103 protein-coding genes and 1 pseudogene are annotated in these 112,607 nt (G+C 69.2%); 52 read left to right on the forward strand and 52 right to left on the reverse strand.

Going from position 1 to position 112,607, the window contains the following annotated elements:
• Window positions 1–485: 485 nt before the first annotated feature.
• The gene (locus NBRGI_RS16380; RefSeq protein ID WP_029897213.1) at window positions 486–1,043 is read left to right on the forward strand and encodes a transglycosylase family protein; all 558 of its coding nucleotides are present in this window, start codon (window positions 486–488) and stop codon (window positions 1,041–1,043) included.
• Window positions 1,044–1,123: 80 nt separating this feature from the next.
• On the opposite strand, the gene NBRGI_RS43870 is transcribed toward NBRGI_RS16380, so the two are convergent.
• Window positions 1,124–4,321, reverse strand: a complete 3,198-nt coding sequence (locus NBRGI_RS43870) for a UPF0182 family protein (protein WP_370627771.1) — start codon at window positions 4,319–4,321, stop codon at window positions 1,124–1,126.
• Between NBRGI_RS43870 and NBRGI_RS16390 the strand changes: the two genes are divergently transcribed.
• Window positions 4,292–4,885, forward strand: a complete 594-nt coding sequence (locus NBRGI_RS16390; protein WP_029897215.1) for a PPA1309 family protein — start codon at window positions 4,292–4,294, stop codon at window positions 4,883–4,885. The genes NBRGI_RS43870 and NBRGI_RS16390 overlap by 30 nt on opposite strands.
• A 7-nt stretch (window positions 4,886–4,892) precedes the next feature.
• On the opposite strand, the gene NBRGI_RS16395 is transcribed toward NBRGI_RS16390, so the two are convergent.
• On the reverse strand, window positions 4,893–5,918 hold the full coding sequence (locus tag NBRGI_RS16395) for a YlbL family protein (RefSeq protein ID WP_200882181.1): 1,026 nt from the start codon (window positions 5,916–5,918) through the stop codon (window positions 4,893–4,895).
• A gap of 126 nt (window positions 5,919–6,044) precedes the next feature.
• Here NBRGI_RS16395 and NBRGI_RS16400 point away from each other — a divergent pair, with 126 nt between their 5' ends.
• From NBRGI_RS16400 to NBRGI_RS16420, 5 genes are all read left to right on the forward strand, one after another.
• Window positions 6,045–7,472, forward strand: coding sequence for a zinc-dependent metalloprotease (locus NBRGI_RS16400; protein ID WP_029897219.1), 1,428 nt, complete (start codon window positions 6,045–6,047; stop codon window positions 7,470–7,472).
• A gap of 86 nt (window positions 7,473–7,558) precedes the next feature.
• The gene (locus NBRGI_RS16405; RefSeq protein WP_029897221.1) at window positions 7,559–8,422 is read left to right on the forward strand and encodes a TOMM precursor leader peptide-binding protein; all 864 of its coding nucleotides are present in this window, start codon (window positions 7,559–7,561) and stop codon (window positions 8,420–8,422) included.
• Window positions 8,423–8,576: 154 nt separating this feature from the next.
• Window positions 8,577–9,920, forward strand: coding sequence for an ABC1 kinase family protein (locus tag NBRGI_RS16410; RefSeq protein WP_029897223.1), 1,344 nt, complete (start codon window positions 8,577–8,579; stop codon window positions 9,918–9,920).
• Window positions 9,921–10,025: 105 nt separating this feature from the next.
• Complete coding sequence (locus NBRGI_RS16415; protein ID WP_029897225.1) at window positions 10,026–10,436, forward strand: subtilase-type protease inhibitor; 411 nt, start codon at window positions 10,026–10,028, stop codon at window positions 10,434–10,436.
• A gap of 94 nt (window positions 10,437–10,530) precedes the next feature.
• Window positions 10,531–11,136 (forward strand): helix-turn-helix domain-containing protein, encoded by a 606-nt coding sequence (locus NBRGI_RS16420; protein WP_051727832.1) that lies wholly within the window; start codon window positions 10,531–10,533, stop codon window positions 11,134–11,136.
• 148 nt (window positions 11,137–11,284) lie between these two features.
• Here the strand turns inward: NBRGI_RS16420 and NBRGI_RS16425 are convergent, their stop codons facing one another.
• The 3 genes from NBRGI_RS16425 to NBRGI_RS16430 all read right to left on the reverse strand — a co-directional run bounded on the left by NBRGI_RS16425 (window position 11,285) and on the right by NBRGI_RS16430 (window position 14,377).
• Complete coding sequence (locus NBRGI_RS16425; protein ID WP_014987725.1) at window positions 11,285–11,605, reverse strand: WhiB family transcriptional regulator; 321 nt, start codon at window positions 11,603–11,605, stop codon at window positions 11,285–11,287.
• Window positions 11,606–11,746: 141 nt separating this feature from the next.
• Window positions 11,747–12,091: a hypothetical protein gene (locus NBRGI_RS47480; protein WP_148310848.1), complete on the reverse strand. Its 345-nt coding sequence runs from the start codon at window positions 12,089–12,091 to the stop codon at window positions 11,747–11,749.
• Window positions 12,092–12,202: 111 nt separating this feature from the next.
• Entirely contained in the window at window positions 12,203–14,377 is a 2,175-nt protein-coding gene (locus NBRGI_RS16430) for an ATP-dependent DNA helicase UvrD2 (RefSeq protein WP_200882182.1), read from the reverse strand.
• Between the two features lie 51 nt (window positions 14,378–14,428).
• On the opposite strand from NBRGI_RS16430, the gene NBRGI_RS16435 reads away from it, so the two are divergent.
• Window positions 14,429–15,688 (forward strand): low temperature requirement protein A, encoded by a 1,260-nt coding sequence (locus tag NBRGI_RS16435; protein ID WP_029897233.1) that lies wholly within the window; start codon window positions 14,429–14,431, stop codon window positions 15,686–15,688.
• Between the two features lie 5 nt (window positions 15,689–15,693).
• Here NBRGI_RS16435 and NBRGI_RS16440 read toward each other — a convergent pair whose 3' ends face one another.
• From NBRGI_RS16440 to NBRGI_RS16450, 3 genes are read right to left on the reverse strand one after another with little or no spacing between them, the layout of a single operon-like run.
• Entirely contained in the window at window positions 15,694–16,146 is a 453-nt protein-coding gene (locus tag NBRGI_RS16440) for a MarR family winged helix-turn-helix transcriptional regulator (protein ID WP_029897235.1), read from the reverse strand.
• Window positions 16,143–16,586 carry an EVE domain-containing protein gene (locus tag NBRGI_RS16445; protein WP_029897238.1) on the reverse strand — a complete coding sequence of 148 codons (444 nt, stop codon included), beginning with the start codon at window positions 16,584–16,586 and terminating at the stop codon, window positions 16,143–16,145. The genes NBRGI_RS16440 and NBRGI_RS16445 overlap by 4 nt, the downstream gene beginning before the upstream one ends.
• Window positions 16,583–17,005 carry an SRPBCC family protein gene (locus NBRGI_RS16450; protein ID WP_029897240.1) on the reverse strand — a complete coding sequence of 141 codons (423 nt, stop codon included), beginning with the start codon at window positions 17,003–17,005 and terminating at the stop codon, window positions 16,583–16,585. The genes NBRGI_RS16445 and NBRGI_RS16450 overlap by 4 nt, the downstream gene beginning before the upstream one ends.
• A gap of 118 nt (window positions 17,006–17,123) precedes the next feature.
• Between NBRGI_RS16450 and NBRGI_RS16455 the strand changes: the two genes are divergently transcribed.
• The gene (locus tag NBRGI_RS16455; RefSeq protein ID WP_029897242.1) at window positions 17,124–17,354 is read left to right on the forward strand and encodes a mycoredoxin; all 231 of its coding nucleotides are present in this window, start codon (window positions 17,124–17,126) and stop codon (window positions 17,352–17,354) included.
• Between the two features lie 57 nt (window positions 17,355–17,411).
• Here the strand turns inward: NBRGI_RS16455 and nudC are convergent, their stop codons facing one another.
• Entirely contained in the window at window positions 17,412–18,329 is a 918-nt protein-coding gene (gene nudC, locus NBRGI_RS16460; RefSeq protein ID WP_029897244.1) for an NAD(+) diphosphatase, read from the reverse strand.
• Window positions 18,330–18,363: 34 nt separating this feature from the next.
• Window positions 18,364–19,419 carry a potassium channel family protein gene (locus tag NBRGI_RS16465; protein ID WP_029897246.1) on the reverse strand — a complete coding sequence of 352 codons (1,056 nt, stop codon included), beginning with the start codon at window positions 19,417–19,419 and terminating at the stop codon, window positions 18,364–18,366.
• A 138-nt stretch (window positions 19,420–19,557) separates the two neighbouring features.
• Here NBRGI_RS16465 and NBRGI_RS16470 point away from each other — a divergent pair, with 138 nt between their 5' ends.
• Entirely contained in the window at window positions 19,558–19,971 is a 414-nt protein-coding gene (locus tag NBRGI_RS16470) for a DoxX family protein (protein WP_029897248.1), read from the forward strand.
• On the opposite strand, the gene NBRGI_RS16475 is transcribed toward NBRGI_RS16470, so the two are convergent.
• Together NBRGI_RS16475 and NBRGI_RS16480 are read right to left on the reverse strand one after the other, a co-directional pair.
• On the reverse strand, window positions 19,928–23,827 hold the full coding sequence (locus NBRGI_RS16475) for an ATP-dependent helicase (protein ID WP_029897250.1): 3,900 nt from the start codon (window positions 23,825–23,827) through the stop codon (window positions 19,928–19,930). The genes NBRGI_RS16470 and NBRGI_RS16475 overlap by 44 nt on opposite strands.
• A 76-nt stretch (window positions 23,828–23,903) precedes the next feature.
• Window positions 23,904–27,914, reverse strand: a complete 4,011-nt coding sequence (locus NBRGI_RS16480) for a PD-(D/E)XK nuclease family protein (protein ID WP_370627772.1) — start codon at window positions 27,912–27,914, stop codon at window positions 23,904–23,906.
• Window positions 27,915–27,986: 72 nt separating this feature from the next.
• On the opposite strand from NBRGI_RS16480, the gene NBRGI_RS16485 reads away from it, so the two are divergent.
• The 11 genes and pseudogenes from NBRGI_RS16485 to mtnC all read left to right on the forward strand — a co-directional run bounded on the left by NBRGI_RS16485 (window position 27,987) and on the right by mtnC (window position 38,681).
• Window positions 27,987–28,763 carry an alpha/beta hydrolase gene (locus NBRGI_RS16485; protein ID WP_029897254.1) on the forward strand — a complete coding sequence of 259 codons (777 nt, stop codon included), beginning with the start codon at window positions 27,987–27,989 and terminating at the stop codon, window positions 28,761–28,763.
• A gap of 5 nt (window positions 28,764–28,768) precedes the next feature.
• Window positions 28,769–29,065, forward strand: coding sequence for an MGMT family protein (locus tag NBRGI_RS16490; RefSeq protein ID WP_014987736.1), 297 nt, complete (start codon window positions 28,769–28,771; stop codon window positions 29,063–29,065).
• A gap of 48 nt (window positions 29,066–29,113) precedes the next feature.
• Window positions 29,114–29,863 (forward strand): VOC family protein, encoded by a 750-nt coding sequence (locus NBRGI_RS16495; RefSeq protein WP_029897256.1) that lies wholly within the window; start codon window positions 29,114–29,116, stop codon window positions 29,861–29,863.
• 83 nt (window positions 29,864–29,946) lie between these two features.
• Window positions 29,947–31,683 (forward strand): NTP transferase domain-containing protein, encoded by a 1,737-nt coding sequence (locus NBRGI_RS16500; RefSeq protein WP_029897258.1) that lies wholly within the window; start codon window positions 29,947–29,949, stop codon window positions 31,681–31,683.
• 82 nt (window positions 31,684–31,765) lie between these two features.
• Window positions 31,766–32,524 carry a class I SAM-dependent methyltransferase gene (locus NBRGI_RS16505; protein ID WP_029897261.1) on the forward strand — a complete coding sequence of 253 codons (759 nt, stop codon included), beginning with the start codon at window positions 31,766–31,768 and terminating at the stop codon, window positions 32,522–32,524.
• 149 nt (window positions 32,525–32,673) lie between these two features.
• A complete protein-coding gene (locus tag NBRGI_RS47485; protein ID WP_141691864.1) occupies window positions 32,674–32,874 on the forward strand; it encodes a hypothetical protein in 201 nt (66 codons plus the stop codon).
• Between the two features lie 131 nt (window positions 32,875–33,005).
• Window positions 33,006–35,197: pseudogene (locus tag NBRGI_RS43875) on the forward strand (arylsulfatase).
• A gap of 104 nt (window positions 35,198–35,301) precedes the next feature.
• Window positions 35,302–35,649, forward strand: a complete 348-nt coding sequence (locus NBRGI_RS16520; RefSeq protein WP_029897263.1) for a DUF1330 domain-containing protein — start codon at window positions 35,302–35,304, stop codon at window positions 35,647–35,649.
• Between the two features lie 118 nt (window positions 35,650–35,767).
• Window positions 35,768–37,423 carry a bifunctional S-methyl-5-thioribose-1-phosphate isomerase/methylthioribulose 1-phosphate dehydratase gene (locus NBRGI_RS16525; protein WP_029897264.1) on the forward strand — a complete coding sequence of 552 codons (1,656 nt, stop codon included), beginning with the start codon at window positions 35,768–35,770 and terminating at the stop codon, window positions 37,421–37,423.
• Window positions 37,420–37,995, forward strand: coding sequence for a 1,2-dihydroxy-3-keto-5-methylthiopentene dioxygenase (locus NBRGI_RS16530; RefSeq protein WP_029897266.1), 576 nt, complete (start codon window positions 37,420–37,422; stop codon window positions 37,993–37,995). The genes NBRGI_RS16525 and NBRGI_RS16530 overlap by 4 nt, the downstream gene beginning before the upstream one ends.
• Complete coding sequence (gene mtnC, locus NBRGI_RS16535; protein ID WP_029897268.1) at window positions 37,992–38,681, forward strand: acireductone synthase; 690 nt, start codon at window positions 37,992–37,994, stop codon at window positions 38,679–38,681. The genes NBRGI_RS16530 and mtnC overlap by 4 nt, the downstream gene beginning before the upstream one ends.
• A 74-nt stretch (window positions 38,682–38,755) precedes the next feature.
• On the opposite strand, the gene NBRGI_RS16540 is transcribed toward mtnC, so the two are convergent.
• The 4 genes from NBRGI_RS16540 to NBRGI_RS16555 form a co-directional block, all read right to left on the reverse strand.
• Complete coding sequence (locus NBRGI_RS16540) at window positions 38,756–39,187, reverse strand: YdeI/OmpD-associated family protein (RefSeq protein WP_029897270.1); 432 nt, start codon at window positions 39,185–39,187, stop codon at window positions 38,756–38,758.
• A 76-nt stretch (window positions 39,188–39,263) separates the two neighbouring features.
• Window positions 39,264–39,716 (reverse strand): VOC family protein, encoded by a 453-nt coding sequence (locus tag NBRGI_RS16545; protein ID WP_029897272.1) that lies wholly within the window; start codon window positions 39,714–39,716, stop codon window positions 39,264–39,266.
• A gap of 118 nt (window positions 39,717–39,834) precedes the next feature.
• Complete coding sequence (locus tag NBRGI_RS16550) at window positions 39,835–40,662, reverse strand: aminoglycoside 6-adenylyltransferase (RefSeq protein ID WP_081878111.1); 828 nt, start codon at window positions 40,660–40,662, stop codon at window positions 39,835–39,837.
• A 91-nt stretch (window positions 40,663–40,753) separates the two neighbouring features.
• Window positions 40,754–41,200, reverse strand: a complete 447-nt coding sequence (locus tag NBRGI_RS16555; RefSeq protein WP_029897275.1) for a cupin domain-containing protein — start codon at window positions 41,198–41,200, stop codon at window positions 40,754–40,756.
• Between the two features lie 158 nt (window positions 41,201–41,358).
• Here NBRGI_RS16555 and NBRGI_RS16560 point away from each other — a divergent pair, with 158 nt between their 5' ends.
• Window positions 41,359–43,062: a metallophosphoesterase gene (locus NBRGI_RS16560; protein ID WP_029897277.1), complete on the forward strand. Its 1,704-nt coding sequence runs from the start codon at window positions 41,359–41,361 to the stop codon at window positions 43,060–43,062.
• Here NBRGI_RS16560 and NBRGI_RS16565 read toward each other — a convergent pair.
• The 9 genes from NBRGI_RS16565 to NBRGI_RS16605 all read right to left on the reverse strand — a co-directional run bounded on the left by NBRGI_RS16565 (window position 43,034) and on the right by NBRGI_RS16605 (window position 56,192).
• Entirely contained in the window at window positions 43,034–43,405 is a 372-nt protein-coding gene (locus NBRGI_RS16565; protein WP_029897279.1) for a TfoX/Sxy family protein, read from the reverse strand. The two genes, NBRGI_RS16560 and NBRGI_RS16565, sit on opposite strands and share 29 nt — an antisense overlap.
• Before the next feature lie 36 nt (window positions 43,406–43,441).
• Window positions 43,442–44,419: an alpha/beta hydrolase gene (locus tag NBRGI_RS16570; protein ID WP_029897281.1), complete on the reverse strand. Its 978-nt coding sequence runs from the start codon at window positions 44,417–44,419 to the stop codon at window positions 43,442–43,444.
• Between the two features lie 40 nt (window positions 44,420–44,459).
• Window positions 44,460–45,167, reverse strand: coding sequence for a DUF6875 domain-containing protein (locus NBRGI_RS16575; protein WP_029897283.1), 708 nt, complete (start codon window positions 45,165–45,167; stop codon window positions 44,460–44,462).
• A 58-nt stretch (window positions 45,168–45,225) separates the two neighbouring features.
• A complete protein-coding gene (locus NBRGI_RS16580; RefSeq protein ID WP_235210981.1) occupies window positions 45,226–49,377 on the reverse strand; it encodes a non-ribosomal peptide synthetase in 4,152 nt (1,383 codons plus the stop codon).
• Between the two features lie 228 nt (window positions 49,378–49,605).
• Window positions 49,606–50,409 carry a sirohydrochlorin chelatase gene (locus NBRGI_RS16585; protein ID WP_029897287.1) on the reverse strand — a complete coding sequence of 268 codons (804 nt, stop codon included), beginning with the start codon at window positions 50,407–50,409 and terminating at the stop codon, window positions 49,606–49,608.
• On the reverse strand, window positions 50,406–51,635 hold the full coding sequence (locus NBRGI_RS16590; RefSeq protein ID WP_029897289.1) for a uroporphyrinogen-III synthase: 1,230 nt from the start codon (window positions 51,633–51,635) through the stop codon (window positions 50,406–50,408). The genes NBRGI_RS16585 and NBRGI_RS16590 overlap by 4 nt, the downstream gene beginning before the upstream one ends.
• A gap of 4 nt (window positions 51,636–51,639) precedes the next feature.
• Window positions 51,640–52,041 (reverse strand): nitrite reductase small subunit NirD, encoded by a 402-nt coding sequence (gene nirD / locus NBRGI_RS16595; RefSeq protein ID WP_029897290.1) that lies wholly within the window; start codon window positions 52,039–52,041, stop codon window positions 51,640–51,642.
• Between the two features lie 64 nt (window positions 52,042–52,105).
• Entirely contained in the window at window positions 52,106–54,640 is a 2,535-nt protein-coding gene (gene nirB, locus NBRGI_RS16600; RefSeq protein WP_029897292.1) for a nitrite reductase large subunit NirB, read from the reverse strand.
• Between the two features lie 295 nt (window positions 54,641–54,935).
• The gene (locus NBRGI_RS16605; protein ID WP_029897294.1) at window positions 54,936–56,192 is read right to left on the reverse strand and encodes an MFS transporter; all 1,257 of its coding nucleotides are present in this window, start codon (window positions 56,190–56,192) and stop codon (window positions 54,936–54,938) included.
• Between the two features lie 65 nt (window positions 56,193–56,257).
• On the opposite strand from NBRGI_RS16605, the gene NBRGI_RS16610 reads away from it, so the two are divergent.
• Window positions 56,258–56,965, forward strand: a complete 708-nt coding sequence (locus NBRGI_RS16610) for a FadR/GntR family transcriptional regulator (protein WP_029897297.1) — start codon at window positions 56,258–56,260, stop codon at window positions 56,963–56,965.
• A 178-nt stretch (window positions 56,966–57,143) separates the two neighbouring features.
• Window positions 57,144–58,622 carry an MFS transporter gene (locus NBRGI_RS16615; RefSeq protein ID WP_029897299.1) on the forward strand — a complete coding sequence of 493 codons (1,479 nt, stop codon included), beginning with the start codon at window positions 57,144–57,146 and terminating at the stop codon, window positions 58,620–58,622.
• A 76-nt stretch (window positions 58,623–58,698) separates the two neighbouring features.
• Here NBRGI_RS16615 and NBRGI_RS16620 read toward each other — a convergent pair whose 3' ends face one another.
• From NBRGI_RS16620 to NBRGI_RS16630, 3 genes are all read right to left on the reverse strand, one after another.
• Window positions 58,699–59,553 (reverse strand): TIGR02569 family protein, encoded by an 855-nt coding sequence (locus tag NBRGI_RS16620; protein ID WP_029897303.1) that lies wholly within the window; start codon window positions 59,551–59,553, stop codon window positions 58,699–58,701.
• A gap of 96 nt (window positions 59,554–59,649) precedes the next feature.
• Window positions 59,650–60,834 carry an adenylyltransferase/sulfurtransferase MoeZ gene (gene moeZ, locus NBRGI_RS16625; protein WP_029897305.1) on the reverse strand — a complete coding sequence of 395 codons (1,185 nt, stop codon included), beginning with the start codon at window positions 60,832–60,834 and terminating at the stop codon, window positions 59,650–59,652.
• Window positions 60,835–60,930: 96 nt separating this feature from the next.
• Window positions 60,931–61,980 (reverse strand): DUF3152 domain-containing protein, encoded by a 1,050-nt coding sequence (locus tag NBRGI_RS16630; RefSeq protein WP_370627776.1) that lies wholly within the window; start codon window positions 61,978–61,980, stop codon window positions 60,931–60,933.
• A 447-nt stretch (window positions 61,981–62,427) separates the two neighbouring features.
• On the opposite strand from NBRGI_RS16630, the gene NBRGI_RS16635 reads away from it, so the two are divergent.
• Window positions 62,428–63,084 (forward strand): TetR/AcrR family transcriptional regulator, encoded by a 657-nt coding sequence (locus NBRGI_RS16635; protein WP_014987771.1) that lies wholly within the window; start codon window positions 62,428–62,430, stop codon window positions 63,082–63,084.
• A gap of 90 nt (window positions 63,085–63,174) precedes the next feature.
• Here NBRGI_RS16635 and NBRGI_RS16640 read toward each other — a convergent pair whose 3' ends face one another.
• Window positions 63,175–63,402, reverse strand: a complete 228-nt coding sequence (locus NBRGI_RS16640) for a DUF3107 domain-containing protein (RefSeq protein ID WP_014987772.1) — start codon at window positions 63,400–63,402, stop codon at window positions 63,175–63,177.
• 144 nt (window positions 63,403–63,546) lie between these two features.
• Complete coding sequence (locus NBRGI_RS16645) at window positions 63,547–64,092, reverse strand: YceI family protein (RefSeq protein WP_029897310.1); 546 nt, start codon at window positions 64,090–64,092, stop codon at window positions 63,547–63,549.
• A gap of 102 nt (window positions 64,093–64,194) precedes the next feature.
• Here NBRGI_RS16645 and NBRGI_RS16650 point away from each other — a divergent pair, with 102 nt between their 5' ends.
• Window positions 64,195–65,028, forward strand: a complete 834-nt coding sequence (locus NBRGI_RS16650) for a helix-turn-helix transcriptional regulator (RefSeq protein WP_036559446.1) — start codon at window positions 64,195–64,197, stop codon at window positions 65,026–65,028.
• A gap of 1 nt (window position 65,029) precedes the next feature.
• Here the strand turns inward: NBRGI_RS16650 and NBRGI_RS16655 are convergent, their stop codons facing one another.
• From NBRGI_RS16655 to NBRGI_RS16665, 3 genes are all read right to left on the reverse strand, one after another.
• Window positions 65,030–65,719, reverse strand: coding sequence for a ferritin-like fold-containing protein (locus NBRGI_RS16655; protein ID WP_029897314.1), 690 nt, complete (start codon window positions 65,717–65,719; stop codon window positions 65,030–65,032).
• A 71-nt stretch (window positions 65,720–65,790) separates the two neighbouring features.
• On the reverse strand, window positions 65,791–66,858 hold the full coding sequence (locus tag NBRGI_RS16660; protein ID WP_029897316.1) for an alpha/beta hydrolase: 1,068 nt from the start codon (window positions 66,856–66,858) through the stop codon (window positions 65,791–65,793).
• A gap of 69 nt (window positions 66,859–66,927) precedes the next feature.
• Window positions 66,928–67,785: an SCO6745 family protein gene (locus tag NBRGI_RS16665; RefSeq protein WP_029897317.1), complete on the reverse strand. Its 858-nt coding sequence runs from the start codon at window positions 67,783–67,785 to the stop codon at window positions 66,928–66,930.
• 449 nt (window positions 67,786–68,234) lie between these two features.
• Between NBRGI_RS16665 and NBRGI_RS43880 the strand changes: the two genes are divergently transcribed.
• The 6 genes from NBRGI_RS43880 (at window position 68,235) to NBRGI_RS16695 (ending at window position 73,598) form a co-directional block, all read left to right on the forward strand.
• On the forward strand, window positions 68,235–69,899 hold the full coding sequence (locus tag NBRGI_RS43880) for a DEAD/DEAH box helicase (RefSeq protein WP_036559449.1): 1,665 nt from the start codon (window positions 68,235–68,237) through the stop codon (window positions 69,897–69,899).
• Window positions 69,900–69,926: 27 nt separating this feature from the next.
• Entirely contained in the window at window positions 69,927–71,162 is a 1,236-nt protein-coding gene (locus NBRGI_RS16675; RefSeq protein ID WP_029897321.1) for an Rv3212 family protein, read from the forward strand.
• A 58-nt stretch (window positions 71,163–71,220) separates the two neighbouring features.
• Window positions 71,221–71,727 carry a nitroreductase/quinone reductase family protein gene (locus tag NBRGI_RS16680; protein ID WP_029897323.1) on the forward strand — a complete coding sequence of 169 codons (507 nt, stop codon included), beginning with the start codon at window positions 71,221–71,223 and terminating at the stop codon, window positions 71,725–71,727.
• A gap of 75 nt (window positions 71,728–71,802) precedes the next feature.
• The gene (locus tag NBRGI_RS16685; protein ID WP_029897325.1) at window positions 71,803–72,414 is read left to right on the forward strand and encodes an acid phosphatase; all 612 of its coding nucleotides are present in this window, start codon (window positions 71,803–71,805) and stop codon (window positions 72,412–72,414) included.
• The gene (locus tag NBRGI_RS16690; protein WP_029897327.1) at window positions 72,411–72,896 is read left to right on the forward strand and encodes a GNAT family N-acetyltransferase; all 486 of its coding nucleotides are present in this window, start codon (window positions 72,411–72,413) and stop codon (window positions 72,894–72,896) included. Before NBRGI_RS16685 ends, NBRGI_RS16690 begins: the two co-directional genes overlap by 4 nt.
• 9 nt (window positions 72,897–72,905) lie before the next feature.
• Entirely contained in the window at window positions 72,906–73,598 is a 693-nt protein-coding gene (locus NBRGI_RS16695) for an endonuclease V (protein WP_029897329.1), read from the forward strand.
• Window positions 73,599–73,611: 13 nt separating this feature from the next.
• On the opposite strand, the gene NBRGI_RS16700 is transcribed toward NBRGI_RS16695, so the two are convergent.
• Complete coding sequence (locus NBRGI_RS16700; protein WP_029897331.1) at window positions 73,612–74,028, reverse strand: hypothetical protein; 417 nt, start codon at window positions 74,026–74,028, stop codon at window positions 73,612–73,614.
• A gap of 141 nt (window positions 74,029–74,169) precedes the next feature.
• Between NBRGI_RS16700 and NBRGI_RS16705 the strand changes: the two genes are divergently transcribed.
• Together NBRGI_RS16705 and NBRGI_RS16710 are read left to right on the forward strand one after the other, a co-directional pair.
• Window positions 74,170–75,114: a diacylglycerol/lipid kinase family protein gene (locus tag NBRGI_RS16705; protein WP_029897334.1), complete on the forward strand. Its 945-nt coding sequence runs from the start codon at window positions 74,170–74,172 to the stop codon at window positions 75,112–75,114.
• Window positions 75,115–75,365: 251 nt separating this feature from the next.
• The gene (locus tag NBRGI_RS16710; RefSeq protein WP_011211115.1) at window positions 75,366–75,620 is read left to right on the forward strand and encodes a WhiB family transcriptional regulator; all 255 of its coding nucleotides are present in this window, start codon (window positions 75,366–75,368) and stop codon (window positions 75,618–75,620) included.
• Between the two features lie 113 nt (window positions 75,621–75,733).
• Here NBRGI_RS16710 and NBRGI_RS16715 read toward each other — a convergent pair whose 3' ends face one another.
• Entirely contained in the window at window positions 75,734–77,248 is a 1,515-nt protein-coding gene (locus NBRGI_RS16715; protein WP_014987786.1) for a sensor histidine kinase, read from the reverse strand.
• Between the two features lie 22 nt (window positions 77,249–77,270).
• Window positions 77,271–77,486, reverse strand: coding sequence for a biotin/lipoyl-binding carrier protein (locus tag NBRGI_RS16720; RefSeq protein WP_014987787.1), 216 nt, complete (start codon window positions 77,484–77,486; stop codon window positions 77,271–77,273).
• A gap of 135 nt (window positions 77,487–77,621) precedes the next feature.
• On the opposite strand from NBRGI_RS16720, the gene NBRGI_RS49910 reads away from it, so the two are divergent.
• Window positions 77,622–77,696 (forward strand): 50S ribosomal protein bL37, encoded by a 75-nt coding sequence (locus tag NBRGI_RS49910; RefSeq protein ID WP_022597109.1) that lies wholly within the window; start codon window positions 77,622–77,624, stop codon window positions 77,694–77,696.
• 100 nt (window positions 77,697–77,796) lie between these two features.
• Here NBRGI_RS49910 and rsrA read toward each other — a convergent pair whose 3' ends face one another.
• Entirely contained in the window at window positions 77,797–78,093 is a 297-nt protein-coding gene (rsrA, locus tag NBRGI_RS16725; RefSeq protein WP_014987788.1) for a mycothiol system anti-sigma-R factor, read from the reverse strand.
• Complete coding sequence (locus tag NBRGI_RS43885; protein ID WP_280443126.1) at window positions 78,090–78,800, reverse strand: sigma-70 family RNA polymerase sigma factor; 711 nt, start codon at window positions 78,798–78,800, stop codon at window positions 78,090–78,092. Before NBRGI_RS43885 ends, rsrA begins: the two co-directional genes overlap by 4 nt.
• Window positions 78,801–79,024: 224 nt before the next feature.
• Here NBRGI_RS43885 and ybaK point away from each other — a divergent pair, with 224 nt between their 5' ends.
• Window positions 79,025–79,519 carry a Cys-tRNA(Pro) deacylase gene (gene ybaK, locus NBRGI_RS16735; protein WP_029897338.1) on the forward strand — a complete coding sequence of 165 codons (495 nt, stop codon included), beginning with the start codon at window positions 79,025–79,027 and terminating at the stop codon, window positions 79,517–79,519.
• 72 nt (window positions 79,520–79,591) lie between these two features.
• Complete coding sequence (locus NBRGI_RS16740) at window positions 79,592–79,867, forward strand: hypothetical protein (RefSeq protein WP_029897339.1); 276 nt, start codon at window positions 79,592–79,594, stop codon at window positions 79,865–79,867.
• A 38-nt stretch (window positions 79,868–79,905) separates the two neighbouring features.
• Here the strand turns inward: NBRGI_RS16740 and NBRGI_RS16745 are convergent, their stop codons facing one another.
• The gene (locus NBRGI_RS16745) at window positions 79,906–80,688 is read right to left on the reverse strand and encodes an SOS response-associated peptidase (protein WP_029897340.1); all 783 of its coding nucleotides are present in this window, start codon (window positions 80,686–80,688) and stop codon (window positions 79,906–79,908) included.
• Between the two features lie 205 nt (window positions 80,689–80,893).
• Between NBRGI_RS16745 and NBRGI_RS16750 the strand changes: the two genes are divergently transcribed.
• From NBRGI_RS16750 to NBRGI_RS16765, 4 genes are read left to right on the forward strand one after another with little or no spacing between them, the layout of a single operon-like run.
• A complete protein-coding gene (locus NBRGI_RS16750; protein ID WP_029897342.1) occupies window positions 80,894–82,402 on the forward strand; it encodes an aldehyde dehydrogenase family protein in 1,509 nt (502 codons plus the stop codon).
• 39 nt (window positions 82,403–82,441) lie between these two features.
• Window positions 82,442–83,743 carry a 3-phosphoshikimate 1-carboxyvinyltransferase gene (aroA, locus tag NBRGI_RS16755; RefSeq protein ID WP_029897344.1) on the forward strand — a complete coding sequence of 434 codons (1,302 nt, stop codon included), beginning with the start codon at window positions 82,442–82,444 and terminating at the stop codon, window positions 83,741–83,743.
• Window positions 83,740–84,726, forward strand: a complete 987-nt coding sequence (gene rsgA / locus NBRGI_RS16760) for a ribosome small subunit-dependent GTPase A (protein ID WP_029897346.1) — start codon at window positions 83,740–83,742, stop codon at window positions 84,724–84,726. Before aroA ends, rsgA begins: the two co-directional genes overlap by 4 nt.
• A 33-nt stretch (window positions 84,727–84,759) precedes the next feature.
• Window positions 84,760–85,236 (forward strand): hypothetical protein, encoded by a 477-nt coding sequence (locus NBRGI_RS16765; RefSeq protein WP_029897347.1) that lies wholly within the window; start codon window positions 84,760–84,762, stop codon window positions 85,234–85,236.
• Between the two features lie 31 nt (window positions 85,237–85,267).
• Here the strand turns inward: NBRGI_RS16765 and NBRGI_RS16770 are convergent, their stop codons facing one another.
• From NBRGI_RS16770 to NBRGI_RS49915, 3 genes are all read right to left on the reverse strand, one after another.
• The gene (locus tag NBRGI_RS16770; protein ID WP_029897349.1) at window positions 85,268–85,669 is read right to left on the reverse strand and encodes a nuclear transport factor 2 family protein; all 402 of its coding nucleotides are present in this window, start codon (window positions 85,667–85,669) and stop codon (window positions 85,268–85,270) included.
• A gap of 198 nt (window positions 85,670–85,867) precedes the next feature.
• Entirely contained in the window at window positions 85,868–88,732 is a 2,865-nt protein-coding gene (gene secA / locus NBRGI_RS16775) for a preprotein translocase subunit SecA (RefSeq protein WP_029897351.1), read from the reverse strand.
• A gap of 235 nt (window positions 88,733–88,967) precedes the next feature.
• A complete protein-coding gene (locus tag NBRGI_RS49915; protein WP_370627774.1) occupies window positions 88,968–89,756 on the reverse strand; it encodes an Rv3235 family protein in 789 nt (262 codons plus the stop codon).
• On the opposite strand from NBRGI_RS49915, the gene NBRGI_RS16785 reads away from it, so the two are divergent.
• From NBRGI_RS16785 to NBRGI_RS16815, 7 genes are all read left to right on the forward strand, one after another.
• Complete coding sequence (locus NBRGI_RS16785; protein ID WP_029897355.1) at window positions 89,688–91,103, forward strand: WS/DGAT/MGAT family O-acyltransferase; 1,416 nt, start codon at window positions 89,688–89,690, stop codon at window positions 91,101–91,103. The genes NBRGI_RS49915 and NBRGI_RS16785 overlap by 69 nt on opposite strands.
• A 10-nt stretch (window positions 91,104–91,113) precedes the next feature.
• Window positions 91,114–91,653 carry a DUF6912 family protein gene (locus NBRGI_RS16790; protein ID WP_014987801.1) on the forward strand — a complete coding sequence of 180 codons (540 nt, stop codon included), beginning with the start codon at window positions 91,114–91,116 and terminating at the stop codon, window positions 91,651–91,653.
• Between the two features lie 114 nt (window positions 91,654–91,767).
• Window positions 91,768–92,925, forward strand: coding sequence for a ferredoxin reductase (locus tag NBRGI_RS16795; RefSeq protein ID WP_029897358.1), 1,158 nt, complete (start codon window positions 91,768–91,770; stop codon window positions 92,923–92,925).
• Window positions 92,926–93,030: 105 nt separating this feature from the next.
• Window positions 93,031–94,470, forward strand: coding sequence for a fatty acid desaturase family protein (locus NBRGI_RS16800; RefSeq protein ID WP_029897360.1), 1,440 nt, complete (start codon window positions 93,031–93,033; stop codon window positions 94,468–94,470).
• A 281-nt stretch (window positions 94,471–94,751) separates the two neighbouring features.
• The gene (locus tag NBRGI_RS16805) at window positions 94,752–96,008 is read left to right on the forward strand and encodes a fatty acid desaturase family protein (protein WP_029897362.1); all 1,257 of its coding nucleotides are present in this window, start codon (window positions 94,752–94,754) and stop codon (window positions 96,006–96,008) included.
• A gap of 132 nt (window positions 96,009–96,140) precedes the next feature.
• Window positions 96,141–96,761, forward strand: coding sequence for a 5,6-dimethylbenzimidazole synthase (gene bluB / locus NBRGI_RS16810; protein ID WP_029897363.1), 621 nt, complete (start codon window positions 96,141–96,143; stop codon window positions 96,759–96,761).
• A 199-nt stretch (window positions 96,762–96,960) separates the two neighbouring features.
• Entirely contained in the window at window positions 96,961–97,203 is a 243-nt protein-coding gene (locus NBRGI_RS16815; protein ID WP_029897365.1) for a hypothetical protein, read from the forward strand.
• Between the two features lie 42 nt (window positions 97,204–97,245).
• Here the strand turns inward: NBRGI_RS16815 and NBRGI_RS16820 are convergent, their stop codons facing one another.
• The gene (locus NBRGI_RS16820; protein ID WP_029897368.1) at window positions 97,246–97,731 is read right to left on the reverse strand and encodes a GNAT family N-acetyltransferase; all 486 of its coding nucleotides are present in this window, start codon (window positions 97,729–97,731) and stop codon (window positions 97,246–97,248) included.
• 46 nt (window positions 97,732–97,777) lie between these two features.
• Window positions 97,778–99,070 (reverse strand): acetyl-CoA C-acyltransferase, encoded by a 1,293-nt coding sequence (locus tag NBRGI_RS16825; protein WP_029897369.1) that lies wholly within the window; start codon window positions 99,068–99,070, stop codon window positions 97,778–97,780.
• A gap of 322 nt (window positions 99,071–99,392) precedes the next feature.
• On the opposite strand from NBRGI_RS16825, the gene NBRGI_RS16830 reads away from it, so the two are divergent.
• From NBRGI_RS16830 to NBRGI_RS16840, 3 genes are all read left to right on the forward strand, one after another.
• Window positions 99,393–100,100, forward strand: a complete 708-nt coding sequence (locus NBRGI_RS16830) for a helix-turn-helix domain-containing protein (protein WP_029897372.1) — start codon at window positions 99,393–99,395, stop codon at window positions 100,098–100,100.
• Between the two features lies 1 nt (window position 100,101).
• Window positions 100,102–100,533, forward strand: coding sequence for a hypothetical protein (locus NBRGI_RS45245; RefSeq protein WP_029897374.1), 432 nt, complete (start codon window positions 100,102–100,104; stop codon window positions 100,531–100,533).
• Between the two features lie 68 nt (window positions 100,534–100,601).
• Window positions 100,602–101,126: a hypothetical protein gene (locus tag NBRGI_RS16840; RefSeq protein WP_029897376.1), complete on the forward strand. Its 525-nt coding sequence runs from the start codon at window positions 100,602–100,604 to the stop codon at window positions 101,124–101,126.
• Between the two features lie 121 nt (window positions 101,127–101,247).
• Here NBRGI_RS16840 and hpf read toward each other — a convergent pair whose 3' ends face one another.
• From hpf to ahcY, 8 genes are all read right to left on the reverse strand, one after another.
• Window positions 101,248–102,006 carry a ribosome hibernation-promoting factor, HPF/YfiA family gene (hpf, locus tag NBRGI_RS16845; RefSeq protein ID WP_029897378.1) on the reverse strand — a complete coding sequence of 253 codons (759 nt, stop codon included), beginning with the start codon at window positions 102,004–102,006 and terminating at the stop codon, window positions 101,248–101,250.
• A gap of 181 nt (window positions 102,007–102,187) precedes the next feature.
• A complete protein-coding gene (locus tag NBRGI_RS16850; protein WP_029897380.1) occupies window positions 102,188–102,829 on the reverse strand; it encodes a ComF family protein in 642 nt (213 codons plus the stop codon).
• Window positions 102,830–102,868: 39 nt separating this feature from the next.
• Window positions 102,869–104,683, reverse strand: coding sequence for an MtrAB system accessory lipoprotein LpqB (lpqB, locus tag NBRGI_RS16855; RefSeq protein WP_029897382.1), 1,815 nt, complete (start codon window positions 104,681–104,683; stop codon window positions 102,869–102,871).
• On the reverse strand, window positions 104,680–106,572 hold the full coding sequence (gene mtrB, locus NBRGI_RS16860) for an MtrAB system histidine kinase MtrB (protein WP_029897385.1): 1,893 nt from the start codon (window positions 106,570–106,572) through the stop codon (window positions 104,680–104,682). Before mtrB ends, lpqB begins: the two co-directional genes overlap by 4 nt.
• 64 nt (window positions 106,573–106,636) lie before the next feature.
• Window positions 106,637–107,314 carry an MtrAB system response regulator MtrA gene (gene mtrA, locus NBRGI_RS16865; RefSeq protein ID WP_014987817.1) on the reverse strand — a complete coding sequence of 226 codons (678 nt, stop codon included), beginning with the start codon at window positions 107,312–107,314 and terminating at the stop codon, window positions 106,637–106,639.
• Between the two features lie 78 nt (window positions 107,315–107,392).
• Window positions 107,393–108,040 (reverse strand): dTMP kinase, encoded by a 648-nt coding sequence (locus NBRGI_RS16870; RefSeq protein ID WP_029897387.1) that lies wholly within the window; start codon window positions 108,038–108,040, stop codon window positions 107,393–107,395.
• 74 nt (window positions 108,041–108,114) lie between these two features.
• Window positions 108,115–109,086, reverse strand: a complete 972-nt coding sequence (locus tag NBRGI_RS16875) for a bacteriocin fulvocin C-related protein (protein WP_029897389.1) — start codon at window positions 109,084–109,086, stop codon at window positions 108,115–108,117.
• Window positions 109,087–109,295: 209 nt separating this feature from the next.
• Window positions 109,296–110,780 carry an adenosylhomocysteinase gene (ahcY, locus tag NBRGI_RS16880; protein ID WP_029897392.1) on the reverse strand — a complete coding sequence of 495 codons (1,485 nt, stop codon included), beginning with the start codon at window positions 110,778–110,780 and terminating at the stop codon, window positions 109,296–109,298.
• Between the two features lie 100 nt (window positions 110,781–110,880).
• Here ahcY and NBRGI_RS16885 point away from each other — a divergent pair, with 100 nt between their 5' ends.
• A complete protein-coding gene (locus NBRGI_RS16885; protein ID WP_081878114.1) occupies window positions 110,881–111,927 on the forward strand; it encodes a glycerophosphodiester phosphodiesterase in 1,047 nt (348 codons plus the stop codon).
• Window positions 111,928–112,607 lie beyond the last annotated feature (680 nt).

Consider the following 112,607-nt stretch of genomic DNA (forward strand, 5'->3'; position numbering starts at 1 on the left):
CGCCTGGTCAGGGCCATAAACGGAACCCATGAAAGGCGCCCACACCCGATTCCGACCCACCCGGGAAATCCGCCCCGTTTCCCTGCCGGACCGATCATGGCCACCGCCTCGCCACGACCACAGCACCGAAACCAGCCCGCCCGAAGCGGTTAAACGTGACCTGAACCACTATTTAACAGTGATCTCGAACACATAACGTTGCTATAACGGACCGTCCGGAATGCGTGTTGATGGCGTTTGCGAGCTGCGTAAACAACCATATTCGGGTTATTCGCTTCATGCAATTCGTGTGTTATCAAGATGTGATCTGCCGAGATTTCTTCGTTACCGTGCGTTCACGGCCCGGATCATCCGTGAAGGGCTCGAACTCGAACCGACGAATACCGGCGACCCTGCCCCGCGGTTCGAGGATCCCCGACGACCTGGGGGCAGGGACCCGGCAGCTGGATCGCCGGGCTCGGTAGGCGCAGGGAGGGAAAACACACATGACTGAGAACCGGAAGTTCAACGCCCGCGCCCTCGGCCTCGCCGCCGTCACCGGCGCTCTTGTTGCCGTCCCGTTCGCATTCTCCACCGCGACCGCATCCGCCGCACCCACCCACGACTGGGACGGTGTCGCGCAGTGCGAGAGCGGTGGCAACTGGGGGATCGCCACCGGCAACGGCTACTACGGTGGCCTGCAGTTCTCGCCGAGCACCTGGCGGGCCAACGGCGGCCAGGGTTCGGCGCACACCGCGAGCAAGGAAGAGCAGATCCGCGTCGCCGAGAACGTGCTCGCCACCCAGGGCGTCGGCGCCTGGCCGGTGTGCGGGCAGTACCTGCGCCCGGGCACCTCCGCGCCGGAGCCGGAAGCCGTGGTCGAGCCGGAGCCCGCCCCCGAGCCGGCCGCGCCCGCCCTGCCTGCCCCCGGCACCACCAAGGCTTATGTCGAGCAGGCCAAGTCCGCCGGCGACGCGCTGGCCAAGCAGTACGGCCTGCAGGATCAGTACCAGCAGCTGCTGCAGCAGACCAACCCGCTGATCGAGTCGATCGCCGGTAGCTGAAAGTAGTTGTCATACAACGAGAGCGGCGCTGCCATCCAGATCTGGATGGCAGCGCCGCTCTCGTGTTCGGCCGGGGCGGTCTAGCGTCCGGCGTCCTGGTAGGCCTTCACCGCGGCGTCCAGTTCGTCCAGCGCCTTGCCGAAGTCCTGGAAGTTGCCCGTGCGCATGGCATTTCGCACGTTCTCGATCTTGCGGTTCAGCTCCGCGGCCGCGGCGTCCTTGGCCGCCGACGAACCGGTGGGCGGGGTGACCCCGCCCGGCGGCGGTGGCGGCGGCGTGCCGGTGTTGGTGCCGGGCGGCGGCGTGGTGCCTTCGACCGGCGGGGTGGTGCCGGGTTTCGGCCTGGTCGCCGGGTCACCGCCGAACGGCGTGGCCAGCGCACCCGCGCCGGGCAGCACCTGGTTCAACGCCTCTGCCAGCGTGGACGCGTAACCGACCTTCACGCTGCCCGCCTCGTCGCGGTAGCTGACCAGCACGCGCAGCAACTGCGGGAAGGTCGAGGTGTTCGGCCCGGTGTTGCGTTCGTTGTAGAACGGCTCGACGTACAGGATGCCGCCGTCGGCCACCGGCAAGGTGAGCAGGTTGCCGTACTTGATCTTGTTCGAGTTGGACAGCAGGGTCCGCTCCCGTGAGACCTCGGGCGCGGTCGTCATCGTGTTCTGCGTCTGCTGCGGACCCTGGGTCTGGGTGTCCGTCGGCAAACGCCGAATCGTGAACTTGCCGTAGCCATCCGGGTCCGAACGCACCGAGATGTACGCGGAGAGGAACTGCCGGTTGTAACCGACCATGGCGCTGGTCAGGTTGAAGGTCGGCTTGTTCGTCTGCGGATCACCGAGCAGCACGTAGTACGGCGGCTGGTTGAACGAGCCGCCGCCCTCGATCGTCGGATCGCTCGGCACCGACCAGAATGCGTTGTTGGTGAAGAACTCTCGCGGATCGTCCACGTGATATTTGGTCAGCATTTCGCGCTGCACCTTGAAGAAATCCTCCGGATAACGGAAATGCGCCCGCAATTCCGGAGAGATATCGCTCATCGGTTTCACCGCGCCGGGGAACACCCCGCGCCACGCCTTGAGCACCGGATCGCTGGGGTCCGTCTCGTACAGCGTCACGGTGCCGTCGTAGGCGTCGACGGTGGCCTTGACCGAGTTCCGGATGTAGCTGACTTCCTTGCGCGGCAACAACCTTCCGGTCTTCTTGTCCACGCTGTCCTCGACCGCGCCGTCCAGCGACGTCTTCTGCGCGTACGGGTAGTTGTCGAGTGTGGTGTACGCGTCGACGATCCACTGGATCCGGCCGCCGACGACCGCCGGGTAGGCATTGCCGTCAGTGGTCAGCCAAGGCGCCACCTTCTGCACCCGCTCGCGCGGCGCGCGGTTGTAGATGATCTTCGACTCCGGGCCGATGGCCGAGGAGAAGAGGATGTTGCGCTCGGCGTACTTGGCGGCGAAGGCGAGCCGGTTGAACCAGTTGCCGATCGGCACGCCGCCCTTGCCGTCGTAGGTGAACTGCGCTGCGTCCGAATCGTATTCGCGCGGACGCTGGCCCTCGGACGCACCGACGATCGCGTAGTCCGGATTGGCCTGCGAGATCACCTCGCCGTAGTAGATGCGCGGCTGGTCGACCTTGATCCGCTGCTTGTCGGTCGGCGTGAACAGGTCGCTGACCATGAAGATCGGGTAGCCGCTGTCGCTGCTGCCGCCGGTCGCGTTCGGATCCTCGGACTGCGGCTTGTTGACCCGGTTGGCCGGCGCGGCGACGAAACCGTTGCCGTGCGTGTAGACGGTGTGCTGGTTGATCCAGTCCTTCTGGTTACCGGACAGCGCCGCCGGGGACAGCTCGCGCGCCGCGACGATGTAGTCCTGCACATCGCCGTCGAGGTTGTAGCGGTCGATATCGAGCGCCTCGGGGAACCCGTAGAAGTTCTTCAGCTGCCGCAGCTGAGTAAAGGTGGGCGAGAGGATGTTCGGGTCGAGCAGGCGGGCGTTGCCGATCGTCGCGGCGTCGACCGGAACGTTGACGGGGTTCTTGTTGCTCTCCCCCTTGTAGTCCACGTACTCGATCTTGTCGTCCGTGATGCCGAACGCCTGCCTGGTCGCGGCGATATTGCGCTGGATGTATTCGCTTTCCTTGTCCGCGGCGTTCGGGCGCACCGAGAACTGCTCGACGACGAGCGGCCACACCGCGCCGACCAGGATCGAGGACAGCACGAGCAGGGCCGCGGCCATCGCGGGCACCCGCAGATCGCGCAGCACGATGCCGGCGAAGAAGGCGATCGCGCAGATCACCGCGATGGACAGCAGGATCAGCTTGGCGGGCAGCACCGCGTTGATATCGGTGAACGAACCACCGGTGAAGGTGGGCTCCTTGCGGCTGCTCATCAGCAGCTCGTACCGATCGAACCAGTAGGCGATCGCCTTGAGCAGCACGAAAAGCCCGGCGAGTACGGCGAGCTGGATGCGCGCGGCCCGGGTCAGTGTGCCCTCGCGGCCGCTGAGCCGCAGGCCGCCGAACACGTAGTGGGTCACCAGGCTGGCGAAGAACGCGATGACCACCGCGACGAACAGCCAGTTCAGCACCATCCGGTAGAACGGCAGCTCGAAGGCGTAGAAGCTGACGTCGAGATGGAACTGCGGATCCTGCTGGCCGAACTCGCTGCTGTTCAGGAACAGCTGCACGGTGACCCAATTCGATTGCGCCACCAGACCGGACAGCAGGCCGAGCAGCACCGGGATGCCGACGCCGAACAGCCGCAGCCTGCTCATCACGGTGGTGCGATACCGGGCGATCGGATCGTTCGGGCCGGCCACCGGCACGAACACCGGCCGGGACCGATAGGCGAGCAGCAGTGCCAGCCAGACCACCAGACCGACGAAGATCGCGATCCCGAGGAACAGCAGCACCCTGGTCCGCAGGACGGTGAGATATACGCTGCGGAAACGGACTTCGCCGAACCACAGCCAGTTGGATAGGCGTCGGTGANCGGGGCCCGAGCAGCAGCAACGCCGCGAGGCGATGGCGCCAGCAGCAGCACCCGGCTGCGTCGGGAAAGCGAAGGTAAGCCGGTGGGGGGCCGCATGCCCACGATGCCACTCTCCAAGGTCCGGCGGCGCGCGCACCGAGTAGCCCCGACGGCGCGCCGCAGTCCGATGTTGCGGGTGGTCCTTCCGGACCGTCGCGCCCCACTCTACGGAATCGGACAGTATTTGGGCCGCGCGGGCGCGGCGGTGTTCGACCCGTTTGATTTGATGTCCCCCGTGACCCCTGCAGATCTGCATGCCGAACTCGTCCTCGCCCGTTCCGTCCGGGAGGTGGCCGAGTTCGTCGACGCCGAAGGGTGGGGCAGACCGCCGCAGATGTTCGCACTGGTGCCCACCGCCGACCTGGTCGCCGCGCAGCCCGAACTGCTCGAGCAGCTCGACGAGGGCGCGGAGCTGACTCCCGTTGCGCAGGAATCGTTCCCGGACGACATCACCGGCGGTTCGATGGCGCTGGACGAGTTCCTCGCGACCACCAGCTGGCCGCCCGCCGTGCGGGGCTGCGTGCTCGTGCAGGAGATCGTGGTGCTGCCGCCGGACGCCGAATCCACCCTGGACGCGGCGCTGGTGCCGTTGCTCGCCGACCACGACGCGGCCGACGCCGCCGCGCGCGCCGCGGCCGAGGCGCATCCCGATCGCCGCGAGGCCCGGCTGTTCGCGGCGGTGCTGCGCGAGGGTGCGTCGCTGTGCCTGCTGCAGGTGCGTCCCGAGGACGATGCCGACGAATTCGCCGACATGGACCTGCGCACCTACCCCAACCTGGCGCCCAACCTGATCGAGGCGTTGCTCGCCACGCTGGAGTGACCGGGCGTCAGCCGCAGCCGACCGTCTCCTTGCCCGCGTTGATCTCGTTCAGCGATTGCACAGCGCCGGTGAGGTTCTCGACCTTCACCAGGCGCAGCCCCTCGGGGGTGCGCTGCCGCGCCTCGTTGCAGTTGGCGGCGGGCACCAGGAACGTCTCCGCACCGGCTTCGCGCGCGGCCATCATCTTGTACTGGATGCCGCCGATCGGGCCGACCTTGCCGCCGTCATCGATCGTGCCGGTGCCCGCGACGAACTTTCCGCCGTCCAGTTCGCCCGGCGTCAGCTTGTCGATCAGCGCGAGGCTGAACATCAGACCGGCCGACGGTCCACCGATATCGGCGAGGTTGAAGTCCACCTGCAGCGGCGGGCGGGCGCCCTCGCCCGGCGTGACGCCGAGGTAACCCTTCGCCTTGTCGTCCGGGCGCTCGCCGAGCGTCACCTGGACAGTCTGTTCGGCGCTCTCGCGACGCACCTGCACGGTCAGCACATCGCCGGGCTTCTGCGCGCCGACGGCGGTGACCACGTCTTGGGGCGCGGCGATCGGCGTGCCGTTGATGCTGATGATCTCGTCGCCGGCCTTCAGCAGATCCTTGGCAGGGCCGTCTTCGGACACCTTGCGCAGCAACACCACGGTCGGCATGTTGAGGAAGTGCAGCGCCGCGATCTCGGCGTTGCCCTCGGAATCCTTGAAGTCCTGCTGGTTGGACTTGTCGATCTCCTCGCGCGAAACCCCGGGCGGGTACACCTCGGCGCGCGGCACCAGGCCGTGCTTGCCGCTCGCCCAGAAACCGAACGCCTCGAAGATGCTCAGCCCGTCGCGCACCGACACGGTGGTCATATTGAGGTGGCCCGTGGTCGGGTCCACCTCGGTGCCGCGCACGTCGACAACCTCTTTGCCGTCGACCTTGCCGAGGGTGTTGAAGGTGGGGCCGGGACCGAGTGCGACGAACGGCACAGTGAGCACGGTACCGAGCGCGCCGAGCACGAGCACCGGGATCAGAGCGGCCACCAGGGTGAGGATCCGACGATTCACCTGGACCACAGTAATGATCGCCGCTCTGCCCGGATGGCGGAGGCGAACATTCCGTGTCGCCGCGCGTCCTCGATTTCGCGCCGCGCGAACATCAACAGCCTGCACCGCACGCGTAACGTAAGGGATATGAGTGACGTCCCCTTCGGATTTTCGAACCGCGACGACGACGACCGCAAGCGCGGTGACGAGCCGGGCGGTCCCGAGTCGAACAACCCGTTCGGCTTCGGTGCGGGCGGGCCGGGCGGCGGGTTCGATCCGTCGCAGCTCGGGCAGATGCTGACCTCGCTCGGCCAGATGCTCAGTGGCATGGGCCAGCCGGGGTCGGGGCAGTCCGGGCCGGTGAACTACGACGTCGCCAAGCGACTGGCACGCCAGCAGCTCGGTTCGACCATCACGCCGGTCACGGCGAGCACCGCCAGTGCCGTCACCGACGCCGCGCACCTCGCCGAGCTGTGGCTCGACAGCGCGACCACGCTGCCCGCGGGCGCCACCAAGACCGTCGCGTGGACCGCCAACGACTGGATCGAGGAGACGCTGAGCACCTGGCAGCGACTGTGCGACCCGGTGGCGCAGCAGATCTCGGGCATGTGGACCGCGTCGCTGCCCGAGGAGGCCAAGGAGTTCGCCGCCCCGATGGTCGGCATGCTCGGACAGATGGGCGGGCTCGCGTTCGGCTCACAGCTCGGCCAGGCCCTCGGCCAGCTGGCCAAGGAGGTGCTGACCTCCACCGATATCGGCTTACCGCTCGGACCTTCCGGCACGGCGGCCCTGCTGCCCGCGGCGATCGCGGAGTTCAGCGCGGGCCTCGAGCAGCCGGAGAGCGAGATCATGGTGTTCCTCGCCGCCCGGGAAGCCGCACACCAGCGGCTGTTCGGGCATGTGCCGTGGCTGCGCCAGCAGGTGCTGGCCGCCGTCGAGGACTACGCGCGCGGCATCCGGATGGACTTCTCCGCGTTGGAGGAGGCCGCGCAGGGTATCGACCCGATGGCGCTGACCGACCCCTCCAAGATCGAGGAGATCCTGGCGCAGGGCGCGTTCGAACCACAGACCACGCCGGAGCAGAAGCAGGCGCTGGAGCGGCTGGAAACGCTGCTCGCGTTGATCGAGGGCTGGGTGGAGGTCGTGGTGACCGACGCCGTCGGCGATCGACTGCCCGGTGCGGGCGCGCTGGCCGAGACGCTGCGCAGGCGGCGCGCCACCGGCGGCCCGGCCGAGCAGACCTTCGCGACCCTGGTCGGGCTCGAACTGCGCCCGCGCAAGTTACGCGAGGCCGCGGCGCTGTGGCGCAGGCTGACCAGCGACGCGGGCATGGAGAAGCGCGACGGCGTATGGGCGCACCCCGACCTGCTGCCCGATTCGAACGATCTGGACTCCCCCGCCGGCTTCATCGATTCGGTGATCGGCGGCGGCGCCACCGCATTCGACGATCCGCTGGCGCAGCTGGCCGAGACCGAAGCGCGGGAGCAGGCCGAGCGCGCCAAGGCCGCAGGGGACACCCCGGACACCGACGAGCCCGGCCCCGACCTGGGCAAGGACGGCGGACAGTCCGCCTGAGTGTCCTGTTGGTAACCGCGAATCCCTGTGCATAACCACAGGATTCGACGCGGGTGGGAACGGCCCCGCTGAGCACACTGCTCGGCATGACCGCTCAACGCCGTGGCCCGCTGCTGCATCCGCACATCACCGTGCTGGTCCGTCCGTCCGGTGTCGTCCAACTCGGCTGGAATCCGGAGACCGCCCTGGTCCTGGACGCCGCCGGGCTGGCGGCCAAGGCCGTGCTCGCGTTTCTGCGCCTGCTCGACGGCATGCAGACCCGCCCGCAGATCGTCTGGCGGGCAGGCGAACTCGGCATCGAACCGGATCATGCGATCGCGCTGCTAGAGGTCCTGGACGCGGCCGGGATGATCGAGCATCCCGAGGAGCGAGTCGGCCGGATCCGGTCGGTGCGGGTGCACGGTATCGGTCCGCTGTCCGACGCGGTCGTGTCCGGGCTGCGCAAACTCGGGGTGCGGCCGAGCCGTTCGCGCGACTACAGCGGGCCGCCGGTGCCCGCGTGGCACGCCGATCTGGTCGTGCTGACCGACGCGCTGATGCCGGACCCGCAACTGCTCGACGATCTCGGCCTGCACCGTGTCGCCCACCTGCCGGTCCGGATCCGCGACGGGCGTGGTGTGGTCGGCCCGCTGGTACTGCCGGGCGCGACCAGCTGCCTGCGCTGCGCCGACCTGCTGCGCGCCGACCACGACGCGGACTGGCCGCATCTGGCCGCGCAGCTGCTCGGCCGGGTGGGTCACGCGTCGCCGGCCCGGATCGCGGCGACGGCGGCGCTCGCGGTCAGCGAGGTCGAAGCGGTGCTGGCCATGTCGACCAGGCGGGAGCTGGCGATCTTGGACAGCACCCTGGAACTGGACCTCGATACGCACCTGATCGACCGGCGGCGCTGGCCGCGGCACACCGAGTGCTCGTGTCACGGAATCACGGTGGACCTGCGCGAACAACCCTGAAGGTGGTTACCCCGCAGGGCGTTTCGAGATGGTCCAGGCGGCCCTGGGCGAGCTATGCTGCATACAGGTTCACGTGACCGGGCTCACAACCACAGGCGGCGTCGATTCAAGATTGCCGTGGCTAAGTAGCGGCTCCTTCCGCCATGATGGGTAGGTGTCTGAGATCGTGCGCCGTCGCTCGTCCCGCAACGCCAAGTTGGCCAAGATTCCGCTCGGCATCGCCGGGCGCGCGGCCGTGGGATTCGGGAAGAAGCTGGCCGGGGGCGACAAGTCCGAGATCAATGCACAGCTGAACCAGAAGGCCGCCGAACAGCTGTTCACCGTGCTCGGTGAGCTCAAGGGCGGTGCGATGAAGTTCGGCCAGGCGCTCAGCGTGATGGAGGCCGCGGTTCCCGAGGAATTCGGTGAGCACTATCGCGAGGCCCTCACCAAGCTGCAGGCCGCCGCACCGCCGATGCCCGCCGACACCGTGCACCGGGTGCTGGACCAGCAGCTCGGCACGCAATGGCGGCAACGATTCCAGGAGTTCGACGACACCCCCGCCGCCTCGGCCAGCATCGGCCAGGTGCACAAGGCGGTCTGGTCGGACGGGCGGACCGTCGCGGTCAAGGTGCAGTACCCCGGCGCGGACGAGGCGTTGCGCGCGGACCTCAAGACGTTGTCCAGGATGACCGGGCTGATCGCGTCGGTGATCCCCGGCGCCGATGTGAAGCCGATCCTCGCCGAGATCACCGAGCGGACCGAGGAGGAACTCGACTACCGCAACGAGGCGACCAACCAGCGCGCCTTCGCGAAGGGTTTCGACGGGCACGCCGAGATCGTGGTGCCCAAGGTGGTGGCCAGCGCGCCGAAGGTGATCGTCACCGAGTGGCTGGACGGCACCGCGGTCTCGGCGATCATCAAGGCCGGCGCCGAAGACCCGGAGGGCAGCCGGGCGCTGCGCAATCGGGTCGCGGGCCTGATGGGCCGCTTCCACTTCTCCTCCCCCGCGACAGTTGGGCTGCTGCACGCCGACCCGCACCCCGGCAACTTCATGATGCTGGGCGACGGCAAGCTCGCCGTCATCGACTTCGGCGCCTGCGCCCCGCTGCCGAACGGGTTCCCGCCCGTCCTCGGCCGGATGCTCGCGCTCGCGGTGGACGAACGGTTCGAAGAACTCACCGACCTGATGTACGACAACGGCTGGGTCATCCCGGGCCGCACCGTCACCCACCAGGAGATCGCGGACTACCTGCGTCCGTTCACCGATCCGATCCGGTCCGACTCGTTCCATTTCACCCGCCGCTGGATGCAGCGGGTGGCGGGCAAGGCCTCCGACATCTCCAGCGCGGAGATGAAAACCGCACGCGCCCTGCAACTTCCGGCCGAGTACGTGATGATCTTCCGGGTGCTGGGCGGTTCCGTGGGCATTCTCGCGCAGTTGGACGCCGAACTGCCCTTCATGAAACTGGTTCGCACCTGGATGCCCGGTTTCAGCGCGGAGCGCACGGCCAGCTGACCTGCCGGACGACCCGGCCCGCGTGACCTGAGTTCCCAGGCGGGGCACGAGCCGTCGGATAACCTCATCCGGTCGGGTCGGCTCCGTCGGCGAGGGGTGATGGTCATGTCCTGCACCATTCGGATCGTCGTCCTATTGCTCACCGCGGCGTTCCCATTGGTATCGCCGCAGACCGTCGCGGCAGCAGCCGACGACGCGCCCTCGGTGCTGGCGCTGACCTTGGGCCGCGGGGTGTCGATCGCCGCCGCCGAACGCCGCGCCGTCACCCTCACCTGCGCCCCGTCGATCGGTGGTACGCATCCGAACGCGATGGACGCGTGCCGGGCGCTGACCGACGCCGACGGCAATATCCGGGCGCTCGCCGCCTTCACCGTGCCGCCGCGCTGCCCGCAGAACTTCGACCCGGTCTATGCCACCATCGACGGCGTCTGGCGCGGTGCACCGGTCAGTGATCACGGCGTCTTCTCCAACATGTGCGTGTTGCAGGCGACGACGGTCGCCGTCTTCAACTTCTGACGCGCGGGAAGCGTTGCGATCACCGTGACGCAAACACGCGCGTTCTATGCCGTACAGCCGACAATGTGCACAGCGAAGCAGAAAGGCTGGAGTGGTGCGGAACGGGAGCGGCGACCCGGCCAGATGGGCCGGGCTCGGCGATGTCGTGCACGACCGCAGACGCGCCGCGCGGCTGACGCTGGCCACCATGTCCGCGAAAACGGAACTGTCGCAATCGTTTCTGAGTCAATTGGAGAACGGGCGCACCAACACCAGCCTGCGCTCGCTGCAACGCATCGCCGACGCGCTCGGCACCACCGCCACCGAACTGCTCGCGGCCGCGGACAACGCGCCGGGCGCGGTGCTGGTGCGCGCCGGGGACGGCGCTCTGGAACAAGCTCAGACCGACAACGACGGCTCGGTGCGGTCGCTGGTGCACGGCGCCCGAGATCTGCGAGCGCTGGAATTCACCGGCGGAACCGGCCGGGGCGGGCGCGAATTCACCCATCAGAACGATGAATTGATCTACGTGGTCTCCGGGACCATCACGCTGGTCGCCGACGGCGAGGAGTTGACGCTGTCCACCGGAGACGCCTTCTACTGCGCGGCGGGCGTGCGCCACCGCTGGTGGGCGCACACCGAGGACACCACGACACTCGTGCTCGCCGTTGCCGACGGGCTGGCGGTCCGCCGGGCACCGAACCGGCCCCGGCGAACCTGACCCCCGAAACCACTGCAGCACAACGCAAACGAGCCGCCCACCGGGCAACGGCGGGCGGTTCGTCTGCTTTCTCGTTCGTTGGCTCGGCCCGTGTCAGGACCAACCGAATCGAGCACATCGACCGGAGGGAGGGAAGTCACTCCCGGATTCATGCCGGGACCGCGACCTTGCGCGGACGACCGCGCGGGCGCTTACGGGCGATGACGACACCCTGTTCGAAGATCTCGCCTCCCCAAACACCCCACGGCTCACGCCGATCCATGGCGGCCGTCAGGCAGCCCTTGCGGATCGGGCAAGAAGCGCACAGCGCCTTGGCCTGCTCCAGTTGGACCGGGCTCTCGGCGAACCAGAGATCGGGGTCTCCAGCTCGGCACGGCACGTCCTTGACCTCCCTGGCCCGGGTAGTCGTGGCCACGGTTCGGCATGTCACGTCAGTAGTGGCTTGTGGCCATTCCTGGGCGGTGAACACGTCGTTCTCCTTCAGCTCGTTGCAGCGGTTCGTTTCGTTGTTTCCGCGAAACCGAGGCCGGGCGGCTGAAGGGCCGAAAAAGATTGGCCACGGTTTCGCTTCGTGCGATCCGTGGCCAGGAGGTCTGGGAGGGAGCTTTCCCTACCTAGGTATTCGACATCTCTGTCGAGTCCTGATCACGATCGCTGGGTGTGCGGGGCGGAGGCGCGTTGCCTGCAGATCCGCCGGCTCATAGCCGGCTTCTGCTGCGATGACGACGACGTTGTCTGCCTTCTTGAAGACAGACTTGTGCCAGCTACCCGCGTTGGGTCCGTCCTGAATACGGGTGGTGCAGACGGCGTCATGCATCTCAGCGAGATGTGCTTGCGCGCCGAATGCGCCACGAATTTCGGACAGACCGATCCCCTGCAAGGCGAGGATCCCCCGGGAGGCGGACATGGGTGAATTCACCGCAACGTCGCTGCCGCTGAAGAATGTGATGTTCATGTCTGCCTCCCTCCTAATCTCGCTGTGTCCTGTTGACTGGCCGCGCCGGGATGACCTCCCGGTGCGTAAAACCCACCATAGGCAAGTGCGCCGAAGCGCACAACCTATTTTCTACCTGCGGTTTTGGGGTCTTGCGCGCAGCCGCGACGCGATGATCGCGAGCACCTCCGCCCCGTACTGCTCGAGCTTCTTCGCGCCGATCCCGGCGATCGAGGCCAGCGCAGCGTCGTCACCTGGGAGTTGTTCGGCGATCGCGGTGAGGGTGGTGTCGGTGAACACCACGAACTCCCGCACCCGCAACGTCTGCGCCTTCTCCGCCCGCCACTCCTGCAGAGCGACCAGCAGCTCGGCATCGAGTTCTGCCGGGCATCGACGACAGCGGCCGAGCATAGTCGCATAGGTGCCGATGAGCGGCTTCGCGCAGACCCGGCAGGTCGGACGCACGCCTTTGCCGGCGCTCTCGGTGACCGGCGCGGCGATCCGCGAGGCCGGGGAATCGTCGGGCACCAGGCCGTTCAGGAACCGGGAACGCCGCCTGGTGCGCCGCTTCCCCTCGCCCCACGCCAGCGCCCAGGACAGTTGCAGATGTTCCCGCGCCCTGGTCACGCCGACGTAGAGCAGCCGCCGTTCCTCTTCGAGGGCGGCCTCGTCGGCGACCTTGCCGTCGCTCTCCAGCACATGCGCGATCGGCATCGTGCCGTCGGCGAGGCCGACCAGGAAGACCGCGTCCCACTCCAGGCCCTTCGCGGCATGCAACGACGCGAGCGTGACCCCCTGCACGGTCGGTGGGTGCCTGGCCTCCGCGCGCGCCGCCAGCTCTCGCAGCAGGCCGGGCAGGTCCAGCTCGTCGTCGTGATCGACCAGTTCCTCGGTGAGCCGGACCAGCGCGACCAGGGACGACCATTTCTCTCTCGCCTGCGCGCCCGCGGGTTCGGTCGCGGTGAGCCCGACCGGCGCGAGCACCGCGCGCACCAGCGTGACCAGTGCCGCGCCGCTGCGCGAGGCCGCGGGCAAATCGTCGCGGGCCGCCGCCTGGCGCAACACCGTGACGGCCTGTCGCACCTCGGGACGCGAGAAGAAGCCTTCACCGCCGCGCACTTGGTAAGGGATGCCGAGTTCGGTGAGCGCCTGCTCGTAACTCTCGGACTGGGCGTTGATCCGATACAGCACGGCGATCTCGGCGGCGGGTGTGCCCGCTTCGATGAGTCGCTTGATCGATTTGCCGACGGCGCTCGCCTCCGCGGGGCCGTCGTCGTATTCGGCGAAGACCGGTTCCGGGCCGTCCGGCCGCTGGCCGATGAGCTGCAGCCGGGTGCCCGCGATGCGCCCGCGCGCCACCCCGATCACCCGGTTGGCCAGCGAGACCACCTGCGGGGTGGAGCGATAGTCGCGTTCCAGCCGGATCACCGTGGCGTCGGGGAAGCGGCGGGAGAAGTCGAGCAGATAGCTCGGCGTGGCCCCGGTGAACGAGTAGATCGTCTGGTTGGCGTCGCCGACCACCGTCAGGTCGTCGCGGTCGCCGAGCCAGGCGTCGAGCACCCGCTGCTGCAGCGGGGTGACGTCCTGATATTCGTCGACCACGAAACTGCGGTAGCGGCCACGGAACTCGTCGGCCACCGCCGGATAGTCCTCGAGCGCCGCCGCGGTGTGCAGCAGCAGGTCGTCGAAGTCGAGCAGCAGGCCATCGGGGGTGGCCTTGAGTTTCTCGTAGCCCGCGTAGACCTCGGCCACACGCAGCGCGTCGTAGGGCGGCTCGCGCCGCTGCCTGGCCGCCGCCGCGGGATAGTCCTCGGGCGCGATGAGCGAGGCCTTCGCCCATTCGATCTCGCTGAGCAGGTCGCGGACGCTGTCGGTGGCCGAGGAGAGCCCGGCCCGGTTCGCCGCCTGCGCGACGATCGGGAACTTGCCATCGATCAGCCGCCACGGCACGTCGCCGACCACCTGCGGCCAGAAGTACTTGAGCTGGCGCAGCGCGGCCGCGTGGAAGGTACGCGCCTGCACCTGGTTCGCGTCACCGCCCAGGCCGAGCGCCCGCAGCCGACCGCGGAGTTCGCCCGCCGCGCGAGCGGTGAACGTCACGGCGAGCACCTGGTCGGCCTTCACGTGCCCGGCCGACACCAGGTGTGCGATGCGGTGGGTGATGGTTCTGGTCTTGCCGGTGCCCGCCCCCGCGAGCACGCACACCGGACCCCGGGGAGCCCGCACCGCGGCGGCCTGTTCGGGGTCGAGGGCATCCAGCGCTGGGCCGGCGGTTTGGTGCGTGCTGGTTGGCGACACGGCACCCATCATGACAGTGCCCGCCGACAACTCACGCGGCGTAACCAATACTGTCGGCTCGTGGCACACGACACGCCGTCAGCTGACGCCCGCCCGACCGACCGGCACGCAACCTGGATGGAGCTGTTCTTCGACCTGGTCGCGGTCGCGGGCATCGGCCAGCTCACCCATCTGCTGCATCGCGGCCCGTCGCTGTCCGATTTCGCCCTGTATGTCCTGCTCTACCTGGCCTTCTGGACCGCGTGGGCGTGCATGATGCTGTACGGCAACATCGCCCGCGACCGCACCAGGATTGCGCTGATGCTCACGACGATGCTCGGCCTCGGCGTGATGGCGAGCGCGGTGGCCGGGATACCGGACCGGCACGCGACCACGTTCGCCGCGGTCTACGTCCTCGTGCGCTTCGTCGCCGCGCGGATCTGGGGTCGGGGCGCCTATCTGGTCGACTGGCCGATCGCGCAGCTGACCGTCGGCGTGCTGCCGTGGATCGTCTCGCTGTGGGTGCCCGAACCGTGGAAGTACTGGCTGTGGGCAGTCGGCCTGGGGCTGGACATGTGGTTGATGTTCGCGATCAACGGCGAACGGATGGTGGCGGGCGCACAGGAGGCCATCGACCGCAGGTTCCGCCGCTCACGTCGATTCCGCGACGTGGAGCCGCCGAAGGTCCGGGCGGTGCACACCGATGCCGCGCATCTCGGCGAGCGGCTCGGCCTGTACGTGATCATCGTGCTCGGGGAGGGCTTCATCGCGGTGATCGCGGCGGTCGGCGACGTCATCTGGCACGCACGGGTGCTCGCCCTCGGGTTCGGCGCGTTCGTGATCCTGGTCAGTCTCTGGGCGCTGACGCTGTTGTACGGCTTCGTGCCGCGGTTGATGACCGGCGACGATCCGGACCACACGATGCCCAGGCAGTACGTCATGGCCATGCACTGCTGGATCACCGGCGCGATCGCCACCATCACGGCCGGCCTCGGACTCGCCGTGGAACACGCGGAAGGTCACGTGTCGACCGGGATCGGCTGGGCGCTGTGCGGCGGCGCGGCAGCGTATTTCGTGATCGTCGCGATCGGGGGCGCGCACAGCGCCGCCGGGTGGCGCTGGGTGTGCACCTGGCCGCTGCCCGGCGCGGTACTGGCGCTGATGCTCGGCGTGTTCGGCCCCCACCTCGGCGCGCTCGGGCTGGTGTACGGCGTCGCGGCGCTGTTCCTCTGGGCGGTGCTGTGGCAGACCCGTGCGGACGGCAAGTGGCGCAAGGGTTCCGGCCCGGATCGCCCGCGTCGGCACCCCCATCACGGTCTCGGCATCGACGAGGTGCTCTAGCCGGTTCACCGGTCCCGCAGGGTGCGCAGGTCGGCGGCGAACGGCCGGGTCCGCGCGCCCAGCAGGCCGAAGAACTCGCGATCGCAGTCCTCCACCGCGACGATCGCCCGGTTCGCCAGCGCCACCCCGACCGCGGTGGGCGCCAAGGATTTCGCCCGTCGATCGCTCGGATGCGCGCGCCGCTCGACCAGTCCCTTCTGTTCGAGCGCGCGCAACACCTGGGAGGTCATCATCGGGTCGGTGGCAGCGTGCTCGGCCAGGTCGCGCTGCATGAGCGGCTCGTCATCGCTCGCGAAGTAGGTGAGCGCGGCCAGCAGCACGAACTGCACGTGCGTGAGATCGAACGGCGCCAAGGCCGCGCGTTGCGCCGCCTGCCAGCGGTTGGTCACCTGCCAGAGCAGCAACCCGGGACTGTCGTCCGCGCGCGCGAACTCGGTCCGCAGGCTCGCGTCGGTCATCGGCCGCACTCGCTCGTCATGGCCCGCGCGATCACGGCGTGGTCGTGTGCGCAGAGTTCGATCAGTCCGCGCCGCAACACCATTCCCCAGTTCGGGGTACTGGTGAGGTCCAGCTCACCGCGTAGGTCATCGATCGCCGTTTCCTTGGCGTCGACCCGATAGCTGATCGACCGCCGCCACGGCCGGAAGCAGCCGCCGCCGGGCAGCTCGGCCGGTTCGGCCTGCCAGACGGGACGCTCGTCGACGGTGCCGATCGCGGTGAACGCGCGCACGGGCGCACCGCTGCGGATCCCGGTGCGGGGCGAGTAATAGATGAGTCCATCTCCGGGCTGCATCCGTTCGACCGCGGCGCGCTTGCCGTGGTCGGCCTGCGTGATGCCGAGCTCGACGCCGCGCAGGACGTGCTCTTTGGCGACGACGTTGAGCCAGTACCTGGTCATGCCCGCACTCGCTCGGCGACCGCGACCAACGCGTCCAGATCGGGTTGCACCGATCTCGTGAGGCCACTACCCAGGATGGCGAGCCAGAGCCGCCGCAGTGGCCCGTCGATCGAGACGGTCACGCGCACGACGGTGTGTCCGTCGACCACCGAAACAGCGTGCGCGAACGTCAATGTCGCGCCGAGCAGCCGGGACACGTCGACGAATTCGGTGTCGGTCAATCGTTCGACGACGAAGCGCACCTTCGGGCCGCCCTTGGGTTTCAGCGTTCCGGTCGCCCCCTGGGTGAACGGACCGTCGAGCCGAACCCACTCGGTGTCGGTGTTCCACTCCGGCCAGGTGGCCGTGTCGGCCCAGCGCGCGAAGAAGACAGCGGGGGCGGCGGTCGAGCGGGCCGTCGCGGTGGCGAGGAGGGTCATTGATTTAGTATGCGCGCATACTAAATCCGACGCAACACCTTCCCGAGTACGGCAGTGGAACAGCGACGGGCCGTCCGGCGTTGAAAGGTCCGTGACTGATGCGACGCCCGACTTGACGATGTACTCGACCACCTGGTGCGGCTACTGCCGCAGGCTGAAGACGCAGCTGGACGAGGCCGGGATCACCTACGTCGAGATCGATATCGAGCAGGATCCGGCGTCGGCCGAATTCGTCGGCAGCGTGAACGGCGGCAACCACGTGGTGCCGACCGTGAAGTTCGCGGACGGTTCCACGGCGACCAACCCGTCGCTGGCCGCCGTCAAGCAGGCGCTCGCCACACTCGCCTGACCGAACGCCTCGATCCGATCGTTTCGCCCGCGCGGACCCTGCTGGTCCGCCGCGGTGTCATGCCGTCGGTTCGTCGCCCAGCCCGGCCCAGGATTCGGTGATGGTCCTGGCGATCGAGATCGACCCCGGCAGCAACAGCCGCGCACCCGACCCCTGCGCGGACCAGTCGCCGACGATCAGCGCCTCGCGCACTTCGTCGCGGCTGAACCAGTAGGCCTCGGCGATCTCGCCGTCGGAGAACACCAGGGGCTGATCCGGATCGGCGACCGCGGCGAAACCGAGCATCAGCGAACGCGGGAACGGCCACGGCTGACTGCCGAGGTAGTGGATGTCGCGCACATCGAGGCCGACCTCCTCCTTCACCTCCCGCTCGACGCAGCGCTCCAGCGATTCGCCCGCCTCGACGAATCCGGCGAGCAGCGAGAACAACGTGGGCGGCCAGCTCTGCTGACGCGCGAGCAGCACCCGGTCCGCGCCGTCGTGGATCAGGCAGATCACCGCGGGATCGATGCGCGGGAACTCCTCGTAACCGCTCTCGGTGATCCGCGACCAGCCCGCCTTGGCCGAGGTGGTCGCGGTGCCGTCGGCGCTGTTGAAGGCGGCCTTGTCATGCCAGTTCAGCAGGGCGGCGGCGGTGGAGAGCAGGGCGGCGGTGAGGTCGTCGACGGTGCTCGCCATGGCGCGCAGGTCGGTCAGCGATCCACTCAGTTCCCGATCCCGCACCGCCCACAGGTGCACGCCGTTGTCGATGCCGAGGAACACCGCGTCGGGGCTCGGCTCGGGCGACAGCTCGATCGCCTTGTCCAGAACGAGCGCCCCGTCCTCGAAACGGACCTGGCCGCGCTGGTTCACCCGCAGCAGCTTGGCGTCCTGCCAGCCCGCGAGCAGGGCCTGCGCGTCGGCTCTGGTCTCCTCGGCGCGATCGAGCACGGAACGGGACAGCAGCGGAACATTATTGAGCTGAAAGGCCGGCACCCCTCGACACTATCGCGCCGCGCCTCGGCTGGTCCTACTTGGTCGTGCGCCGGATGTAGAGCAGCTTGTCCCCGGCCTCGAGCGAGTCCACGTCCGGCTCGCCGACCCGGACCAGCACTCCGCCGCGCACCACACCGAGCACGATATCGCTGAGATGCCGCGGTGAGCCGCCGGTTTCCGACGGTTCCACGTCGCGCTCGGCGATCGCGAAACCCTCCTCCGGGGTGAGCAGGTCCTCCATCATCTCGACCACCGACGGTGTGGTGGTCGCGATGCCGAGCAGCCGGCCCGCGGTCTCCGAGGACACCACCACCGAGTCGGCGCCGGACTGGCGCACCAGGTGGGTGTTCTCCGCCTCGCGGATCGAGACCACGATCTTGGCGCTCTTGGTGAGTTCCCGCGCGGTCAGCGTGACCAGCACGGCGGTGTCGTCCCGATTGGTCGCGACCACCACCGACGCGGCGTTGTGCACGCCGGCCAGCCGCTGCACATCGGATTGGGTCGCCGAGCCGTGCACGGTCACCAGGCCCGCGTTCGCGGCCTGCTCCAGCGCGACCATGTCGGTGTCGACCACGACGATATCGGCGGGCTGCACGCCGTCGCCGAGCATGGCATCGATCGCGGTCCGTCCCTTGGTGCCGTAGCCGACGACCACGGTGTGATTGCGCACGCTGTGCCTCCATCGCTGAATCTTGAACGCCTGCCGGGACCGTTCCGTCAGCACGCCGAGGGTGGTACCGACGAGCACGATCAGGAACAGCACGCGCAGCGGGGTGATGATGATGATGTTGGCCAGGCGCGCGTCCGGCGTCACCGGCGCGATATCGCCGTAACCGGTGGTGGACAGCGACACCGTCGCGTAATAGAACGCGTCCAGGAACGACAGCGGGTCGCCCGAATTGTCGCGGTAGCCATCGCGGCCGATGTACACCACCAGCGCGGCCGCGAACAGCAGGAAGATGGCGAACAGCACCCGCCTGGACAGCGAAATCCACGGACTGGTCTGCACTTCCGGGATGCGCAGGACGCCTACCAGCGCGAAGTGCGGGCGATTCGACAGCCCGAGGGTGCGCGCACGATCACCGAACAATGGACGCTCCCGCCCTGATACTCATCGGGTCGATCGTCCCCGGCATCGTTTGTCCCTCCGGCACAGCACGGGAGCCTACCTGGTATACCCGGCCGGACCCGGACTCGACGCGAACACGGGTGAATGTAAGGCTGCCTCATGGCAGAAAACGCTCACCCGCCCGTCCGCACCGACGGCCGTCGCCCCGCGCTGGTCCTCGCCGCCCTGCTGTTCCCCATGGGTGTGCTGCATTTCGTGCTGCCCAAGCCGTTCGACGCGATCGTCCCGAAGTACCTGCCGGGCGAACCGCGCAACTACACCTACGCCTCCGGTGTCGCCGAACTCGGCGTCGCGGCGGCGCTGGCGATCCCGCGCACCCGCGGTTTCGGCGGACGACTGGCCGCCTTGCTGTTCATCGCGGTCTTCCCGGCGAACGTGCAGATGACGATCGACATGCTGGGCAACAAGAAGTTGCCGCAGGTGGTCAAGATCGGCTCGGTGCTGCGGCTGCCGCTGCAGATCCCGCTGATCACGCAGGCGCTGAAGGTGAGCCGGTCGGCGCGGCAGTCCTGATCAGCTCGGCCAGCTCGGCCGGGCCCGCGAGCGTGGCGGGCGCGATGGTGCGCCCGGTGCGCACGTAATGGAACGCGGCACTGATCCGGCCCAGCATCTCCTGCTCGGGCCTGCCCTCCCGGGCCGCCATCAACCTGGCCCAGGCCAGTCGATACACCGCGAGCTGCATCGCGACGGCGGGCTCCTCCGCGGGCGTGGGTTCGGCCCCGGTCTTCCAGTCCACCACGATCCAGCCGCCGCCCGGCTCGGCGAACACCGCGTCCATCCGGCCGCGAATCACGGTGCCCGCGATGGAGGTTTCGAACGCGATCTCCACCTCGAGCGGACTGCGGTTGGCCCACGAGGAGTTCAGGAACGCGTCCTGCATCGCGGTCAATTCCTTGTCCACGTCGTCGGCGGGGCCGCCATCGGAGGCGCCGGGCAGCTCGTCCAAGCCCAGCAGCCGGTCCGCACCGAACCAGCGCTGCACCCAGGCGTGGAACGCGGTACCGCGGCGGGCCAGCGGGCTCGGCGGGAACGGCAGCGGACGCCGTAGCCGCGCGGCGAGTTTGCGGGGATCGGCGCGCAGCTCGACCAGCGCGGTCGCCGCGATCTGACCGGGCAGCTCGACTTCCTCGGCCGCGGACTGCTCGGCCTCGAATTCGGCGAGCAGGGCGTCGACGTCGGCGGCCCAGCCGTCGGGGTCGGCCGGATCGGCCGGGCGCTCCGGATCGAATTCGGTTGCGGCGAAGGCGATATCGGCCTCGGAGAGCGGCTCGTCGTACGGGTCGGGCGGGACGTCGGAGACCGGCGCACCCTCGCACCCGTCGAGCGGATCGGGTGATGGCGGGTCGTCGAAATCGGGTGGCTCGAGGTATTCCGGTGCGGCGTCGTCGAAAAGCGTGCCGGGCAGGTCCGGGGCCGACTGCTCGCCGGGGCGCGCTTGCTCGGATTCCTTGCGTGACGGCGCTTCCCGTGGTGCGGGCGGCCGCAGCCGCAGTTCCTCGAGCGCGGCCCGGACGAGCGCGGCGCCCTGCTCGATCGGGTCGCGGCGGTGGCCGAGCGGATCGCGTGGCCACTCGGCGGTGGCCGGGTTGTCGGTGAACGGGTTCACCGCGTCGTGCTCCGGCGGTTCGTCCCAGCGCGCGACGTCGACGACACCGTTGGCGGGGCTGTCGGCGGCTTCGCTCGCATGCTTCAGCTCGAGCAGGAAGTCCGAGGGGCCCTTCGGCGAACTACCGGTCTCGGCCCAGTGATGCGACGAAACCAGCAGTACGCGTTCGGTTCTGGTGAGCGCGACATAGAAGAGCCTGCGCTCCTCGTCGATGCGACGGCGTTCCAGCGCCTCCTTGTGCGCCTTGATCGCCTGCTCCAGATCGGCCCGGTCGTAGAGATCGGCCAGGTCGAGCACCGGTACGCCCTCGCCCGCGTCGTCCTGCCTGCGGTCGCCACGCAGCGTGGTCGGGAGTTCGGCGAGCGCCCCGAGCCAGGTGCCCGAGGCGGTGCCGGACGGGAACACCCCGCGCACCACGTGCGGCACGGCGACGATCTCCCACTCCAATCCCTTGGCCGCGTGCACGGTCAGCACCTGCACCCGGTCCTTGGCGACCTCGACTTCGCCCGGCTCCAAACCGTTCTCGACCGATTCGGCGGCGGCCAGGAAAGACAGCAACCCGCCGAGCGAGGCACCGGAATCGGCGGCATATCCGGCGACCACCTCGGCGAAAGCGTCCAGATGCTCGCGGCCCGCACCGGTCCCGGCCATCGCCCGGCGCGCCTGTGTCTCCACGCCGACCCCGATGGTGCGCTCCACGTCGGCGACCAGCTCGGTCAGCGACTGGCCGCTGCGCTCGCGCAACGCCGCGAGCTCGTGGCTCAACGCTTCGATCCGGGCGAAGCCGGACTCCGAATACTGTTCGCGCGGACCGGGATCGGCGATCGCGTCGGCCAGACCGGCCTGTTCGGCCGGTTCCGGCGCAACCTCGCGCAGCGCGGCGGCCAGGGCGGGAGCATCGGTGATCTCCTGGGCCTCGCCGCTGGTGAACCTGCTGATCGAGAGCGCGCGCGCACGGCGCGCGAGCGCGGCGATATCGGCGACGCCGATGCGCCAGCGCGCGCCGGTCAGCACCCGCATGGCCGCGCTGCCCGCGCCCGGTTCGGCGATCAGCCGCAGGGTGGCGACGATATCGGCCACCTCGGGGGTCGCGAGCAGGCCGCCGAGACCGACGATCTCGACCGGCAAACCTTGCGCGCGTAGCGCTTCGGCGAGCGGCGAGGCATCGGCGTTGCGGCGCACCAGCACCGCCGAGGTGGGTGGCGGTTCCCCGGCGGCGCGGCGAGCCGCCCACTCCTCGGCGATCCGGGCGGCCAGCCAGTCCCGCTCCTCGGCAACAGTGTCGGTGAGCGCCAGCGCGACGACGCCCGCGCCCGCATCGGGTTTCGCGCGCAGTGCGTCCACCGTGACACCGCCACCCTCTAGTGCCTTGCGCCGCAACGGGTCCGCCACCAGATTCGCCAATGCCAACGCCTCCGGCGGATTCCGCCAGCTGGTCAGCAGCGGCAGGATCGGCGCGGGAACGCCTGGCGCACTGGGGAAGTCGGTCGCGAACCGCGGCAGGTTCGCTGCCGAGGCACCGCGCCAGCCGTAAATCGACTGCATCGGATCACCGACCGCGGTCACCGCCAACCGTTGCCGTCGGCCCGCCGACAGCTGTGCCGCACCAGCGTTCTCGGCACGACCACGACGCCCGGCCACGGTCGCACCTGTGCTCTCTGGACGTCCAGGCCCGTCACTCGGCGTAGCCGCGCGGACCGTCCCTGCGGGCTGCGTCTCGCCCGGCTCCGGCGTATCGGCGTTCTCGGCGCGAGCGCGACCTTCGGCCGCGGTCGCCGAATGTCCGGACCTTTCGCTCGGCGGCGCCGTGCGGGTCGACCCCGGGAGAGGCGCGTCCCCTGCGGTCTCGTCCGGGGCGCCGCCGAACAGGGCTGCGAGCAGGACGCGCTGGGCGTGGCCGGTGTCCTGGTATTCGTCGAGCAGGACCAGACGGAAACGGGTGCGTTCGGCGGCGGCGACCTCGGGGTGTTCGGCGGCGAGGCGCGCGGCGAGCGACATCTGCGCGCCGAAATCCAGTGCGCCACGGCGGTTCAGCGCTTCGGCCAGTTGCTGGACCAAGGGCAGCAGCGCGACGCGCTCACGTTGGACCTGCAGAATGTTCAGCAGGGTCTGGCTGGGCCCGCCGCGCTGGCGCGGGCCGGGCGGCAGGGTGTGCACCAGCTTCTCCAGCTCGGTATGCGCCTCCGCGAGCTGTTCGGGCTCGATCAGGTGCTCGGCCAGTTGGCCGGACAGAGCCAGGATCGCCTCGGTGACCGAGACCGGGGTGCGGTCGGTGTCCAGGTCGCCGTCCCAGGAGCGCACCACCTGGTGCGCGAGCTGCCACAGCTGGGTCTGGGTGAGCAGCGTCGCGGACGGTTCCACCGGCAGCAGCAGGCCGTGTTCGGTGAGCAGCCTGCCCGCGTACGAGTGATAGGTGCTGATCTCCGGTTCGGCGCCGGACAATTGGGCGCGCAACTGCCCCGAGGGGTCCAGCTCGCGCAGCAGCGGCGCGCCGGCCAACCGGGCCAGGCGGGTCCGGATGCGAGCGGTCAACTGCTGCGCGGCTTTTCGGGTGAAGGTGAGCCCCAGCACCTCGTCCGGCAGGACCAGGCGGTTGGCCACCATCCACACCACGCGCGCCGCCATCGTCTCGGTCTTGCCCGCCCCGGCGCCGGCGACCACCAGCGTCGGTCCCGGCGGCGCCGCGATCACCGCCGCCTGCTCGTCGGTCGGCGGCGGCAGGCCGAGCGCGTCGGCCAGCTGGTGCGGCGTCACGCGGGTCACGGGTGCACCCCGCGGCCGCGCCCCTTTCGATGTGGGACACCGCCGTCGGCGAAGCAGGTACGGCAGTTCGGCAGAGTCACTCGTCGGTCACCTGCCTGCCGGTGTCCTGGACCGGGCAGCTGCCCGCGACCGCGCAGTGGCGGCAGCCGTCGTTGCGCATGGCCAGATAGCTGGGGCCCTGCGTGGCCGCCGCCGCGTCGTGAATGGTGTTGCGCCACTGGTCGAGTGCTTCGGGATCGAGCGGCGGCTGCATGCGCTGGGTCGCGCCCTCCTTGCTGCTCGGTTTGGCGACGTACACCAGTCGCGCGCCGCCCGGCTCACCGAGTGCACCCGTCGGGTCGCCGGGGTCGGTCGCCGAGTCCGATTCCGCTGCCTCGGCATCGGATTCGTCGACGGCGGCGTCCAGCGTACCCATCGCCGCCGCCACCTGATAGGTCGCCAGCTGGGCGTGATCGACCGCCGCCTGCTTGGTGACCGGCGTCTTCCCGGTCTTCACGTCCACGATCACGAAGCGGCCCTGCGCATCCCGCTCCAAGCGGTCGACCCGCCCGCGAATCCGCACGGGCAGTTCGTCTTCGGTGCGCGCGGGCAGCACACAGTCGACCGGCACCTCGACACCGGCCTGGGTGAGCTCGCCGCGCGTATTGCGCACCCACGCCATGAACGTCGCCAGCATCGCCTCGGTCCGGCGCAGCTCCTGCCGCGAATGCCAACCGGAGCCGGGATCGACCTGCTGCCAAGCCCTGTCGAGCGCGGCGCGCACCTGCGCCTCGGGCACCTTGCCTGCCAGCGCCTGCACCAGCGTGTGCACCAGGTTGCCCTTGACCGCGTGCGGATTGTCACCGTCGGTCCCGCCGTGCCGTTCCAGTGCCCAGCGCAGCGGGCAGGTGCGCAACAACTCGACCGTGGACGGTGAGAGGCCCACCGCGGTCTCGTCCTCGGACCACAGCGCACGCGACGAACTCAATTCGGCTGTGCCGTACCAGTCGTCGGGGTGCGTCCCCGGAACTCCGGCCTCGGCCAGGCGGGCGAGCTGGTGCGCCGCGCGCTGCCTGCGCTCGGGATCGGACTCGGGATCGCAGACCGCGCCACGCAATTCGGCCACCAGGGAGTGCATCACCAGGGCGCGTCCGGGGTCGGCGACCGGCAACGTGCCGGGCTCACCGTCCTCGTCGTGCCCGAGCAACTCGGACAGGAAGCGCGAGGGCACCAGGTCGCGTTCGCCCGAAACCGATTCCACGGCGGTGACCAGCAGCGAGCGCCGGGCCCGGCTGCACGCGACCAGCAGCAGCCTGCGTTCCTCGGCGAGAATCGGCGCGGCCCGGCTGACGTGCTCGCCCGCGTCGATCACGCCGGCCGTCACGTCGACCAGGTCCTCGGTGTCGAGCAGCGTGCCGCGCGGGCGCGGGTTCGGCCAGATCCCCTCCTGCACAGCGGCAACCGCGACGACGTCCCACTCCCGGCCCGCGGCCGCGTGCGCGCTGATCAGCGCGACGGCCTCCTTGGGCGCGGTCCGCGGGCCGGAATCGTTCGGAATCTCTTGCTGCGACAGATAATCCACGAAACCTTCGATGCTGGCGCGCGGCAGCCGGTCGACGTAGCTCGCGGCCGCGTCGAACAGGCCGACGGCGGCATCGAGATCACGATCGGCCTGCATGCCGACCGCGCCACCGCGTTCGGATTGGGCGACCCACCGTCGTTCCAGCCGTGACCCCGTCCACAGCGCCCACAGCACATCCTCGAGCCCCGCGCCGCGACGACGCGCCTTGCGTGCCCGCTCGAGCGCATCCAGCACCCGCCGCAGCGGCGCCGCCTCCACATCGGTCAACCGCTCCAGAATCTCCGGATCGCCCACCCCGATCAACAGATCCCGCAACACCTCCGCAGAAGACTGGTCAACCCCATGCCGCAGGACCCCACCCGCCGCCGCAGCGGGCGCATCACCCGGTGCGGTCGCCGTCGCGGCGGACACGTCACCAATCGCGGCCGCCGTCCCGGCAAGCACGTCGCCGGGTGCGGCTTCGTCGAGGACAGCACCTGTCGGGCCACTGGCCGCCGCGTCCGCAGCAGCTGCAGCGGTGGAAGACGTATCCGTCGCAGGCGCGGCGGTAGAAGACGCATCCGTCGAAGCTCCGGCAGCGGAGGCCGCGTCCGTGGCAGCTGCGCCGGTGGCGGCCACGTCCGTCGACGGCGCGGCAGTGGCGGCCGCGCCGGTCGAAGCTGCGGCGGTGGAGGCCGGGTCGGTGGAACCGGCGCCGAGGGTGGGCGGATCGGCGGCGGAGGGGCCGGACGGGGTGGTGTCGGCGGTCTCCGGGTCTTCGGGACCGCGCCATTCGACGTCGTCCGGGATCCAGTCGGCGTCCACGCCGTACCAGTCGGCGTCGTCCGCGGCTCGTTCGAGCGTGTGCAGGCTGGGCTCGGGCAGGGCGGCGCTCGACTCGAAAGTCTCGGCGGCGGGCTCGGCGGGCGGCTCGAATTCTGGGCTCGGCGTGGGCTCCTCGCTCGTTCGGCCGGAGCGGGAGCGGTTGCGTTCGGCCTCCAGCACGCTGCGGCGCACACCACGCCGCAGGCGCCGCAGCGTGATCTGGTCGGCGCCGCCGAGCGGGCCGGCGAGCAGGTCGAGGGCGTCGTCCGGACCGAAGGCCGACTTCTGTTCGCTCGCGAGCACCGCGCGCAACGAGAGCAGCATCCAGGCCGCGCCGCGACGCCGGGCCAGCGGGGTGTCCAGCGCGGGCTGCTGCACCGGCACCCCGGCGGCGAGCAGCGCACGGCGCAGCGGAGCCAGCGACAGCGGCACGGATCGGACGATCACCGCCATGCGTGACCACGGCACCGCACCGGTCAGATGCGCGCGCCGCAAATGGTCCGCGATCAGCGCCGCCTCCTTGGCGGGCGTGCCGAGCACCCGCACCCGGACCTCGGTGCCGTCGTCGGCCGGTCGATGGTCGCGGTCCGGTAGCGAAAAGCGTTGCGGCGCACTGCCCGGCAACCGCGCCGCGACCCGGGCCACCGCCAGTTGCACGGGTCCGCCGCAGCGATGGTTGTCCCGCAGCACGATCCGCTGGCCGTCGGGGGCGTCCAGATCGGCGACGAAGCGCGCGTCCGCGCCGCGGAAGGCGAAGATGCCCTGATCCGGATCGCCCGCGACGACGGTGGTGTGCGCGCTGTGCCCGAGCGCCTTGACCAGCATCGCGGCCTGCGGGTCCAGATGCTGTGCGTCGTCCACGAGCAGATACCGGATGCGGGCCCGTTCGGCGGCGAGCAGTTCGGCGTCACCGGCCAGCGCATCCAGTGCGGCGCCGATCAATTCGGCCGCGTCCAGCGCGGGCGCGGTGGCCTCCGGCGCCTCGACGCCCACCGACCAGCGCAACAGCATGGTCTGCTCGTAGCGCACCGCGAAGTTACCGGCCGCCACCCACTCCGGCTTCCCGTGCTCGCGGCCGAGCCGAACCAGGTCTTCCGGCCCAAGCCCGCGTTCGGTGGCGCGCAGCATGAGATCGCGCAACTGTTCGGCGAATCCACCGAGCGCGAGCGCGGGTTGCAGTCGTTCGGGCCACAGTCCGTCCGCGCCCGCCGCGATGTCGGTCAGGTCACCGCGCAGCATTTCGCGCAGCACCGCATCCTGCTCGGCACCGGTCAGCAAACGCGGCGGCGGATTGCCGTGCGCGGTGGCGTGTCTGCGCAGGACGGAGAACGCGTAGGAGTGCAGGGTGCGCGCCAGCGGCTCCCTGGTCGCGCCGGGCACTCCCCCCTCGGCGTCCGGGCCGGCCAACCGCGCCGTGATCGCGTCGCGCACGGCGCTCGCCGCCTGCTTCGAATGGGTGAGCACCAGCACGGATTCGGGGTCGGCGCCCGCGGCGATGCGCCCGGCCGCCAGGTCGACGAGCAGAGCGGTCTTGCCCGTGCCCGGCCCGCCGAGCACCTGCCAGGGTCGCCAGCCGGGACGCGTCGGCCCGGTCGCGGCGGCAGCATCCAACAGCACGCGAACGTCGGCGCCCCAGACCCGAGGCCGGGGTGCCGCCACGTTCCGGCGCACAAGTCGCACCGCGCTATCCGATCGCACCACGCGGGCTATTGCAACAGACACGACCGACACGCCGACGTCCCCCTCCGCACGACTCGCCCAGCGGGCCTTGCGCCCGCAGGTCAGAATGGACCAGTGTCAGCTCTTCATACCCACCGATTCGGCCCCGCCACCGGACCGGTCGTCTTGGCCCTGCACGGCGTGACCGGCCACGGCAAACGCTGGGCGGACCTGGCCGCCAACCATCTCCCCGAGGTCCGGATCATCGCGCCCGACCTGCGTGGACACGGCCGGTCGAGCACGCGCCCGCCCTGGACCTTCGAAGCCGTCGCCGATGATCTGGCCGAGTTGCTCACCGCCGAGGGCCGGCAGCCGGTGACCGTGGTCGGGCACTCGTTCGGCGGGGCGTCGGCGTTGTATCTGGCGCAACGTCACCCGGAACTGGTCCGACAGCTGGTGCTGCTGGATCCGGCGATCGGCCTGGCACCCGAATTCGTCGGCGATATCGCCGAGTCACTCGTGGCCGAACCCGACTACGCGTCCGTGGCCCGCGCCCGCGAGGACAAGCTGGCGTCGTCGTGGGCGGACGTGGCACCGCACATCCTGGCGGCCGAGCTCACCGAGCATCTGGTGCCCACGGCGCACGGCCGGTTCGGCTGGCGGATGAGCGTGCCCGCGGTCGCCTCGTATTGGGGTCAACTGGCACGGCCGTATGTACTGCCCCCGCGCGAACTGCCGACCGTCCTGGTGCAGGCGACGAAGGTACAGCCGCCGTTCGTCACCCCGGAGTTCCGCGCCGCGCTCAGCGCCCACCTGGGCGACCGGCTCACCGTGCACGAATGGGAGTGCGATCACATGGTGCCGCAAGAACTTCCGGCCCAGACGGCCGCGCTGATCCGCTCGGTGCTCTGAGCCCGGTGGCCACCACGGACGCCGAGGTCGAGCGGGTGCGCGCGCTGGTCGCCTCGATCCCGCCCGGCCGCGTCGCCACCTACGGCGATATCGCCGCGGCCGCGGGGTTGTCCACGCCGCGCACGGTCGGCTGGATCATGCGCACCGACGCGGCCGACCTGCCCTGGCACCGGGTGCTCGGCGCGAGCGGCAGGCCCGCCGCGCACCTGGCCGAGCGCCAGCTACGCCTGCTCGCGGCGGAGGGCACGCCGGTGCGGGACGGCCGAGTCGACCTGCGGGCGGCGCGTTTTCCGTTCCCCTAGTCCCGGAAATACCCCCGGAGCGGGTGGCGCGGCGGTTACCGTTGTTTCATGTCCACCCGCCTGGCGTGTGTCGTGTTCGATGCAGACCGGCCGCGGCTCGTCGCGGATTTCTGGGCCGAGCTGCTGGGGTGGGGCGTGACCATCGAGCGTCCGGAGGGAGTGGACGTCGCGGCGCCCGACCCCGACGGCGCCGAGCTCGCCCTCACCTTCGCGCCCGCGACCCGAACGAAGAACACCAAGAACCGCATACACCTCGATCTGGCCAGCCGCTCGATCGATCATCAACGGCTGCAGGTCGATCGGGCGTTGTCGCTGGGCGCGCGCCGGATCGACATCGGCCAGGGCGCGGTGCCCTGGGTGGTGCTCGCCGATCCCGAGGGCAACGAATTCTGCGTGCTGGAACCGCGCGAGGAGTACGTGGACACCGGCGCGGTGGCCGCCATCGTGGTGGACACCCGAGATCCCTTGCGGCTGGCCGAATTCTGGTCCACCGCGGCCGGCTGGCCGGTCGCGCACGGCGGCGCGCAGATCGCGGGTCTGCGTTCACCGACCGGACTCGGCTCCTGGCTCGAGTTCGTCCGCTCGCCGGAAGAGAAGTCCGGCCGCAATCTGCTGCACCTGGATCTGGCCTCCTACGACGACCAGGCGGTCGAACTCGCCCGGCTGCGCGCCGCGGGCGCGACACCCATCGCGCATACCGGCGTGAGCCTCGGCTCGATGCCGAGCCTGCCCCTGGCCGACCCGGAGACCAACGAGTTCTGTCTGCTGCGCCCGGCCCGCGACCGCTCGACGGCCTAGCCGGTCGGCCGCCGCCTCCCGGGTTCGTCGCGGCGACGAATTAGCATGACCGCCATGTTGTACCTTGCTCGAGGTCGTGCTGGGTGACCGCCGCGGACGCCATCGTGCTCGCCGGCGGCAGGGCGAGCCGGATGGGGGGTGTCGACAAGCCCGCGATCGTCATCGGCGGCCGCTCCATGCTCGACGCCGCCTTGGCGGCCGTCGCCGGTTGCGCACACACGGTGGTGGTCGGTCCGCATCGGCCCGAGTTGCCGGAGCCGATTCGGCAGGTACGTGAGGTGCCGCCCGGGTCGGGGCCCGTGTCGGCGATCGGCGCCGGGCTGCGCGCGCTCGGTTCGGCCGCGCCGTTCGTCGTCGTGCTCGCCGCGGATCTGCCGTTCCTGACCCCCTGGTCGATCACCGAATTGCTCAGGCACGCCGGGGAATCCGGAGCCGATGCGGTCTTCGCGGCGGATGACTCGGGACGGCCGCAATATCTGATCGGCGTGTGGCGGCGCACCGCGCTCAGCACCGCGCTCGACCAGCTGGACTCGCTGATCAACCAACCGATGAAAGCGTTGATCCCCGCCGACTCGGCGATCATCCCGCTACCCGGCGTCGCCGACTGCGACACCGACGAGCAGGTGCGCCTGGCCCGCGAGTCGGTGGCCCAGCCGCAGGCGGCGCACACCCTCGCGGCGGCGCGCACCGAGTTGCGCACCGGGCTCACCCGGCTGACCAGCTACGTAGCCGATCTGCGCGCGGTGCGCGGGGCCGCGCTCGCCGCGCCGTTGACCGCGGCCGGTCCACTGCCCCGTTTCGACGTCTCGGCGATGGACGGCTACGCGGTGGCGGGTACGGGCCCGTGGCGCTTGCGCCGCGATATCGGTTTCGCCGGCGGCCAGCGCCCGGTCGGCTTGCTGCCTGGCGAGGCGGTGCGCATCGCCACCGGTGCGCATGTGCCGGACGGCACCACCGGCGTGGTGCGCGACGAATTCACCGAGGTCGACGGCGACCGGCTGCACCGACTACCGGACACCCCGCTCCGCGACGATATCCGCCGCCGCGGCGAGGACCGCGAACCCGGGGATCTCGTTGCGCCGCAGGGAACTCCGGTCACCTCGGCATTGATCTCGGCGGCGGCGAGCGTGGAGGTGACCGCCGCGCCGGTGCGCGGGCCGGTGCGCGCCCGCATCATCATGACCGGCGACGAGATCCGCAACAAGGGCCCGCTGCACGCGGGCCAGACCCGCGACTCGATCGGGCCGATCCTGCCGGAGCTCTTGTCCTGGTACGGGATTCACGCCGTCGACCGGGTCCACCTGCGCGACACCCCGAACGGTTTCGACGAGGTGCTCGCCGCGGCGGCGGAATGCGACCTGCTGGTGATCGTCGGGGCGACCGGCGGCGGCGCGGCCGATCAGCTGCGCACCGCGGTCGCCCGCGCGCAGGCCCGGATACTGGTGCACCGCCTGCGCCTGCGCCCGGGCGGCTCCACCCTCGTCGCCGAACTCCTGAGCGGCACAACAGTCCTCGGTCTGCCCGGGAATCCGTACGCGGCGGTCGCCACGCTGCTGGCGCTGGCTCCCGCGGTGGTCGACGGCCGCACCGGCAGCACCCCCGGTCGCGCCCAGCTCGGCCCGCTGCACAACGCGGGCGAGATCTCCGGCCCGGTCCCCCGCATCGTGCCCGCGCGCTACGCCGACGCGGGGGGCTGGCTCGGTGATCCGCACGTCCGCACCGCCCACCTCGGCGGCCTGGTCGACCGCGACGGCCTGGTCGTCGTTCCGGCCGAGGCCGCGGACGGCGCGATCGTCGAGTTCCTGCCGCTGCCCAGGTGACCAGGCCGACTCACCGCCCCGACGGCCGGGTCACGGTATTCGGCGTTGCCACCGCGGCAACCGGCTGGCAATGTCACCGGACATGAAACGAAGCTTCGAGGATCTGGTGGCGGAGGCGAGCGCGGTCTCCGTGGCGGGCTGGGACTTCGGCTGGCTGGACGGACGGGCCACCGAGCAGCGGCCGTCCTGGGGTTATCAGCGCCTGCTGGGTGCGCGCCTCGGCAAAGTCGATGCGGCACTGGATATTCAGACCGGCGGCGGCGAAGTGCTGGCCGGCGCGGGGCAGATCCCACGACTGCTGGTGGCCACCGAATCCTGGCCGCCGAACATCGCCAAGGCCACCCAGCTGCTGCACCCGCTGGGCATCACGCTGGTGGCGGATCCGGACGAACCGCCGTTGCCGTTCGGCGACAACGCCTTCGACCTGGTGACCAGCCGGCATCCGGTCACGGTGTGGTGGCAGGAGATCGCGCGGGTCCTGCGCCCGTCCGGCACCTATCTGGCGCAACATGTCGGCGATGCAAGCGTTTTCGAACTGGTCGAATATTTCATCGGGCCGCAGAGTGAAGAAATTCGGCGGCAGCGAAATCCGGCGGACGATCGTGCGGCGGCCGAAGCGGCGGGACTGGAAGTCGTCGATCTGCGCTACGAACGGTTGCGCGTCGAGTTCCACGATATCGGCGCGGTGGTCTACTTCCTCCGGAAGGTGCCGTGGATGGTGCCCGACTTCACCGTCGACAGATACCGTGATCGACTCGTGACGATGCACGACGAGATCGAAGGAAATGGACCGTTCATCGCCCACTCGACCCGATTCCTAATCGAGGCGCGTAAACCCTGACCTCGCCGCGCACTGCCGTACTACCTGGGCGTTTGCCTAGGATCGCCGGTGCGACGTGCTTTTTTCACTTACCCTTTCGGAATTGCCATCGGCTCGCTATCGTGGGGAACGTTAGGCGAATAACAATCCCCGGAAAGGACCGAGTGGAGATGACTGAAAAGTCGAAGAAAGCGCCTAAGAAAATGCCGAGGCAGATGGATCGGCAGCAGCAGCAACAGCGCCAGGATCAGAACCAGAACCAAGGTATGAACCGAGGCGGCGCAAATTCTGAAGGCCAGCGCATGCCGAACCAGCGCCAGTCGGACAACGACCGGCGCGACGATGATCAGCGCAGGATGGGCCACAACTAACTGATCCACACCGCGTGCCGCCGGTTCACTGTGGAACCGGCGGCCGCGGTTGTGCTCGCTCTCCCCGTGGGTTACACGCACCCTGCGTGAAACGCTGGTGAGCCAGACATTCCGCCCTATCTACTGACGGGATGCCTGCTCCCTCCTGCGCGCGCGGTTACGAGTCCTTCGGCGGCGCCATCGGACGCACCACCGCGGACTCGACACCCGAGTGGACCTACCCGCCGACGGCGCCCGCGGGCGCACCCAACATCGTCGTGGTGCTGGTCGACGACATGGGGTACAGCGATATCGGCCCGTTCGGCTCCGAGATCGAGACGCCGACCCTGGATCGGCTGGCCGCCAACGGGGTCCGGCTGACGAACTATCACACCACCCCGCTGTGCTCGCCGTCGCGGGCCGCGCTGCTCACCGGAATCAACTCCCACCGTGCCGGTTTCGGCTTCGTCGCGAACGCCGATCCGGGCTATCCCGGCTTGCGCCTGGAACTCGCCGACGATGTGCTCACCCTGCCCGAGATCCTGCGCGACAACGGTTACGCGACCTACGCGGTCGGCAAGTGGCACCTGGTCCGCGACGCCACGATGCACCCTGCGGCACACCGGGATTCGTGGCCGACCCAGCGTGGCTTCGATCGCTACTACGGTTCACTGGAGGGACTCAACTCCTTCTACTACCCGAACCAGCTGGTGTCGGACAGCTCGCCGCACACATTGCCATGCACGGTCCGCTCCAGGCCAAACCCGCGGACCTGGCCAAGTACCGCGGCCGCTACGCCGAGGGCTGGGACCAGTTGCGGCAGAACCGGTTCGCCGCGCAGCTCGCACAGGGCCTGTTTCCCGCGGGCACCGAGCAGAAGCCGCGCAACACCGAGCCGGGTTACGAAGCCGCGGAATGGGATTCGTTGAGCGCCGCGCAGCAGCGCCGGTTCGCGCGGTACATGGAGGTGTACGCGGGGATGGTCGACAGCATCGATCAGAGCCTCGGCCGCATTCTCGACACCCTCGAACAGCTCGGCGAACTCGACAACACCATCGTGGCGTTCACCTCGGACAACGGCGGCACCGCCGAGGGCGGGCCGGAGGGCACCCGCAGCTACTTCGTCGGCTTCGCGCATATCGACGACCCGGACTGGATCGGCGACGTGCCGCACGACGAGGAACTGATCGGCACCGCGCGGCTCGGGGTGCACTATCCGCACGGCTGGGGGCAGGCGTCGAACACCCCGTTCCGCTTCTACAAGGGGCAGACGTTCGCGGGCGATGTGCGGGTGCCGCTGCTGGTCTCCTGGCCGAAGGGACTGCCGTGCGGCGCGGGCGACAACGGCATCCGGCACGAATACGCCTATGTCACCGATCTCGCGCCGACGCTGCTCGAACTCGCCGGGTTGCACCGCCCGAGCGTGCGTAACGGCCTGCCGGCCAAAGACTTCGACGGCGTCTCGGCCGCCGCCCTGCTGCGTGACCCGCAGGCCGAGACGCGGCACACCGAGCGGTATTCCGAGATGGCCGGACACCGCGGCTTCTACCGCGACGGCTGGAAGTTGCTGTCCCTGCACGAGCCCGGCGCGGACCTCGACGGCCCGCACTGGCAGCTGTTCGACGTGCGTGCCGATCCCACCGAATTGCACGACGTTTCGGACCGATTCCCGGACAAGGCGGCCGAGCTGGCCGCCGCCTGGGACGAATCCGCCTGGGCCAATACGGTTTTCCCGCTGCTCACCCGGCAGGACCTGGCCCGCAGACGCCCCGAGGAGGCGCGGCTCGGCGAGCCGTTGCGGCTGCTGCCCGGCACCCCGACCCTGGAGCGCTACCGCTCCCAGCGCCTGATCGCCTATCGCGATTTCACCGTCACGGCGGAGCTGGCCGGCTATCGCCCCGGCGACGAAGGTGTCCTTGTCGCACACGGTGCTCCGCTCGGCGGGTATCTGCTGTACATCGAGGACGGCTGGCTGGTGTTCGGGGTGAACAGCTACGGCCGCTACGACTCGGTGTCGACGGGTCCGCTGACGCCGGGAATCCGCCGGATCTCGGTGACCGCGACGGTCCGGCCGCACCTGCGCTGGGATTTCGGTCTCGCGATCGACGGCGTGCGGGTGGCGCGGCTCCGCGACCAGATCCAGCTGGTGGGCATGTCGCCGTGGACGGGCATCTCCGTCGGCGTCGACGCGCGCGGACCGGTGTCGTGGGAGCTGCGCGAGCGCCGCGGCCCGTTCCGGTACGGCGGCGAACTACGCGCGGTGACCTACACGCCGGGGCCGATCCGGGTGCCCGCGGGCACTATCGAGGCGGTCGATCGGGAGGCGGAATTCGTTGCGGAATAAGCGAACCGGCACTTACCCCGGAGGTAATTGTCCGGCCGTACCCGGCGTCCTACGGTCGAGGTGGCGTCACGATCCGGCGACGCCACCGAACAAGGGAACCGCTCATGCCCGCGTATGGCTTCGCCCATCTGCGTGCGCGCACGCCGCACGCCGACATCCTCGAATACCTGGAACGCATTCAGGACACTCTCGATCCGTTCCACGGGCGCTTCGTGATTCACGGACCGCCCGCCGAGATCGTCGAGGGCAGTTGGCCCGGGTCCATGGTGCTGCTCGAATTCCCGGATCTGGACACGGCACGGCAGTGGTACCACTCGCCCGCGTACCAGGCGATCATGCCGCTGCGCACCGACCACATCGAGGGCGATCTGCTGTTGATCGAGGGCGTCGGGCCGGACTACGACCCACGCGAGCGCGCGGCGAAACTGCGCGCGGGCGCCTCGGCGGCCTGAGTCCGGCGCGGCGCTTTCGGCGCCGGCGACCGGCGCGCGGCCGACTTTTCCCGGCTGTTCCGTTTCCGATACCGTTGACCAGGGACAACCTGGTGACATGCGGTAAAGGACGGGCTTGATGGACGACAGTTCTCTGATCTGGGACGACGGTGCGCTGGTCACCATCGACCAGCGTGGACTGCCGCACGAAGTCCGGGAACTGCGTTTACGCACGGTCGACGAGGTGATCGACGCCATCCGGGTGCTCGCGATCCGCGGGGCCCCGGCCATCGGCATCGCGGGCGCGTTCGGCGTGGTCCTCGCCACCGCCGCGCACACCGTCGACGGCGTGGTAGACACGGCCGCGGTGCACGCCGACGCCGACCGCATCGCGGCCGCACGGCCGACCGCGGTGAATCTCGCGTGGGCGGTGCGGCGGGTGCGCGCCGAGATCGAGCGGGGCACGGACGCCGTGCTGGCCGCGACCCTCGACCTGCTCGCCGAGGACGGCAGGGTCAACCGGGCGGCGGCGACGCACGCCGCGGATCTGGTGCAGCGACTCTGCGCGGACCGGCCGCTGCGACTGCTCACCCACTGCAACACCGGCCGCCTCGCGACCAGTGCGTTCGGCACGGCGATCGGCGCGCTGCGGGTGCTCGCCGAGCGCGGCGCTGTGGCGAATGTCCTGGTGGACGAGACCCGGCCGCTGTTGCAGGGCGCCCGGCTCACCGCGTGGGAACTGGCCGAAGCAGCCATCCCGCACCGGTTGACCATCGATGCCGCGGCAGCCTGGGCGATGGCGACCGGGCAGGTCGACTGTGTGCTCGTCGGGGCCGACCGCGTCACCGCCAACGGCGATGTCGCGAACAAGATCGGCACGTACCCCCTCGCGCTGGCCGCACGCCACCACGGCATTCCGTTCATCGTGGTCGCACCGGAATCGACCAGGGATCCGAACATGGTCACCGGCCGCGACATCGTGGTGGAGGAACGCGCGGCCGACGAGGTCACCGGATTCGGCGGTGTGGCAACGGCTCCCGCCGGCACCGCGGTGTTCAATCCCGCCTTCGACGTGACGCCGGGCGAGCTGGTGACGGCCGTGGTGACCGAGCTGGGTGTGGTGCACCGCGGCGCGGGCCTGCGGCCCTTGCCGGGCAAGGAGATCGCCGGGATCGCGCGCGAGCTCTATCAGCGGGGCTGGATGCCGGGGACGGCTGGCAACATCTCGGTGCGCACCGGTGATACCGCGGTGATCACCGGCAGCGGATTGTCCAAAGGTGAACTCACCGAACGGGATATGGTCACCGTCCGGGTCGTCGACGCGGCGCCGGTCACCGACCATGGCCGGAAACCGTCCGCGGAGACCACGATTCACACCGCTGTCTACCGCGCCACCGCGGCCCGGGCGGTCGTGCACATCCACCCGCCCTACGCCACCGCACTGGCGACCCGCCCCGGCGCGCTCGACGCGGTGACCACGATGCGGATCACGGACTACGAACTCATCAAGGGGCTCGGCGGCACCGATCCCGCGGCCATCGATATTCCGGTGTACCCCAACTGGTCCGACGTGCCGCGCATCGGCGCCGACATCGAGCGCTACCTCACCGACCATCCCGACGCGCCCCCGATCCTGTTCATCGCGGGTCACGGAATCACCGCGTGGGGGGACAATCTTTCCCAGGCGCGCGATCGCGCCGAATGCCTGGAAGCCCTGTGCGAGCTGGTCTCCCGGACCGGCCGGACACAGGCGTTCGGCGAGCGCGCGGACCCACTCGAGATTGGACTGACATGACCCTGCTCCAGGTGATGGCCGCCGACAACGCGGCCGACGTGCGGGTGCGAACCACCGACGACGAGCTGATCGGCACCGAATTGGCCGCGCACGGCATCACTTTCGGCCGTTGGCCGGTGTTGCCCGACGCCGCGGCGGTGTCCTCGGACGACCTGCTCGCGCACTACACCGACAACGTCGCCGAACTCAACGAGTCCGGACGCTACAAGCACATCGACATCGCCCGCATCCACCCCGACGACAGCGATCCGGAGTGGCCGCAGGTCGCCAAGGGCGCGCGGGAGAAGTTCCTGAACGAGCACCGTCACGCCGAGGACGAGGTCCGTTATTTCGCGGCGGGGCGCGGCTGCTTCTATCTGCACCTCGGGCACGAGGTGCTGGCCGTGGTCTGCGAGGGCGGCGACCTGCTCTCGGTGCCCGCGGGCACCCTGCACTGGTTCGACATGGGCACCCGGCCCGATTTCATCGCCATCCGGTTCTTCGAGGAAGCCGACGGCTGGGTCGGTGACTTCACCGGTGACCGGATCAGCGAAGGGTTCCCGACCCTCGACGAGCTGCTCGCCAAGTCATGATCACGACGATCGTCGTCGATATCGAAGGAACCACCAGTCCGACCAGCTCGGTGCGCGAAGACCTGTACGGCTACACCCGCGCCCGGCTGCCGGGCTGGCTCGCCGAAAACCGCGAGGGCGCAGCGGCGCCCATCATCGACGGCACCCGACGGCTGGCCGATCGCCCGACGGCCGACACCGACGAGATCGCGGCCGTGCTGCGCGGCTGGCTCGACTCCGACGTCAAGGCCGAACCGCTCAAAGCCGCCCAGGGACTGATCTGCGCGGAGGGTTTCCGGGCGAGCGAACTGCACGGTGAGTTCTTCGCCGACGTGGCGCCCGCACTCCGGGCCTGGCACGCGGCCGAGCTGACGCTGTACGTGTACTCGTCCGGATCCGTTCGCAACCAACAGGATTGGTTCGCCTTCGCGCGCGGCGGCGAGCTGGCGTCATTGATCAGCGGTTTCTTCGATCTGACCACCGCGGGCGGTAAGCGCGAGGCCGCCTCCTACGAAAAGATCGCGAGCACGATCGGCGTGCCCGCCGAGCGCATCCTGTTCCTGTCCGACCACCCCGACGAACTGGACGCGGCCGTCGCCGCGGGCTGGCAGGTGGTCGGCCTGGCGCGGCCCGGGGAACCGAACCCGCCGCGGCCGCCGCACCGGTGGGTGGACACCTTCGCCGATATCGAAACTCGCGCCGAATAGCAGCTGTGCTCGCGCCTGGCGCGCGTTGGTCACGCCGCAGTGCCGGCGCTGATCATGTTTCGGCACAACCTCATTCACCGCATTGCGGCGACCACCTTCGCGATCCGGCGGGTTCGGGTGTCCTCGCGTTTGGCGTCGACGACCGACGCGACGTGTTCACGGCGGCGGGAATAGGACAGTTCGTCGAAGGCCGCGCGCAGGCCTGCGGCGTGCAGTGCGGCCGCGAGGTCGTCCGGTACCTCGACCGTACGCTCGGCGTCGTCACGCACCACGGTGACGAGCACGGTGTCGCCGGGGCCCTTACCGAGCTGGGTGCGGATCGCTTTCAGCACGCCCAGGCACGGTCCCGACCCCATGTCCACGATGGAACCGCGATATTCGACGCCGTCGAAGGTGGCGCGGACCGGGACGCGCCCGCCGCCCAGCGCGGCGGACACCGCCGCGGGGACGGCGACGAACGCGCCGCCGCCGAGCGCCGACTCGATCGTTCCCACGAATTGCTCCATGCGGCGACCCTACTCAGCTGAGCAGGGCAGACAAGGCCCGCGCGAGAATCCGGCGCGAGCCTCGTCGGCTGCGGCCTCAGGCGTTGTCGTAGGCGTCCTGCAGGGTTTTGATGTCCAGCTTGGACATGCTGCGCAGGGCGGTGCCGACCGCGATGGTCTTGGCCGGGTCGTCACCCGCCAACAGCTTCGGCAAAGCCGCGGGGACGATCTGCCAGGACAGGCCGAAGCGGTCGGTCAGCCAGCCGCACGGACCCGGCGCACCACCCTCGGTGAGGGCATCCCACAGGCGGTCCACCTCGTCCTGGGTTTCCACGATCACCTGCAGCGAAGCGGCGTCGGTCAGCGGGTGCCCGGGCCCGCCGTTCATCAGGGTGACGGCGTGCCCGTCGAGGTCGAGGGTGACGACCAACGCCGAACCGTCCGCGTTGCGGGCCACATCGGTGATCGCCGAGTTCGGCAGCACCGAGGTGTAGCAGGTGGCCGCTTCCTCGGCGGCGTTGTCGAACCAGAAGAAGGTGTTGACGGACATGCTGTGCTCCTTGTGCATCGGTGACTTGCTGTCACCCTCTGGTCGGAGCCGGGTCGACGCCTTCGACGTATCTCGCCGAAAAACTGCGAAAAATTTTGGAACGCGTTGAGCTGGCCTTTCAGCGCTGCGGGAGCTGATCGAGGTACGGGCGGACGGCTTTCTCGGCGGCCGCCGGGTAGTCCAGGCCCTGACTCGCGGCGACCGCCCTGGCGAGTTCGGCGAACAGGTCCGCGGTGGCCTGGGCCTGGCGCAGCGGGTCGCCGATCGCGAAGATCTCTTCGACGCGCTGCCACACGCCCGGCGCGGCCCAGTCCCGCATCTTGGTGCCACCGTGCCAGACGTCGTGCCCGGCGCCGTGGTGCGTCACCGCGTGCCATTCGATCATGGTCAGCAGCAGGTCCTTGGTCTCCTGATCCCGGGAGCGCACCACCCAGTGGTCTCCACGCGCCAAATACCTCGGCAGGTGTGCGATCTCGAACCAGAACTCCGCGCAATGGGCCGTGAACTCCGGCTGATCCGGTGGTTCCACCACCGGGCTCGCCCCGGTCGCCGCAGGTAGCCGCGCCGCGATCCCGGCGCGATCGAACAGCACCTGATAGCCCCGCTCGTGCAGTTCGTCCAGCCCGTCCGCGGCGAATTCGCGCAGCAGGTCCACCGGCAGTATCTGGAAGTCCGCCTTCACCCCGCCTTCGAAGAACACCAGATGCGCCGGGTTGTCGTAGGGCCCCTCCAGCTCGACGTTCACCCACACCTCCCCCAGCTCCCGCACCCACCCGTCATCCCCCGCGTACAGCTCGGGATCCGTCGTGAACACCTCGACGTCATGATCCGACAACGCGTCCACCGCCCCACCGACCCGCCCCCGCGACCCCGTCCGCAACACCACCCGCACATCCCCCCGTCCCCGAGCCCACTCCACCACCCGCACCACAAACCCGTCATCCATCCCCCGATCGTCCCCCACCCGCACCCCCACAACCACCCGCCAACCGGCTGGACCCCAAGGTCGGTGACTCAGGCCGGAAACGGGGGAACCGCTAGGCGCAGGGTGGGGCGGGGGCGTCTTGGAAGAGGGGGTGGGCGGTGGGTGGGGCGTAGACGACGTCGAGGATCAAGGGGGTGGGGCCTTGGTTGCGGCCGATGTGGACGTTCCAGGCGCCTTCGGGTTCGTAGATGAAATCGCCGGGGCGGTAGGTGGGGCCGGTGCAGTCGGGGCCGGGGTGGGTGAGGGTGCCGGCGCGGATGAAGCCGAAGACGGGGCCGTCGTGGTAGTGCCAACCGGTGGAACCGCCTGGGGCGATGGTGATTTCGCGAACGACGAGATCGGTGCCCGCGACGAACGGGAGCAGGCCGGCGGGGATCTGGGCTTGGGCGAGGGTGACGGCGGTGATGTCGGTGCCGGGGGTGGCGTTGGCGGTGACGCCGCCGCAGACGGCCGCGCCGAGCACGATCGCCGCGCCGGCCACGCGCAGGAATGGCCTCATCGCCGGAGCCTAACCGGCGCCACGACGGTTACGGAATGCGTTTTGTCGCGATTGCCGGAAAGGCACTGAAACTGCTGAAGGGAAAGTTCACGAATTGTTCGCGCGGCGCCTGCGGTGTCGAGTTGCCTGCGACAAGCGGGCCGTACAGCATGATGCGAATGCCGTCGCATCCGTTGAACCCCGCAGGCGATATTCCGGATACCGGAATCCCGGCCGCGCTCTCCGCCGAGATGACCATGGCCGAACAGCATGATTGGCACCGGGACTATCTGCGGCGTCATCCGGTGTCGCGGCGCAATATCCTGCGCGGCGCCGCGGCGGCGGCCGCCGTCGCCGCGGTGGGCACCTCGCCGTTCGGCAGGCGCGCCTACGCGCAGGACGCGCAACTGGCGGTCGGCGGTCGCCACGTCGGCTTCGGACCGGACGCGGCGAGTCAGCTGCGTTTCGCCGGTCAGCTGTCCCGGCGACCCGCGGGGACCAGGGTCTTTCTCGACCACGGCCCGACTCCCGCGCTCGGCGCGACGGTCGAGGCCGAGGTGCGCAACCTGCTCACCCAGGTGCCGCGCAGCGACGGCGGCGTGCTCGCGGCCGAACAGTTCTACGCGCACGCGCCGGTGGACGGCCTGCCCGGCCGGTTGCCGCATTTCTACCGCTGGCGCACCTCGGACGGGTTCGCCGGTGATATTCGCGCCGCTGCTCCCGCGATGCCGACCGCGCGGGCGGCGCTCGTGCCGTTCCGGTTCACCATGATGGGCGATCAGGGTACCGACGAAACCCCGGCACAGCCGCCCGGCATCGCACCCGGCGATTATGACGACAAATATTACAAAGCGGACAATGATCCGTCGGCGCCGCACGCCACGAATGTGCTGCGCCAAATCGCCGCCGCCAAACCGGATTTCCATATCCTGGCCGGCGATATCGCCTATGCCGATCCGTCCGGCGCGGGCAAACCGAACCAATTCGTCCCGCACGGCGGCAAACTGGCGTCCGGCTTCGACAAGTTCAATCCTTATGTCTGGGACGTGTACTTCGGCGCGATCGAGGACAGCGCGGCGCAGACGCCGTGGATGTTCGCCACCGGCAACCACGACATGGAGGCGACCTACGGCGCACTCGGCTACGGCGGGCACGCGGCGCGGCTCGACTTCCCCGGAAACGGGCCCGCCGGTTGCCCTTCGGCGTATTCGTTCACCTACGGCAATGTCGCGGTGCTCTCGCTGGACGCCAACGACATCTCCTACGAGATCCGCGCCAACACCGGGTATTCCGGTGGGGCGCAGACGAGTTGGGTGGAGCGCACGCTGGCGGCCTATCGGGCGGATCCCGAGATCGACTTCCTGGTCTGCTTCTTCCACCACTGCGCCTATTCGACGACCGAGGCGCATGCCAGCGACGGCGGCGTCCGCGACGCCTGGGTCGCGCTGTTCGACCGATACCAGGTGGATCTCGTGCTGCAGGGGCACAATCACGTCTTCGAACGCACCGACCCGATCCGCGGCAATGCCGCGACGAAGGTGGCGGGCGACAACTCGATCGTCTATCCGGAGTCGGACGGCACCGTCTACTACACGGTCGGCGGCGGTGGCCGTCCCCGTTACGAGTTCCAGCCCGGATCGCAGGAGTCCTACCGCGGCAACGAGTTACCGGACACGACGGTGCCGAACAGTTACGTGTGGGTGCCCGGCGGCGGCAAGCAGTCGGAAGCGGCGCCGTGGTCGCGGGTGCGGTTCCGCAACTACTCGTTCCTGCGGGTCGACGTGCGGCCCGGCATCTTCGCCAGCGAGATGGACGTGGTGGCGGTCGACGAGTACGGCCGCGAATTCGACAAGCTCACCTACCGTCGGCAAGTCCGCGCCTAGTGCCCGACTTCTGCTTCGGCGGCAGCGACCGCGCGTAACCGACACCGCGCTCGACCCATTCGCGCAGCACCGCGTCGTCGTCGGCCGCCTCGGCGGTGACGCGCAACCAACCGACCATCTCGCGCCCGCCCATCACCATCGGCCGCACGATGTCACGCGCGAGCAGGTCGTCGTGCTCTCGCGGGTCGACCCGGACCAGCAGTCCGCCCTGCCCGCTGGCCGCCACCGCCATATTGCCGCCGATCAGGAAGGCCAAGCCGCCGAACATCTTTCGTTCCGACAGCGCCGGCCCCGGGGCGATCATCAGCCGGATGCGATCGGCCAATTCCTCGTCATACGCCATGACGGCATTGTCTCCCCGGGCACCGACAGGTTCCGGTCAAGCACCGATGGCCGCGGCGAACAGCGGCCAGGACAGGTGCACGTCGTCCTGCCAATAGGTCCAGGCGTGCGTGCCCGCCGGGCGCAGGTTCGCGGTCACCGGGATGCCGAGCTGGTGCAGCCGATCCACGAACGGCCGGGTGCAGCCGCCGACGACGGTCTCCATCACGCCGCCGACCAGGACCCGATCGATCAGCCGAACCGGATTCCCGTCGACCCCGGTGTCACTGATGTTGTCGTGCTCGCCGGGCGCACCGGTGCCCGAGGAGACGTACAGCGCCACCCCGCGCAGGCGTTCGGCCTGCACCGTCGGATCGTGCGCGAACCACGCCGGATTGTCCGGCGCGCCCCACATGTTCGCCGCGTTCGCGCCGAACACCGCGAGCTGCGAGGTGACCAGCGCCTGCGCCCCGGGGTCGCTGGTGCGCGGGCAACCGCTGTAGGCCCCGACCGCCTGGTACATGCCGGGCGCGCCGATCGCCAGATTCAACGCCGAGGTGGCCGACATGGAAAGTCCCGCAACGGCATTGCGCCCCGTCATGTCGAATCGCGATTCCAGCAGCGGCGGCAGTTCCCTGGTCAGGAAGGTGGACCACTGATTGCGACCGAGCGCGGGGTCGTCCTGCAGCCAGTCGGTGTAGAAACTGGCCCGCCCGCCGATCGGCACGATCACGTTGACGTTCTTGTCCGCGAAGAAGTCCGCGACGTCGGTGCGGCGCATCCACGGCCCGCCGTCCTCGCCGCCGTCGACGGCGTTGAGCAGATACAGCGCGGGCGCGCCCGCTCCGGGATGCGACATCCACAGGGTGATCGGCTTGTTCATCGCGGCGGAATGCACGACCACCTCTAGCTGCCGTCCGCCGAGCGGCCGCACGTCGAGGATGCGGGAATCGGGATCGGCGCCCGCCGTCACGGCCGGCACGATCGCGGCGAGCAGCACGAGCAGGGAAACCAGGCAACGCATCAGCCGGCGCATGATGTCGAGTATCTATCAGGCGGATCGCGACCCGTGGCATTCAGCGGGCGTGTTCGCCCGGCGAGTGAACACGCAGGTCGGTGATGCCATCGTCGGCGACTCCGGTCCGTTGCAGCCGTTCGGCTATCGACCAGCGAAGACGGCGCGGCAGATCGGGCGCCACCTGGGTCAGGTAGGCGTACAGCCATTCGGTGCGTTCGACGAGAAACGGGAAGTCGGTGTTCATCATCTTGCGGATCACCAGCATCGGCAGCGGCGCGTCGAGCGGGCGGAAGTCCTTGTTCCACAACCCGGATACGCCGCAGCCCGGATAGAACTGGCCGAGCATCAGCCCCTCGGCGACCACGGCGGTCTTGCGCGCCTGATGCACCGCGTCGACCGGGCCGTACCGGGTGAGGCCGGGGAACAGCGTGATGGCTGCCAGCATGCCGGCGTCGCGTCCCGCAGCGTCGCGCAGCCCGCGATAGATCTCGAAGGCGTCGTCCACCGCAGCGGTCATGGTATCGACGGCCGGTTGCGCGCCGGGCACGACGGCGACCCACAGGCTGTGATGCGTCATCGTATGGCGCACAAAGGGGCACACCGGCCCGTCGCGGCCCAGCGCGGGATCCGGACGCGCCAATCGGTCGGCGAGGTACCGTAACAGCTTGTCCGCATGCGGGTTTCGCTCCACCCAAGCCGCCGGGTCGTCGTAGACGTTGCACCATTCGAGGCCGGTACGCGGCCCTACATGGCTGCGTAGGCTCACGACCGGCCCTCGCCAGGAGTGGCGAAACCACCTGGGCGCGGATCGGAATACACCTGATTCACTGTTCCCGCGCCGCCGTCACGGGTACCGCCGTGCGTTCCAGATGGCGGGCCAGGATCGGCCCGATCACGGCGACGACATCGGAATTGGTGAGCTGAGCATGCGTCGCCGCCACCGGGTGCTCGATGAGATCGCCCGTGACGTAGGGCCGCCACATCTCGGCACCGAACAGCTCGGTCATCCCGCGGGTCGCCGAAAAGTACAGCAGGTCACCGTCGTACACACCGGGACGGTAGCCGTGCGCGAGCGCCACGCCGTCCACGTAACCGCGGTGCAGCCGCTCGAGCTGCAGCGCGGACAGACCGGTGCCGAACGACGCACCCGCGCGCGCCAGTTCGGCGGCGGCCTGGTCGGCACTCAGCTCCGGGGCGGCATCGGCGTCCAGTGGTTCGTCACCGAGCAAGTGGGTCAACAGGTCTCGCATCCGCGGCACCGGCGGCGGCGCGGCACCCTCGGGCACGACGACGCTGTCCAGCATGGCCAGCGCGCCGACGGCGGCGCCGCGCGCCCGCAGCCGCACCGCGATCGCGTGCGCGATCTGCCCGCCGAGCGACCAACCCAGCAGGTGGTACGGCCCCTCGGGTTGGGCGCGAATCATCGTCTCGACATAGCTGTCGGCGAGTTCATCGATGGTGCCGATGGCCTCGGCCTGGCCGGTCAGCGTCGGCGCTTGCAGGCCGTACACCGGCCGGTCGGTGATGTAGCGGGCCAGTCCGGCATAGCACCAGGCCAGCGGCACCGCGGAGTGCACGCAGAACAGCGGTGGCCGAGTGCCGTTGCCGCGCAGGGCGAGCAGCACACCGAGCGCGTCATCCGCGGTGTCCGCGCCGTCGTAGCCCGAGATGCGCGCCGCGAGTGCGCCGACCGTCGGCGTGGTGTACAGCCAGCGCACTGTGACCGGCACGCCGGTGGCGGCCGCCAGCTCGGCCGAAACCGCCACGCCCAGCAGGGAATTCCCGCCCAGTTCGAAGAAGTCGTCGACCAGGCCGACCCGTGACTGCCCGGTCGCCCGCTCGATCTGCGCGGCGACCAACCGCTCGGTGTCGGTCTCGGGCGCGACGTAGGGACGCGGCGCGGCCACCGGCGCCGGCAGCGCGCCGCGATCCAGTTTCCCGTTGCCCGACACCGGCAATCGGTCGAGTTCGACCAGCGCCGCGGGCACCAGCGCCGCGGGCAGGGTGCTGCGTAGTCGACGTGCGGTCGTCACCGGGTCGAACCGCGCGCCCGGCGCGGTCACCACGTAGGCGACCAGGCGCGCCTCGGATCGGCCCGCGTCGGCGACGGTCACCACGGCTTGCGCGATCTCGGGGCCCGCGAGCAGGGCCGATTCGATCTCGGCGGGCTCGATTCGCCGCCCGCGGACCTCCACCTGCCCGTCCGCACGGCCGAGGAATTCGAAGGCGCCGTCGGGGCTCGCACTCACCAGATCGCCGGTGCGATACAGCCGTCGGCCGATGCCGAACGGGTCGGCGACGAACCGCACCGCGGTACCCACCGGATCGCGGAGATAACCGTCGGCGACCCCGATGCCGCCGAGATACAGCTCGCCCCGGGCGCCGGGCGGTACGCGGACCAGACGCGAATCGAACACCACCGCCAGCACTCCCGGCAGCGCCGCGCCGATCGACACCGGTTCGCCGGGACGCATCGCCTCGGTTTGCGTTGCCATGACGGTGGTTTCGGTGGGCCCGTACCCGTTGAACATGCGCACGTGCGGCGCCCATTCGCGGACCAGCTCCGGCGGGCACGCCTCACCGCCGACCACCACGGCGCGCAGCCTCGGTATCGCGGTCGGCGACAAGGTCGCGAGCACCGCGGGCGTGGTGAGGAAGTGGGTGGCGCCGCTGTGCTCGAGCAGCCGGGCGAGCGCACCGCCCGCGACCACGGCCGGCGATGCCACCACCAGCCGAGCGCCGGCCGCGAAACAGCTCAGCAGCTCGAGCAGGTGCGCGTCGAACGACGGCGCGTGCGCGTGCAGCACCACCGAATCCCGTTCTACCCCATAGTGTCGGAGAATATAGTCGGTCAGCGAGCCGAGACCGCGGTGGGTGACCAGCACCCCTTTCGGCACTCCGGTGGTGCCCGAGGTGTAGATCAGATAGGCGGGGTGGTCCGGCCGTAGCGAGCGCGGCCGCTCGGCGTCGTCGATCGGTGTGCCCGCCCGGCGCACCACCTGGGTCACCGCACGGACATCGTCGAGCAGGTGCCAATGGACGCTGCACCGGCCGACGGTCACGAGCTCCCCCGTATCGCAGGGCAGCAGCTTGCGTACCGAGGTGACCGTAAGCCCTTGGCGCGCGCCGGAATCCGCGATCACCGCGGCGATCCGCGCGGGCGGGTCCGCCGGGTCGACCGGGACGAAACAGGCGCCGGATCTGGCGACGGCCCACAGCGCGAGCACCGACTCCAGCGAGCGCGGCACGGCCACGACGACGAACTCGCCGGGCCGCGCTCCGGCCGCCATCAACTGCCGGGCCCACCGGGCCGAGCGCTCGTCGAGTTCGCGATAGGTCATGGTGTGCGTGCCGTCCTGTACCGCGACGGCGTCGGGCACCGGCCCCGCGCGCAGCAGATCGGGCAGCACCCGGATCGGGCCCGTCGGCTCGACGACCGCCGGGGCCGGCAGTTCGAGGTCCAATGCCGGTGTAGGACAGTCGGTTTCGGCGGCCAGAAAACGCGCGAAGTAGTCCAGGAACATGCGGTGCTGCCAGGCCACCAGGTCGTACCGGTAGCGCGCCGGGTTGGCGTGGAAGTCGATGCTCACCGAGCGCTCGTCCGGACCGGCCTGGTAGCCGTTGACGAGCAGGTCTTCCACCGGCCCGAGCGAGAGCAGCCGCGCCTGCCCGGTCAGCGCGCCGAGACTGAGCGGCTCGGTGAACCCGAGCACGTTGACCACCGGACCGAAGCCACCGCGTTCGACGTGCTGCTGCCCGCGATCGCGCTGCATGTCCTCGTAGCGATACCGCTGATGCCGCAGCGCGCCGATCACGCGGGCGCGCACCTGCGCGATCACCGCGCCGACCGTCGCGGTGTCCAGGCCGGACAACCGCAGTGGCACCACGTTCGACATCGACCCCGCGGACCGGCGCAGCGCCGCGGTCGGGCGCGCGGTGACCGGCAGCGTGAGCGTGACCTCGTCGCGCCCGGTCATCCGCGCCAGATAACAGGCGAACGCCGCGACCGCGAGTTCCGGGAAGGTGGCGCCGTGGGTGGCGCGCGCGGCGGCGAGCAGTTCGGCCGTCGCGGCATCCAGCGTCGCGCTCACCCGGTGTGGCCGCGGCTCGGGCGCGGCGGGACGACCGGCCAGGCCGACCGGTTCGGTGAGCGCGCGCAGTTGCTCGCGCCAATACTCCCGGTCCGATTCGGCGCGCGCCGAATCCTGGTATCTGCGTTCATCTTCCAGCAACTCCGGCACGGTGAGCGCCCGCGCGGCAGCGGATTGGGGAACCTTCGACGACGTCAGCGAACTACTCACCGCCGCAACGTTTTCCATCGTCATACTGGCGTAGGAGCCGGTGCGCGGCGCACTGTCGGAAACAGCCCGCGCCGACCGGCGCAGCACCCGGGTGGTCGAGCGGCGGCGACCGGCATCGGCGGGCCCACCGGTATCGGTCGCGCAGTCGCTCACGGCGTCGAGCCGATGCGCCGCAACGACTTCCGCACGGTAGAGCTCACCGGTGCGCCGCAGCACCGCCGCCGCGCCCACCCCGTCCAGCACGATGTGATGGCTGCGCAGGTACAGCAGGTGATGGCCCGGCCCCACCTGGAACACCGTCGCGACGGTGAGCTGATCGGTGAGCGGGTCGAGCGGTGCGGTGTAGTCACGCTCCATCAGTTCCAGGGCCGCGGCCATCGGGTCGGCCTGGTCGGTCAGCCGCACCCGGCGGATCGGCAGCTCCGCCGCGGCGGGCACGTACTGGCGCGGATATCCGTCGACCATCCGGAAGCGCAGGTGCGGCGACTGCAGTTCGTGGGCCGCGCGCCGGGCGCAGCGCGACATCAGGCCGATCTCGAGCGGACCCGACAGGTCCAGGTACATCGCGACCGTGATCGGCACCCCCGGATGCAACTGCTGGGCCACCCACCAGCGCAGCTGCGCCGTCGACAGCGGGTACATCGGCTGCGCCGTGGCGTCGGCTCCGGTCAACACGCCTCCCTGCGATTCGGAAAGCCACCGCTGAATCATCCAGGGGCAAACTTACGGCATCCAGGCGTGAACCCTCCGTAATTTCAGCACAATCGGCGCGTAGCACAGACGACTACCTGCTCAGATGGGTGGTGATCCCACCGATCGGCTCCCTATCGGCGCCCGAGACCGAACGACGGACGAGCACACCCGGCGCTATACGAAGTCGCGGGTCGAAGACACCGAGGCCGGTCAGCGCACGCGCGCCCGCACCAGCTCCCGCGCGGCGGCGCGATACCGGTCGGCGATGAGCCGGACCACGGCGGGATGGACCCCGATGGGTTCGGCCACGCCGTCGGCCCCGGCGTCGTGCAGACGCTCGTGGAACAGACCGTGCGCCAACAGATAGGACGCGACGAAAACTCGCTCGGCACCGGACTCACGCAGCGCGGCAACGACATCCGCGACGCGTGGCGCACCGGTGGCGATATAGCCGAGGCGGACCGGCGTGTCCAGCCGTTCGGCCAGCATCGCGGCGGCGCGGCGAACATCTTGGCGCGCACGGGGATCCGAGGAACCCGCGGCGGCGAACACGACCGCGTCCCCGGGCCGCCACCCCGCGGCGCGCAGCCGCATGGTCATGATCCGGGCCAGCGCCGGGTCCGGGCCCATGGCCGGGGTGATCGCCACCGCGCCGTGACCGCTGTCGGCCACCTCCCGCGGCACATCCTGATAGACGTGGTACCCGGAGGCGAGGAAGGCCGGAACGACCACGGCGGGAACGGATTCACCCGCCGTGCCGGTCAGGTCGCGCAGCACCTCGGCCGGTGACGGGCCGAGCACGTCGACGAAGGAGGTCCGCAGAACGGGCACGGCTGCCTGCTGCGGTCCGGGAACGAGGGGAAGGGGTTCCCGGGCCGCAGCGGCATCGGCGTCGCGCCCCGAAACCGCGACGCCGAGCTCGTTGCCGACCGCCTCGGCCAGCGCGGCGATCATCTCGACGCCGCGCGCGCTTCTGGTGCCGTGCGCGACGAGCACCAGCGCGGGGGCGCTCACCACGCCCCCATGGTCTGGGCATGCCGCAGCGGGGTGCTGAAACCGGGCATCTGCGGGCCGCCGAATTCGGACCGCGGATTGTTGTCGACGCATTCGGCCGCGTCCATGGCCAGCCGGTAGCCGCGCTTGACCACGGTCTGGATCGCCTTCGGCGCACCGAGTCCGGCGCGCAGCCGGGCGATCGCGGTTTCCACCGCGTGCGTGTCGCCGCCGCCGCCGGGCAGCGCCGCGAGCAGGTGCTCCCGGGAGACCACCCGGCCGGGCTGCCTGGCCAGCGACCGCATCAGCGCCATCGGCGCGGGCGCCAGCTGGCGTACCTCACCGTCGACCACGACGCAGCCGCCGCGCACGCTCAGCGTGTGGCCCGCGGCGTAGATCCGGTTGGCCCGGCGCGGCAGTTCCTCGGCGACGTGCCGGGCGAGCGCACCGAGGCGGGCCCGCCCCGGCATCGAGGTCGGCACGCCGAGCTCCTCCAGCGGCGCCGCGGTGATCGGCCCGACGCACGCGGCCAGCACCCGGCCGCGCAGGGCGTGCAACACTGCTTCGAGCAGCCCGGTTTCCTTGGCGCGCATCAACATCGACGCGACGGCGGGCGCGCTGGTGAACGTGACGCAGTCCAGGCTGGAGGTGACGATGGCCTCGATCATCAGGTCCATCGGCTGCTGATCCTGCGGCGGCTCCCAGCGATACACTGGCACCGGCACGACATCCGCACCGGCGCAACGCAATACCTCACAGAAGTCGGGCACCGGCTCCCACTCGGTGGTGGCGCCGTGCAACTGCACCGCGATCCGCACCCCGTCCACGCCCTCGGCGAGCAGATGATCGAGCACCTCGGCCGAGGACTCGGACGCGGGCGACCACTCCTCGCGCAGTTCGGCCGCGCGGATGGCGCCCTTGGCCTTCGGGCCGCGCGCCAGCACCCGGGTGGACCCGAGCGTGGTCCGCAGTTGCTCCGCGATGCCCCAGCCCTCGGCCGCCTCCATCCAGCCACGAAAGCCGATGCCGGTGGTGGCCACCACGATCTGCGGGGGATCGACGACCAGTTGGCGGGTTACTCGCTCCAGTTCGTCGTCGTCGGCGAGCGGAATGATCCGAATGGCGGGTGCGAACACCACGCCCGCGCCCCGGCGGACCAGCAGGGTGGCGAACTCGTCGGCGCGTCGCGCCGCCGTGATGCCGATGGTGAATCCCGCGAGACAGGCGCTCGCGTCGGGAGTATTCATGAGTTCATCCGTCCGAGGAAGCGAGCCCGGCAACCACCGGCTCGTTGGAAATCGACACGATGCCGTCGGTCACGCTCACCGCGTATACCGGCAGCATTGCCGATTCGTCGTCCAGGCAGCGCCCGTCGACCAGTGAGAAGGCCTGCTTGAGCAAGGGCGACGCGACGACGGGCACGCCGCCGCGGTCGCCGACGATCCCGCGCGACATGACCGCCGCGCGTCCGAACGGATCAATGTTGCCGACGGCGTAGAGAATGCCGTCGCTCATCAGGAACAAGGCGGCCTGTCGGCCACCTTTCAGCAACACCGCGACGCCGCGGCCGGGAATCAGGTAGTCGAGCCGGCACGCTTGGGTCCAGCCGGTGGCGGTAGCAGCGGCAATGCCGGGGGCATCGATCACGGTCATCGGTGTCATCCTCCAAACGCCTTACTCATTGGTACCGGCGTCCTGTTTCTATGGGGTTAAGCCGTCATTTCCCGCGGGTAGCGACCGGAATATCCGGCATACCGAGTAACACCGGCACCTTCCGTTCGCCGCTGTCGTCGAAGGAGATGGTCGGATCGGCCTCGTCCGGGGCGTTCACGAAGGAGACGAACCGGGAGAGCTTTTCTTCGTCCTCGAGCACTGCGGCCCATTCGTCGCGGTAGCCATCGATGTGCTGGGCCATGGCCGCCTCCAGCTCGTCGGCGATGCCGAGGCTGTCCTCGCAGACCACCTGCTTGACGTAATCGATACCGCCCTCGAGCGCCTCCTGCCACGGCGCGGTGCGCTGCAACCGGTCCGCGGTGCGGACGTAGAACATCAGGTACCGGTCGATGTACTTGATCAGCGTCTCGTCGTCGAGCTCACCGGCCAGCAGCACCGCGTGCTTGGGCGAGAGACCGCCGTTGCCGCCGACATAGAGGTTCCAGCCGTTCTCGGTGGCGATCACGCCGACGTCCTTGCCGCGCGCTTCGGCGCACTCGCGAGCGCAGCCGGAGACACCCAGCTTCAGCTTGTGCGGAGAACGCAGTCCGCGATACCGCTTTTCGAGCAGTACCGCCATGCCGACCGAGTCCTGCTGACCGTAGCGGCACCAGGTGGAGCCGACGCAGCTCTTCACCGTGCGCAGCGACTTGCCGTAGGCGTGCCCGGATTCCATGCCGACATCGACCAACCGCTGCCAGATCAACGGCAGCTGTTCGACGCGCGCGCCGAACAGGTCGATCCGCTGACCGCCGGTGACCTTGACGTACAGGTCGAAATCCTTGGCGATCTGGCCGATGGTGATGAGCTGATCGGCCGTCACCTCGCCGCCCGGCATCCGCGGCACCACCGAGTAGGTGCCGTTCTTCTGCAGGTTGGCCAGGAAGTGGTCGTTGGTGTCCTGCAGACCCGCCTGCTCGCCGTCCAGGATGTGCTCGCTCGAGGTCGAGGCGAGGATGGAGGCGACCGTCGGCTTGCAGATATCGCAGCCGGATCCCTTGCCGTACTTGGTGATCAGCCCCGAGAACGTGCGGATGCCGGTGACCTGGACGATCTGGAACAACTCGGAACGGGACTGCTCGAAGTGCTCGCACAGCGCCTTGGACATCTCCACGCCGGACTGCTCGAGCAGCTTCTTGATCATGGGAACGCAACCGCCGCAAGATGTTCCGGCGGAGGTGCACTTCTTCACCCCGGCGATATCGCAAACGCCCTCGGCGATCGCGCCGCAGATATCGCCCTTGGACACGTTGTTGCAGGAGCAGATCTGGGCGTCGTCGGGCAGCGCATCGGCGCTCAGTTCCGCGCCCGCGGGCGAGATCAGCGCGGCGGGTTCGGCCGGCAGCGGACGCCCCACCAGCGGACGCAGCGAGGCGTACGCCGTCGCGTCGCCGACCAGGATGCCGCCGAGCAGGATCTGCGCGTCGTCGGACACGACGAGCTTGGCGTAGGTGCCCTTCGCGGCGTCGTGCAGCACGACCGACAGCGCGCCCGCGGTGGCGCCGTGCGCGTCACCGAAGCTGGCCACGTCGACCCCGAGCAGCTTCAGCTTGGTCGACATGTCCGCGCCGGGGAATTCGCCCGCGCCGCCGAGCAGGCGGTCCGCCACGATCTCGGCGGTGGTGTAGCCGGGCGCGACCAAGCCGTAGCAGGTGCCCTCGACGGCGGCGCATTCGCCGACGGCCCAGATATTCGGATCGGAGGTCTGCAGGCCGAGGTCGGTAATGACGCCGCCGCGGGGGCCGACCGCCAGGCCGCTGTCGCGGGCGATCTGATCCCGCGGGCGCACACCCGCCGAGAACACGACCAGCGCGGCCTCGATCACCGACTCGTCGGACAGCGCGACCCGCACGCCCGTGTCGGCGGCCTCGATCGAGGACGTGCCGACACCGGTGTGCACGGCCAGGCCGAGATCGGTGACCAGGCGCTCCAGGATCGCGCCGCCGCCCTCGTCGACCTGTGCGGGCATCAGCCGGTCGTTGTACTCGATCACGTGCGGTGTCAGGCCGAGCAGCCGCAGCGCGTTCGCGGCCTCGAGGCCGAGCAGTCCGCCGCCGACCACCACGCCCACCGCGCCGGGCCCGGCGGCCTCGGCGGCGGCCCGGATGCCGTCCAGGTCGTCGAGGGTGCGGTAGACGAAGCACTCGGGCAGATCGTGCCCGGGGACCGGCGGCACGAACGGGTACGAGCCGGTGGCGAGCACCAGTGCGTCGTAGGAGAGGGTCTCCCCCGTCGACGTGGTCACCTTGCGGGCGTCGCGGTCGATGCGCTCGGCGCGCTCGCCGAGACGCAGCTCCACCAGCGCGTCGCCGGCATACTCGTTGCCGGGCAGCGCCAGCTCCGCCGCGTCCCACCTGCCGACGTACGAGGACAGGCCGACTCGGTCGTAGGCGGGCAGCCGCTCCTCGCTCAGCACCACGACCTGCCACTGCCCCGCCTCGTCCCGCGCACGCAACGCCTCGACGAACCGGTGCCCGACCATGCCGTGGCCGACGACGACGGCGGTCTTGCGTGCGGACGGTTCGAGTGGGTGATTCATCGGGGTGCTCAAGAAGGGCCTCCAAAGATCCGGTTGGCCCAACGGTAGGAAACGGGTATTGCCGCAATGCTGCGCGAAATGACCGGCGCATCAACGGTTGCTCACGGTTATCCGAATCCGGGCGTGAGCTCGCCCGCAAGTTACGCCCATGTGACAGCGCGGTTTCCGGAGATCACCGAGACCCCACCACGGCCCCGTCCCCGGAGGAGAGTCGCCTTCCGAGCATCCCCTGCCCCACTACGCGCCGCAACCCGGCCGACAACAACTTGTCAGCCGGGTTGCGGTCTGCGCGGGACTAGTTCCAGGTGTCCTCGAGCATGCGCGGCTTGCAGGCCTGCCACGCACCGGCCAGCAGGACCAGGACGGCGACGGTGAGCAGAGCGAAGGGCGCGAGCCAGCCGTCGGTGGCCGAGTGCAGCACGCCGAACAGCACCGGGCCGACGCAGGCCACCGCGTAACCGACGCCCTGGGTGAAGCCGGACAGCGCCGACGATCCGCCCGGGGTGTTGGTGCGCATGTTGATCAGGGTCAGCGCCATCGGGAAGGTGCTCGGGCCGAGGCCGAGCAGGACCACCCACAGGATCGGCAGGCTCATCGGCGCGACGAGCAGCCCGACGAACGAGGCCAGGAAGAACGCGCCGCACGCGACCACGACCAGGAAGGGGTTGCGGAAGCGCGCGACCACGGTCGGCGCGGTGAGCGCGGCGAACAGGCCGACCAGGCCGAACACGCCCAGCATGCTGCCCGCGAAACTGGCGCTGGCGCCGGCATCGGTGAGGATCTTGGGCAGCCAGGTGAACATCGCGTAGGTGATCAGCGAGGTCATGCCGAACATCCCGGCCATGCCCCAGGCCAGCGGGGACCGCCAGACCCGGCCGGTGCGCGGCGCCTCGGCGGGCAGTGCGGTGGTGTCCGCGACGTCACGGCCGCGACGGTCGCGCAGCACGCCGATCCAAGGCAGCGCCGCGGCGAAACCGAGGGCGGCCCACAGGCCGAGCGAGATCCGCCAGCCGAACGCGTCGGCGACCGGGACCGCGACGAACGCCGGCACCACGGTGCCGACCTGCACCATCATGATGTACAGCGAGCTGACCACCGCGAGCCGATCCGAGAAGTACCGCTTCACCAGCGGCGGGATCACCACGTTGCCGATGCCCATACCGGCCAGGGCGAGCGCGGAGAACACCAGCAGTTCCGCGGTGCCGGAGAGCAGCACCCGGACCAGCATGCCGGTGCCGGCCATCAGCATGGCGGTCAGCGCGGTCCGTTCCAGGCCGATCCGCTGCACCAGCACGGGGGTCAGCAAACCCGAGAGCGCGAACATCGCGGTCGGGATCATGCCGAAGACGCCCACCACGGCGGTGCCGTAGCCCACGTCGGCGCCGATCCGTTCGGCCAGGGGGCTGAACGCCGTCACCGCGACACGCAGCACGAGCGCCGACATCACGATGGCGGCCAAAACGAGCAGACGCCCCTCCGTCAGGGCCCGCCGACGCTGGTCGACCAGCGCGGATTCGGTTCGGGTCTGAGTTTTCTGGAGGGTTGCAGTCACCGCGAAATCATAGGATGACCGGATGATAGGAGGCAACGATTTGTGATGAGCGGTACTCTGAGTCAGTGCAACCAGTCCGGCGCACCAGCCTCATTGCCCAGGTCACCGAGCAGCTGCGTGCCGAAATCCGTTCCAGCCGTTGGCCGATCGGCTCACGCATCCCCACCGAACCGGAGCTCACCGAGCTCACCGGGACGGGTCGAAACACCGTGCGCGAGGCCGTCCAAGCTCTCGTCCACGCGGGGATGCTCGAGCGACGCCAAGGTTCGGGAACCTATGTGATCGCATCCTCCGACCTCGGCGGCACGTTAGGCAAGTACTTTGCCGACGCCGAGGAGCGCGATGTGCTCGAGCTCCGCCTGGCGCTCGACACCACCGCCGCCGCGCTGGCCGCCCGCCGCCGCGACGACAGTGACATCGCCAACCTCCTGCAGTTGCTCGCCGAACGCGACAAGGCCTGGCACGACGACAGCCCGGCCGCGATCGAGTCCGACGTGGAACTGCACCGCGCGATCGTCGTGGCCAGCCATAACGCGGTGTATCTGGAGTTCTACGACTCCCTGCTCCCGATCATCGAACAGGTGATCCGAGCACGGACGTTGAAATCCGATGATTCCTACCCCGAAGAGCACGCCGAATTGGTGCACGCGGTGATCGACGGCGATCCCGAACGCGCCTCCTCGGCCGCGAGTTGCTTCCTGAACTCGCTGATCGCGGAGTACCCGGACGCCATCGATAACACCGATATCGCGCGCGACGAACACACCGGATAGCCGACTCACCACGCCCTGGCTCACACTGTGAGCCGGAATTGCCTGGAACGTCACGCACAGCCACGGTGCCGCAACACCCGGCCCCTACGTTGTGACGGGATAAAGCCAGGCAACTCGACGCCACCCGCGGCAGTGCCGCCGCACGGACGGCCGGTCGAGCGCATATGAGAGGAAGCCGATGACTGCGACCGCAGCCGCCACCGGCACCGAATCCACCACCTTCCAACACCAGACCAGAGGCCGCTGGCTACCGACCTGGGAGCCGGACAACCAGAAGTTCTGGGAGTCGGGCGGCGCGCGCACCGCGCGCAAGAACCTGATCTTCTCGGTGTTCGCCGAGAACCTCGGCTTCAGCGTCTGGGTCATCTGGGGCACCGTGGTGACCAGCATGGGCGCGGCCGGCTTCGGCTTCCTCGCCGGACTCGGCAAGGGCGATCCCACCGCGGTGAGCAACGCGCTGCTGCTGACCTCGACCCCGACGCTGGTCGGCGCGGCCCTGCGCATTCCGTACACCTTCGCCATCCCGAAGTTCGGCGGACGCGCGTTCACCGCGTTCAGCGCGGCCATGCTGCTCGTGCCGACGCTCGGCCTGGCCTACTTCGTCAACCAGCCGGGCACGCCGATGTGGGTCTTCCTGATCCTGGCGGCGCTGGCCGGGGTGGGCGGCGGCAACTTCTCCTCGTCGATGTCGAACATCAACTTCTTCTTCCCCGAGGGCAAGAAGGGCGCGGCGCTCGGCATCAACGCGGCGGGCGGCAATCTCGGCGTGGCGCAGACCCAGCTGATCCTGCCGCTGATCATCACCCTCGGCACCCACCTCACCGCGAAGGACCCGGCCGGCTACCGGTTCGGCATCACCCTGTCCATCCTGGTGTGGGTGCCGTTCATCCTGGCCGCGACCTTCGGCGCGCTGCGCTACATGGACAGCATCGCCACCGCCAAGTCCGACGGTAAGTCCTATCGGCTCGCCCTGATCAACCGGCACACGTGGGTGATGGCGGTGCTCTACATCGGCACCTTCGGCTCGTTCATCGGGTTCTCGTTCGCGTTCCCGACGCTGATCAAAGCCAACTTCCCCGAATTGACCAAGATCGGCTGGATCAGCACCATCGGCAACCTCGCCTTCCTCGGCGCGTTCGTCGGCTCGTTCAGCCGTCCGTTCGGCGGCTGGATCGCGGACAAGGTCGGCGGCGCGAAGATCACGCTGTTCGTGTTCGGCGGCATGGCCGTCTCGGTCGCCTTCATCATGGCCGCACTGGAGCTGAAAAGCTTTCCGCTGTATTTGATCTCGTTCTTGGTGCTGTTCGTGATGACCGGCATCGGCAACGGCTCCACGTACCGGATGATCCCGACCATCTTCAGCGCGATCTCCAAGAAGTACGCCGCCGAGCACGGACTCGACCTCAACGAGTCGGCGGCCTCGGCCCGGCGGCAGGCGGGCGCGGCGATCGGGGTGATCGGCGCGGTCGGCGCCTCGGGCGGCTGGCTGTTGCAGCAGGCGCTGCGCCTGTCCAACACCCACTACCACACCATGGCGCCCGCATTCTGGGCCTACGCGGGGGCGTTCCTGGTGATGGGCGCGCTCACCTGGTGGTTCTATCTGCGGTCCTCGTTCGCGATCGGACGGATGCCGTCGCTGGCCTACGCGAAGGTGTAACCCGCACCGAAATTTTCACCGCCGACCGCGGAAAACCGGGCACCGCAACGGTTTTCCGCGGTCGGCGGTGTCTTTGCTAGACCATCAAGCGGACCATGTCCGCGGTGCGCGCCAGACCGGGGAACGCCTCCGGCGTCGACCGCGGGTGCAGCGCGTGCACCGCGAGCCGGAACATGACCGCGCGCAACAACATCTGCGGCCACTCCGGCAGATCCCGCCAGCGATCCAGCAGTCCGTCGTCGGCGCCGCCCCAGGCCAGCGCGTCCACCACGATCACCCCGGCCGCCCACGGCGCGGGCCGCCAGTACGGCGTGATATCGGTCAGGCCGGGCGTGTAGACCCCGGCGAACAGCACGGTGCCGAACAGGTCACCGTGCACCAGCTGCGCGGGCGTCTGCACCGGTTTGCGCAGCGTGGCCAACTGACCGATGAGCTCCATGCTGCGCTGACCGTCCGGCGAAGCCTGGGTGGGCAGCATGCCGCCCGCGCGTAAGGTGCGCAGCGGCACCGCTTCCCAGGCGGCCCGGTCGGCGGCGACGAACACGTCCACGTCCACCCACGGCACCACCGGCTGCTGCACCAGGAACCGCGGCCGCTCGAGCTGCGCGGTGGCCTGATGCAATCGCAGCGACACCGAGACCACCTCGTCGTGCCGCGGTTCCGGGACACCCTCGAGGTACGTGTCGGCCCGCCAGCCCGAGACGACGTAGCGGCCGTCGGTGGCGCGCACCGGGCGGGCCAGGCGCAAGCCGTCCACCTGGAGCGTCTCGCGCACCTTCGCCGACCACGCGGCCCGCGCGTGGTCCGCGACCGGGCTCAGCACCACATCCCCGTACCGCCAGCCGCCCTCCCAGTCGCCGACGGCCACCGGCGTCACTTCACGCAGACCGAACGTGGCTCGCACGTGCTCGGGGGGTTCCACAGAAGTCACGGCCGTACCGTACCGCCGGGGTGGACGCTGTACAGCACGCCGCGCCGATACGCAACCCCGCCGGTCGGACGGGGTACACGCACGACGCCGAGCGAATCAGTAGACGGGCAGCGAGGGGTCGATCTGCCGGGCCCACGCGATGACGCCGCCCTGCAGATGGGTGGCGTCGGCGAAACCGGCGCGCTTGAGCGCGGCCAGTGCCTCGGCCGAGCGGACACCGGTCTTGCAGTGCAGCACGATCGGACGATTCTGCGGCAGCTCGGACAGAGCCTCACCGGACAGGATGCGGTCCTTCGGGATCAGTTTCGCGCCGTCGATGTGCACGATGTCCCATTCCACCGGCTCCCGCACGTCGATCAGCTCGATCTCCTTGCCCGCGTCGAGCAGTTCCTTCAGCTCGCGCGCGGTCACCGTGGAATCGGCCGCGGCGGCCTGCCCCTCTTCCGAGACCACACCGCAGAACGCCTCGTAGTCGATAAGTTCGGTGATGGGCTGCCGCTCCGGATCGCGACGCAGTTTGATGGTCCGGTAGTTCATGTCCAGTGCGTCGTAGACCATCAGACGGCCGAGCAGCGGCTCGCCGATCCCGGTGATCAGCTTGATGGCCTCGGTGACCATCACCGACCCGATCGACGCGCACAGCACACCCAGCACGCCGCCCTCGGCGCAGGAGGGCACCATGCCCGGCGGCGGGGCCTCCGGGTAGAGATCGCGGTAGTTGATGCCGCGCCCGTCCGGCGCGTCCTCCCAGAAGACCGAGACCTGACCCTCGAACCGGTAGATCGAGCCCCACACGTACGGCTTGTGCGCCAGCACCGCGGCGTCGTTGACGAGGTAGCGGGTGGCGAAGTTGTCGGTGCCGTCCACGATCAGGTCGTATTCGGCGAACAGCTCGATGGCGTTGTCCGGCTCCAACCGGATCTTGTGCAGCCGCACGTCGATACCGGAGTTGATCTCGAGGATCGAGTCGCGCGCGCTGTCGGCCTTGGGGCGGCCGATATCGGACTCGCCATGGATGATCTGGCGCTGCAGATTCGACGCGTCCACCTCATCGAACTCGACGATGCCGAGCGTGCCCACGCCCGCCGCGGCCAAGTACAGCAGCGCCGGGGAGCCCAGCCCACCCGCGCCGATGACCAGCACCTTGGCGTTCTTCAGCCGTTTCTGCCCGTCGACGCCCAGATCGGGAATGATCAGGTGACGGCTGTAGCGGGCGACCTCGTCCTTGGTCAGCTCCGCGGCCGGCTCGACCAATGGTGGCAGGGACTTTGGTGATGACACGTCCAGGACTCCTCGAATCGAATGGGTCGATCTCGTTGTGCAACGCCCGCGACCAGACCGTTCTTCCCGATCTATCGTCGCCTACCCGCCGCGTGGTCAGCCGCGAGGGTAGGGCCAGGGGTTGAAGCGGCACTGTTTGCCGTCCATCGGGACCACGCCACCGGGCTCGAGCACGGCGATGTCGTTGTTCTTGGTGCCGAAGGTCTGCTGCATCATCACCGGGGCCAGGCCGCCGTCGGTCTCGCACGGCTGGTGCTGGTGGTAGCCGATGGCGTGGCCGACCTCGTGATTGATCTGGTATTGCCGGTAAGAGCCGATATCGCCCTCGAAGGCGATCGCGCCGCGCACCCAGCGGACCTCGGAAAGCACCACCCGGCCGAGATCGGCGTTGTAACAGGACGAGTCGATCGGAATTTCGAAACCACAAGCCTTGCGGGTGGATTCGCGGGAGGTGAGCGAAATGCGGAATTCGGCGTCGCCCTGATCGACGCGCCGGAACGCGAATTTGGGGTCGTGCGTCCAGCTTTTCGGGTTGGCGAGCGTGGACTCGATCAGCTTCGCCACCGATTCGTCGCCGCCGAATCCGGAAGTGTCCACCCCGTCCTCGATTTCGACGGTGTAGCGGAAAACCGAATCGGTTCCGGTACCGATCTGTGCGGTCGAACCTGGAACCATATGCCAAGTGCCCGCACCGGTTTCAGCGAAAGCACCGCCCTGCGGCAACGCGCCGGTCGGCAAATCCGCGGGGAAATGACCGTCACCGCTGGGCAAGCCGATGATGCCCGCGTTGCGGGTGTGCGGGCTCAACTGTCCTAGGCCCGGCGAGTTACCGGCGCCGACGATCGGATCGCCGCCGCGCACCGCGTCCACGATCACCAGCACCGTGACCGCGAAGAGCACCGGTAACGCGTACGCCCGCCAGCCGTAGGTGGACACGAAACGGCCCAGCGCGCTCTGCTTCTTGGCGGTGCGCTCGGGGCGCTCTCTGGTGCGGCCTTCGTCCGGCGCGGTGGGATCCCAGCGGGCGCGCAGCGGTTGATGCGAGCGATCGGGCCGGTCGTACAGGCCGAGCGGATCGTAGATCTCGACGCCGTTGTGGTCGCGCCGCGGCGCCGGCGAATCGGACTGCGGCGCAAGGGGGTCCACGACCGGCTCGACACCGCTGCGCCGGGCCGAGCCGGGCCTGCGACGCGGCGGGGTGCCGACATCGAGGCGGTCCTCGGCGTCGAGCGGCGCCGCGGCGCCGGATGCGCCGGCCCGGGTCTGCCGACCGGACCTCGTCACAGGTTCGGAGACCACGGAACCCGGTGCACCGGGACCAGCACGGCGGCGCGCATTGCGCCCGCCGCCGGACACAGCCGGCGGGCCGGAGTCCGGTCCCCCGAGACGGTCGGCGCGGAATCTCACGCCCACCAGCGTCTCACAACGCGCAAGTGCCGCCGTCGGGCACGCCACCTCCGGCGCCGGGTGCGACATTTCTCACCGCGTCGAATCAGTTCTCCGGGCCCGGTCTGCGGGCGGGCAACAACCGAGTATCGTTCTTGGGATACCCGGTGCACACCCCTTGCCGGGGAATCAACTGGGAGAGCCGAAATGACTGACCTCGTGGACCGGATGACGTCCCGTAGAACGTCGTCCGAGCCCGCCAAACGCGGCACCCGGCTTCCGCGCGACGAGCGACGTCTCCAGCTACTCGCGGCGGCCAGCGAAGTCTTCGTCCAGCGCGGATACCACGCCGCCGGCATGGACGAGATCTCGCAGTGCGCGGGCGTGAGCAAGCCGGTGCTGTATCAGCACTTCACCAGCAAGCTGGAGCTGTACCTGGCGGTCCTGCAGAACTACGTGGACATGCTGGTCTCCAGCGTCCGGCAGGCGCTGCGGTCGACCACCGACAACCGTCAGCGCGTCCGAGCCGCCGTACAGGCCTACTTCGATTTCGTCGACAACGAGATGCAGGGCTTCCGCCTCGTCTTCGAATCCGACCTGACCAGCGAGCCGCAGGTGCAGCGCCGGGTCGAACAGGCCACCGAGGCCTGCGTGGACGCGGTGTTCGACCTGGTGGCCCACGACTCGGGCCTCGATCCGTACCGGGCCCGCATCCTCGCGGTCGGTCTGGTCGGGGCGAGCCAATTCACCGCGCGCTACTGGCTGGAGGCGGACCGGCCCATCCCGAAGGAAGAGGCCGTCGACACGACCGTTTCCCTTGCCTGGGGTGGTCTGTCCCACGTGCCCCTGCACCCGATCGACTGAGCTCCCCGCACGAGCAGAGCCCGGACACGAACGAGCCCCCGCACCCGAAGGTGCGGGGGCTCGTTGCGGTTCGGGCCGCGGCCGGAAACCTCAGACGGTGGCGAAGCCCACGCGACCGCTCTGCGGGGTGCCGATCTCGACGTAGGCGACCTTCGACGCCTGGATCAGGAACTTGCGTCCCTTCTCGTCGGTCAGGGACACGACGCCGCCACTGCCGTTCAGCGCACCGGCCACCAGCGCCTCGACCTCGTCCGGGGTCTGCGAGCTGATGATCAAGAGCTCGCGTGGGCTATCCGAAATACCGATCTTGACCTCCACGGCCAACCTCCGAACGTAAGAGTCCTGTGCTGTCGTCCCAAGGCTAATGCAGGCGGATCGTCCGGTCGGCAGACGGTGCCTGCGCTCTCAGCGAAACAGAAAAGGCCCGCACGCCGCTGTGCAGGCCTTCGTCGGCGCGCGGGCCTACTTGGGCTCGACGAGCTGGATCTCCAGCTCGATGTTCACCTTGTCGCTGAGCATGCCGGGCAGCGCGCCGCCGACGCCGAAGTCGGTGCGCTTGATGGTGCCGGTGGCCGAGAACCCGGCGTGGTTGTCACCGGTGGCGCCGAACTCCTGCACACCGCCCCATTCCACGTCCAGGGTGACCGGCTTGGTGACGCCGCCGAGCGTGGCCTCGCCCGCGACCTCGAAGGACTCCGCGATCTGCACCGGCTCGGTGGCGCGGAAGGTCAGCGTCGGACGGTTGGCCACGTCGAGGAAGTCCGCGGTGCGGATGTGCGCGTCCCGGTCGGGGTTGCCGGTGTCGAACGAGTCGAGGTAGATCGTGGCGCCGAGTTCGGCGCGACCGGCCTCGTCGACCACGAATTCGGTCTCGAACTTGGTGAATCCGCCGCGCACCTTGGAGATGCCGAGGTGGCGGACGGTGAAGGCCACCGAGGAGTGCGCGGTGTCCAGGGTCCAGGCGCCCGCCTTCAGCTGGGCGGTGGTCGATTCGGAAGAAGTAGTCATGCCCTAGACCCTGGCCGGACCACGGTCCGTTAACCAGACCGCCGTTATCCTGGACCTGACAGGGCGAGGGTAAGCCTCCCAGGAAACGGCACGATGGAGCCCATGGCACGCAACGGATTCGCGGAGTTCCTCATCGCACGCCGGGCCGAACTACGGCCCGGCGACGTCGGCATGCCGGAGGGCAGGCGGCGCCGGACCCCAGGACTGCGCCGCGAAGAGGTGGCCGTCCGGGCCGGGGTGAGCGCGGACTATCTGGCCCGGCTCGAACAGGGCCGCGACACCAATCCGTCCGTCGCGGTGATCGACGCGCTGGCCGACGCGCTGCTGCTGCGCGGCAACGAACGCCACCACTTCAGCATGCTCGCCCTGGCCTCCGGCAACGAATCCAACTGCCCGGGCAGCGAATCCGCCGAGGAACAGGTCGCGGACACGATCGAGTCGATCCTGCGGGCGCTGCAGCCCACCCCGGCTTTCGTGATCGGCAGGCGGTTGAACGTACTGGGCTGGAACGCCGCCTGGGCCGAGTTCGCCGCGCCGCTCGGCCTGCTGGACGGGGACAGCCAGCCGAACCTGGCCTGGTACACCTTCCGGCATCCGACCGCGCGGACGGTGCTGCGCAACTGGTCCGAGGCGGCCGATATCTTCACCGCCGCGCTCGCCCGCGCGAAACTCCGCTGGCCGGGCGACGATTCGCTGCTGAAGACGATCGACGCGCTGCGCCGCCAACCGGAGTTCGCGGCCCGCTGGAAGCCGCACCACGTGGGCGCGCGCATCTCCGGCATGCTGCAGCTGGACCACCCGGTGCACGGGCGGGTCGACGTGCCGTTCGAAACCTTGGAAGCCGACCGCGATCAGAGCGTCATCGTCTGGCTGGTCGACCAGGCCCAGACGCAGACCCAGGGCCTGCGTCTGGTTCGTCCGGCCGCGAACGAGTAGGTCAGAGACCGAGCTTGGCCATGCGCTCGGCGTGGCTGGTCTGCATGCGCTCGAACAGCGCGGCGATGCCGTTCAGGTCACCGGTGGCGCTGAGCACCAGCTCGGTCAGCTCGTCGCGCTGGGCCATCACGTACTGCGCCTGGGTGATCGCCTCGCCCAGCAGGCGCCGGCCCCAGAGGGTGAGCCGGTCGCGCTCGGAGCGGCTGGTCTCGACCGCGCGACGCACCTCCTCCACCACGAACTCGGAGTGACTGGTCTCTTCCAGCACGTCCCGGACGACGGCCGCGACCTCGGGGGTGAGCGCCCCGGCGATCTCGGTGTAGAAGTCGGCGGCGATGCCGTCGCCGACGTAGAACTTCACCATCGACTCGAGCCAGGTCGACGGGTCGGTGGAGGCGTGGTAGGCGTCCAGTGCCCGGACGAACGGGGCCATCGCGTCGAAGATGTCGACGCCGCGTTCGGCCAGCGCCGACTCCAGTGCTTTGAAGTGGCCCATCTCGGCGGAGGCCATCTTGGCGACCGCTACCTTGCCGCGCAGCGTCGGCGACAGCTTGGCTTCCTCGGCCAGCCGGTAGAACGCGGAGATCTCGCCGTAGGCGAGCACCGCGAACAGATCGATGACTCCGGGATGGTCGGCGGGGATGGAGTCTGCGGACGAAACACCCGGCGCGGCAGGTGACTGTGCTCCCATGACCCCAGACTAGTACTCCGCCGCGCTCGTGCCCGCCGTCGGCGGCACCTGCGCCGGAATTCCCCGCGCGCTCATGCCGATTCGGCCAGGAACTTGTCCAGATAGGCCCATGTGGTGCCACGCGCCTCGGGCCCGGTGAGGATGCCCAGGTGGCTACCGGGCGAGGTCTCGTAGCGGACCGAGGCGGCGCCGGTGAGGTTGCGCGCGCCCGCCTCGACCGCGGCCGCGGCGGTGATCACGTCGCTCGGCCCGCCGACCAGCAGTACCGGCGCGCTCACCTGCGCCAGCTCGATGCGCCGCGCGCCGAGCCGGACCACACCGCGGCCGATGTCGTTGTTCAGGATCAGCCGCCCCCACAGCTGGCCGTAGAAGCGGCCGGGGTAGCCGGGCATCTCCGCCATGAAGCGGTCGATGGTCTGCATCCGCGCCAGCGTCTCGGTGCGCGCGATATTGCTCGCGACGAACCATGGCCGGGTCAGCTCGCGATCCCACGCGGTGACCCTGTAGGCGATCCTGGTAAGCGACGCGGGCACGCCACCGGCCGCGCGGACCAGCGTCGAGGTGCCGATCCCGCCGGTGAACCGGGCGACCGCGCGCAACTGCGGGATACCGGCCATCTTGTCGTAGTCCAGCGGCGAGCCGACCGCGGTGATCGACCGGATCGGCAACTCGGCGTGCGCGGCGGCGGTGAGCAGCGCCAGCGTGCCGCCCAGCGACCAGCCGACCAGATCGACCGGTACGCCGCCGCGATCGGCGGAGGCGCGCAGCACCGCCTCGGGCAGGATCTCGTCGATCCAGTCCTCGAAGCCCATCCGCCGGTCGGCGAAGGTGATCTCGCCGTAGTCGATGACGTAGGGGGCGCGGCCCGTCTCCAGCAGGAACCCGGCCAGGCTCTGGTCGGGGCGCAGGTCGAAGCAGGTGGCCGGCGCAGCCAGCGGCGGCACCAGCAGGACGGCAGAATCCGTTGCGGTGGAAGCATTTTCGGGCGCACCGGGGCGATGCTCGAACCGGCGCAACTGGCGATGCGGCTCGTCCCACAGCACCGTCGACGGGGTGGGATCGGGCGCCTCGACGCCCGATCCGAAGGTCAGTGCCCACGCGTTGCGCGCGGCGATCGTGACGGTGTCCGCGATATTCACACCGAGAATGTCTCATATCTCGGTACCGGCGGTAACAGGCAAGTCCGGTTTGTGGCGAACACCCCTTCGTCAGCCCCGGCCCATGGCGACCGGGGTGACGGGCGGCAACACCGTCTCCCGCACCCGTCGCACCAGCGGCGCGAGCGAAGTCGTCAGCTCGGCGACGCCGCCGGCGGACAGCGCGGCCAGGCCGCCGTTCCACGCCGCCTTGTCGGTAGTGGCCTCCACCCGGGTGAGCAGTTCGCCGCCGCTGCCGGTGAGCGCGGGATTGCCCGGCTCCCCCCGCACCAGGCCCCTGGCCCGCAGATCGTCGCAGGTGTCCGCCCAGTCGCGCTCGGACAGACCACGCGCGGGCCGCATCACCGATTCCGGCGCCTTGCCCGCGGCCACCTGCATGATCAGCGCCTCGCGACCGGTCAGGCCGTGTGCCACGAGCGCGGCGACATGCCCGTCGCCGCGATGCTCGCGCAACGAGCTGGCCAGCTGCCACAGCGCGCCGACCGGATCAGCGGGCAGCGGCAGCGCCGCGTTCGCCGCGAACAGCGGCCTGCCGGTCGGATCGGCGTCGCGCTGCACCGGAGCGAGCAGTTCCACCGCGCGGGCGCATTCGGCCTCGCCCGCGCCGAGCCCCCGCAGCAGCGCCGCGGAGAAATCGAGGCGCGCCTCCAGACACTGCCGCGGGGTCGCCCGCGCCCAGGCGTCCGGCACCGCTTTGCGCACCATATCCGGATGAAAACCGGCAAAAGTCGCCGACACTGTGGCGGCGGTCACGGCACCGAGCGGTGCGGCCCGAAATGCGAAGTACGTTTGCCAGTAACCGCGCAGCCCGATCGCAACGCCCGCCTCCTTGACACCGGCCCCGAAATAGACCACATCGTGTAGCGGTTCGAGCGTCGTCCAGATTTGCCGCGCAGGATGAATTGCCATGTCGCGCAGCGTACGTCGATGAACGACGCGGGGATACCGTAGTTCGGATTCCGAATAAACGGCGGTGGCAATTCGAGCCGCGCACAATATCACGCTACAATCGCAGCGGACAACGAAATGTTTCGCTCGACGGAGTTGCCAGATCTGTGCGTCGACCGCCACCGCGGTACTCCGCAGATCGCCCGCACCGAGTTGTCGAGCAGCGGTTTCGTCGTCCAGGAAAATGTGCGCGCACCAGATCCGCATCGCCAGTGCGCCGCGCCGATGTCTCGCGAGGTAGCTGCCACAAGCCGCGGCACCCGACGACATCCGCAGCGTGGCCGGGCGAGTATCACAGGCGGAGACGTGGTCGTCGCGGGCCGACCGGTCCGCCCCACCTCGTGCGCGCGTGACGCGATTACGAGGAAGGCACGAACCTGAGCAAGATCACCGTTGAACAGGAACCCGGGGTGGCGGACACGCTGTTGACCGCCGAACTGGACGAAACCCATACCGCACCGACATTTGCCGAATTGGGGGTGCGCGCGGAAATCGTGCGCGCGCTCGACGAGATCGGCATCGAACGTACTTTCGCCATTCAGGAACTCACCCTGCCGTTGGCGCTCGCCGGTGAGGATTTGATCGGTCAGGCCCGTACCGGCATGGGCAAGACCTTCGGCTTCGGCGTGCCGCTGCTGCACCGCATCGCCACCGCCGACACCGGCACCACTCCGCTCGACGGCACGCCGCGGGCGCTGGTCATCGTGCCGACCCGCGAGCTGTGCATCCAGGTCACCAACGACCTGGAGAACGCGAGCAAGTACCTGACCAACCACCAGGGCCCGCTGAAGGTGGCCTCCATCTACGGTGGCCGCCCCTACGAGTCGCAGATCGCCGCGCTGCGCGCCGGCGTCGACGTCGTGGTCGGCACGCCGGGCCGGCTGCTGGATCTGGCGAACCAGAATCACCTGATCCTGGGCAAGATCGGCGTGCTGGTACTGGACGAGGCCGACGAGATGCTCGACCTGGGCTTCCTGCCCGATATCGAGCGCATCCTGACCATGGTCCCGGACAAGCGCCAGACCATGCTGTTCTCGGCCACCATGCCGGGCCCGATCATCACCCTGGCCCGCACGTTCCTGACCCGCCCGACGCACATCCGGGCCGAGGAGCCGCACGATTCGGCCGTGCACGATCGCACCGCGCAGTTCGTCTACCGCGCGCACGCGCTGGACAAGAGCGAACTGGTCGCCAAGGTGCTGCAGGCCGAGGGCCGCGGCGCCACGATGGTCTTCACCCGGACCAAGCGCACCGCGCAGAAGGTCGCCGACGATCTCGCCGAGCGCGGTTTCTCGGTCGGCGCCGTACACGGTGACCTCGGCCAGATCGCCCGCGAGAAGGCGCTCACCAAGTTCCGCAAGGGCGCCATCGATGTGCTCGTCGCGACCGACGTGGCCGCGCGCGGCATCGACATCGACGATGTCACCCACGTCATCAACTACCAGTGCCCCGAAGACGAGAAGACCTACGTGCACCGGATCGGGCGCACCGGCCGGGCCGGGCGCACCGGTGTCGCGGTGACGCTGATCGACTGGGACGAGCTGGCCCGCTGGGCGAGCATCGACAAGGCGCTCGGCCTCGGCATCCCGGAACCCGTCGAGACCTACTCGCGCTCCCCGCACCTGTTCAGCGATCTCGGCATTCCCGAGGGCGTCTCGGGCACCGTGCGCAAGGCCAAGCCGGAACGGGAAGAGGACGCGGTCGTCGTCGACCGCCCGGCGCGCACCCCGCGCAAGCGCAACCGCAAGCGCACCGTACGCGGACAGCCGGTCGAGGGCGCCGAGACGAACGGCGACACCCCGGTCGACGAGCACAGCGCGGACGACGCGTCGCCCGACTCGGACGAGCACGGCGACAAGCCCGCGCGGCGCAGGCGCAGGCGGCGCAAGCCCGCGGGCGAAGCCGAGGCCGGTCCGGACACCGCGATCGAGACCGCGGACGCGCCCGAGCCGGCGGAGGCCGAGCCGGGCGAGCAGCCCGCCCGGCGCAGGCGCCGTCGCCGCAAGCCCGCGGCCGACGGCAACTCGACCGAAAGCGCAGGCAGTTCGGTCGAACATGCCACGGCTTCGGTCTGATCGACCGGATCCGCTACTCTCGCAATCGTGCTCGCACCCGAGCGGCGAACGCGCGCCGACGTAATCTCCGCTGTCGCGATCGCCGCACTCGTGGTGGTCGCGGCTGTGGTGGTGTGGGCGCGCGGCGATGCGCGCGGCACCGAATCGGTGACCGCCACCTCGCCCGTGCCGACTCCCGCCGCGACCGATCAGCTGCCCACCTCGTTGCGCGAGCTGTGGCACGCGCCGAACGCCGCGAGCGAACGGGCGCTGGTCTCCGGCGGCGTCGTCGTCACCGGTGACGAGGGCACCGTCACCGGCCACGATCCGCGCACCGGCGACGAGCTCTGGTATTACCGGCGCGATATGCCGCTCTGCGGGATCGAGGGTCAGTTCACCACCGTGGTCGCGGTCTACCGGGACCAGCGCGGATGCAGTCAGGCCACGCTGCTGGCCGGTGACAACGGCGCGCGCCGCACCGCGCGCACCAGCTACATGGATCCGTCGGTGCGCCTGTCCGTCGACGGCACCTACACGCTGGCCCAGGGTCCGAAGCGGCTGGAGATGTGGCGTTCGGACCTGGTGCGCACCCTCGAATACGGGTTCGTGGACGCGCCGGTGAACGTGAAAACCCAACCGCGCAAAGGCTGCACGCTGTTGTCCTCGGGCTCGAGCCCGTCCCGGCTGGCCGTGCTGGAGCGCTGCCCCGAGGACGCGGCCGACCGGCTCACCGTGCTGAACCCGGCGCCGAAGGACAACACGGTGCCCGAAGAGCACGGTTCGCACGTATTGACCGGCCCCGGAAGCGATTCCGCCGACGCCAAGGTGCTCGCGGTGTCGGACAACCGGATCGTGCTCTATCTGCCCGGCGCGCCGGGCGCGTCCGGCGCGCAGCCCGCGCCGCCGCGCCTGGCCGTCTTCGACGCGACCGGCAATCCGATTGTCGTGCACCAGCTTTCGGCTCCGCTCAGCGCCGAGTCGACGACCACCCGAATCGGTTCGGCCTACCTGGTTTTCACCGGCAACAGCGTGATCGCCTTGAACGGCACCACGTTCGACCCGCTGTGGACCGCGGCGGGCGCGCTCGGCAGCCCGGCCATGATGGCGGGCCGACTACTGCTGCCGACGGCAGGCGCGATGGCGTTCCTCGATCCCACCTCCGGCGCCGAGGTCGGCCGGGTCCCGCTGACCCGCACCGACTACAGCGGTGCACCCATCTCCCTCGCGGTGCTCGGCTCGACCATCCTGGAACAACGCGGCACCGAGGTGTACGCCCTGGGCTGAGCACAGCCGCGACAATTCGGGGCGACCGCCTGTCGGTGGCGTGCGGCACACTACCGACATGAGTGAAAACGACCCCACCGCGGCCGCGTCGAAAAGCGACATCACCTCGTTCGACGACCCCGACGCGCCCTGGAACCAGGAATTCTCCGAAGCCGAGATGGCCAACTGGAACGACGGCGTGATCGAGGAGTTCCGGGCGGGCGCCGGCAAGGTCGGCGGCGCCTACGCCGGGGCCGAGCTCCTGCTGCTGACCACGACGGGCGCCAAGAGCGGCAAGCAGCACGTGGTCCCGCTCGGGCTGCTGCGCCGCGGCGAGACCATCTACCTGAGCTCGTTCATCGAGGACAAGTACCCGGCCTGGTATCACAACGTGAAGGCCGATCCGCGGGTCACCGTCGAGCTCGGCGGCGCGACCTACCGCGGCACCGCGAAGGCCCTGGAAGGCGCGGAATACGACGAGTTCGCGGCTTGGGCGCTGGCCGAGAACCCACTGCTGGCGGACTATCAGTCCAAGATCACGCGCCCGCTCCCGCTCGTCGTGCTGACGCTGGAGCCGCAGGACTGACCGAGCCGCCGCGGCCGACGCCCGGTGGCCACGGCCGGAGCACGCGCCCGGCCGGGCGTGAACCATGATGGATCCATGTCCGTACTCGACGATGCCCGGCTGGTGTTGCTCCGACACGGCGAGACCGCTTGGTCCACCGAGCGCCGGCATACCGGCAATACCGACGTGCCGCTCACCGAGCACGGCGAGGAGCAAGCCCGCGCCGCCGGTCCGCTGCTGGCGGCGCTGCGGCTGCGTGACCCGCTGGTACTCACCAGTCCGCGCCGGCGCGCGGTGCGCACCGCCGAGCTGGCCGGGCTCACCGTCACCGCGGTCGACGACGATCTCACGGAATGGGACTACGGCGACTACGAAGGCCTGACCACGCCCGAGATCCGCGAGACCGCTCCCGGGTGGACCATCTGGACCGGCGCGGTGCCCGGCGGCGAGTCCGCCGACGCGGTGCGCGTCCGTGCCGATCGAGTGCTCGCCTCGGTGGAACCCCAACTGCCCGAACGCGATATCGTGCTCGTCGGGCACGGGCACTTCTCCCGGGCGCTGATCGCCCGCTGGGCCGAGTTCGAGCTCACGGAGGGCCGCCGGTTCGCCATGTCGACCGGCGCGCTGACCGTGCTCGGCTACGAACACGAGGTGCGTACCGTGCACGCGCACAATCTCGTTCCCACCAGCAACGGAGCAATACTGTGACTGTAGAACTGCGCCGCGCCGTCCCCGCCGATGTGCCGGGACTGGTTCGGCTCGTCGAGGATCTGGCCGAGTACGAGAAGGCTCGCGACGAGTGCACGGTCACCGAAACCCAGCTGGACACCGCCCTGTTCGGACCCGAACCGAAGGTCTTCGCGCACGTGGTGAGCGAAGACGGCGAGCTGGTCGGCTGCGCGATCTGGTTCCTCAACTTCTCCACCTGGGACGGCGTGCACGGGATCTATCTCGAGGACCTCTACGTCAAGCCGCAGACCCGCGGCAAGGGTTACGGCAAGGCCTTGCTCACCGCGCTGGCCCAGGAAGCCGTCGAGCACGGCTACAGCCGCCTGTCCTGGTCGGTGCTGACCTGGAACACCCCGTCCATCGAATTCTACGAATCCCTCGGCGCCGCGGCGCAAGACGAGTGGGTCGGCTATCGCCTGTCCGGCGAGGCGCTCGACCGGCTGGCCAAGGACGGGCAGTAGCGCACGACGATGACATGGCTCGCACATCTCGACGAGACCACCTGGCCGACGACCCCGGACGAGGCCATCGCGATCCAGGACGAACTGCGTCCCAAGGTCGAAACCACCGGCCCGGCAACCGAATTCCGGATGATCGCCGGGCTCGACTGCGCCTACGCGGACACCGGAGCGGTCGCGGCCGCGGTGGTCGTGCTGGACGCGACCACCCTGGAGACCGTCGAAACCTCTGTCGCGCACGGGGTCTCCCATTTCCCGTACTACCCCGGCCTGCTCGCCTTCCGCGAATTACCTACCACCATGCGGGCTTTGGCGCAGCTCGCCGCCGCTCCCGACCTACTGGTCTGTGACGCACAGGGTTTGGCGCATCCGCGCCGCCTCGGCTTCGCCTGTCATATCGGTGTGCTCACCGGGGTGCCGACCATCGGCGTCGCGAAGTCGGTCTGGGGCGACTACGCCGAACCCGGGCCCGAGCGCGGCGCGCGCACCGACGTCACCATCGACGGCGAGGTCGTCGGCAGCGCGTTGCGCACCAGGGCGGGGGTGAAACCCGTCTTCGTCTCCATCGGCCATCGCATCGACCTGGACACCGCGTGCGCGCAGGTGCTCGCGCTCACCCCGGCGTACCGCCTGCCGGAGACCACGCGGCGCGCGGACGCGCTGTGCCGCGCGGCGCTCAAAGGCGCGGTGGCCGGCCAGGGGTGAGGGCCGGACGGCGTCAGTCGGGTTCTACGCCGTAGTCCGCGGCCATCCACCGGGTCGACGGCGGCGCGAACAGCAGGATCAGGCTGCCCAGCGCCACGACGCCGAGGGCCGCGCCGAGCAGCGGCTGATGCGAGTCGGTGAGCAGCGACCAGGTGACCGGCAGCAACAGCAGTTGCGCGATGACCGCGATCGCGCGGCCCCACCGCTTTCCGAGCAGCAAGCCGATGCCCGCCGCGAGCACGGCGCCCCCGAGGATGCCGAACCAGGCGGCCGTGCCGTACCCGCTCGTCGCCGTCTGGTCGGCGCCGAGCAGCCCGCGCACGATCAACACCAGCGCCACGATCACCGCGACGCCGCCCTCCAGTGTCACCAGCGCGCCCGCGCCACGCACGGTCGTCGGCACGCCTGCGGCACCGTCACCTCTACCGATTTCAGCCACCCGCCAAGCCTAGGCTCTGTCCGGAAGTCCGGCCGGATGCCGCCGCGGTTCGGCTCCGCGCCCGGCCGCCTCGCGGCCGGTCCGGTTCAGCGGCTTTTCGGACCGGTTCGGCGGCCAATTAAGCTGCGTGGCGTGCGGACCCTGCTGATCGTGAATCCGAATGCCACCTCGACGACGCCGGCGACTCGCGACCTGCTGGCGCACGCGCTGGAGAGCCGCACCCAGCTGACCGTCGCGCACACCCAGCACCGCGGGCACGCCGCCGAACTGGCCCAGTGGGCGGCCACCAACGAGATGGATCTGATCGTCGTGCACGGCGGCGACGGGACGGTCAACGAGACCATCAACGGGTTCCTGCCGCTGCCCGAACTCAACGACGGCCAGGCCTGGCTGCCCCGGCTCGGCGTGATCCCCGGCGGCTCGGCGAACGTGTTCGCCCGTGCGCTCGGCATCTCCCCCGATCCGGTGACCGCCACCAATCAGCTCATCGATCTGCTCACCCTGGACAAGGACCGCCGCATCGGACTCGGCCTGGCCGACGATCGGTGGTTCACGTTCAGCGCGGGAGTCGGTCTCGACGCCGATGTGTGCGAAGCCATCGATGAAAGTCGCGCCGACGGAAAAACCGCGACGCCCGCCCGATATCTTCGAACAACTGTGCGACAGTTTTTCCGCGCACGACGCAGGGAACCGTCCGTTCGGATCGAAATCCCGGGCCACGAACCGATCACCGACGTGCATTACGCCTTCGTAACGAACACCACCCCGTGGACCTACCTGAACACCACCCCGGTGCACACCAACCCGGGCACCAGGTTCGAAACAGGTCTCGGCGTGTTTGCCGTGCGTTCGATGGCAGTACTGCCTACACTGCTGCTTGCCAGGCAGCTTTTGGCTGTCGATGGAAACCCCAAGTCCCGCAATTTGTTTCGCGAGGACAACGTTCCGTCCGTGCGCGTCGAGACGAAGGAACCCATCGGTCTGCAAATCGATGGCGACTTTATCGGGAAGCGCAACGTGGTGGATTTCACGGCGGTGCCCGCCGTCTTGGACGTCGTGGCGCCGCGACCAGCCTGATGCAGAAAACGCACGAAAAACATCGTGGTTGCGCTGCGAAAACCGGGTAGAGCGAGTACAAAGGACCGGGCAGGTTCCCCCAGCGGGAGTCGTTGAGCGTGAGCTTCCCCACGGTGCACCAGATACCTATTGACATCTACGGTGTTCGTGAAAGCATTCACAAGCAACCGTGCGGAAACATTCGAGTCGCACAAGTGAACGATCCACAAACCGTCGGCGCCCTTTGCGGCGCCCAGCAAAGGAGCAGAGGAATGGACTGGCGCCACAAGGCCATCTGTCGCGACGAGGACCCCGAACTGTTTTTCCCGGTGGGTAACAGCGGTCCCGCGCTCGCGCAGATTGCCGATGCCAAGCTGGTCTGCGCTCGCTGCCCCGTTACCGCTGACTGCCTGTCCTGGGCCCTGAAGTCCGGACAGGATGCCGGCGTGTGGGGCGGTATGAGCGAGGACGAGCGTCGGGCGCTGAAGCGTCGCAACGCGCGCACACGCACCCGCACCGTCGTCTGAGCAGACGTTCGGATTTACCGGACCTTTCAGCCCGGTCCGGTAAGCGCATTCAAGCCCGGCACCCCAGAGGTGCCGGGCTATCTTGTGCCTCAATACATATGACGAACCCGTCGCTAACGACCGGAACGCCGCCCGAGCGGCACGCGTAGCACCGCGTCGGTCCCGATGTCCGCACCGGGATGCAGGCCGATCGAACCACCGAGTTCGGCCGTCACCAGCGTCCGCACGATCTGCAGGCCGAGCCGGTCCGAGGATTCCAGGCTGAATCCGGCGGGCAGGCCGCGACCGTCATCGCTGATGATCACATCGAGCCAGCGGGCCGAACGTTCGGAACGGATTGTCACCGAACCGTTCTCGCCCGAATCGAAGGCATGCTCGATCGCGTTCTGCACCAGCTCGGTCAGCACCATCACCAGCGGCGTCGCCCGCTCGGCGGAGAAGACGCCCAGCGAACCCGCCCGGCGCACCTTGATCCGCGCGGTGTGCACCGTGGCCACATCCGCCATGATCGGCAGCAGCCGGTCGACCACCTCGTCCAGGTCGACCTCTTCGTCCACCGACATCGACAGCATCTCGTGCACCGACGCGATCGAGGTGACCCGGCGCACCGACTCGGTGAGCGCGACCTGAGCCTCCTCGTTCTCGGTCCGGCGGGCCTGCAGGCGCAGCAGCGCGGCGACGGTCTGCAGGTTGTTCTTCACCCGGTGATGGATCTCCCGGATGGTGGCGTCCTTGCTGAGCAGCGCGCGGTCGCGCCGCTTGACCTCGGTGACGTCGCGGACCAGCACCGCGGCCCCCGCGAGCTCACCGTGCGGGCGCAGCACCAGCGTGCGCAGCAGCACGGTCGCACCGCGCGCCTCCACCTCCATCCGGCGACCGGTGCGCCCGGCCAGCGCGGCCTGGATGTCGCCGACCACCTCCTGCGCGTCGAACGGGTCGGTGATCAGCGACCTGGTCAGCACCGCGAGGTCCTGCCCCGCCAGGTCGGCCTGCAAGCCCATCCGGTGATAGGCCGACAGCGCGTTCGGGCTGGCGTAGACGACGATGCCCGCGGTGTCGAGCCGGATGAAGCCGTCACCCGCGCGCGGGCTGGAGTGGGTGGCCGCGCGGTCCTCGGTGGTCGGGAAGGTGCCGTCGGCGATCATCTGGCACAGGTCGTCCGCGCAAGCGACATAAGCGATTTCGAGGGTGCTGCGGACCCGGGACCGCTGCACGTCGGTGTCCCGGCTGAGCACCGCGATCACGTCGTCGCCGCAGCGCACCGGGATGGCCTCGCGCACCGCGTGCACCGGAGTGGGGTGATAGACGCCGGAGGTCTCCACGTCGTGGTCTGCGCGCACGATCTTGCCGGACATCAACGCGTCGAACACCTGCGGATGATCGGCCTGCAACGCCAGCGTGCCGACCAGGTCCTCCTGGTGCACAGTGGGCGCGGTGGTCGGACGGCACTGCGCGACACACACGATGTCGGCGCCCTCCGCGATCGGTCCGGCGCCGACCCAGAGCAGCAGATCGGCGAAGGACAGATCGGCGAGCAGTTGCCAATCACCCACCACCCGCTGCAAATGGTCCACGGCGACGCCGGGTAAGTCGGTGTGTTCGGCTAGCAGTTCACTGAGGGTCGCCATGGGGTTCTACCGCCGCAATCGCTCAGGAGATCACAGCGATCAGGTGGCCCGCCTTGATGGCGTCGCCCTCTTTGACGCCGATCGAGCTCACCGTGCCGCCGACCTCGGCCAGCACCGGGATCTCCATCTTCATCGACTCCAGGATGACCAGGGTGTCGCCCTCTTTCACGACGTCCCCCTCCTTGGCCACGACCTGATAGACGACCGACACCAGCTCCGCCAGCACTTCCTCAGCCATGACACCCCATTCACTCGGTTGGTTCGGACAGCTCGCTCGCCGGGAACGAACGGCCCTGCCGCGCGGCCTGCATCCGCTGGAACTACAGCCAACCACACATGAAACAATGGCCTTCAATCAGAAGGGAGACTACCTATGGGTAAGCGCGGACGTAAGAAGCGTAGTCGCAAGGGCAACGCGGCCAACCACGGCAAGCGGCCCAACGCCTGAGCGTTGTGCTCAGCCGAAAAACGTAGAGCGGCACGCACTTCCTTACGGAAGGCGTGCCGCTCTAGTTGTTCCGATGTTGCAGTTGTTCCGGTGCTGCGCGCTAGGAGTCGGCGGCGTCGATCGAGGACTCCACCTTGGTCACCGTGACCGAACGGCGGATCTCGATGGTCAGCCGGTCCCGCAGGCCCTCGGGGGCGCGGTCACCGCCGCATTTGCGGCTCAGCAGACCCTTGATCTTCTCCTCGATGCCGTAGGCCTCGATGCAGGGCGAGCAGTGGTCCATGTGGTGCTGTAACCGGGCACGGGTCTCGTCGTTGCACTCGCCGTCCAGCATCAGCCAGATGTCGGTGAGAACGGCGGTGCAGTCGAGGTCCATGTCGGGGTCCCGCTCAGTCACTGCTTAACCTCCTGGCGTTCCCCCGAACGGTTGAATCCACGCTCGCGCGCCACGTCGGCGAGCAAACCCTTGAGCTGCTTGCGGCCGCGGTGCAGCCGGGACATCACGGTACCGATCGGGGTGCCCATGATGTCGGCGATTTCCTTATACGGGAAGCCCTCGACATCGGCGTAGTACACGGCCATCCGGAATTCCTCCGGCAGCTCCTGCAGCGCGGCCTTGATGTCGTCGTCCGGCAGTGCGTCCAGCGCCTCGACCTCGGCCGAACGCAGACCCTGCGACGTGTGCTCGGCGGTTGCCGCCAGCTGCCAGTCGGTGATCTCGTCGGTCGGATACTGCGCGGGCTGACGCTGCTTCTTGCGGTAGGAGTTGATGTAGGTGTTGGTCAGGATCCGATACAGCCAGGCACGGAGGTTGGTGCCCTCTTTGAAGGACTTGAACCCCTGGAACGCCTTGACGTAGGTCTCCTGCACCAGATCCTCGGCGTCGGCCGGGTTCCTGGTCATCCGCAACGCGGCACCATAGAGCTGGTCGAGCAGCGGGAGCGCGTCGCGCTCGAACCGCTGGGCCAGCTCCGTATCGTCGACCGCGGCGGCACCGACACCGTCGGTCACCACGTCATCGTCGCTCGTCACACCTGTCCCTTCGATCGCCGTACCTGCCAAATCTACCGGCAACGGCAATGCGACCGGGAATCCGGCATCCATCGGCGACGTCGTCGTCCGCACCGGACGTTCGTCGAGCAGCAGTGGCACCGGCATCTCCTTCACGTCGTTCACGGGCCTCATAGGCGGACGGTGGGCGCTTCGTCCCAGCCGGGCGCTGTGTATTCGCTTGCAACATGCGCGACACGTCCTCTGTTCCCACCGCGGCCGCCGCGCGCCGGAAAACCGGTGCCGCGCGGCCGGGACGCGCCGTTAAGGTGTGCGCCATGGCAGGAGCCTCTACACCGGCGGTGCGTGTGCTGACCAAGGCGCGGGTCGAACACCGCGTGCACGCCTACACCCACGATCCGCGGGCGGACTCGTTCGGGACCGAGGCGGTGGACGCGCTCGCGGACCGCGTCGGGGTGGTCGCGGCGCAGGTCTTCAAGACCCTGGTGCTCGAGCTGTCCACCGGCACGCTCGCGGTGGCCGTGCTGCCGGTGCCGAACACGTTGTCGCTCAAGGCCGCGGCGGCCGCGCTGGGTGCGCCGAAGGCGAGCATGGCGGACAAGGCGAAGGCCGAGCGGAGCACCGGCTACGTGCTCGGCGGGATCTCCCCGCTCGGACAGCGCAAGCGGTTGCCGACGGTGATCGACGACTCCGCCCTGTCCTGGGATCGGATCCTGTGCAGTGCCGGACGGCGCGGCCTGGAGATCGAGGTGGCCCCGGCCGAGCTGATCCGGCTGGCCGCGGCGGTGACCGCCACGATACGGACGGTGTAAAACCGGGAATTCGCGACAACCTGTGCGTCAATGGACGAGCCAGATTCGTCCGACTCGAGGATGTGATGCGAAATGTCCGCGCAACTGCGTGTGCGCTCCATGATCGTCGCCCTGCTCGGAACCTTCGCCTTGGCCTGCGGCGTGGTGGCGCCGGGCAGCGCCGTGGCCCAGCCGGCCCCGCCCGCCGCGACCCAGATCGATGACAGCGCCACCGAGAGCCCGGACAAGAAGGCCGACAAGGCCGAGAAACTCGGCGGCACCGTGACCACCAAGGTCATCGACCTGGTCACCGGCATCGTGAAATGCGGGTTGAACATCGCGAGCCCGTCGGTGAAGTGCTCGATCTGACCGAGTCCTGCAGGTGACCAGGCGCAGAGCCGAGCGGATCAGAGCAAGCTGATCTGCTCGGCTTCTTCCTTTTCCGACACCGGCGCGAGCAGTTCGGGCCCGTTGTTCTTCACGCTGTTCACCAACGACGGGACCGGCCGCGCCACGATGCCCGCGATGACCTCCTCGCCGGGCGTCTCCAGCAGGCTCGCGGGCGCGGGGTGGTCCGGGTCGAGCCAGGCGTCCCAGTGCTCGCGCGGCATCGGCAGCGGCATCCGATCGTGGATGCGGGTCAGGTCGCCGATCGCGTCGGTGGTCAGGATGGCGCACGACAGCAGCGGCTCGCTGTCGGGCAGCGCGCGATCACGCCACACCGACCACAGCCCCGCCATGTACAGCCGGGAGCCGTCCGCCTGCGCCATGAAGAACGGATGCTTGGCCACCTTGCCCTTGGCGCCCGCCGCGGGCTCGACCACCCATTCGTACCAACCGTCCATCGGCACCAGGCAGCGCCGGTACTTCACGGCGTCACGGAACGAATTGGTGGTCGCGGCCTTGTCGGCCCGGGCGTTGAACAGCGGCTTGCCTTTCACCGGCACACCCGGCTCGGCGGCCTTGGTCCACACCGGGATCAGGCCCCAGCGCATCCGGCGCAGCCGCAGCTTCGGCTCGTCGTCCTTGTGACCGTGCTCGTGGCGCTCGACCACGGTGAGGATCTGGGTCGTCGGCGCGACGTTGTAGTTGGTGTAGTTGCCCGCGCCCGCGGTGTCGGTCTCATCGATCGCATCCAGCTCGACCGCGAGCCGGCCGGGATCTGTCGTGGTCGCATATCGTCCGCACATATCTCGATACTCCCACCCCGCACCGACAACCTCGTGGACAATTGGTCCATAGCTGGTGACCTGTTGAGAGTTTTGACCTAACATTCTCTCAGAGGATGGGGGTTCATCGTGCCCGTCCGCTGACGCATGCGCACCGACCGGCCACCGCCTGGACACCGCGGGCCCCGTCGCCCGCGCATCCACCGGCAAGAGGAGAAGACTCACCGTGACATCCACCGACATCAAACCGGCCGACCACGACACGGCACTCACGTCGGTCAATCCCGCCACGGGCGAGGTCATCGGCACGTACCCGATCGCCGACGAGGCGGCGGTGCGGGCGGCCGTGGCGAAGGCCAGGACCGCCGCCGCCACCTGGGGCGCGCTGAGCTTCGACGAACGGCGCACCCACCTGTTGCGCTGGTCGAGCCGGCTGGTCGCGGACTCGGACGAATTCTGCAAGCTGATCCACGCCGAGAACGGCAAACCGCTCGACGACGCCTTCCTCGAACTGATGCTCGCGCTCGAGCACATCGCCTGGGCGGCCAAGAACGCCAAGAAGCTGCTCTCGCCGAAGAAGGTCGCGCCCGGCGCGTTCATGTCGAACTTCGCCGCCCGGGTCGAACAGCGCCCGCTCGGGGTCGTCGGCGTCATCGGCCCGTGGAACTATCCCGTCTACACCCCCAACGGCTCCATCGGTTACGCGCTGGCCGCGGGCAACACCGTGGTGTTCAAGCCGAGCGAATACTCCACCGGCATCGGCAATTTCCTCGCCGAGGCGTTCGCCAAGGCCAATCCGGAACTGCCCGAAGGCGTGTTCATCAGCATCAACGGTTACGGCGCGACCGGGGCGGCGCTGGTCAAGGCCGATATCGACAAGATCGCGTTCACCGGCTCCACCGCGACCGGCAAGCGGATCATGGCGGCGGCCGCCGAGAACCTGACCCCGGTGCTGCTCGAATGCGGCGGCAAGGACGCGGTGATCGTCGCGGGTGACGCCGACGTGAAGGCCGCCGCCGACGCGGTCGCCTGGGGCGCCACCGCCAACAGCGGCCAGACCTGCGCGGGCGTGGAGCGGGTGTACGTCGACCGGTCGGTGCGCGAGGAATTCGTCGCCGAGCTCAAGAAGATCCTGGAGAAGGTAGGCCCCGGCGAAGGCGAGGGCGCGGCGTACGGCCCGATGACCATGCCGAGCCAGATCGACATCGTGCGCAAGCACATCGACGACGCGCTGAAGCACGGCGGCACCGCCGTGCTCGGCGGCCCGGAATCGGTGAAGGCGCCGTTCATCGAACCGGTCGTGCTGCTCGACGTGGACGAGAACTCGCAGGCCGTGCAGGAGGAGACCTTCGGCCCGACGGTCACCATCCGCACCGTGAACGGCGTGGACGAGGCGGTCGAGCTGGCGAACAACAACCGGTACGGGCTGTCCTCGGCGGTCTACTCGAAGAAGAACGGGCTCGACATCGCGCGCAGGCTGCACGTCGGAGCCACGTCGGTGAACTCGGTGCTCGCCTTCGCGGCCATCCCCGGCCTGCCGTTCGGCGGCGTCCGCGATTCCGGGATCGGCCGCATCCACGGCGAGCCCGGACTGCGCGAGTTCTCCCGCCCGCACGCGATCGCGGTGCAGCGCTTCGCGATTCCCGGCATGGCGCTGCTCAGCTACTCGCGCACCCAGTCCACCATGAAGCTGCTGCGCAAGCTGGTCCCCTTCATCCACGGGCGGCACAAGTAGCGAACACCGCCCGCGTGTCCGTCGGGGCGAGCTGAGAAGATGGAACACGTGAGTTTCTGGCCAGCGCCCCATGTCGATGTCCCTGTGCACGCGACCGTGACCCTGCCCGGGTCGAAATCGATCACGAACCGGGCATTGATCCTGGCCGCCCTGGCGGACGGGCCCTCGACCCTGTCCGGGGCGCTGCGCAGCCGCGACACCAATCTGATGATCGCGGCGCTCAGCGCGCTGGGCGCGGTCATCGAGGGTGACGGTGACACGCTCACCGTCACCCCGGCCACGCTGCGCGGCGGCACCGTGGACTGCGGGCTCGCGGGCACCGTGATGCGGTTCCTGCCGCCGGTGGCCGCTCTGGCCGCGGGCGAGGTGTCCTTCGACGGCGACGCGCAGGCCCGGGTGCGCCCGCTCAGTACGATCCTGGACGCGCTGCGCGATCTCGGCGCCGAAATAGACGGGGACGCACTGCCTTTCACGGTGCACGGCAAGGGCGCGCTGCGCGGCGGCACCGTCACCATCGACGCGTCCGGGTCCTCCCAGTTCGTCTCGGGCCTGCTGCTGTCCGCGGCCCGGTTCGACGAGGGTCTGACCGTGCACCACGACGGCAAGGCGCTGCCGTCGATGCCGCACATCGAGATGACCGTCGAGATGCTGCGCCGGGCGGACGTGCAGGTGCAGACGCCCGCGGACAGCCGCCAGGCGCAGACCTGGGCCGTCACGCCGGGTCCGATCCGCGCGGTGGAATGGGATGTCGAACCCGATCTGTCCAATGCGACACCGTTTCTCGCGGCCGCCGCGGTCACCGGCGGTGAGGTGCGCATCCCGCATTGGCCGCGGCTGACCACGCAGCCGGGCGACGTGATCCGGGAGATCCTGGTGCGGATGGGCGCCGAGGCACGCATTTTCGACGGCGTGCTCACCGTGCACGGCCCGGATCGGCTGGCCGGCATCGACATCGACCTGCACGACGTCGGCGAGCTCACGCCCACCGTCGCCGCGCTGGCCGCCCTGGCCGACTCCCCCTCCGTGCTGCGCGGCATCGCGCACCTGCGCGGCCACGAAACCGACCGGCTCGCCGCGCTGTCCACCGAGATCAACCGGCTCGGCGGCAAGGTCACCGAGACCGAGGACGGGCTCGAGATCGTGCCCGCCACGCTGCACGGCGGACGCTGGCACTCCTACGCCGATCACCGGATGGCAACGGCCGGAGCCATTCTCGGCCTGCGCGTGCCCGGCGTCGAAATCGAGGACATCGGCACCACCGCCAAGACGCTGCCGAATTTCGTAGCGCTGTGGCAGCAGATGCTCGACTCCACGTCGGCCGATCAGGAGGCGGCGCACTGAGAAAGCGCGAGTACGACGAATCCGACGTCCGGGTGCGCCCGGGCAAGAGTTCGCGACCGCGCACGAAAACCCGTCCGCAGCACAATGATGCCGAACCCGCCATGGTGGTGTCGGTGGACCGGGGCCGCTGGGGCTGTGTGCTCGGCGGGGATCCCAGCAGGCAGATCGTCGCCATGCGGGCCAGGGAACTCGGCCGCACCCCCATTGTGGTCGGCGATCAGGTGGACGTGGTCGGCGACCTGTCCGGCAGACCCGACACGCTGGCCCGCATCGTGCGGGTCACCGATCGCCGAACGGTGTTGCGGCGCACCGCCGATGACACCGATCCGTTCGAACGCATCGTGGTCGGCAACGCCGAACAGCTGTTCATCGTCGTCGCCCTCGCCGACCCGCCGCCGCGCACCGGTTTCGTCGAGCGCTGCATGGTCGCGGCGTTCGCCGGCGGACTGCGGCCGGTGTTGTGCCTGACCAAGCACGATCTGGACGCCGCATCCGAATTCGCTTCCGCCTTCGAGGATCTCGATCTCACCATCGTCTACGGCGGCATCGAGGATCCGCTGGAACCGGTGCTCGAGCTGCTGCACGATCGGCTCACCGCGTTCATCGGGCACTCCGGCGTCGGCAAGTCGACGCTGGTGAATCGTCTTGTGCCGGACGCGTATCGGGCCGTCGGCGCGGTGTCCGGGGTCGGCAAGGGCAAGCACACCTCCACCCAGTCGGTGGCGCTGCCGCTGCCCGCGGGCGGCTGGGTGATCGACACCCCCGGCGTGCGCTCCTTCGGCTTGGCCCACATCACCCCCGACGACGTGGTCGCCGCCTTCAGCGACCTCGCCGCCGCCATCGAGGACTGTCCCCGCGGCTGCACCCACCTCGGCCCGCCCGCCGACCCGGAGTGCGCCCTGGACCAGCTCCCCGGCAAACAGCGCCGGGTCGCCGCCATCCGCGTCCTGCTCAACGCCCTGAACAGCAACGAAAACTATTAGCCGCCAGGCACTCCCGGCTCTACACTGCGGTCCATGCGTTACGTCGATCTGAATGCGACGGTCGGCGAGATCACCGGGGTGCTCAGCCCCGCGCCCTACCTCCGGCGACTGCCCGAGCTGGCCGCCGAGTTGCCAATGGGTGCAAGGGCTTTCGCCACCGACCCGGAGCACTACGACTTCTACGGCAAGCGCTGCGTGAAAGATCTGAAGTTCCTGGACATCCGGGACACCGACACCGGGGTCGAGCTCCGGCTCCGGCACAACTGCTGGAAACACGACGAAGACCTGACCATCCGCTACACCGCGCCGACGGACCGCGTCGTCACGCTGGACAGTCCGGGACGTACCGGATTCCACGAGTTGATCCTGGACGAGATCTTGCCGCATCCGGACGGCTGCACCCACGAACTCGTCTTCCACACCGGCACCATCGTGGTCACCTGCACGGACCTCGCCGCCGACTGGACCGCGGCGGACTGTCCCGATCTGGCACAGCGCCAGGACCATTGATCAGCTGGGGACCTTCCCCAGTGATCATCTTTCAGTCGGACAGCGCGGCGCGCGAGTGGTCCTGGCCGTCGGGCTGGCCGGGCGCGAACGGCCACTCCTCGAACCAGGTGCAGCGGCCCTGGTCGTCGAAGCGCAGTATCCACAGGTCGCGCCAGCGTGCCGGTTGGCTCGGGTAGTCGACCTCGGCCCGGACCACCGCGGTGAGTCCGTCCACCGCAACCACCTCGGGCTCGATCGAGAACGACTCGTCCGGTCCGTCGCGGCCGGCCTCCCAGAATTTCGCGAGCGCGGTCAAGCCGGTGAGCGGCTCCGCCCATGGCGAAACCAGATAACCGACATCGGGGGTGAAGAGGTCGCCGAGTGTGTCGGTGCCCGGCGCCCGCCAGGCCCGTTCGTAAGCGCCGACCCATGCCTCAACTGTGCTCCGGTCCACGCGAGCAGAAACTACGCCTGATCGTCACGCGCCGTGCCGAATCCGGGGCAAATAACGATCGCACCGGTCCTTTCATGCGCCGCCCGGCCGGCGCGTTCCGCCCGGCTACATCGGCCGAACCGCCGAGCGGGCGGCCGCGAACGGCGAAGGCGCCCAGGGACCCGAGTCCGTGGGCGCCTTCGAGGGTTCGCTCCGTCGTCAGTGCCTGCGGCGCGGCTTGGGGGCGCGCTTGGGCTTGGACTGGGCGCGGGCGGCCTCGCGGCGTTCGCGCCGGGTGGTGTTGCCGGTGTCCTCGTCGCCGTACTCCTCGGCGTCACTGTGCACCGCGCGGCCACCGCCCTCGGTCGGGCCCGAGTAGCTGAAGCCCCGCCGATTGGGGTCGTCGATGCCCTTGGCACGCAAGGCCGCCGGGGCGACGCTGCCGTTGCCGGCCGGTGCCTCCTCGGTGGGCAACGGACGCGGCGCGGACATCGCGCCGACCGGCGAGCGCAGGCCCGCGTCGATCGAGACGCCCTCGGGCTGCGGCTGCTGCACCTCGACCTGCAGGTTGAACAGGAAGCCGACCGACTCCTCCTTCAGGCCGTCGAGCATCGCCGAGAACATGTCGAAGCCCTCACGCTGGTACTCCACCAGGGGATCGCGCTGCGCCATCGCGCGCAGGCCGATGCCCTCCTTGAGGTAGTCCATCTCGTAGAGGTGCTCGCGCCACTTGCGGTCCAGCACCGAAAGCAGCACCTGCCGTTCGAGATTGCGCATGCTGCCCTGGCCGGCCAGCCCGTCGATCTCGGCCTCGCGCCGCTCGTAGGCGTCGTGCGCGTCGTCGAGCAGCGCGTCCAGCAGCTCCTCGCGGGTCAGGTCACCGGCGTCGCCGACCGCGGTCTCCCCGGTCAGATCCTGGTGCCGGATGCCCACCGGATACAGCGTCTTGAGCGCGGTCCACAACTTGTCCAGGTCCCAGTCCTCGACGTACCCCTCGGCGGTGGCGCCGTCGACGTAGGCGGTGATCACGTCGGTGATCATCTCCTGGACCTGGCCCTCCATGTCCTCGCCGCGCAGGATCCGGTTGCGCTCGCCGTAGATGACGGTGCGCTGCTGGTTCATCACCTCGTCGTACTTGAGCACGTTCTTGCGGATCTCGAAGTTCTGCTGCTCGACCTGGGTCTGCGCGCTCTTGATCGCCTTGGAGACCATCTTGGCCTCGATCGGCACGTCGTCGGGCAGGTTGAGCCGGGTCATGATGGCTTCCAGCGCGGCGCCGTTGAAGCGGCGCATCAGCTCGTCACCCAGCGACAGGTAGAACCGCGACTCGCCCGGGTCACCCTGACGGCCGGAGCGACCACGCAGCTGGTTGTCGATACGACGCGACTCGTGCCGCTCGGTGCCGAGCACGTAGAGCCCGCCCGCCTCGCGCACCCGGTCGGCGTCGGCCTTGGTCTGCGACTTGACCTGCTCCAGGGTGGGCAACCAGGCCTGCTGGTAGGCGTCCGGCGTCTCCACCGGGTCCAGGCCCTCCTTGCGCAGGATGAGGTCGGCGATGATGTCCGGGTTGCCGCCGAGCACGACGTCGGTACCGCGGCCGGCCATGTTCGTCGCGACGGTGACCGCGCCCGGCCGACCGGCCTCGGCGATGATCGCGGCCTCGTTCTCGTGGAACTTGGCGTTCAGCACGGTGTGCGCGATGCCGCGCTTGGTGAACTGCTTGGACAGGTACTCCGAGCGCTCGACGCTGGTGGTACCGATCAGCACCGGCTGGTCGCGTTCGTGCCGCTCGGTGACGTCGTCGACCACGGCCGCGAACTTGGCCTCTTCGGTCTTGTAGATCAGGTCGGACTGGTCCTGGCGGATCATCGGCTTGTTCGTCGGGATCGGGACCACGCCGAGGTTGTAGATCTGGTGCAGCTCGGCGGCCTCGGTCTCGGCGGTACCGGTCATGCCGGACAGCTTGTCGTAGAGGCGGAAGTAGTTCTGCAGCGTGATCGTCGCCAGGGTCTGGTTCTCCGGCTGGATCTCGACCGCTTCCTTGGCCTCGATCGCCTGGTGCATGCCCTCGTTGTAGCGACGGCCCACCAGGATGCGACCGGTGAACTCGTCGACGATGATCACTTCGCCGTCGCGGACGATGTAGTCCTTGTCGCGGGTGTAGAGCTCCTTGGCCTTGATGGCGTTGTTCAGGTAGCTCACCAGCGGCGAGTTGGCCGCTTCGTACAGGTTGTCGATGCCGAGCTGATCCTCGACGAACTCGACGCCCGCCTCGTGCACGCCGATGGTGCGCTTCTTGATGTCGACCTCGTAGTGCAGGTCCTTCTTCAACAGCGGTGCGATGCGCGCGAATTCGGCGTACCACTTGCTGGAAGCGTCGGCCGGGCCGGAGATGATCAGCGGGGTGCGCGCCTCGTCGATCAGGATGGAGTCGACCTCGTCGACCACGGCGAAGTTGTGCCCGCGCTGCACCAGATCGTCGAGCGAGTGCGTCATGTTGTCACGCAGGTAGTCGAAGCCGAACTCGTTGTTCGTGCCGTAGGTGATGTCGGCGCCGTAGGACACCCGCCGCTGCGCGGGCGTCATGCCGGACAGGATCACGCCGACCTCGAGCCCGAGGAAGCGGTGCACGCGGCCCATCCACTCGGAGTCGCGCTTGGCGAGATAGTCGTTGGTGGTGACGATGTGCACGCCGTCGCCGCTGATCGCGTTGAGGTAGGCGGGCAGCACCGAGGTGAGCGTCTTGCCCTCACCGGTCTTCATCTCGGCGATGTTGCCGGTGTGCAGCGCCGCGCCACCCATGATCTGCACCTTGTAGTGCTTCTGGTTCAGCACCCGCCACGAGGCCTCCCGTGCCACCGCGAAGGCCTCGGCCATCAGCGCGCCGAGCGGATCGGAGTGCCCCTCTTCGACCATGTCGGAGTAGCGCTCACGGAACTCGTCGGTCTTGCCGCGCAGCTCGGCGTCGGTGAGCTGTTCGTACTCCGACTCGAGTTCGAGAACCTGGTCGGCGAAGTTGGCGAGCCGCTTGACCATGCGACCCTCACCAATCCGTAGCAACCTCGTCAGTGTCAGCGCAGGCACGGGTCTCGTCAGTCCTCTGGTCGGTGTGTCAGTCGTGTCGATCGGCGCCGGGCCGAGGGTGTACACCCGGCCGGCGTGCGGGCTCGCGCGCCGGGCGCGGATTCCGCTGCACGGTTCATGGTAATGCGGTGCCGATCGTAGGCGTCGACAAGCAGCGGTGTTCGGTCACACCGCAGGAACGAGCCTGCGTAGCTACCCGGCACCGGGGCACCTGCCGTGTCGTCCGCCCTGGTACTCACAGTACGCGGAACGCGGTCAGCTGCCAGCCCGCCCGATGCAACGTGACCCGCGCGGCGACCGCGAAGATCCGATGGCCACGCTGGTAGGTGCCGTACACCTCGGCGGTTTTCGGACCGGCGGGTTCGACGCCGATCTTGGTCAGCTGCGCGGGCCCGAGGGCGGCGGCCCGCGGTGCGGTCCGGGCCAGGGTCTCCAGCGCGGCGAACACCGACGCGGAGGTCAGCGGCCGCACCTGCGCCACCGGCCGCCTGCCGTCGAGCACCTCGAGCACCAGCCGCAGCGAATTCTCCGCGAATCGATGTGCCGCCGAACCTGTTTCGGTCTCGGTCCCGTACGATGTGAGGCGTCCGTCGTGCCGGGCGCGTCGACCCGCGGCCCGTGCGGAAGACCCGCTGCGTGACGGCATGCGACGGCAGGGCAGCGCGGCTCGTGGTGACGAAGCAGCAGGCCGTGGCTGATCCCCGGCCGCGCGATCACGGTCCAGCGGCGGTTCGATGTGCGGCGCGGGCGAAAGCGACGGTCGCCGACTGTGCATCCCATGCCCCCCTGTGATCGAATCGAGTCCCCGTGCTCGAATCAGACAGCCTGCCACGGAAGCCAGGACGGGTAAAGGGGAATGTCGATATCGCCGGATACGCCACAGCGGACGAGCTGAATCGTTGGGGCGACAGCACAATGGGCGTGAGACGGCATCGGAAAAGGAGCACCGGGCAGCGTGATCACGAGACTGACCCCGCAGGACGCGTCCTTCTACCGGCTCGAGTCGAGCAGTAATCCGATCCATATCGGCTCCCTCGCGATCCTGCGGCACACCGATCCCGATTCGGCGGTCCCCGCGCTGGATTACGACCGGCTCGTCGACCTGGTCGAGGCCCGCCTCTCGCTGGTGCCCCGCTATCGCCGCAAGGTGCGCGAGATTCCGCTGGCGCTCGGGCGCCCGGTCTGGGTGGAGGACAGCGCTTTCGACATCACCTACCACATCCGCCGCTCCGCGCTGCCCGCGCCGGGCACCGATGCCCAGCTGCACGAACTGGTCGCCCGGCTGTCCTCGCGCCCGCTCGACCAGACCCGGCCGCTATGGGAGATGTACCTGATCGAGGGCCTGTCCGACGGCCGGTGCGCACTGTTCACCAAGACGCATTCCGCGCTGGTCGACGGCGATACCGCGCTGGAGATCGGGCACGTCGTGCTCGACGCGGGCCCCTCGCCGCGCGAACTCGCCGACGACGCGTGGCGTGCGCCGCGCGAGCCCGACGACATGGAACTGCTGCTCGGCGCGCTGACCCACCTGGCCGCGCAGCCGCGCGAAGCGCTCGAGGTGGCCCGGCACGCGGGCGGTCAGGCGTTCGCGGTGATCGGCGCCGCCGGCCGCGCGGTGGACTCGGTGGTCACCGCGGTGCGCGCGGCGGCCAGCGGCACCCCCGACAGCCCGCTCAACGCGCGCATCTCGCGCAACCGGCGCTTCGATGTGGTGCGGACCGAGCTGGAGGACTACCGCAAGATCCGCAAGCGCTTCGACTGCTCGATCAACGACGTCATCCTCGCGGTGGTCACCGGCGCGTTGCGCAACTGGCTGCTGTCGCGGGGCGAGACGCTCACCGAGCCGACCACGCTGCGGGCCGTGGTGCCGATGTCGGTGTACGTCGACGGGGTGGACGGCGCCCGGCTGAATCCGGCAAGCGAGGTGTCCTCGTTCCTGATCGATCTGCCGGTCGGCGAACCCAATCCGGTGATGCGGCTCTCGCACATCGCGCACGCCACCGAGGCCAACGGCAGGCACCGGCGCGGGGTACGGGCCCGGACCCTGGTCCATCTCGCCGGGTTCGCTCCGGCGAGCCTGCATGCGATGAGCGTGCGCGCGGCGAGTACGTTCGCAGAGCACACGTTCAATCTGGTGATCACCAACGCGCCGGGTCCGCAGACGCCGATGTACATCGGCGGCGCGCGGATGCTGGAGATGTATCCGGTGTCGCCGCTGCTGCGCAATCAGGCCTCGAGCATCGGGATCACGTCCTACGACGGACGGGTCTTCTACGGACTCAACGCCGACCGCGACGCGATGGCCGACATCGGCGTGCTGGCCGCGTCGGTGCGCGATTCCATGGAGGAGATGCTCGGTGCCTGCGTCTGATCAGGAGAAAATGCGGGTCTACATTCCCGCGACGGTGCCGATGCTGCGCGAGCTCGTCGCGAACCGGGAACTACGCCCGGTCGGCGGGACCGCGTTCGCGGTGACCCCGGCGCTGCGCGAGGCCTACGCCTCGGGCGACGACGAGGAACTGGCCGAGGTCGCGATGGGCGAGGCCGCGCGGGCCTCGCTGCGCCTGCTCGCCGCCGAACGCGACGATCTCGACGAACCGGCCGACGACGCCGAGCCGGTGCCCACGGGCCGGCCGGTCTATCGGCGCGCGGTGATCGCCGCCGACGTGACCGGCGCGAAGCTGCGGCCCGATCTCGACGACGCTGTGGTGAAGCTGCCGGGACTGCTGACCTACGACCAGATCGGCAGCGTGCACGTCGACCTGGCCCAGGCCGAACCGGAGGTGGCCAAGGCCGTCGACGTGGTGGATGCCGCGGACCTCGGCGACACCGACGCCGAATTCGTGCTCGGCGACGCCGAGGACCACCAGCTCGCCTGGTATGCCGCGCAGGAACTGCCGTTCCTGCTCGAATTGCTCTGAGCCGCGCGGTCACCGGACCGCGGCCCCGAGGCGCTCCCCGGCCGAACCTACGATGCCGTAACCTTGCTGTGGCGTGGGCAGCGCATCCGACGAACAGGAAGACGAACGGCAGCGATGAGCTCGAAAAATGGGGGATTCTCCGTGCGCGGCGTGCGGCAGTGGCTGGAAGCTCCGGCCGCGAGCGTCGCCGAACGCGGCGGCAAGTTGAACGTGCTGCGGGGAGCCGTGGCCCGGGTCACCACCCCGTTGCTGCCGGACGACTACCTGCACCTGGCCAACCCGCTGTGGTCGGCGCGCGAGCTGCGCGGCCGCATCGTGGACGTGCGCAAGGAAACCGCCGACTCGGCCACCCTGGTGATCAAGCCGGGCTGGGGCTTCGACTTCAAATACGAACCCGGTCAGTACATCGGCATCGGCGTGCTCGTCGACGGTCGCTGGCACTGGCGCTCCTACTCGCTGACCTGCCCGCCGAACTGGTCGGATCCGGGCGTCGGCGGCAAGCGCGTCATCTCGATCGCGGTCAAGGCGATGCCGGAGGGGTTCCTGTCCAGCCACCTGGTCAGCGGCGTCCCGGTCGGCACCGTGGTGCGCCTGGCCGCGCCGCAGGGCGGTTTCGTGCTGCCCTACCCGCCGCCGGAGCGGGTGTTGTTCCTCACCGCGGGCAGCGGCATCACCCCGGTCATGGCGATGCTGCGGGCGATGGACCGGCGCGATCTGGTCACCGACGTGGTGCACCTGCACTCCGCGCGCACCGCGCAGGACGTGATGTTCGGCGCCGAGCTGCGCGATCTGCACGACAGGCACCCGAGCTTCACCTCCCACCTGCACCTCACCGGCGAGCAGGGCAAGTTCGCCCTGGCCGATCTGGACACGAAGTTCCCCGACTGGCGCGAGCGCCAGACCTGGGCCTGCGGCCCGGCCGCGATGCTCGACGAGATCGAGCACCACTGGCGCGACGCCGGTCTGGCCGATCAGTTGCACGTCGAGCGGTTCGAGATCGAGCGCTCCGCGGTGGGCGAGGGCGGCACGGTCAGTTTCGGCAAGACCGGGCGGACGGTCGAGGTGGACGGCGCGACCAGCCTGCTGGAAGCGGGCGAGTCGGCCGGCGTGCAGATGCCGTTCGGCTGCCGGATGGGCATCTGCCAAACCTGTGTCGTGACACTGAGTTCCGGCTACGTGCGCGATCTGCGCAACGGCGACGAGCATCGCGAAGGCGACAAGGTGCAGACCTGCGTCTCCGCCGCGGCGGGGGACTGCACGCTCGACGTCTGAACGACGCGGCGGCGCGCCGGGCCACGCGGCCCGGCGACGACGACGCGGCAGCACGAGGGCCCCTTGGGTACCCTCGAAGCAAATCGAGTAGGGAAAGGAACCCCGGTGGCCATCACCGATATTCAGGCGTTCGCCCATCTCACGGCGGCCGACATCGAGACACTGGGGCAGGAACTCGATTCGATCCGGCGTTCGGTGGAGCAGTCGCGTGGCGCACGTGACGCCAAGTACATCCGGCGGACCATCGCCGCGCAGCGCGGCCTCGAGGTCGCCGGGCGCGCGGTGCTGTTCGGCAGCCGCAACCGGTGGGCCTGGCTCACCGGCACCGCGTTGCTGTCGGTCGCCAAGATCATCGAGAACATGGAGCTCGGGCACAACGTCAGCCACGGGCAATGGGACTGGATGAACGATCCGGAGATCCACTCCAGCTCCTGGGAGTGGGATATGACGGGGCCCTCGTCGCAGTGGCGGCGGGCGCACAACTACTCCCACCACACCTATACCAACGTGCTCGGCAAGGACGAGGACCTCGGCTTCGGCATCCTGCGGATGACCCGCGACGAGCCGTGGAAGCCGATCCACCTGGTGCAGCCGGTGGCGAACCTGGTGCTCGCGGCCACCTTCGAGTGGGGTATCGCGCTGCACGACTGGAGCATCGAGAAGGAACTGGCCGACACCCCGCGCTGGGAACTGATGTCCCCGCCGAACCGGGAGTTCGGCCGTAAGATCGCCCGCCAGGTGACCAAGGACTTCCTGCTCTACCCGGCGCTCACCGGCCCGGCGTTCAAGTCGACCCTGAAGGCGAACGCGACCGCGAATCTGATCCGCAACCTGTGGGCCTACGCCGTGATCTTCTGCGGCCACTTCCCCGACGGTGCCGAGAAGTTCACCATCGAACAGCTCGAGGGCGAGACCAGCGGCGAATGGTATCTGCGGCAGATGCTCGGCAGCGCCAATTTCAAGGCGGGTCCCGCCATGGCGTTCATGAGCGGCAACCTCTGCTACCAGATCGAACACCACCTGTTCCCGGACCTGCCGAGCAATCGGTACCCGGAGATCGCGGTGCGGGTGCGCGAACTGTGCGACAAGTACGACCTGCCGTACACCACCGGCTCGCTCGGCAAGCAGTACCTGCTCGCCTTCCGCACCATCCACAAGCTGGCCCTGCCGGACCGCTTCCTGAAGGCCACCTCCGACAACGCGCCCGAGACGTCCTCGGAACGCAAGTTCGCGGGCATCACGCTGCCGTCGCTGCCCAGCGCGGAGACAGCGCACTGGCTCGGCGTCGACCCGGAAACCGGGCAGCGCCGCGGCCTGCGCTCGGCCCTGCGCGAGGCCAAGGTGGTGCTGAAGGAGAAGGCCCAGCAGGAGAAGGAGATGCTGCGCGAGGCCAAGCGCGCACTCAAGGAGAAGGCCGAGCACGAAAAGGTGGTGCTGCGCGAGGCCACCCAGGCCCTGCAGGACCGGGCCCGCCAGGAGCAGGCTTCGCTGCGCCGAAAGGCCGTGCGCGAGCGGGCTCTGTGGCGACTGCGGCGCAGCCGCTAGCCGAGCCGCGACACCGGTACCCGCATCCGGGTACCGGTGCGCACTCCGCCTGCCGGGGAGACGAAGCGCACAGCTTGCGCGCAGCGGGTTCGCGGGGGCAGAATCGACCGTCCGCGTGACTGTCGGCCGTGCTGGAAGGCTGTGCGGGAGAAGGCTTTACGCCGTACCGCGGACGCCGTTCAACTACCATCTTCCGCCCGTGTTCGCAATGCGGGATTTGCCACACCCGCACGACGCAGCTCGCAACCTACGGTCACGTAACTTACGGTACTGTAACCGCCATGGCGATCTCGGATGTCAAGGAATACGCACACCTCACCGAGGCCGACGTGGAAGCACTCGGCGCGGAGTTCGACGCGATTCGTCGCGATATCGAGGAATCGCGCGGTGCGCGCGACGCGAACTACATCCGTAACGTCATCCGGCTCCAGCGCGCGCTCGAGATCGGCGGCCGCGGCGTGTTGTTCGCCAGCTTCCTACCGCCCGCCTGGATCGCCGGCGTCGCCATGCTCAGCACCGCCAAGATCATCGAGAACATGGAGATCGGGCACAACACCATGCACGGGCAGTGGGACTGGATGAACGATCCGGAGATCCACTCCAGCTCCTGGGAATGGGACAACGCGGGCGCGGCCAAGCACTGGAAGCACACGCACAACTACCTGCACCACAAGTACACCAACGTGCTCGGCATGGACGACGACATCGGCTACGGCCTGCTGCGCGTCACCCGCGACCAGCGGTGGAAGCCGTTCAACCTGGGCAACCCGATCTACAACCTGGTGCTGCAGTTGCTGTTCGAATACGGCGTCTCGATCCAGCACATGGAGCTGGGCAAGCTGGCCGCGGGCCGGTTCAAGCCGGGCACGCCCGAGCGCGCCGAGTTCGACCGCAAGCGCACCGAGGCGCTGACCAAGATGGGCAAGCAGATCCTCAAGGACTACGTGATCTTCCCCGCCCTCACCGGCCCGGCCTTCCTCAGCACGCTCACCGCCAACCTGGCCGCCAACGCCATCCGCAACGTGTGGTCCAACGCCGTGATCTTCTGCGGTCACTTCCCCGACGGCGCGGAGAAGTTCACCAAAGCCGATATCGACAACGAGACCAAGGGTCAGTGGTACCTGCGGCAGATGCTCGGCAGCGCCAATATCTCCGGCGGTCCGCTCACCCACTTCATGACGGGCAACCTGAGCCACCAGATCGAACACCACCTTTTCCCCGATCTGCCGAGCAACCGGTACGCCGAGATCGCAGTCCGGGTCCGGGAGCTCGCCGAAAAGTACGACCTGCCCTACACCACCGGCTCGCTGCCGGTGCAGTACTTCAAGGCTTGGCGCACCATCCTCAAGCTCTCGCTGCCGAACAAGTACCTGCGCGACACCGCCGACGATGCGCCGGAGACGGCCTCGGAACGCAAGTTCGCGGGCAACACCGTCGCCACCATCGACCCGGTCACCGGCAAGCGGCGCGGCCTGCGCACCGCCCTGGCCGCCGGACGCCGCCGCCTGAACCGCCGCACCCCCGCGTACGCGGGCTGACCCGCCTCTCCCGCACCCTTCTCGTCTTCGCGCACCCGTTTCCGCATGGCGCAGCGGTACGCGAACACGGAAAGGGTGCGTGTTCGTTGCGGGGTCTGCGGCTGGTTGACTGAGCGCGTGGGTGCTGACGGTCTGAGTGTTTACGACGCGATCCGGTTGCGGCGCGACGTGCGGGCGGAGTTCACCGGCGAGGTGCTCGACGACAGCACGCTGTGGCGGCTGCTGGAAGCCGCGCATCGAGCGCCCAGCGTCGGGAATTCGCAGCCCTGGGATTTCGTGGTGGTGCGGGACCCGGCCACGCTGCGCGCCTTCGCCGCGCACGTGGCGGACAAGCGCGTCGAGTTCCGCGACGCGCTCCCGCCGGAGCGGGCCGCGACCTTCGAACCGATCAAGATCGAGGGGATCGTCGAGAGCGGCACCGGGATCGTGGTGACCTACGATCCCGGCCGCGGCGGCCCACAGGTGCTCGGCCGGGCCACCGTCCCCGAAACCGGCGTCTTCTCCGCGGTGCTCGCGATCCAGAATCTCTGGCTCGCCGCGACCGCCGAGGGCATCGGGGTCGGCTGGGTGTCGTTCTACGCGCCCGAATTCCTCACCGAACTCGTCGGGCTGCCCCCGGGCGTGCATCCGGTCGCGTGGCTGTGCGCCGGACCGGTGCACAGCTTCCAGCAGATCCCCGATCTGGAACGCTTCGGCTGGCGCACCGGGCGCCCGCTGGCCGACGCCGTGCATCACGAGGTCTACCGGAAGTAGTTCGCTGTATTGCATTTTGATGCACAATCCGGCGCGTCGTGCGGCGTGTCTCAGTGCGTCCGCGCAGAATGTCTGCGTCCCCGCGCCACGACCGGAGGCATGGGGGTCGGGGTCGTGGGGTTCAGCTGCTCATCAATTGGGTACGTCTTTGAACGCACCCATCTCGGATGCAGCGTTCTTTCGGCTCAGGAGGTTTGCCATGGCCAATGTCGACGCCGTCCGGCTGTCGAACGAGCTTGGCATCGATCTGGCACACGCAATGCTGCGCCTGCGCAGGGAGGGCCGCCCCGGCGAGTCCAATCACGACACGTGCCTGCGGATCCTCGCCGACGAGGGCCGCAAACCGCAGACCCCGAAGCGCGAGCCCCACGTGTTCCGGACGCGCCCTGCGGCGGACGGCACGTTGCCGCTACTACCACCCACCCGCGCCCGGTACCGCTGACCCCGGCCTGAAAGCGCACTGCGCCAGGTGAGCCCTGGGTGCTCACCAGCGCAGCACGACCTCGTGCTCGTTGTCCAGGATCCGTCCTGTCGGCACGAAACCCAGCGTCCGATAGAACCCCGCGGGACTGCCCGGGCCGGTCGCGTAGCTGGTGTACAGCTCGCGCGTGCCCCGCGCCGTCAAGCGGTCGACGAGCGCGCCCAGCGCCGCCCGCCCGATCCCGCGCCCCTGCACCGGACCCGCGACCATGAAGCGCCACAGGAACACACCGCGCAGGTCGGGGTGGTCCTCGTCCAGCCCGAGATGCACCATCAGGAATCCGGCGGGTGCGTCGCCGGCGTAGACGGCGCGAAACCACAGGCAGTCCGAAAAGTGGGCCTCGGCAATGGATATGCCGTTGTCGATCACCATGGGACGCTGCTGCGCGCTCAGCGTCTCGCTCAAACTGCATACCGCGTAAAGGTTCTCGCGGTCGATACGGCGCAGCTCGATGCGCCGCGGCGCGGCGGCCCCGGTCGATTCGGTCATACGCCTTGGTACTGCGCCGACCGGGGCCCGTTCAACGGATTTTCGGTCAGACCCGTTCCAGCACGGCCGAGGCGCCGATGCCGCCCGCCGCGCAGATGCCGAGCAGCGCGGCGTTCTTGCCGGTGCGGGCCAGTTCGTTCGCCATCGTGGTCACCATCCGCGCGCCGGTGGCGCCGAACGGGTGACCGAGCGACACCGACCCGCCGTGCACATTGAGCTTGTCGATATCGACCTCGCCGACGGCGGTGTCCCGGTCGAGCCGCGTCTTGGCCCACTCGGCGCTGGCCAGCGCCGACAGCACCGAGAGCGTCTGCGCCGCGAAGGCTTCGTGGATGTCGACGAAATCGATGTCGCCCAGCGACATTCCGGCCTTGTCCAGTGCCCGCGGCATGGAGATCGCCGGGCCGATCAGCACCTGATCGGTGGGGTCGACGCTGACGTAGCTCCAGGAACGGAAGGCGGCAAGCGGCCGGTAACCGAGCGCGGCGGCCTTCTCCTCGCTCATCAGCAGCACGGCGGACGCGCCGTCGGTGAGCGGGCTGGCGTTGCCCGCGGTCACCGTGCCGTTTTCGGCGAAAACCGGCTTCAGTTTCGACAGTTTTTCGATGCTGGTGTTGCCGCGGACCAGTCCGTCGCGGTCGATCTCGACGCCCTCGGGCGTGCGGACCCGTAGCACCTCGTCGTCGAAGCGGCCCGATTCGATCGCGGCGGCGGCCCGATGATGCGAGCGGGCGGCGAACTCGTCCTGGTCGGCCCGGCTGATGCCGTGGATCCGGGCCATCTTCTCGGCCGACTCCCCCATCACCTCGCCGGTGGTGCGTTCGGCGATCTTCGGCCGGCTCGGCAGGATGTCGGTGAACGGCGCGAGCTGGCGCAGCGCGGTGAGGTAGTCCTTCGGCTTCGGCTTGCCCAGCGCCAGCGGCGCCGCCGCGTGCACCACCGACTGCGGCAGCTTCACCTCGGCGTTGGAGGTGGAATCGCTGCCGCCGGCGATCATGATGTCGTATTCGCCGCGCTCGATCGCGGCCGCGGCGGAGGTGACCGCCTGCAGGCCGGACGCGCAGGCCCTGGTCACGGTGTGGCCCTCGCAGCCGGGGTCGAGGGCGAGGTCCAAGGCGATCTCACGGGCGATGTTCGGTGCCGCGCTGGGCAGGATGACCCCGCCCCAGACGATGGCCTCTACCTGGGCGCCGGGCAGCCCGGTGCGCTCCAGCAGGCCCCGGACCGCGGCATCGGCGAGCGCGATGGAATCCATCCGGGTGTATCCGGTGAACGCACGCACGAACGGCGTGCGCGCACCGGACACGATAACGGCACGGCGAGCAGCCTTGGTGGCCATGCGATTTCCTTTCGAGAGATCTATGGCCACCAAACTTACTCCTAAGTAAGTTCACCGTCGACCCCCTTCGCCGACGGTGACCCGTGCGCAGCAGCGGCGATCCCCTCCACCGTCGCTGAAACCCGGTCTGCCACGCGCCGTTGCGCAACAGACCGGAGGCGCCCGTTCCGACGAACGCCCCTGCTCGTCCCGGAACACTCCGCAAGACCGATGTCGGCTGAAACTCGGCGCGTCAGAACAGTAGCAATATTTCCACTGATTTTTCAAACCTTTTCTATTAGTTTGCTTTCTGACCGGGTCGGGCTCTACTCTGAAGCTCACTATGCATAGCCCTTCGGAGCTGTCGCGGCGCCAGAAGCGATTCGGCCGAATCATCAAGGAGCGCCGGGACGAGCTCGGCCTCACGCAGTTACAGATCGGCGACCTCGGGGGACCTTCGGCACCGACGATTCGCAAGATCGAAGACGGCGACGCCGCGATCAGCACGACCACGCTGAACAAACTCGATGCGCCGTTGCGCTGGCTCCCGGGGAGCGCCGCGCGCACCTACGCGGGCGGCACCCCGGCCGCGGACGAGCCCGCACCCGCCGCGCGGCAGCCCGGCGAGTCCGTCGTGGCCGGGCCCGACTCGATCCGCTTCGAACTCGCCGACCTCACCGGTCTGCTCGCCGCCGCGGGCCGGCTCAACGACGCGGTCGAACACGGCCGGACCACCCACCCGCAGGTGGTCGCCGCGATCAGCGAACTCAACCAGGTGGTCTCCAAGCTGTCGGCGCGTTACGCGACCGCCATGCTGGAACGCAACGGCGGTCCGGGCAGGCAGCTGCATCCGCTCGTCGAGATGGCCTTCGCGCACCTGCTCGAGGTGCCCGCGGAGACCAGCGACACCACCGAACTTCACGAACGGCGATACCGGCGCTGGCTGGCCGGACGATCAGAGGACGTCGATGCTGCGACAGAAGCACAGTTCCGGGCACGCTGGCTGGCGGCCAACGTGGACACGACCGCGAGTCGAAACGGCGGGTACTGAGGTGACGGAGAAGACCGACGACGCGCCGAGCGGCGCGACTCTCACGCTGAGTCACAAGATCAATCGACTGTTCGCCGTCGTGCATCCCCGCTCGGCCCCCGAGCGCAGCACCGCGACCGTCGCCGAACAAGCCGGCGAGTACCTCAGCCGGGTCATCACACCGAGCTACCTGGAACGCCTGCGCGGCGGCGAGTTCGACAACGAGATTCCCGGCACGACAGTCGAACTCGACGTACTCGCGGCGATCGCGCAGAGCTTCGGCGTCGCCGCCGACTACCTGACCACCTCGGGCCCGACGGCCAGCGCGATCGATCGGGAACTCGAATTGCTCGCCACCATGCGCGACGCCAACGTCTCCAGCATCGCCCTACGCGGTTCGAATGTGGACCAGGCGATCCTCGCCCGGATCATCGAGAGCACGGACCGCACCTGACCGACGAGTCAGTCGGTAGCATCGTGACCTACATGGGGGCACTGAGCTTGCTGTAGGAGTGAAATCGCATGGCCATGCAGGCCCGGTTCCGGAACCTGACCCGGGATGTTCCGATACCGCACCCGTGGAATCTGTCGAACTATCTCGACGATGTCGCCACGTATCGGGACCGGCCCATCAGCCTGGTGCCGATCGATACCGCGTTGCTCGCGGGCACCGGCTGCGGCACCGGCAGCGGCCTGTGGATCGCCAAACACGACAGCGACGTGATCGTCTACGGCGCCGACACCACCGAATGGCATGCCGAGCACATCATCGTGCACGAACTCGGCCATATGCTGCTCGGCCACGGCCCGGAACAGCCCACCGAGGGCGAGCCGGAGCCCACCGCCCCCACCGTCACCGCGGTCGCGGAACTGCTGCCCTCCATCTCCCCCGAATCCATCGCGCACGTGCTCGGCCGCACCGACTACGGCACCAGCCGGGAACGCGACGCGGAGACCTTCGCCGACATGGTCATGCTGCACGCCATGCGCCCGCCCCGTCGCGATTCCCTGCTGCACCGGACGTTCTTCCGCGATCGTCGCCGGTGAGCGCGCGCGGCGCGACGAACCGATTGTCGTGCGGGAAACGGAGATACCGATCAGGTCAGCGTCTCCGGGTATCCAGCGCACGCGCTGAACACCCGGAGCGGCGAAGGAAAACGCGAACCTGCTACGCGAGCCGGATCAGGCCGTAGTCGAAGGCGTGCCTGCGATAGACCACCGACGGTCGGTCGGTCTCGCGGTCTTGGAACAGGAAGAAGTCGTGGCCGACGAGTTCCATCTGGTAGAGGGCGTCGTCGACGGACATCGGAGTCGCGGTGTGCACCTTGGTGCGGACGATATGGCCGGGTCCCGCCGCGTAATCGGGGTTCTCCGACGAGTTCTCGGGGCGGTGGTGGTTGCCGCCGTCGGGGTGATCGTGCGCCGCGGAGGACCCGTTCGGCATCGCGAACAGGGAATCGTCCACCAGATCGGCGGTGGCCTGGGCGACGGAGACCGGCGTCTTGTCGCCGTAGTGCACCCGGCGACGGTCCTTGGTGCGGCGCAGCCTGCTCTCCAGCTTCGCGGTCACCGATTCGAGTGCGGCATAGAAGCTGTCGGCGCACGCCTCGGCGCGCACGATGGGGCCCTTACCGCGTGCGGTGATCTCGACGCGCTGACAACTCTTGCGCTGCCTACGGTTTCGCTCGTGGAAGAGTTCGACGTCGAAGATGAAGATCGACGGGTCGAAGCGTTCGAGCCTGGAGAGTTTCTCCGCGACATAGATTCGGAAGTGATCCGGAACCTCGACATTGCGACCTTTGACCACGACGTCCGCACGGGGCGTCCTGGCTCGATCCGCAATGGGTTGCTCGGTCACGTCCAAGGTGCGATCGTCCAGCACCGAAGGGTCAGCATCTTGCACTGAAGGTCGTGAAGAAGTCGTCACGCGTACCTCCCGGATATGGCCGCACAGGCGAACTGCGTGCGGCGGGATGAGCCGTGCCGATCGAGAATCTCTCGGCACATGATGTCCGAGGCGCCACCTCCAAACTCCCGGTTCGGGTGTGTGATCGCGACGCTAGTACGACATTCGGGAGTGCGCCAGTGTTCACGCAAATTTCCCGGAGTCAAGCAGCACAGGTAACCAATACGGCACGTGTCCGTACCCCGATCCGGGCCAGCGCGCGCACCGACTCGCGCACCGTCGCCCCCGTCGTCAACACGTCATCCACCACCACTACCTCGGCGTTTTCCGCGATCCGGCACAGCGTCGCGGAACCGGGTACGGTGGTCACCCTGTCCTGCAGATTGTGTGCGCGTTCACGGGGTGTCAAGCCCACCGAATCCCGCACACCCCACCACACCCGCAGCACGGATACCATCCGGCTATCGGGCAGCCAACTCACGGCTATCTCCGCTGCGGCCACCACCGGATCACCGCCGCGACGTCGCGCGGCGATCCGCCGGCTCGGCGCGGGCACGAGCACCAGCGGCCGATCGGCACGCAGCCGCGCCAGCGCACCGGCCAGTGCCCGGCCGATCGGCGCCGCCAGATCGGTGCGCCCACTCTCCTTGGCCGCCAACACCGCTCGCCGCGCCGGGCCGCGGTACGGGCCGAGCGCCCAGCACGGCACCCCGGGGTCCACCCGCGGCCGCACCCGGATCGGCGGGCCGGCCAACGTGGCCGCGCAGGCGGCGCACCAGCCCACGCCGGGTTGCCCGCAGCCGGCACACGCGCTGGGCAGGATCAGATCGAGGAGGGTGCGCATCGCCCGAGTGTGCGCGCACCCACCGACACGACCCGGCGATCAGCCGGGCAGCACCGGCACGGCGTTCGCGCCGAGGCCCGGCACCTCCCGCCAATACGGTTCGCGCTCGTCGGGATTCGTCGTCAACTCCAGCACCGCCCGGGAATCGGCGGCGTACTGGTGTTCCGGCGAGGCACTGACCTGCCGCACCGGCGTCGTCAGGTTGCGGCTCGTGTACGCCTGCGATCCCGATCCGTCGATCGACACCGCGCCGATCGGATCGACGTTGCCCTCCCTGGCGATGATCAGCCGGTCGCTGCCGTACCACGTCACCGAGACCGCGGCCGTGCTCGAGCCGACGCCGACCGGCAGTGGGGAGGTCAGCGCGTAGCCGCCGCCCGGCTTCGGCACCACCACCGCGACATACACCTTGCCGTCCGCGATCAACGCGGCGCGCACCCCGGTACGGGAGACCCGCAGTTCGGTGATCGGCAGCCGGAACGCCGAGCCGGCTCCGCCGGTGAGCGCCGAGATGTCGACATCCTGCACCGAGACGGTGCCGGTGGTCCGATCGTTCACCGCGCGGACCACCCGTTCCCCGTCGATCACCGCCCAGGCGGCGGTGCCGTCGATATTCCAGGACGGCCGGGTGATGGTGCCGCCCTCGGCGACCGGAATCGCGTTGCCGCCGTAGGTGCCGATCATCAGGGTGCGCGGTTGCTCCGGTGCGGGCCTGCCCGCGTCGGCCACGCCCGCGACCAGTTGACCGTCCGGCGAGACGGCGGCCGACACCAGGTTGTTCACCGCGCCGAAGTAGCCCGGCGCGGCCGTGACGGCGCCGGTGTTCGCGACCTGCACCAGCGTGCCGCCGCGCAACGCGTGCAGCCCGATCTGGTTGCGCCCGTTCATCGCCGCGCTGTACTGCTGCACGTCGGCCACCGCCCAGCCGCTCGCCGAGAACCGGTCGTCGAGCGGCTTGCCGTCGGCCAGCAGCACATACGGCCCGATGATGTCCGCACCCGCGAGGGTGAGCACCACCTGCGCGGCCAGTAGTTCGCGGTCGCGCGGTGCGAGCGCCGAGGCGCCCGCGAAATCTATGCGCACCCCGCCGACGCCCACCCCGACACCGTCCGGGTCGCCGTTGGCCTTGGTGACCGGGCCGCGCAGGGCGATCGGCTGGGCCAGCTCGTTGCGCAGCACCGGCGTCAGTGCGGGCTGGGTGCCCTCGCCGAGCATGCTGAGCAGCCGCTGGGTCAGCTGCGCCTTGGGCACCGAGATCCAGCGCAGGTCCGGAACGACCGAGCTGCTGGTCGGATCCACGAAGTAGAGCACGTAGCGCCGATAGGACTTGCCGAAGGCGACGGAGTCCATCACCACGCCGTCGGGCAGCTCGTCGATGCGCCACTCGTTGTTGACCCGGATCATCTCGATCTTGTTCTCGAGCGGATCGGCGGTCGCCTGGTAGGAACCGTCGGCCTTGAGCTCGCCGACCTTGCGCGCCCGCACCCGATAGGTCGCCTTGTCGCCGGAGCGCGACTCGCGCAACGTGTCCGGCTTCTCCACGATGGTGATGCCCGCGGCATCGTCCCACTGGGCCGCGGCCGACGGGGTCATGAACTGCCGGGCCGCCAGGTGCCGGTTGGTCGGGTCGGCGGTGGCCGAGAGGAAATCGCGCAGCAGCAGATCGGGATCGCGGCCTTGCTGCGGCTGCGGCGGGCCCTCGGAGGTGGGTTCCCGGTTGATCGTGCCGAGGGCTTGCGGCGCCGAGGATTCCGGCAGACTCGCACACCCGGAGAGCACGACGAGCGCGGCCACCACGGCCGCGCCGAACGCGAACAGCCGCTGCTTGCGCGCGGAACCGACTCGCATGCTCATAACGGTACGTCCCCGGATCTGCGCGCCGGATCCGCACCCGGCGGTGTCGATTCGTCGTCCGGTCCGCCCGCCCGGGCGACCGGGGTGGCCGAATCCGCGCCGGACGCGCTCGACTCGACGTCCGGCCCGGTCACCGTGTTGGACGGCGCCGACGCCACGACCGTCGAACCGTTGCCCGAAGCGAAGACCGCGGTGCCGCCGGAGGGGAACGACACCGTCTCCCCCGGCGCCGCCTCCGGTTCCGGCTCGGTCGTACTCGGCACGATCTCCAGTTCGGCCTGCCGGGCCGCGGCCTGTTTGCGCATCGGTTCCAGTGGCAGCGGGCTCGCGCCGAGCTTCTTGCCCCGCACCAGCGGCAGCGTCAGCCGGAAGCTCGCGCCGACGCCGACCTCGCCCCAGGCCTCGAGCCTGCCTTCGTGCAGGTTCGCGTCCTCGACGCTGATCGACAGACCGAGACCGGTGCCACCGGAACGGCGCATCCGGGACGGGTCCGAGCGCCAGAACCGGTTGAAGACCAGCTTCTCCTCGCCGGGCCGCAGCCCGACGCCCTGATCGCGGACGACCACCGAGACCGCGTTGGCGTCCAGGTCGCCGCGCATCCGGATCAGCACCGGCTTGCCCTCGCTGTGATCGATGGCGTTGGCCAGCAGATTGCGCAGCACCCGCTCCACCCGGCGCGGGTCGACCTCGGCGACCAAGGGCTCCTCCGGCATATCGATCACGACCTCGACGCCGGCGTCCTTGGCCAGGTGCCGCACCGTCGAGATGGCCGCCCGCGCGCACATCCGCACGTCCAGCGATTCCACCTGCAGCTCCGCCACACCCGCGTCGTGGCGGCTGATCTCGAGCAGGTCGTTGAGCAGTCCCTCGAACCGGTCCAGCTCGTTGACCAGCAGTTCGGCGCTGCGCGCGAGCGCGGGATCGAGATCGTCGCTGCTGCCGTGGATCAGATCCGCCGCCATTCGCACCGTGGTCAGCGGGGTGCGCAGTTCGTGGCTGACATCGGAGGTGAACCGGCGCTGCAGATTGCCGAACTCCTCGAGCTGGGTGATCTGATTCGACAGGCTCTCGGCCATCTCGTTGAACGCCTGCGCCAGCCGGGCCATATCGTCCTCGCCGCGCACCAGCATGCGTTCTTTGAGCCTGCCGTCGGCGAAGCGGCCCGCGATGCGGGCGGCCGACCGGATCGGCAGCACCACCTGCCTGGTGACCAGCGCGGTGATCGCGGCGAGCAGGACCAGCAGCACGATGCCGCCGATCATCATGGTGCCGCGCATCAGCGACAGGCTGCGCGCCTCGCTGGCCAGCGGGAAGATGAGATAGATCTCCAGCGTCGGCACGTCGACGCTCGGGCTGCCGATGATCAGCGCCGGGCCGTGGTACCAGCTGGAATCCGAGATGGTGGTGAACTGCCTGCTCACCTGGCCGCGCCGGACGAAGTTGCGCAGCTCGACGGGCACGTCCTGAATGGGACCCGCGGTGAGTTCCTGCTGGCTGCCGTCCACCATCACCAGTGCGAGGTCGTAGCTGCCCGCGACACCGGTCTGCGGGCTACCGCCGCTGGACAGCGTGTTGCGGGCCTCGACCAGCCGGGTCTGGGTGTTGGCGTCCTGGATGCTCGACAGCTGGCCGTGCACCGCGTTGCGGGCACGCGACATCTCCTCGACCGCGGCATTGATCTTGGTGTCCAACATGCGGCTGGTGATCTGATCGGTCAGCACCACCCCGAGGATCGTGATCACGATCAGCGAGAGGGTGATCGTGGAGACCGCGACGCGCAGCTGCAACGACCGCTGCCACAAATGGCCCAGCAGGACACCCAGCTCGGCGAACCGGGCACCCGCTGCCGCCAGTGCCCGCTCCAGTTGGTTTCTGGAGCGACGGATCACGGCCGCGCCTCGACGGCGACCGGCGCCGTCGTCCCGGCGGCCACGACCCGTGCAACGCGTGTGCTCACGGTGGTCCAGCTTTGTAGCCGACACCACGAACGGTCAAGACGATCTCCGGATTCTCGGGATCCTTCTCGACCTTGGCGCGCAACCGCTGGACGTGCACGTTGACCAGTCGGGTATCGGCGGCGTGCCGGTAGCCCCACACCTGCTCGAGCAGCACCTCGCGGGTGAACACCTGACGCGGCTTGCGGGCCAGCGCCACCAGCAGATCGAACTCCAAGGGCGTCAGCGAGATCTGCTGTCCGCCACGGGTCACCTTGTGCGCGGGCACGTCGATGACGATATCGGCGATCGAGAGCATCTCCGCGGGTTCGTCCTCGGTGCGGCGCAGCCTGGCGCGCACCCGGGCGACCAATTCCTTGGGCTTGAACGGCTTGACGATGTAATCGTCGGCGCCCGACTCCAAACCGAGCACGACGTCGACGGTGTCCGTCTTCGCCGTCAGCATCACGATGGGCACGCCCGAATCCGCGCGCAGCACCCGGCACACGTCGATGCCGTTCATGCCGGGCAGCATCAGGTCCAGCAGCACCAGATCGGGGCGGATCTCCCGAACCGCCGCGAGGGCCTGTGTGCCGTCGCCGACCACATGCGGGTCGAACCCTTCCCCGCGCAAGACGATCGTGAGCATCTCAGCGAGCGCCATATCGTCGTCGACGACCAGAATCTTCGGCTTCATAATTACTATGTTGTCATCTCCCAGGCCAGGATCGGGTCGCCACGCCAACACTGGTACGAACCCGCCGCACATCTAACCCTATCGGGTAATCAAATCGGCGAATCGCGCGGCCAGCGTGGCTGGATCGTCACCGGATCGGAATATCCACCACGGGCCGTACCAGTTCTGTTGGGCCAGCTCACGGTACACCGCGAGGGTGCGCTGCTGCAGTCGCGCGTCCCGCTCGTAGGCGTCGAGCGCCCGGCTGCTGTCGAGTTCGCCTCGGCGGCGGGCTCGTTCGGCCGCGAGCTCCGGCGAGACGTCGAGCAGCACCTGCACCGCGGGCGCGGGCAAGGCGAACCGTTCGTACTCCAATTCGCCTATCCAGCCCACGATTGCGCCCTCGGCCGACTGCTCGAGCCGGGCCGCGTTGTAGGCCGCGTTGGACGCGACGTACCGGTCGAGCAACACGATGTCGTTGTCCGCCAACAGTTTCGCCAGCTCGTCGCGCGCGTCCGCCCGGTCCAGCGCGAACAGCAGCGCCATCGCGTTCACCGATGCCGCCAGGTCGCCGTGCGCGCCGTGCAGCGCCTCGGCCGCCAGATCGGCGTGCACCGAGCGGCCGTAGCGCGGAAAGGCCAACGACGCGACCCGTACTCCGTCGGCGCGCAGCTGTGCGGTGACGGCGTCGGTCAACGTCCGCTTACCGGCCCCGTCGAGGCCCTCGACGACAATCAACGCTCCCATGGCTGGCAGGGTACTCAGCGCCCGGCCGCCGCGGCCCGTCGGTGCGCCGCGGCGGCCTGGATCGTTGCCCGCGCCTACCCGCAGCGACCGTTGCATTCGTAGCGCCAGAGGGCGCCGCAGCCGCCCTTCTTGTTGCAGCCGTTGACGAGTCCGACGCAGCGGGCGTCGCCACAGAGGCTGCTCGCCGCGCTGCACTCGCAGTCGGGCAGCTTGGCCAGCAGCGTGCGCTCGCCCGCCTCGGTGTCCGGTCCGAGCACACCGACGATGCGACGGGCCTGCGCTGGGCCGAACTCGGCCTCGACGCGGGCGGCCGCCGCGTCGAGCCGGATGGTGAGTTCGTCGGTTCGCTCACCGCGGAAGGTCGCCGGGTCCGCGGCCAGATCCTCGATACGCCGAAGTGCCGCATCCTGTTCCGTGGACAACCGCTCACGCGCGGCCCGGGCCCGGGCCAAATGCTCGGTCCACAAACGGCTTTGCACCTCGGCGGGCAGCTGGACGATCGCGGCACGGCGGTATGTCATGGGGTACTCGGAGATACCGTCGAGGTCCTGCGGCAGCGATCCCAGATTCTGCTGCACCCAGCGGTGCGCCGACGACGCTTCCGCGGTACCGGTCCCGCGACCGAGCACCAGCCAGCCGGCCAGCACCGCGCCGGACCCGGCCAGCAGCACGCCGCGCCGCGAGGGCCCCTGTGCCACGACCGCGGCCACGCCGGCCGGGGACCGCTGTGCGGCGGACTCGGCCGCGGCGAACTCACCCAGCACGCGCAAGACCCGCACCGTCGCGCGGGGACCGAGCACGCGTGCCATCGACACCGCGAGCGCCGGACCGGTCCAGCTCTTGGCCTTACCACCGGTGACCCGGATCAGCGTCGGCTGCCAGGGCGCGGCCGGGCCGAGACTGTCATGGCGCCAACGGATCACGTCCGCGTCCGTCAGCGGCCTGGTGTCGAGCCGATCGCCCGCGACCTCCGCGACGAGATCGGAGATCCGCGTGCACTTCGCACACGAGCCGTCGAATGCCAGAATCCAGCGCGAGTCCTTCATGGTGCATACCCCCCGGGAGCGATGACGACCGGCAATCTGCTTTCGCCGGACGCTAGGTATCGCCATTGTCGGAGGGGCCCGGCCGCACCCGCAATGGAATCGCCCGCGAAACAACGTGCCTGGCAGCAGAAGTGGCAGGACTGCCAGCTTGCGCGAAAAGCACGCGGCCGCCGGACCCGAGTGGTCCGGCGGCCGCGTGCGTCAATCGCTCAGTAGCGGTAGTGCTCCGGCTTGAACGGGCCGTCGACATCGACGCCGATGTACTCGGCCTGATCCTTGGTGAGCTTGGTCAGGGTGCCGCCGAGCGCTTCGACGTGGATCTTGGCGACCTTCTCGTCGAGGTGCTTGGGCAGGCGGTAGACCTCGTTGTCGTATTCATCCGGCTTGGTCCACAGTTCGATCTGCGCGATCACCTGGTTGGAGAAGCTGTTCGACATCACGAACGACGGGTGGCCGGTGGCGTTGCCCAGGTTCAGCAGGCGGCCCTCGGACAGCACGATGATCGCCTTGCCGGACTCCTTGAACGTCCACAGGTCGACCTGCGGCTTGATGTTCAAACGCGTTGCGCCGGAACGCTCCAGCGCGGCCATGTCGATCTCGTTGTCGAAGTGACCGATGTTGCCGAGGATGGCCTGGTCCTTCATCGCCTTCATGTGGTCGAGGGTGATGATGTCCTTGTTGCCGGTCGAGGTGATCACGATATCGGCGTTGCCGATCGCCTGCTCCACGGTGACGACGTCGTAACCGTCCATCAGCGCCTGCAGCGCGTTGATCGGGTCGATCTCGGTGACCTGCACCCGGGCGCCCTGTCCCGCAAGCGATTCCGCGCAGCCCTTGCCGACATCGCCGTAGCCGCAGATCAGCACCTTCTTGCCGCCGATCAGCACGTCGGTGCCGCGGTTGATGCCGTCGATCAGCGAGTGGCGGGTGCCGTACTTGTTGTCGAACTTCGACTTGGTCACCGAGTCGTTGACGTTGATCGCCGGGAACACCAGCTCACCCGCCGCCGCGAACTGGTACAGCCGCAGCACGCCGGTGGTGGTCTCCTCGGTGACGCCCTGTACCGATTCGGCGATGGCGCTCCACTTGCCCTTGTCGGACTCGAAACGCTCGCGCAGCAGGTTCAGGAAGACCTTGTATTCGGCCGAGTGGTTCTCGTCCTCGGGCGGCACCACGCCCGCCTTCTCGAACTGGGCGCCGCGCAGCACCAGCATGGTGGCGTCACCGCCGTCGTCGAGGATCATGTTGGCCGGCTCGTCCGGCCAGGTCAGCATCTGCTCGGCGGCCCACCAGTACTCCTCCAGGGTCTCGCCCTTCCAGGCGAAGACCGGGGTGCCCTTGGGCTCGTCCACGGTGCCGTTCGGGCCGACCACGACGGCGGCCGCGGCGTGATCCTGGGTGGAGAAGATGTTGCAGGAGGCCCAGCGCACCTGCGCACCGAGCGCCACCAGGGTCTCGATCAGCACGGCGGTCTGCACGGTCATATGCAGCGAACCGGAGATCCGCGCCCCCTGCAGCGGCAGGACCTCGGCGTACTCGCGCCGAAGCGCCATCAACCCGGGCATCTCGTGTTCGGCCAGGCGGATCTCCTTGCGGCCGAATTCGGCAAGCGCGAGATCGGCCACCTTGAAGTCGATGCCGTTGCGGACGTCCGCGGTGAGTGAAGTTCGCGCGGGAAGTTCTGAGGTCGTCATAGCCTCTGTCTGCCTCTCCTGGAAGTCGGTACCAACACGCAAGGCTAGTCGCTGGCGCGGCGGCTGGGTACACCGTACTCACCCTTGCTAGCTTGGCGCGATGCCGAACCTGCGCGCTATCGCCACGACCGCTGTCGTCGGGCTGTCCGTCCTGGGTCTCAGCACCGCCTGCGACAGCGGATCGGACGCCACACCCGCAACTCCGTCGCGAACCGTCGACCTGCAGGCGCACCGCGGCGGGCGCGGCCTGACCGTCGAGGAATCGCTGCCCGGCTTCGCCAAGGCGCTCGAGCTCGGCGTCACGACGCTGGAGCTCGATATCGTGCTCACCGCCGACCGGATGCCGCTGATCTGGCACGACCCGACCGTGCTCGCCACCAAATGCGCCGACACCGCGCCCGCGACCGTGGACGACCCGGAGTTCCCGTACGTGGGCAAGCTGGTGCACGACCTGACCTACACCCAGGTCCGCACCCTGGACTGCGGGCGGGCGCTGGCCGACTTCCCCGGCCAGCAGGCCCTGCCGGGCAACAAGATAGCGACGCTGCCCGAGCTGTTCGATCTGGTGAAGTCCTATCGCGGCGCGCACCCGCGGTACAACATCGAAACCAAAGTGGAAGCCGAACATCCCGAACAGTCCGCCACGCCACAGGAATTCGTGGACGTCATCCTGGGCACGGTGAGCGCGGCCGGCGAGACCGGCAACGTCGAGATCCAGAGCTTCGACTGGCGGTCGCTGCCGCTGGTGCGCAAGGCCGATCCGACCATCCCGCTGGTGGCGCTCTATGACGAGACCACCTTCGTCGCGGGCTCGAAGTGGCTCGGGCCGATCCGGTTCGAGGACTACCCGGACGATCCGCTCGGCGCGGTGAAAGCGTTGGGCGCCAACGTCGCTTCGCCCGGCTATTCGGTGCCCTACGGCCGCAAGGCGGGCGAACCGGGCTTCGCCCTGGTGGCGGACAAGACCTACGTCGACCGCGCGCACGAGCTCGACCTGCGCGTGATCCCGTGGACCGTGAACGACAAGGCCACAATCGCCGCCCAGCTCGAGACCGGCGTAGACGGCGTGATCACCGACTATCCCGACCGGATGCGAGAGGTGATGCAGGAGAAGGGACTCCCCCTCCCGCCCGCCTACCACCGCTGAGCCTGAACACCGGCGGCACAGGTCGGGCGCGCACCCCGCGCCCGACTCCCTGATCGGTCACCACCGAACGGGGAGCCGCGCACAACTCCCTTGTCAGCGCCACCAATCGGGAGCCGCGCACGCACACCGCGCACAAATCCCTAGTCAGCCACCGCCAAACGGGAGCCGCGCACGCACACCGCGCACGGCTCCCGTCGGTCGCCACCGAGCAGGCGGGCCGGGTCCTCAGATCGCGCCCGACTCCGCCACCGTCGCTTCCCTGCGCTGTGCCGATCCGTTGCGCTGCACCACCGTATTGCGCTGGACGGCACCGTTACACGGGCTGCCCACATTGCCCACCGGCACACCGGTTTCCGCGGTGACACCACTGCCCGAGGCGACACCATCCGCCGTAACGGCGGCACTACCCGGGGCCACGTCGCTGCCCTGACCCGCACGATCGGCCTGCGACACACCATGGGCCTGCGCGCCACGATTCGGCTGCGCCGCACTAGCACCCGGCACCGCAGCATTCGATCGCGCCGCGCCACCGGGCTGCGCCGCACCATTCGTTTGCACCGCGGTATTCGAAAGCACCGCACCGTCATCGCCCCGCGCCACACCGTTCGACTGCGCGGCACCGTTGGCCGATGGCACACCCGCAGCTCGCGCCGCACGGTTCGCCNNGCGCCGGGGCATCG

Source organism: Nocardia brasiliensis IFM 10847, assembly GCF_000710915.1.
GTDB classification, from domain to species: domain Bacteria; phylum Actinomycetota; class Actinomycetes; order Mycobacteriales; family Mycobacteriaceae; genus Nocardia; species Nocardia brasiliensis_A.

Coding starts and splice junctions, on each gene's coding strand:
- NBRGI_RS16850 (WP_029897380.1), bottom strand. CDS start 102,829: ATGCGCACCCTCCTCGATCTGATCCTGCCCAGCGCGTGTGCCGGCTGC.
- NBRGI_RS16540 (WP_029897270.1), bottom strand. CDS start 39,187: ATGGAGCAATTCGTGGGAACGATCGAGTCGGCGCTCGGCGGCGGCGCG.
- NBRGI_RS16875 (WP_029897389.1), bottom strand. CDS start 109,086: ATGAAGGACTCGCGCTGGATTCTGGCATTCGACGGCTCGTGTGCGAAG.
- NBRGI_RS16570 (WP_029897281.1), bottom strand. CDS start 44,419: ATGCGCCGGCTGATGCGTTGCCTGGTTTCCCTGCTCGTGCTGCTCGCC.
- NBRGI_RS16560 (WP_029897277.1), top strand. CDS start 41,359: ATGCCGTCGCATCCGTTGAACCCCGCAGGCGATATTCCGGATACCGGA.
- NBRGI_RS16450 (WP_029897240.1), bottom strand. CDS start 17,005: ATGACCCTCCTCGCCACCGCGACGGCCCGCTCGACCGCCGCCCCCGCT.
- NBRGI_RS16525 (WP_029897264.1), top strand. CDS start 35,768: ATGGACGACAGTTCTCTGATCTGGGACGACGGTGCGCTGGTCACCATC.
- NBRGI_RS16740 (WP_029897339.1), top strand. CDS start 79,592: ATGTCCGCGCAACTGCGTGTGCGCTCCATGATCGTCGCCCTGCTCGGA.
- NBRGI_RS16790 (WP_014987801.1), top strand. CDS start 91,114: ATGCGGGTCTACATTCCCGCGACGGTGCCGATGCTGCGCGAGCTCGTC.
- NBRGI_RS16685 (WP_029897325.1), top strand. CDS start 71,803: ATGTCCGTACTCGACGATGCCCGGCTGGTGTTGCTCCGACACGGCGAG.
- NBRGI_RS16825 (WP_029897369.1), bottom strand. CDS start 99,070: ATGGCCACCAAGGCTGCTCGCCGTGCCGTTATCGTGTCCGGTGCGCGC.
- ybaK (WP_029897338.1), top strand. CDS start 79,025: ATGGCAGGAGCCTCTACACCGGCGGTGCGTGTGCTGACCAAGGCGCGG.
- NBRGI_RS16405 (WP_029897221.1), top strand. CDS start 7,559: ATGACCGCTCAACGCCGTGGCCCGCTGCTGCATCCGCACATCACCGTG.
- NBRGI_RS16820 (WP_029897368.1), bottom strand. CDS start 97,731: ATGACCGAATCGACCGGGGCCGCCGCGCCGCGGCGCATCGAGCTGCGC.
- NBRGI_RS16520 (WP_029897263.1), top strand. CDS start 35,302: ATGCCCGCGTATGGCTTCGCCCATCTGCGTGCGCGCACGCCGCACGCC.
- NBRGI_RS16440 (WP_029897235.1), bottom strand. CDS start 16,146: ATGACCGACGCGAGCCTGCGGACCGAGTTCGCGCGCGCGGACGACAGT.
- NBRGI_RS16565 (WP_029897279.1), bottom strand. CDS start 43,405: ATGGCGTATGACGAGGAATTGGCCGATCGCATCCGGCTGATGATCGCC.
- ahcY (WP_029897392.1), bottom strand. CDS start 110,780: ATGACGACCTCAGAACTTCCCGCGCGAACTTCACTCACCGCGGACGTC.
- NBRGI_RS16765 (WP_029897347.1), top strand. CDS start 84,760: ATGCGTTACGTCGATCTGAATGCGACGGTCGGCGAGATCACCGGGGTG.
- NBRGI_RS43885 (WP_280443126.1), bottom strand. CDS start 78,800: ATGGATGCCGGATTCCCGGTCGCATTGCCGTTGCCGGTAGATTTGGCA.
- NBRGI_RS16555 (WP_029897275.1), bottom strand. CDS start 41,200: ATGAGGCCATTCCTGCGCGTGGCCGGCGCGGCGATCGTGCTCGGCGCG.
- NBRGI_RS16795 (WP_029897358.1), top strand. CDS start 91,768: ATGAGCTCGAAAAATGGGGGATTCTCCGTGCGCGGCGTGCGGCAGTGG.
- NBRGI_RS16400 (WP_029897219.1), top strand. CDS start 6,045: ATGAGTGACGTCCCCTTCGGATTTTCGAACCGCGACGACGACGACCGC.
- NBRGI_RS16680 (WP_029897323.1), top strand. CDS start 71,221: ATGAGTGAAAACGACCCCACCGCGGCCGCGTCGAAAAGCGACATCACC.
- NBRGI_RS16390 (WP_029897215.1), top strand. CDS start 4,292: ATGTCCCCCGTGACCCCTGCAGATCTGCATGCCGAACTCGTCCTCGCC.
- NBRGI_RS16885 (WP_081878114.1), top strand. CDS start 110,881: ATGCCGAACCTGCGCGCTATCGCCACGACCGCTGTCGTCGGGCTGTCC.
- NBRGI_RS16715 (WP_014987786.1), bottom strand. CDS start 77,248: ATGGCGACCCTCAGTGAACTGCTAGCCGAACACACCGACTTACCCGGC.
- NBRGI_RS16645 (WP_029897310.1), bottom strand. CDS start 64,092: ATGACTACTTCTTCCGAATCGACCACCGCCCAGCTGAAGGCGGGCGCC.
- NBRGI_RS16840 (WP_029897376.1), top strand. CDS start 100,602: ATGGCCATGCAGGCCCGGTTCCGGAACCTGACCCGGGATGTTCCGATA.
- NBRGI_RS47480 (WP_148310848.1), bottom strand. CDS start 12,091: ATGAACATCACATTCTTCAGCGGCAGCGACGTTGCGGTGAATTCACCC.
- aroA (WP_029897344.1), top strand. CDS start 82,442: ATGGAACACGTGAGTTTCTGGCCAGCGCCCCATGTCGATGTCCCTGTG.
- nirB (WP_029897292.1), bottom strand. CDS start 54,640: ATGAATCACCCACTCGAACCGTCCGCACGCAAGACCGCCGTCGTCGTC.
- mtnC (WP_029897268.1), top strand. CDS start 37,992: ATGATCACGACGATCGTCGTCGATATCGAAGGAACCACCAGTCCGACC.
- NBRGI_RS16445 (WP_029897238.1), bottom strand. CDS start 16,586: ATGACCAGGTACTGGCTCAACGTCGTCGCCAAAGAGCACGTCCTGCGC.
- NBRGI_RS16470 (WP_029897248.1), top strand. CDS start 19,558: ATGGCAGAAAACGCTCACCCGCCCGTCCGCACCGACGGCCGTCGCCCC.
- NBRGI_RS49915 (WP_370627774.1), bottom strand. CDS start 89,756: ATGGATCGGATTACTGCTCGACTCGAGCCGGTAGAAGGACGCGTCCTG.
- lpqB (WP_029897382.1), bottom strand. CDS start 104,683: ATGAGCATGCGAGTCGGTTCCGCGCGCAAGCAGCGGCTGTTCGCGTTC.
- NBRGI_RS16590 (WP_029897289.1), bottom strand. CDS start 51,635: ATGAATACTCCCGACGCGAGCGCCTGTCTCGCGGGATTCACCATCGGC.
- NBRGI_RS16380 (WP_029897213.1), top strand. CDS start 486: ATGACTGAGAACCGGAAGTTCAACGCCCGCGCCCTCGGCCTCGCCGCC.
- nirD (WP_029897290.1), bottom strand. CDS start 52,041: ATGACCGTGATCGATGCCCCCGGCATTGCCGCTGCTACCGCCACCGGC.
- NBRGI_RS16550 (WP_081878111.1), bottom strand. CDS start 40,662: ATGGATGACGGGTTTGTGGTGCGGGTGGTGGAGTGGGCTCGGGGACGG.
- NBRGI_RS16545 (WP_029897272.1), bottom strand. CDS start 39,716: ATGTCCGTCAACACCTTCTTCTGGTTCGACAACGCCGCCGAGGAAGCG.
- NBRGI_RS16505 (WP_029897261.1), top strand. CDS start 31,766: ATGAAACGAAGCTTCGAGGATCTGGTGGCGGAGGCGAGCGCGGTCTCC.
- NBRGI_RS16415 (WP_029897225.1), top strand. CDS start 10,026: ATGTCCTGCACCATTCGGATCGTCGTCCTATTGCTCACCGCGGCGTTC.
- NBRGI_RS47485 (WP_141691864.1), top strand. CDS start 32,674: ATGACTGAAAAGTCGAAGAAAGCGCCTAAGAAAATGCCGAGGCAGATG.
- NBRGI_RS16495 (WP_029897256.1), top strand. CDS start 29,114: ATGTCCACCCGCCTGGCGTGTGTCGTGTTCGATGCAGACCGGCCGCGG.
- NBRGI_RS16635 (WP_014987771.1), top strand. CDS start 62,428: ATGACTGACCTCGTGGACCGGATGACGTCCCGTAGAACGTCGTCCGAG.
- NBRGI_RS16710 (WP_011211115.1), top strand. CDS start 75,366: ATGGACTGGCGCCACAAGGCCATCTGTCGCGACGAGGACCCCGAACTG.
- NBRGI_RS16650 (WP_036559446.1), top strand. CDS start 64,195: ATGGCACGCAACGGATTCGCGGAGTTCCTCATCGCACGCCGGGCCGAA.
- NBRGI_RS16870 (WP_029897387.1), bottom strand. CDS start 108,040: ATGGGAGCGTTGATTGTCGTCGAGGGCCTCGACGGGGCCGGTAAGCGG.
- NBRGI_RS16745 (WP_029897340.1), bottom strand. CDS start 80,688: ATGTGCGGACGATATGCGACCACGACAGATCCCGGCCGGCTCGCGGTC.
- NBRGI_RS16805 (WP_029897362.1), top strand. CDS start 94,752: ATGGCGATCTCGGATGTCAAGGAATACGCACACCTCACCGAGGCCGAC.
- NBRGI_RS16615 (WP_029897299.1), top strand. CDS start 57,144: ATGACTGCGACCGCAGCCGCCACCGGCACCGAATCCACCACCTTCCAA.
- NBRGI_RS16695 (WP_029897329.1), top strand. CDS start 72,906: ATGACATGGCTCGCACATCTCGACGAGACCACCTGGCCGACGACCCCG.
- NBRGI_RS16655 (WP_029897314.1), bottom strand. CDS start 65,719: ATGGGAGCACAGTCACCTGCCGCGCCGGGTGTTTCGTCCGCAGACTCC.
- NBRGI_RS16830 (WP_029897372.1), top strand. CDS start 99,393: ATGCATAGCCCTTCGGAGCTGTCGCGGCGCCAGAAGCGATTCGGCCGA.
- NBRGI_RS16665 (WP_029897317.1), bottom strand. CDS start 67,785: ATGGCAATTCATCCTGCGCGGCAAATCTGGACGACGCTCGAACCGCTA.
- NBRGI_RS16720 (WP_014987787.1), bottom strand. CDS start 77,486: ATGGCTGAGGAAGTGCTGGCGGAGCTGGTGTCGGTCGTCTATCAGGTC.
- mtrA (WP_014987817.1), bottom strand. CDS start 107,314: ATGAAGCCGAAGATTCTGGTCGTCGACGACGATATGGCGCTCGCTGAG.
- NBRGI_RS16530 (WP_029897266.1), top strand. CDS start 37,420: ATGACCCTGCTCCAGGTGATGGCCGCCGACAACGCGGCCGACGTGCGG.
- NBRGI_RS16430 (WP_200882182.1), bottom strand. CDS start 14,377: ATGGGTGCCGTGTCGCCAACCAGCACGCACCAAACCGCCGGCCCAGCG.
- NBRGI_RS16455 (WP_029897242.1), top strand. CDS start 17,124: ATGTACTCGACCACCTGGTGCGGCTACTGCCGCAGGCTGAAGACGCAG.
- NBRGI_RS16815 (WP_029897365.1), top strand. CDS start 96,961: ATGGCCAATGTCGACGCCGTCCGGCTGTCGAACGAGCTTGGCATCGAT.